At 67.8% G+C, this 112,144-nt stretch carries 106 protein-coding genes, 9 tRNA genes, 2 other RNA genes, 2 pseudogenes and 2 riboswitches (2 of these 121 only partly in view); of the genes and pseudogenes, 60 read left to right on the top strand and 59 right to left on the bottom strand.

Features of this window, described 5'->3' with window-relative positions; translation table 11 throughout:
• Positions 1-1,225 carry the 5' portion of a DNA polymerase III subunit gamma/tau gene (dnaX, locus tag MC380_RS10385; RefSeq protein WP_242164624.1) on the bottom strand. The gene continues 491 nt to the left of window position 1, outside the view, so only the first 1,225 of its 1,716 coding nucleotides appear in the window; it begins with the start codon at positions 1,223-1,225; its stop codon lies beyond the left edge, outside the window.
• Between the two features lie 196 nt (positions 1,226-1,421).
• Here dnaX and MC380_RS10390 point away from each other — a divergent pair.
• The 3 genes from MC380_RS10390 to ffs (MC380_RS10400) all read left to right on the top strand — a co-directional run bounded on the left by MC380_RS10390 (position 1,422) and on the right by ffs (MC380_RS10400) (position 2,008).
• Positions 1,422-1,514, top strand: a tRNA-Ser gene (locus MC380_RS10390).
• A 202-nt stretch (positions 1,515-1,716) separates the two neighbouring features.
• Positions 1,717-1,813, top strand: an RNA gene (ffs, locus tag MC380_RS10395) — signal recognition particle sRNA small type.
• A gap of 98 nt (positions 1,814-1,911) precedes the next feature.
• Positions 1,912-2,008, top strand: an RNA gene (gene ffs, locus MC380_RS10400) — signal recognition particle sRNA small type.
• A gap of 201 nt (positions 2,009-2,209) precedes the next feature.
• On the opposite strand, the gene MC380_RS10405 is transcribed toward ffs (MC380_RS10400), so the two are convergent.
• The 6 genes from MC380_RS10405 to MC380_RS10430 are packed head-to-tail and all read right to left on the bottom strand — an operon-like array spanning position 2,210 to position 6,025.
• Complete coding sequence (locus MC380_RS10405) at positions 2,210-2,641, bottom strand: molybdenum cofactor biosynthesis protein MoaE (RefSeq protein WP_242103353.1); 432 nt, start codon at positions 2,639-2,641, stop codon at positions 2,210-2,212.
• 56 nt (positions 2,642-2,697) lie between these two features.
• Positions 2,698-2,940 (bottom strand): MoaD/ThiS family protein, encoded by a 243-nt coding sequence (locus tag MC380_RS10410; protein WP_242103352.1) that lies wholly within the window; start codon positions 2,938-2,940, stop codon positions 2,698-2,700.
• Entirely contained in the window at positions 2,937-3,425 is a 489-nt protein-coding gene (gene moaC, locus MC380_RS10415) for a cyclic pyranopterin monophosphate synthase MoaC (RefSeq protein WP_242103351.1), read from the bottom strand. The genes MC380_RS10410 and moaC overlap by 4 nt, the downstream gene beginning before the upstream one ends.
• A gap of 31 nt (positions 3,426-3,456) precedes the next feature.
• On the bottom strand, positions 3,457-4,479 hold the full coding sequence (gene moaA, locus MC380_RS10420; RefSeq protein WP_242103350.1) for a GTP 3',8-cyclase MoaA: 1,023 nt from the start codon (positions 4,477-4,479) through the stop codon (positions 3,457-3,459).
• The gene (locus MC380_RS10425; RefSeq protein ID WP_242103349.1) at positions 4,476-5,255 is read right to left on the bottom strand and encodes an MBL fold metallo-hydrolase; all 780 of its coding nucleotides are present in this window, start codon (positions 5,253-5,255) and stop codon (positions 4,476-4,478) included. The genes moaA and MC380_RS10425 overlap by 4 nt, the downstream gene beginning before the upstream one ends.
• Positions 5,252-6,025: a 3-deoxy-D-manno-octulosonic acid kinase gene (locus tag MC380_RS10430; RefSeq protein WP_242103348.1), complete on the bottom strand. Its 774-nt coding sequence runs from the start codon at positions 6,023-6,025 to the stop codon at positions 5,252-5,254. Before MC380_RS10430 ends, MC380_RS10425 begins: the two co-directional genes overlap by 4 nt.
• Before the next feature lie 14 nt (positions 6,026-6,039).
• On the opposite strand from MC380_RS10430, the gene MC380_RS10435 reads away from it, so the two are divergent.
• Positions 6,040-7,095, top strand: a complete 1,056-nt coding sequence (locus MC380_RS10435) for a glycosyltransferase family 9 protein (protein ID WP_242164626.1) — start codon at positions 6,040-6,042, stop codon at positions 7,093-7,095.
• Positions 7,096-7,124: 29 nt separating this feature from the next.
• Here the strand turns inward: MC380_RS10435 and MC380_RS10440 are convergent, their stop codons facing one another.
• Entirely contained in the window at positions 7,125-7,532 is a 408-nt protein-coding gene (locus tag MC380_RS10440; RefSeq protein ID WP_242103346.1) for a DUF6165 family protein, read from the bottom strand.
• Positions 7,533-7,660: 128 nt separating this feature from the next.
• Here MC380_RS10440 and MC380_RS10445 point away from each other — a divergent pair.
• Positions 7,661-7,751 (top strand) — tRNA-Ser (locus MC380_RS10445).
• Positions 7,752-7,891: 140 nt separating this feature from the next.
• Entirely contained in the window at positions 7,892-8,596 is a 705-nt protein-coding gene (locus tag MC380_RS10450; RefSeq protein WP_242103345.1) for a protein phosphatase 2C domain-containing protein, read from the top strand.
• A gap of 66 nt (positions 8,597-8,662) precedes the next feature.
• Here MC380_RS10450 and dnaQ read toward each other — a convergent pair whose 3' ends face one another.
• From dnaQ to MC380_RS10465, 3 genes are all read right to left on the bottom strand, one after another.
• Complete coding sequence (gene dnaQ, locus MC380_RS10455; protein ID WP_242164628.1) at positions 8,663-9,388, bottom strand: DNA polymerase III subunit epsilon; 726 nt, start codon at positions 9,386-9,388, stop codon at positions 8,663-8,665.
• Between the two features lie 95 nt (positions 9,389-9,483).
• A complete protein-coding gene (gene rnhA, locus MC380_RS10460; RefSeq protein WP_242103343.1) occupies positions 9,484-9,936 on the bottom strand; it encodes a ribonuclease HI in 453 nt (150 codons plus the stop codon).
• Positions 9,937-9,940: 4 nt separating this feature from the next.
• The gene (locus MC380_RS10465; protein WP_242164630.1) at positions 9,941-10,603 is read right to left on the bottom strand and encodes a methyltransferase domain-containing protein; all 663 of its coding nucleotides are present in this window, start codon (positions 10,601-10,603) and stop codon (positions 9,941-9,943) included.
• Positions 10,604-10,650: 47 nt separating this feature from the next.
• On the opposite strand from MC380_RS10465, the gene gloB reads away from it, so the two are divergent.
• Genes gloB through MC380_RS10480 form a run of 3 tightly spaced genes read left to right on the top strand, consistent with a single transcriptional unit; the run spans position 10,651 to position 13,360 of the window.
• Positions 10,651-11,427, top strand: coding sequence for a hydroxyacylglutathione hydrolase (gene gloB, locus MC380_RS10470; protein ID WP_242103341.1), 777 nt, complete (start codon positions 10,651-10,653; stop codon positions 11,425-11,427).
• The gene (locus tag MC380_RS10475) at positions 11,424-12,506 is read left to right on the top strand and encodes a lytic transglycosylase domain-containing protein (RefSeq protein WP_242103340.1); all 1,083 of its coding nucleotides are present in this window, start codon (positions 11,424-11,426) and stop codon (positions 12,504-12,506) included. Before gloB ends, MC380_RS10475 begins: the two co-directional genes overlap by 4 nt.
• 59 nt (positions 12,507-12,565) lie before the next feature.
• Positions 12,566-13,360 (top strand): enoyl-ACP reductase, encoded by a 795-nt coding sequence (locus tag MC380_RS10480; protein ID WP_242164632.1) that lies wholly within the window; start codon positions 12,566-12,568, stop codon positions 13,358-13,360.
• Between the two features lie 115 nt (positions 13,361-13,475).
• Here MC380_RS10480 and MC380_RS10485 read toward each other — a convergent pair whose 3' ends face one another.
• The 17 genes from MC380_RS10485 to grxC all read right to left on the bottom strand — a co-directional run bounded on the left by MC380_RS10485 (position 13,476) and on the right by grxC (position 28,011).
• Positions 13,476-13,946 (bottom strand): hypothetical protein, encoded by a 471-nt coding sequence (locus tag MC380_RS10485; RefSeq protein ID WP_242164634.1) that lies wholly within the window; start codon positions 13,944-13,946, stop codon positions 13,476-13,478.
• A gap of 184 nt (positions 13,947-14,130) precedes the next feature.
• Entirely contained in the window at positions 14,131-16,116 is a 1,986-nt protein-coding gene (locus MC380_RS10490) for a peptidyl-prolyl cis-trans isomerase (RefSeq protein ID WP_242103337.1), read from the bottom strand.
• A gap of 164 nt (positions 16,117-16,280) precedes the next feature.
• Positions 16,281-16,357, bottom strand: a tRNA-Asp gene (locus tag MC380_RS10495).
• 243 nt (positions 16,358-16,600) lie between these two features.
• A tRNA-Val gene (locus MC380_RS10500) sits at positions 16,601-16,675 on the bottom strand.
• A 127-nt stretch (positions 16,676-16,802) separates the two neighbouring features.
• Complete coding sequence (gene lon, locus MC380_RS10505; protein ID WP_242103336.1) at positions 16,803-19,268, bottom strand: endopeptidase La; 2,466 nt, start codon at positions 19,266-19,268, stop codon at positions 16,803-16,805.
• A gap of 233 nt (positions 19,269-19,501) precedes the next feature.
• A complete protein-coding gene (clpX, locus tag MC380_RS10510) occupies positions 19,502-20,788 on the bottom strand; it encodes an ATP-dependent Clp protease ATP-binding subunit ClpX (RefSeq protein ID WP_242103335.1) in 1,287 nt (428 codons plus the stop codon).
• Between the two features lie 187 nt (positions 20,789-20,975).
• Positions 20,976-21,602, bottom strand: coding sequence for an ATP-dependent Clp endopeptidase proteolytic subunit ClpP (gene clpP, locus MC380_RS10515; RefSeq protein ID WP_242103334.1), 627 nt, complete (start codon positions 21,600-21,602; stop codon positions 20,976-20,978).
• A gap of 31 nt (positions 21,603-21,633) precedes the next feature.
• The gene (gene tig / locus MC380_RS10520; RefSeq protein WP_242103333.1) at positions 21,634-22,971 is read right to left on the bottom strand and encodes a trigger factor; all 1,338 of its coding nucleotides are present in this window, start codon (positions 22,969-22,971) and stop codon (positions 21,634-21,636) included.
• Between the two features lie 472 nt (positions 22,972-23,443).
• A tRNA-Leu gene (locus MC380_RS10525) sits at positions 23,444-23,528 on the bottom strand.
• Positions 23,529-23,796: 268 nt separating this feature from the next.
• Positions 23,797-23,872 (bottom strand) — tRNA-Lys (locus tag MC380_RS10530).
• 66 nt (positions 23,873-23,938) lie between these two features.
• Positions 23,939-24,015 (bottom strand) — tRNA-His (locus tag MC380_RS10535).
• Between the two features lie 24 nt (positions 24,016-24,039).
• Positions 24,040-24,116 (bottom strand) — tRNA-Arg (locus tag MC380_RS10540).
• Between the two features lie 53 nt (positions 24,117-24,169).
• A tRNA-Pro gene (locus MC380_RS10545) sits at positions 24,170-24,246 on the bottom strand.
• A gap of 129 nt (positions 24,247-24,375) precedes the next feature.
• A complete protein-coding gene (locus MC380_RS10550; RefSeq protein WP_242164636.1) occupies positions 24,376-26,016 on the bottom strand; it encodes a hypothetical protein in 1,641 nt (546 codons plus the stop codon).
• A gap of 184 nt (positions 26,017-26,200) precedes the next feature.
• Entirely contained in the window at positions 26,201-27,208 is a 1,008-nt protein-coding gene (locus MC380_RS10555) for an isocitrate dehydrogenase (protein WP_242103331.1), read from the bottom strand.
• Between the two features lie 141 nt (positions 27,209-27,349).
• The gene (locus MC380_RS10560) at positions 27,350-27,745 is read right to left on the bottom strand and encodes a carboxymuconolactone decarboxylase family protein (RefSeq protein WP_242164638.1); all 396 of its coding nucleotides are present in this window, start codon (positions 27,743-27,745) and stop codon (positions 27,350-27,352) included.
• Entirely contained in the window at positions 27,742-28,011 is a 270-nt protein-coding gene (gene grxC / locus MC380_RS10565; protein ID WP_242103329.1) for a glutaredoxin 3, read from the bottom strand. Before grxC ends, MC380_RS10560 begins: the two co-directional genes overlap by 4 nt.
• A gap of 159 nt (positions 28,012-28,170) precedes the next feature.
• Between grxC and MC380_RS10570 the strand changes: the two genes are divergently transcribed.
• The 13 genes from MC380_RS10570 (at position 28,171) to MC380_RS10630 (ending at position 43,906) form a co-directional block, all read left to right on the top strand.
• The gene (locus tag MC380_RS10570) at positions 28,171-29,817 is read left to right on the top strand and encodes a M48 family metalloprotease (RefSeq protein WP_242103328.1); all 1,647 of its coding nucleotides are present in this window, start codon (positions 28,171-28,173) and stop codon (positions 29,815-29,817) included.
• A gap of 196 nt (positions 29,818-30,013) precedes the next feature.
• Positions 30,014-30,703, top strand: coding sequence for a phosphate regulon transcriptional regulator PhoB (phoB, locus tag MC380_RS10575; protein ID WP_242103327.1), 690 nt, complete (start codon positions 30,014-30,016; stop codon positions 30,701-30,703).
• 106 nt (positions 30,704-30,809) lie between these two features.
• Positions 30,810-32,144 (top strand): phosphate regulon sensor histidine kinase PhoR, encoded by a 1,335-nt coding sequence (gene phoR, locus MC380_RS10580; protein WP_242164890.1) that lies wholly within the window; start codon positions 30,810-30,812, stop codon positions 32,142-32,144.
• A complete protein-coding gene (ppk1, locus tag MC380_RS10585) occupies positions 32,141-34,231 on the top strand; it encodes a polyphosphate kinase 1 (RefSeq protein ID WP_242103326.1) in 2,091 nt (696 codons plus the stop codon). The genes phoR and ppk1 overlap by 4 nt, the downstream gene beginning before the upstream one ends.
• Entirely contained in the window at positions 34,228-35,769 is a 1,542-nt protein-coding gene (ppx, locus tag MC380_RS10590) for an exopolyphosphatase (protein WP_242164642.1), read from the top strand. The genes ppk1 and ppx overlap by 4 nt, the downstream gene beginning before the upstream one ends.
• A gap of 77 nt (positions 35,770-35,846) precedes the next feature.
• A complete protein-coding gene (locus MC380_RS10595; protein ID WP_242103324.1) occupies positions 35,847-36,047 on the top strand; it encodes a hypothetical protein in 201 nt (66 codons plus the stop codon).
• The gene (locus tag MC380_RS10600; RefSeq protein WP_242103323.1) at positions 36,044-36,361 is read left to right on the top strand and encodes a hypothetical protein; all 318 of its coding nucleotides are present in this window, start codon (positions 36,044-36,046) and stop codon (positions 36,359-36,361) included. The genes MC380_RS10595 and MC380_RS10600 overlap by 4 nt, the downstream gene beginning before the upstream one ends.
• Before the next feature lie 197 nt (positions 36,362-36,558).
• Positions 36,559-37,224, top strand: a complete 666-nt coding sequence (locus MC380_RS10605; RefSeq protein WP_242103375.1) for a murein L,D-transpeptidase catalytic domain family protein — start codon at positions 36,559-36,561, stop codon at positions 37,222-37,224.
• A gap of 46 nt (positions 37,225-37,270) precedes the next feature.
• On the top strand, positions 37,271-38,503 hold the full coding sequence (locus MC380_RS10610; RefSeq protein WP_242164644.1) for a L,D-transpeptidase: 1,233 nt from the start codon (positions 37,271-37,273) through the stop codon (positions 38,501-38,503).
• 25 nt (positions 38,504-38,528) lie between these two features.
• Complete coding sequence (locus MC380_RS10615) at positions 38,529-39,233, top strand: M23 family metallopeptidase (RefSeq protein ID WP_242103320.1); 705 nt, start codon at positions 38,529-38,531, stop codon at positions 39,231-39,233.
• A gap of 83 nt (positions 39,234-39,316) precedes the next feature.
• The gene (locus MC380_RS10620) at positions 39,317-40,468 is read left to right on the top strand and encodes a glycosyltransferase family 1 protein (protein WP_242103318.1); all 1,152 of its coding nucleotides are present in this window, start codon (positions 39,317-39,319) and stop codon (positions 40,466-40,468) included.
• Positions 40,446-40,994, top strand: a complete 549-nt coding sequence (locus tag MC380_RS10625) for a phosphatase PAP2 family protein (protein WP_242103316.1) — start codon at positions 40,446-40,448, stop codon at positions 40,992-40,994. Before MC380_RS10620 ends, MC380_RS10625 begins: the two co-directional genes overlap by 23 nt.
• A gap of 116 nt (positions 40,995-41,110) precedes the next feature.
• Positions 41,111-43,906, top strand: a complete 2,796-nt coding sequence (locus MC380_RS10630; RefSeq protein WP_242164645.1) for a S8 family serine peptidase — start codon at positions 41,111-41,113, stop codon at positions 43,904-43,906.
• A 79-nt stretch (positions 43,907-43,985) separates the two neighbouring features.
• On the opposite strand, the gene MC380_RS10635 is transcribed toward MC380_RS10630, so the two are convergent.
• From MC380_RS10635 to creB, 5 genes are all read right to left on the bottom strand, one after another.
• Entirely contained in the window at positions 43,986-44,867 is an 882-nt protein-coding gene (locus tag MC380_RS10635) for a carbon-nitrogen hydrolase family protein (protein WP_242164647.1), read from the bottom strand.
• Entirely contained in the window at positions 44,864-45,478 is a 615-nt protein-coding gene (locus MC380_RS10640; RefSeq protein ID WP_242164649.1) for a GNAT family N-acetyltransferase, read from the bottom strand. Before MC380_RS10640 ends, MC380_RS10635 begins: the two co-directional genes overlap by 4 nt.
• A gap of 149 nt (positions 45,479-45,627) precedes the next feature.
• Positions 45,628-46,941 (bottom strand): cell envelope integrity protein CreD, encoded by a 1,314-nt coding sequence (creD, locus tag MC380_RS10645; RefSeq protein WP_242164650.1) that lies wholly within the window; start codon positions 46,939-46,941, stop codon positions 45,628-45,630.
• A 113-nt stretch (positions 46,942-47,054) separates the two neighbouring features.
• The gene (gene creC / locus MC380_RS10650; protein ID WP_242164651.1) at positions 47,055-48,482 is read right to left on the bottom strand and encodes a two-component system sensor histidine kinase CreC; all 1,428 of its coding nucleotides are present in this window, start codon (positions 48,480-48,482) and stop codon (positions 47,055-47,057) included.
• Positions 48,483-48,484: 2 nt separating this feature from the next.
• Positions 48,485-49,156 carry a two-component system response regulator CreB gene (creB, locus tag MC380_RS10655; RefSeq protein ID WP_277929910.1) on the bottom strand — a complete coding sequence of 224 codons (672 nt, stop codon included), beginning with the start codon at positions 49,154-49,156 and terminating at the stop codon, positions 48,485-48,487.
• 57 nt (positions 49,157-49,213) lie between these two features.
• On the opposite strand from creB, the gene rlmJ reads away from it, so the two are divergent.
• The 6 genes from rlmJ to nfi all read left to right on the top strand — a co-directional run bounded on the left by rlmJ (position 49,214) and on the right by nfi (position 56,612).
• Positions 49,214-50,071 carry a 23S rRNA (adenine(2030)-N(6))-methyltransferase RlmJ gene (rlmJ, locus tag MC380_RS10660; protein ID WP_242103307.1) on the top strand — a complete coding sequence of 286 codons (858 nt, stop codon included), beginning with the start codon at positions 49,214-49,216 and terminating at the stop codon, positions 50,069-50,071.
• 58 nt (positions 50,072-50,129) lie between these two features.
• Entirely contained in the window at positions 50,130-51,053 is a 924-nt protein-coding gene (locus tag MC380_RS10665; protein ID WP_242103306.1) for a DUF808 domain-containing protein, read from the top strand.
• A 69-nt stretch (positions 51,054-51,122) separates the two neighbouring features.
• A complete protein-coding gene (locus tag MC380_RS10670; RefSeq protein ID WP_242103305.1) occupies positions 51,123-51,704 on the top strand; it encodes a GNAT family N-acetyltransferase in 582 nt (193 codons plus the stop codon).
• A 115-nt stretch (positions 51,705-51,819) separates the two neighbouring features.
• Positions 51,820-55,311, top strand: coding sequence for a transcription-repair coupling factor (mfd, locus tag MC380_RS10675; protein ID WP_242103304.1), 3,492 nt, complete (start codon positions 51,820-51,822; stop codon positions 55,309-55,311).
• Between the two features lie 116 nt (positions 55,312-55,427).
• Positions 55,428-55,937 carry a phosphoglycerate mutase family protein gene (locus MC380_RS10680; RefSeq protein WP_242164652.1) on the top strand — a complete coding sequence of 170 codons (510 nt, stop codon included), beginning with the start codon at positions 55,428-55,430 and terminating at the stop codon, positions 55,935-55,937.
• A 6-nt stretch (positions 55,938-55,943) separates the two neighbouring features.
• Positions 55,944-56,612, top strand: a complete 669-nt coding sequence (gene nfi, locus MC380_RS10685) for a deoxyribonuclease V (protein WP_242164653.1) — start codon at positions 55,944-55,946, stop codon at positions 56,610-56,612.
• 2 nt (positions 56,613-56,614) lie between these two features.
• Here nfi and MC380_RS10690 read toward each other — a convergent pair whose 3' ends face one another.
• Positions 56,615-57,124, bottom strand: a complete 510-nt coding sequence (locus MC380_RS10690; RefSeq protein WP_242164654.1) for an XVIPCD domain-containing protein — start codon at positions 57,122-57,124, stop codon at positions 56,615-56,617.
• A 135-nt stretch (positions 57,125-57,259) separates the two neighbouring features.
• On the opposite strand from MC380_RS10690, the gene MC380_RS10695 reads away from it, so the two are divergent.
• The 4 genes from MC380_RS10695 (at position 57,260) to aqpZ (ending at position 60,016) form a co-directional block, all read left to right on the top strand.
• Positions 57,260-57,661: a hypothetical protein gene (locus MC380_RS10695; RefSeq protein WP_242103299.1), complete on the top strand. Its 402-nt coding sequence runs from the start codon at positions 57,260-57,262 to the stop codon at positions 57,659-57,661.
• A gap of 153 nt (positions 57,662-57,814) precedes the next feature.
• A complete protein-coding gene (locus MC380_RS10700) occupies positions 57,815-58,678 on the top strand; it encodes a pirin family protein (protein ID WP_242103298.1) in 864 nt (287 codons plus the stop codon).
• 75 nt (positions 58,679-58,753) lie between these two features.
• A complete protein-coding gene (locus MC380_RS10705; protein ID WP_242164655.1) occupies positions 58,754-59,197 on the top strand; it encodes a hypothetical protein in 444 nt (147 codons plus the stop codon).
• A 102-nt stretch (positions 59,198-59,299) separates the two neighbouring features.
• Entirely contained in the window at positions 59,300-60,016 is a 717-nt protein-coding gene (gene aqpZ / locus MC380_RS10710) for an aquaporin Z (protein WP_242103296.1), read from the top strand.
• A gap of 68 nt (positions 60,017-60,084) precedes the next feature.
• Here aqpZ and MC380_RS10715 read toward each other — a convergent pair whose 3' ends face one another.
• The 5 genes from MC380_RS10715 to MC380_RS10735 all read right to left on the bottom strand — a co-directional run bounded on the left by MC380_RS10715 (position 60,085) and on the right by MC380_RS10735 (position 65,028).
• Positions 60,085-60,948 carry a pirin family protein gene (locus tag MC380_RS10715; protein WP_242164656.1) on the bottom strand — a complete coding sequence of 288 codons (864 nt, stop codon included), beginning with the start codon at positions 60,946-60,948 and terminating at the stop codon, positions 60,085-60,087.
• A gap of 92 nt (positions 60,949-61,040) precedes the next feature.
• Complete coding sequence (locus MC380_RS10720; RefSeq protein ID WP_242103294.1) at positions 61,041-61,661, bottom strand: methyltransferase domain-containing protein; 621 nt, start codon at positions 61,659-61,661, stop codon at positions 61,041-61,043.
• A gap of 76 nt (positions 61,662-61,737) precedes the next feature.
• Positions 61,738-63,897 (bottom strand): bifunctional 23S rRNA (guanine(2069)-N(7))-methyltransferase RlmK/23S rRNA (guanine(2445)-N(2))-methyltransferase RlmL, encoded by a 2,160-nt coding sequence (gene rlmKL, locus MC380_RS10725; RefSeq protein WP_242164657.1) that lies wholly within the window; start codon positions 63,895-63,897, stop codon positions 61,738-61,740.
• An 88-nt stretch (positions 63,898-63,985) separates the two neighbouring features.
• Positions 63,986-64,516: a hypothetical protein gene (locus MC380_RS10730; protein WP_242103289.1), complete on the bottom strand. Its 531-nt coding sequence runs from the start codon at positions 64,514-64,516 to the stop codon at positions 63,986-63,988.
• Positions 64,513-65,028, bottom strand: a complete 516-nt coding sequence (locus tag MC380_RS10735; RefSeq protein WP_242164658.1) for an MOSC domain-containing protein — start codon at positions 65,026-65,028, stop codon at positions 64,513-64,515. Before MC380_RS10735 ends, MC380_RS10730 begins: the two co-directional genes overlap by 4 nt.
• A 22-nt stretch (positions 65,029-65,050) precedes the next feature.
• Between MC380_RS10735 and MC380_RS10740 the strand changes: the two genes are divergently transcribed.
• From MC380_RS10740 to MC380_RS10750, 3 genes are read left to right on the top strand one after another with little or no spacing between them, the layout of a single operon-like run.
• Entirely contained in the window at positions 65,051-65,617 is a 567-nt protein-coding gene (locus tag MC380_RS10740; protein ID WP_242164659.1) for an N-acetylmuramoyl-L-alanine amidase, read from the top strand.
• A 43-nt stretch (positions 65,618-65,660) separates the two neighbouring features.
• Positions 65,661-66,575, top strand: coding sequence for an acyl-CoA thioesterase II (locus MC380_RS10745; RefSeq protein ID WP_242164660.1), 915 nt, complete (start codon positions 65,661-65,663; stop codon positions 66,573-66,575).
• A complete protein-coding gene (locus MC380_RS10750; RefSeq protein ID WP_242164661.1) occupies positions 66,575-67,393 on the top strand; it encodes a hypothetical protein in 819 nt (272 codons plus the stop codon). Before MC380_RS10745 ends, MC380_RS10750 begins: the two co-directional genes overlap by 1 nt.
• A gap of 158 nt (positions 67,394-67,551) precedes the next feature.
• On the opposite strand, the gene MC380_RS10755 is transcribed toward MC380_RS10750, so the two are convergent.
• Positions 67,552-68,241, bottom strand: coding sequence for a calcium-binding protein (locus tag MC380_RS10755; protein WP_242164662.1), 690 nt, complete (start codon positions 68,239-68,241; stop codon positions 67,552-67,554).
• 140 nt (positions 68,242-68,381) lie between these two features.
• Here MC380_RS10755 and MC380_RS10760 point away from each other — a divergent pair, with 140 nt between their 5' ends.
• Together MC380_RS10760 and MC380_RS10765 are read left to right on the top strand one after the other, a co-directional pair.
• On the top strand, positions 68,382-68,954 hold the full coding sequence (locus MC380_RS10760) for a hypothetical protein (RefSeq protein WP_242103281.1): 573 nt from the start codon (positions 68,382-68,384) through the stop codon (positions 68,952-68,954).
• Position 68,955: 1 nt separating this feature from the next.
• Entirely contained in the window at positions 68,956-69,675 is a 720-nt protein-coding gene (locus tag MC380_RS10765) for an arginyltransferase (protein WP_242164663.1), read from the top strand.
• A 31-nt stretch (positions 69,676-69,706) separates the two neighbouring features.
• Here MC380_RS10765 and MC380_RS10770 read toward each other — a convergent pair whose 3' ends face one another.
• The 5 genes from MC380_RS10770 to MC380_RS10790 all read right to left on the bottom strand — a co-directional run bounded on the left by MC380_RS10770 (position 69,707) and on the right by MC380_RS10790 (position 72,241).
• A complete protein-coding gene (locus MC380_RS10770; RefSeq protein ID WP_343223571.1) occupies positions 69,707-70,156 on the bottom strand; it encodes an AAC(3)-I family aminoglycoside N-acetyltransferase in 450 nt (149 codons plus the stop codon).
• Positions 70,157-70,268: 112 nt separating this feature from the next.
• Positions 70,269-70,730, bottom strand: a complete 462-nt coding sequence (locus tag MC380_RS10775) for a hypothetical protein (protein ID WP_242164665.1) — start codon at positions 70,728-70,730, stop codon at positions 70,269-70,271.
• A gap of 149 nt (positions 70,731-70,879) precedes the next feature.
• Entirely contained in the window at positions 70,880-71,269 is a 390-nt protein-coding gene (locus MC380_RS10780) for a VOC family protein (protein ID WP_242164667.1), read from the bottom strand.
• A 68-nt stretch (positions 71,270-71,337) separates the two neighbouring features.
• Complete coding sequence (locus MC380_RS10785) at positions 71,338-71,727, bottom strand: hypothetical protein (protein WP_242164669.1); 390 nt, start codon at positions 71,725-71,727, stop codon at positions 71,338-71,340.
• Between the two features lie 112 nt (positions 71,728-71,839).
• Positions 71,840-72,241 carry a hypothetical protein gene (locus MC380_RS10790; protein WP_242103274.1) on the bottom strand — a complete coding sequence of 134 codons (402 nt, stop codon included), beginning with the start codon at positions 72,239-72,241 and terminating at the stop codon, positions 71,840-71,842.
• Positions 72,242-72,354: 113 nt separating this feature from the next.
• Between MC380_RS10790 and MC380_RS10795 the strand changes: the two genes are divergently transcribed.
• From MC380_RS10795 to MC380_RS10835, 9 genes are all read left to right on the top strand, one after another.
• Positions 72,355-73,254, top strand: coding sequence for a hypothetical protein (locus MC380_RS10795; RefSeq protein ID WP_242164671.1), 900 nt, complete (start codon positions 72,355-72,357; stop codon positions 73,252-73,254).
• 99 nt (positions 73,255-73,353) lie between these two features.
• Positions 73,354-74,235: an SPFH domain-containing protein gene (locus tag MC380_RS10800; RefSeq protein WP_242164673.1), complete on the top strand. Its 882-nt coding sequence runs from the start codon at positions 73,354-73,356 to the stop codon at positions 74,233-74,235.
• Between the two features lie 103 nt (positions 74,236-74,338).
• The gene (locus MC380_RS10805; RefSeq protein WP_242103270.1) at positions 74,339-74,524 is read left to right on the top strand and encodes an Arc family DNA binding domain-containing protein; all 186 of its coding nucleotides are present in this window, start codon (positions 74,339-74,341) and stop codon (positions 74,522-74,524) included.
• On the top strand, positions 74,521-74,703 hold the full coding sequence (locus MC380_RS10810; protein ID WP_242103268.1) for a DUF4177 domain-containing protein: 183 nt from the start codon (positions 74,521-74,523) through the stop codon (positions 74,701-74,703). Before MC380_RS10805 ends, MC380_RS10810 begins: the two co-directional genes overlap by 4 nt.
• A gap of 2 nt (positions 74,704-74,705) precedes the next feature.
• Positions 74,706-76,037: an alpha/beta fold hydrolase gene (locus tag MC380_RS10815; RefSeq protein WP_242164675.1), complete on the top strand. Its 1,332-nt coding sequence runs from the start codon at positions 74,706-74,708 to the stop codon at positions 76,035-76,037.
• Positions 76,038-76,040: 3 nt separating this feature from the next.
• A complete protein-coding gene (locus MC380_RS10820; protein WP_242103265.1) occupies positions 76,041-76,589 on the top strand; it encodes a hypothetical protein in 549 nt (182 codons plus the stop codon).
• Between the two features lie 47 nt (positions 76,590-76,636).
• The gene (locus MC380_RS10825) at positions 76,637-76,828 is read left to right on the top strand and encodes a hypothetical protein (RefSeq protein WP_242164677.1); all 192 of its coding nucleotides are present in this window, start codon (positions 76,637-76,639) and stop codon (positions 76,826-76,828) included.
• Between the two features lie 25 nt (positions 76,829-76,853).
• Positions 76,854-77,651: a M15 family metallopeptidase gene (locus tag MC380_RS10830; RefSeq protein ID WP_242164679.1), complete on the top strand. Its 798-nt coding sequence runs from the start codon at positions 76,854-76,856 to the stop codon at positions 77,649-77,651.
• A 63-nt stretch (positions 77,652-77,714) separates the two neighbouring features.
• On the top strand, positions 77,715-79,133 hold the full coding sequence (locus MC380_RS10835; protein WP_242164681.1) for an FAD-binding oxidoreductase: 1,419 nt from the start codon (positions 77,715-77,717) through the stop codon (positions 79,131-79,133).
• A 55-nt stretch (positions 79,134-79,188) separates the two neighbouring features.
• Here the strand turns inward: MC380_RS10835 and MC380_RS10840 are convergent, their stop codons facing one another.
• The 5 genes and pseudogenes from MC380_RS10840 to MC380_RS10860 form a co-directional block, all read right to left on the bottom strand.
• Positions 79,189-79,863, bottom strand: coding sequence for a DNA-3-methyladenine glycosylase (locus MC380_RS10840; RefSeq protein WP_242164894.1), 675 nt, complete (start codon positions 79,861-79,863; stop codon positions 79,189-79,191).
• 5 nt (positions 79,864-79,868) lie between these two features.
• Positions 79,869-80,234 (bottom strand): DUF423 domain-containing protein, encoded by a 366-nt coding sequence (locus tag MC380_RS10845; RefSeq protein ID WP_242103258.1) that lies wholly within the window; start codon positions 80,232-80,234, stop codon positions 79,869-79,871.
• 133 nt (positions 80,235-80,367) lie between these two features.
• Positions 80,368-81,543: pseudogene (locus tag MC380_RS10850) on the bottom strand (polyketide cyclase); the annotation flags it as partial.
• Between the two features lie 371 nt (positions 81,544-81,914).
• Positions 81,915-82,556, bottom strand: a complete 642-nt coding sequence (locus tag MC380_RS10855) for a response regulator transcription factor (RefSeq protein ID WP_242103256.1) — start codon at positions 82,554-82,556, stop codon at positions 81,915-81,917.
• Between the two features lie 104 nt (positions 82,557-82,660).
• Positions 82,661-83,806, bottom strand: a pseudogene (locus MC380_RS10860) (histidine kinase); the annotation flags it as partial.
• A gap of 137 nt (positions 83,807-83,943) precedes the next feature.
• Between MC380_RS10860 and MC380_RS10865 the strand changes: the two are divergent.
• The 6 genes from MC380_RS10865 to MC380_RS10890 all read left to right on the top strand — a co-directional run bounded on the left by MC380_RS10865 (position 83,944) and on the right by MC380_RS10890 (position 89,275).
• Positions 83,944-84,543, top strand: a complete 600-nt coding sequence (locus MC380_RS10865; protein ID WP_242103255.1) for a GNAT family N-acetyltransferase — start codon at positions 83,944-83,946, stop codon at positions 84,541-84,543.
• A complete protein-coding gene (gene minC / locus MC380_RS10870; RefSeq protein ID WP_242164683.1) occupies positions 84,540-85,355 on the top strand; it encodes a septum site-determining protein MinC in 816 nt (271 codons plus the stop codon). The genes MC380_RS10865 and minC overlap by 4 nt, the downstream gene beginning before the upstream one ends.
• 61 nt (positions 85,356-85,416) lie before the next feature.
• Positions 85,417-86,226, top strand: coding sequence for a septum site-determining protein MinD (gene minD, locus MC380_RS10875; RefSeq protein ID WP_242103252.1), 810 nt, complete (start codon positions 85,417-85,419; stop codon positions 86,224-86,226).
• Between the two features lie 4 nt (positions 86,227-86,230).
• Positions 86,231-86,494 (top strand): cell division topological specificity factor MinE, encoded by a 264-nt coding sequence (minE, locus tag MC380_RS10880; RefSeq protein ID WP_242103250.1) that lies wholly within the window; start codon positions 86,231-86,233, stop codon positions 86,492-86,494.
• Between the two features lie 51 nt (positions 86,495-86,545).
• The gene (locus tag MC380_RS10885; protein WP_242103249.1) at positions 86,546-87,103 is read left to right on the top strand and encodes a hypothetical protein; all 558 of its coding nucleotides are present in this window, start codon (positions 86,546-86,548) and stop codon (positions 87,101-87,103) included.
• 81 nt (positions 87,104-87,184) lie between these two features.
• Entirely contained in the window at positions 87,185-89,275 is a 2,091-nt protein-coding gene (locus MC380_RS10890; RefSeq protein ID WP_242164685.1) for a M2 family metallopeptidase, read from the top strand.
• Between the two features lie 49 nt (positions 89,276-89,324).
• Here MC380_RS10890 and MC380_RS10895 read toward each other — a convergent pair whose 3' ends face one another.
• The 3 genes from MC380_RS10895 to MC380_RS10905 are packed head-to-tail and all read right to left on the bottom strand — an operon-like array spanning position 89,325 to position 92,418.
• A complete protein-coding gene (locus tag MC380_RS10895) occupies positions 89,325-90,683 on the bottom strand; it encodes a phospholipase D-like domain-containing protein (RefSeq protein ID WP_242103245.1) in 1,359 nt (452 codons plus the stop codon).
• Between the two features lie 17 nt (positions 90,684-90,700).
• Positions 90,701-91,945 (bottom strand): multidrug effflux MFS transporter, encoded by a 1,245-nt coding sequence (locus MC380_RS10900; protein ID WP_242103244.1) that lies wholly within the window; start codon positions 91,943-91,945, stop codon positions 90,701-90,703.
• Positions 91,942-92,418, bottom strand: coding sequence for a VOC family protein (locus MC380_RS10905; protein WP_242164687.1), 477 nt, complete (start codon positions 92,416-92,418; stop codon positions 91,942-91,944). Before MC380_RS10905 ends, MC380_RS10900 begins: the two co-directional genes overlap by 4 nt.
• 169 nt (positions 92,419-92,587) lie before the next feature.
• Positions 92,588-92,677: riboswitch (glycine riboswitch) on the top strand.
• Between the two features lie 29 nt (positions 92,678-92,706).
• Positions 92,707-92,835, top strand: a riboswitch (glycine riboswitch).
• A 45-nt stretch (positions 92,836-92,880) separates the two neighbouring features.
• On the opposite strand from MC380_RS10905, the gene gcvP reads away from it, so the two are divergent.
• From gcvP to MC380_RS10925, 4 genes are all read left to right on the top strand, one after another.
• Positions 92,881-95,799, top strand: a complete 2,919-nt coding sequence (gcvP, locus tag MC380_RS10910) for an aminomethyl-transferring glycine dehydrogenase (protein WP_242164689.1) — start codon at positions 92,881-92,883, stop codon at positions 95,797-95,799.
• Between the two features lie 640 nt (positions 95,800-96,439).
• Positions 96,440-97,291 (top strand): phytanoyl-CoA dioxygenase family protein, encoded by an 852-nt coding sequence (locus MC380_RS10915; protein WP_242103241.1) that lies wholly within the window; start codon positions 96,440-96,442, stop codon positions 97,289-97,291.
• A 158-nt stretch (positions 97,292-97,449) separates the two neighbouring features.
• Positions 97,450-98,943 carry an alpha-amylase family glycosyl hydrolase gene (locus MC380_RS10920; protein WP_242164704.1) on the top strand — a complete coding sequence of 498 codons (1,494 nt, stop codon included), beginning with the start codon at positions 97,450-97,452 and terminating at the stop codon, positions 98,941-98,943.
• A gap of 151 nt (positions 98,944-99,094) precedes the next feature.
• The gene (locus MC380_RS10925) at positions 99,095-99,940 is read left to right on the top strand and encodes an AraC family transcriptional regulator (protein ID WP_242164706.1); all 846 of its coding nucleotides are present in this window, start codon (positions 99,095-99,097) and stop codon (positions 99,938-99,940) included.
• A 103-nt stretch (positions 99,941-100,043) separates the two neighbouring features.
• Here the strand turns inward: MC380_RS10925 and MC380_RS10930 are convergent, their stop codons facing one another.
• The 5 genes from MC380_RS10930 to lexA are packed head-to-tail and all read right to left on the bottom strand — an operon-like array spanning position 100,044 to position 106,804.
• Entirely contained in the window at positions 100,044-100,697 is a 654-nt protein-coding gene (locus MC380_RS10930; RefSeq protein ID WP_242103236.1) for an alpha-ketoglutarate-dependent dioxygenase AlkB, read from the bottom strand.
• A gap of 32 nt (positions 100,698-100,729) precedes the next feature.
• Positions 100,730-104,062, bottom strand: coding sequence for an error-prone DNA polymerase (locus tag MC380_RS10935; RefSeq protein ID WP_242164708.1), 3,333 nt, complete (start codon positions 104,060-104,062; stop codon positions 100,730-100,732).
• 10 nt (positions 104,063-104,072) lie between these two features.
• A complete protein-coding gene (locus tag MC380_RS10940; RefSeq protein WP_242164710.1) occupies positions 104,073-105,491 on the bottom strand; it encodes a DNA polymerase Y family protein in 1,419 nt (472 codons plus the stop codon).
• A gap of 9 nt (positions 105,492-105,500) precedes the next feature.
• Entirely contained in the window at positions 105,501-106,160 is a 660-nt protein-coding gene (gene imuA / locus MC380_RS10945; RefSeq protein WP_242164712.1) for a translesion DNA synthesis-associated protein ImuA, read from the bottom strand.
• Positions 106,160-106,804 carry a transcriptional repressor LexA gene (gene lexA / locus MC380_RS10950; RefSeq protein WP_242103232.1) on the bottom strand — a complete coding sequence of 215 codons (645 nt, stop codon included), beginning with the start codon at positions 106,802-106,804 and terminating at the stop codon, positions 106,160-106,162. The genes imuA and lexA overlap by 1 nt, the downstream gene beginning before the upstream one ends.
• A gap of 344 nt (positions 106,805-107,148) precedes the next feature.
• Between lexA and MC380_RS10955 the strand changes: the two genes are divergently transcribed.
• From MC380_RS10955 to MC380_RS10970, 4 genes are all read left to right on the top strand, one after another.
• Positions 107,149-108,408 carry a histidine kinase gene (locus MC380_RS10955; RefSeq protein WP_242103231.1) on the top strand — a complete coding sequence of 420 codons (1,260 nt, stop codon included), beginning with the start codon at positions 107,149-107,151 and terminating at the stop codon, positions 108,406-108,408.
• Positions 108,401-109,171 (top strand): LytTR family DNA-binding domain-containing protein, encoded by a 771-nt coding sequence (locus tag MC380_RS10960; RefSeq protein WP_242103230.1) that lies wholly within the window; start codon positions 108,401-108,403, stop codon positions 109,169-109,171. The genes MC380_RS10955 and MC380_RS10960 overlap by 8 nt, the downstream gene beginning before the upstream one ends.
• Positions 109,172-109,197: 26 nt before the next feature.
• Positions 109,198-109,563, top strand: a complete 366-nt coding sequence (locus MC380_RS10965) for a hypothetical protein (protein ID WP_242164714.1) — start codon at positions 109,198-109,200, stop codon at positions 109,561-109,563.
• A 131-nt stretch (positions 109,564-109,694) separates the two neighbouring features.
• On the top strand, positions 109,695-111,809 hold the full coding sequence (locus tag MC380_RS10970) for a catalase (RefSeq protein ID WP_242164715.1): 2,115 nt from the start codon (positions 109,695-109,697) through the stop codon (positions 111,807-111,809).
• Positions 111,810-111,826: 17 nt separating this feature from the next.
• Here the strand turns inward: MC380_RS10970 and MC380_RS10975 are convergent, their stop codons facing one another.
• Positions 111,827-112,144, bottom strand: the end of a protein-coding gene (locus MC380_RS10975) for a hypothetical protein (protein WP_242164717.1). 1,383 nt of this gene lie beyond the right edge of the window; only the last 318 of its 1,701 coding nucleotides appear in the window; the start codon falls outside the window, past its right edge; the stop codon is at positions 111,827-111,829.

The following is a 112,144-nucleotide window of genomic DNA, read 5'->3' on the forward strand; positions in this document are numbered from 1 at the left end:
GGGCCGGCGCCGGAGCTTGCGCTGCTGCCTGTGCGACCGGCGCAGGGTTCTTTGACAGCGCCGCCCGAGCAGCCTCGGCCGCCGAAGCGTTGCGGGGCATCGTCGCTGTTGCGGGCGTGGTCTGCGGCTGCGCCTGCACCCCGATCGCCTCGGGACGGAAAGCCAGCATCCGCAGCATATTCATTTCGAAGCCGGCGCGCGGGCTGGGCGCCAGCGGCAGGTCGCGGCGTCCGTTCAGCGCGATCTGGTACCACAGCTGCACCAGCTCGGGCCGCAGCTTCGCCGCCAGCGCATCGACATCGATGCCATCGCCTTCGAGTTCAACGCCAGGCACCAGCTGCTTGACCTGGATCCGGTGCAGGGCCTCGGCCAGGGCATCCAGCACGCTGCCCCAGTCGGGCGAGAATTCGGCGAGCTGCTCCACTTCTTTCAGCAGCCGCTGGCCGTCGCCCTCGCCCAGCGCATCGAGCAGCGCCCCCACGCGTGTGCGGTCGACGGTGCCCAGCATGGTTGTGACCGCCGCGTCGGAAAGCGTGCCGCCGGTGTAGGCGATCGCCTGGTCGAGCAGCGACAGGCCGTCGCGGAGGCTGCCGTCCGCCGCCTTGGCCAGCTGCCGGATCGCGGCATCGTCCGCGGCAATGTCTTCGGCCTGCAGGATCATCCGGATCTGACCGGCGATCTGCTGCTCGTCGAGCCGCTTGAGGTTGAACTGCAGGCAACGCGAAAGCACCGTCACCGGCAGCTTCTGCGGGTCGGTGGTGGCGAGCAGGAATTTGACGTGTCCCGGCGGCTCCTCGAGCGTCTTGAGCAGCGCGTTGAACGCGCTCTTCGACAGCATGTGCACTTCGTCGATCAGGTACACCTTCACCCGCCCGCGCGAAGGCATGTACTGCGCATTCTCGATCAGCTCGCGCACGTCGTCCACGCCGGTGTTCGACGCGGCGTCGATCTCCAGCAGGTCGATGAATCGCCCGGCGTCGATGGCCTGGCAGGTGGCGCACTCGCCGCAGGGCTCGGCCGAGGTGCCCTGTTCGCAGTTCAGGCTCTTGGCGAAGATCCGTGCGATCGTGGTCTTGCCCACGCCGCGCGTGCCGGTGAACAGGAAAGCGTGATGCACGCGGCCGGATTCGAGCGCATTGGTGAGCGCCCGCACCACATGCTCCTGCCCGACCAGCTCGGCAAAACGTTTGGGCCGCCACTTGCGGGCGAGGACGAGGTAGGACATGGCGTCATTCTGCCGCGCCGCGGGCGAAAAAGGGACGCGACCAGCATCCGGCGTGCCCACTACGCCCATAAACGGCGGCTGCACCCACCACGCCGGCGCCCACTCCTGCCGTCGCCATCGTTTACCTTGTTCGGGCGATGCCTGGGGGCTAGAATTGCCGCCCCAAAAGCGGCCCGAACGCCGGCGAGGGTCCAGCGGAGAGGTGTCCGAGTGGTTGAAGGAGCACGCCTGGAAAGTGTGTAAGCGTCTAAACCGCGCTTCGGGGGTTCGAATCCCCCTCTCTCCGCCAGTTTGTAGGTGTAGCGAAGGTCCAAGCCGCGTGAGTTTCGCCGGCGGCGTTGGAGAGGGGGTGAGAACCCCCACGGGTTCGACAGACGGCGCAGCCGTCTGCACGGCGAAGCCGCCCGCAGGGCGAGGCGCGTAGCGCCGAGTGAATCCCCCTCTCTCCGCCAGTTTGAGCGTCGCGAGCTGACGCAACGTCTATGGTGGCCCCGTCGGCCCCTCGCGACGCTAGATCGAAAACCCCGCCAGGGCCGGAAGGCAGCAACGGTATCGATTGATGCGGGTGCCGAGGCAAGCCGGCGGGGTCGCCTCCTTTCTGGATCTGGGAACGTTGGCGCGGTGTTATCCCGCGTTGCGACGCGTTGCAGCTTGATCGCGTGCGCGGTGCGGCCGTGGCGCGGCACCCGTCGGCCCCTCGCGACGCTAGATCGAAAACCCCGCCAGGGCCGGAAGGCAGCAACGGTATCGATTGATGCGGGTGCCGAGGCAAGCCGGCGGGGTCGCCTCCTTTCTGGATCTGGGAACGTTGGCGCGGTGTTATCCCGCGTTGCGACGCGTTGCAGCTTGATCGCGTGCGCGGTGCGGCCGTGGCGCGGCACCCGTCGGCCCCTCGCGACGCCAGATCGAAAACCCCGCCAGGGCCGGAAGGCACACTCGCGGCGCGGCAGCCGGAAATCGCGATCTCGGCCTACGCACCGAAAATCAACCGATGTCGCCAGCGTCCGGATGCAACCATTCCGCGTCTCCTTCCATGTACCGCTCATGCTTCCAGATCGGCACCCGCGCCTTCACGGTGTCGATGATCCACCGGCACGCGCCGAACGCGGCGTCGCGATGCGCGGCCGAGACGCCCACCCAAACCGCGAGGTCGCCGATGCCGAGATCCCCGAGGCGATGCACGCAGCGCGCATCTACGATGGCGAACGTCCGCAACGCTTCCTCGAGGATCTTTGCGCCTTCGGCCTGGGCCAGTCGTGCATGCGCCTCATAGCGCAGTCCGGCTACCGGCCGACCTTCATTGTGATCGCGAACCCAGCCTTCGAAGCTGGCGAAGGCCCCGGCGTGGGCCGATCCGAGCGTTGCGCGCAGGGCGTCCACTTCGATGGGGTGGTGCGAAAGGAAAAACCGGTCCATGCGGCTATGGTCTCAGACGTCCACCGAGCGCGATAGCCGCAGCCCGGGACGCGCGTTCATCCGCCACTGACGGGCGGGATGAATGCCACCTCGCTGCCCTCGCGCGGCACATCGTTCCAGTCCGCGAACGCATCATCCACCGCGACCCGCAGTTGCCGGGACGGGAACGGCAGCTGATGCCGTACCTGGGCTTCCTCGTAAAGCGCGCGCAGCGTCGGCGCCTCGCTGTCCACGCTTTCCATCGCGACCCCCGCGGCATCGCGCAGGGCGGCAAAGTAGAGCAGGTTCAGGCGTGTCATCGCGCCGTCCCCACATCGCGCTTGCCGCCGCGCTTGGAGACCAGTTTCGCCGGACCGATCACGATCGCGTGCGACAGCGCCTTGGCCATGTCGTACACCGTCAGCGCGGCGACCGTGGCGCCGGTCAGCGCTTCCATCTCCACGCCCGTCCGATGGGTCGTGCGCACCGTGCATTCGATGCGCAATGCGTTGGCATCGTGCCAGTCGATCGCGATGGCGCATCCATCAATCGGCAGCGGGTGGCAGAACGGAATCAGTTCGTGCGTGCGCTTCACGGCCAGCGTACCGGCGATGATGGCGGTCTCAACGATCCCGCCCTTCTTCGACTTCAGTCCCGCCGCGCGTAGCTCTTTGGCGACGGCGCCGGGAAACCGCACCCGGCATTCGGCGGTCGCTTCGCGCGCAGTGGTCGCTTTCGCGGAGACATCGACCATCGCCGGAAAACCCCGCGGATCGAGATGGGTGAGTTTCGATGCGCGCTTCATGGGTCTTCGCTTCAGCCGGGGCGCGGGCATGTTAGCCGCCGATCAGGAACATCTCGACATGCCGCCCCGACGGACCGCGATGCATGCGCTGTTCGCTGTACCTGTCGGCCCTGCCTGACCACAGGCCGGCCACCCGCTCGGCCAATGCATCCTGTCCCTGGCGCAATGCCGCGCGCAAGTCGTGGCCATCGCCGGCAAACAGGCAGGTATACAGCCTGCCGTCGGCAGACACGCGGGCCCGATGACAGTCGCCGCAGAACGGCGCGCTCACGGAGCTGACGAACCCGACTTCGCCGGCGCCATCGGCGAAGCCGTATCGCGAGGCGACTTCGCCGCGGTAGCTCGGATCCAGCGGCCGCAGCGGCCAGCGCGCCGCGATCCGGTCGCGCAGCTCGGCCGAGGCCACGACCCGGGCGGGATCCCAGCCGTTGCAGGTTCCCACGTCCATGTACTCGATGAAGCGCGCCACATAGCCGTTGTCGCGTGCGAATTCGACCAACGGCAATACCTGGGTCTCGTTGACGCCACGCTGCACCACGCAATTGAGCTTGATCGGACCGAACCCGGCGGCGCGTGCGGATTCGATCCCATCCAGCACCGACTGCAGGTTTCCGCGGCCTCCAGACAGCGCGCCGAACAGGGCCGGATCCAGCGCATCCAGGCTGACGGTGAGCCGATGCAATCCCGCCTCGCGCAGCGCCCGCGCCTGCGGTCCGAGCAGCGATCCGTTGGTGGTCAGCGCTAGGTCGTCGATGCCGGGAATCCGCGCCAGCCGAGCGACCAGCTCGGGGAGCCGCTTGCGCAGCAACGGTTCGCCTCCGGTGAGGCGCAGCTTGCTCACGCCCAGCCGCGCGAAGCCGCGAACGAGGGTTTCGATCTCGTCGAACGACAGCCGCGAAGCGCTGTCGAAGCCATGATCGTCGGGTACCCGATCGGCAGGCATGCAGTACGGGCAGCGGAAATTGCACGCTTCGATCACCGACAGACGCAGGTCGCGCAGGGGTCGCCCCAGGCGATCGGCAGGCAGCGAGAGCGGTTGCAGGATGGCGTTCATGCCTGCGTAGCCTGCGACGCCGTCGGCGAAGCCAGTGCGAAGGCATCTCCCTGCCGGGCGATGCGATAGCCGCGCCGCGCCAGCGCCTCACCATCGTCCTCGGAGGCGTAGTGGTACAGCAGGCAGCGATCGAGCAGTTCGGGCGGATACTCGCGTTCCAGGTCGTCGATGCCACTGTGCGAGGGATTGCCGTGCAGCGCGCAATCGTGCGCAATGAGTTCGCCTGCGTCGGCGACGAACTTCAGCTTTTCCGGGATTGGCCGGGTATCACCGGTCCAGACCACGCTGCCGGGCAGGCGCAGTCCGAACGCGGTCCCGGGCCAGTGATGCCGCACCTCGAACGTCTCCAGGCGCATGCCGTCATGCCAGAAATTTGCTCCGATCGCGATCAGCTGGAAGGCGTCCCAGAAGTTCGCGCCGCCTTCGGCCGCCACGTTGGGATAGTCGCCGATGCGCTGGTGCAGCAACGGCAGCACGCTCGCCGGCACGTAGACGCGCGTGCGGCCGCGCAGCTCTGCGTCGAAGTAGGCAATGGAAAACAGGCGCTCGAACCCGCCGATATGGTCGAAATGCGTATGCGTGACGAACAGCGCACGCGGTGCGTGTCCGTAGTGGGCGATGAAGGCCTCCAGGCCTTCGGCTCCGCAGTCGATGGTCAGCCAGGGCTCGCCGTCGCGCTCGATGGTGGCCATCGCCGAGCCGAGCGTGGCCGCCGCAGCGGCGTTGCCGACACCGTGGAAACGCAGGGTCCAGCGGCCGGCGACGGGATTGTTCACGCATCCGCCTCCATCGCCGCGTCGTAAGCGCGGCGCAATCGCGCGAAATCGGCGTCCACCTCGGAGTGGCTGCGCATGCCGCGCAGCTTGTGCAGCGAACGCAGCAGCCGTGCCAGGTTGTTCCGCCGCCAGCTCCCGCCCGTTCCGCGCAGGCGTCCACGGTCGAAATCGATCATCCAGCCGCGATCCGGCGCGGCGAACAGCAGGTTGTCCGCATTGAGGTCCGCATGATCCAGCCCGGCATGATGGAATCGCGCGATCAGGCGTCCGGTTTCTTCCCAGGGCGCCTCGCTGCCTGCTGCGTCGACCCATTGGGCGAAGGTACGCACGTCCGGCAGTCGTTCGATCAGGATCGCCGCGCGATAGAAGGCGCCTTCGCGCTCGTAGTGCGCGGCGATCGGTTGCGCCACGGGCAGGCCGAGCCCACGCAGCTTCTGGGTCAGCCGGAACTCGGCGAAGCTGCGCACCCGCGCCTCGCCGTGCCACAGGTAGCAGTCGCGGCTGAGCCGCGCCGCCAAGCCGCCGCGCAGGTAAAGGCGCAGCACGGCGGGTCCGAACGGCGCGTCGACGAACCAGGCCCCGCCTCGGCCGCCTGCATGCACCGGCTGCGCGCGTGGTCCCCAGTAGCCGGGCGCGAACCATTCCGGCCGCGCTTGCGGCAGGCGCGTGCCGTCGAACAGAATGGCCCCGTTCACAGCATCGCCGTGGCCGCGGCCTTCGCGGCCATGACGCAAGGTCGTCAGGCTCTCGATGGCGTCCAGTTCGGCCATTGGATGAGTCTACCGTGCCCACCCACCTCACGCCGCCGGAGTCGATCTGCCTGCTGCGCCTTTCGGCGCTGGGCGACGTGACCCACGTCGTGCCGCTGGTACGCACGCTGCGCGCGGCCTGGCCGCAATTGCCGATCACCTGGCTCATCGGCGGGGCCGAGCGCCGGTTGCTGGCAGGGCTGGATGGGGTCGAGTTTGTCGAATACGACAAACGCAGCGGCGTGCGGGGTATGCGCGAACTGCGCCGCGGCCTGCAGGGACGCCGGTTCGAAGTACTGATGCAGATGCAGGTCGCCGCGCGCGCCAACCTGCTGTCGGCCTTCATTCCCGCCGACCGGCGCATCGGCTACGACCGTGCGCGTTCGAAGGATCTGCACGGGCTGTTCGTGAACGAACGGATTCCCGATCGCACCGGCGTGCACGTGCTCGAAGCCATCGGCAGCTTCTGCGAACCGCTGGGGCTGAAGCAGAACGAAGTGGTGTGGGACCTGCCGGTGCCGCAGGCCGCACGCGACTGGGCGCAGGCGCAGTGGTCGCAGGACGGCACGCCGACCTTGCTCATCTCGCCGTGCTCCAGCCACGCGTTGCGCAACTGGCGCCCCGAACGTTACGCCGCGGTCGCCGGGCACGCCGCAAGCCGCGGCTGGCGCGTCGTGCTGTGCGGCGGACGCAGCGAGTTCGAACGCAATATGGGCAATGCCATCCTGGCCTCGGCGAAGGCGCCGATCCTCGACCTGATCGGCAAGGACACGCTGGAACAACTCCCGGCGCTGCTCGAACGCGGCGACCTGGTGCTGACGCCAGATTCGGGGCCCATGCACATCGCCAATGCCGTGGGCGCCAAGGTGCTGGGCCTGCACGCGGCCAGCAACCCCAAGCGCAGCGGGCCGTACTCGGACCTGCGCTACTGCGTGAACCGCTATGACGACGCCGCGCGCAGGTTCATGGGCAAGTCCGCGAGCGAACTAAAATGGGGGGCAAAGATCGAGTACCCGGGCGTGATGGACCTGGTGACCGTGCAGGACGCGATCGAGGCATTCGAACGGCGCGCCTCCGACTTCGGCCCCTGACTGCCCTGCCCGGCCGGTCGGCCGCGCGGCTATCCCGGGGTGCCGGCCGAATAGTCCTGGTAGGATTTTTCCTCGACGTAAGCCGATCCCAAGGCCAGGTTGATGTCCTTCTTGATCCGTGCGCGGGTGTCGTTCTCGAAGTAGACGCTGCGCGCCAGCTGGATGAACTCGTCGTCGAAGGCCTGGGCCTTCTCCTTGAGCCGGATGTCGTCCTCGATCACCCACAGGCGCTCGTTGACCTCCTTCAGCTCGCGCCGCAGCCGAGCAATGTCCTTGACTGCGGCCGGATGCGCCATCCAGGTCTTTTCCAGAGCCGACAGCTCTTTGCGGACGTTGGCCAGCTTGGCCTCGTCGCCGATGCGCTCGGACTTGATCTGCAGGATCGCGATCTTGTCCAGCAGCTCGCCGAACGAGACGGGAACCAGGATTTCGGACATGGGCGATCTCAGGCTTGCGGGACGCGCAGTGTAGCGCCGGCCGGGCCCTGACCTTGTCCGTGCCTGCCCCCGGCACGTATCATTGCGGCCCCCGCAAAACTTGCATGCGAAACCAGCGGGAACCCACCGGAGAGGTGGCAGAGTGGTTGAATGTACCTGACTCGAAATCAGGCGTGCGTTTATAGCGCACCGGGGGTTCGAATCCCCCCCTCTCCGCCAGACAAGAAGAACGCCCCGCCGGGGCGTTTTTTTGTGACATAGGCCCGTTGGAATTTACGTTCTGCCGTCCGGATATCCTCACGTAATCCGTTTCACTCGCAGACAGGTTCCTTGTGGCGCCCATGGCCATCATGCAATCCATGATCGAATTCGGACACCTGACCCACGTGGGGCTGCGGCGCGAGCTCAACGAAGATACCTATTACGGGGACAGCGAACTGGGGTTGTGGCTGGTGGCCGACGGCATGGGCGGCCACGAATACGGCGAGATCGCCAGCGCGCTGGCGCGCGAAACCATCGTGCGTGAGATCCGTCAGGGCACGCCCCTGCCCCAGGCGATCCGGATCGCCGACGAGGAAATCATCCGCGCCTCGCGCCAGCGCAAGGACGTGTTGCCGATGGGGACGACGATCGTGGCGGCGCGCATCCTGGGCAACCGTTTCGAGGTGGCCTGGGTCGGCGACAGCCGCGTCTACCTGTGGCACGACGGCAAGCTCGCCCAGCTTTCGCAGGATCACAGCTACGTGCAGGAGCTGATCAGCCAGGGGACCATCAGCGTGGACCAGGCGCGCAGCCACCCGCATCGCAACGTGGTGACCCAGGCGCTGGGGGTGACCGAGCCGGACAATCTCAATGTGGAAACCATGTCGGGCGAGCTGGTCCCGGGGATGCAACTGCTGTTGTGCAGCGACGGGCTGACCGAGGAAGTCGATGATCGGGCGATCTCGCAACTTCTCTCGCACACCGAATGCAGCGCTCAGGAATGCGTCGACGAACTGGTCGCGGCGGCACTGGACGGCGGCGGCTCGGACAACGTCACCGTCGTGCTGGTTCGCCGGCATTGAGCGGGCCGGGACTGCGCCTGAGTTGCCGCGCGCCGGCTCGAGCGACGTCGGCCAGATAGGACTGGCTTAGGCCGCGATTTCTTCGGCCTGCCCGGCTTCGTCCCAGAGCGAAACCCCGGACTTCGCCCGGATCGCCTCGATCCGGATCGCATGCGCTGCCAATTCCTCCTCGCTGGGACGAACCCGCGGGCGGATTCCGCACACGAGCGGTACGCCGATGTCCACGGACTGTGCGGTGGTGGCGATCGCCTCGGCGGCGAATCCGATCTCGCTCTGTCCCGCGGTCAGCGCCAGGTAGGCCTCCGCAAGCAGCTGCGCGTCGAGCAGGGCGCCGTGCAGCTGCCGGTGCGAGTTGTCGACCCCCAGCCGGCGGCATAGCGCGTCGAGCGAATTGCGCTGGCCGGGATAGCGCTGGCGCGCGAGCTCCAGCGAATCGAGCACGCTGACCCGGTCGCGCATGCAGCCGTAATGGCTGCCGCACTGTCCCAGTTCCGCATCGAGGAAGCCGATGTCGAAGGCGGCGTTGTGGATCACCAGTTCGGCCCCGGTGACGAACTCGAGGAATTCGTCCACCACGTCGGCGAACAGCGGCTTGTCGGCCAGGAATTCGAGCGTCAACCCGGTCACTTCCTGGGCGCCGGGCTCGAACTCGCGTCCGGGGTTGAAATAGCGGTGGAAGGTGCGGCCGGTCGGGCGTCGTTCGATCAGTTCCACGCAGCCGACCTCGACGATCCGGTTGCCCTTCTTCCATTCCAGGCCGGTGGTTTCGGTGTCTAGGACGATCTGGCGCATGCGGTCATTCGGGCTCGATGGGGCCGGGTAAGGCTAACGGAGGGATGTCTCATCAGGTTCGACACGCGGGGCGCGGCCGCCAACGGCGCGCGGGCTCATCCGGCGATCCCCGCCAGCTTGAACCGGGTCGCTTCCGCACGCGCCAGCAGATCGACGCGTTCGTTGTCCGGGTCGCCCGAATGGCCCTTCACCCAACGCCAGTCGATGCGATGGCGCTGGATGGCGGCATGCAGGCGTTCCCACAGGTCGCGGTTCTTGACCGGGTCGCCGGCAGCCGTCTTCCAGCCGCGGCGCACCCAGTTGGGCATCCACTCGAGGATCCCTTGGCGTACGTACTGGGAATCGGTGAACAGGGTGACCTCGCAGCCCTCGGTGAGCACTTCCAGCCCGCTGATCGCGGCCATGAGCTCCATGCGGTTGTTGGTGGTCAGGGCTTCGCCGCCGACGAGCTCGCGCTCGCGCTCGCCATAGCGCAGCAGGGCGGCCCAGCCGCCGGGGCCGGGATTGCCGAGGCAGGCCCCGTCGGTATGCAGTTCGATCCGTTTCATGGACTCACGTAGCAGGCACGCCGTTGGCCACCGCCACACGGCGACGCTGGCGGACGGGGGTCAGGGGCAGGGTCCGCTTTTCGGCGCGGAGCAGGTATGCCGCGCGCAGGCCGATGCCCTGCTGCGGGTCTGCGGAGACGGTTTCGCGCCAGGTCGGCCCCAGCCCCTGCGAGAGCGGCTCAGGCACGAGGCCGGCCTCACGCAGGCGCCGACGCCAGAGCAGGGGCTCGGCCGCGTGCAGGCCGGTGCCTCGCCAGCGCCACCGGTACGGCGCCAAGGGGTTTAGCGCGAACAGGCCGACCCGCCCCCCGGGCACCAGGATCCGGCAGCATTCCTCGAGCAGCGCCTGTCCTTCGGCCCCGCGACCCAGAACGTGCTGCAGCACGACCGTGCCGATCGACTCGCTCACCAGCGGCAGCGACGCGCCGCAGCGGACATCGCCGCTCCAGCCATTGGCGGCCGCCTGCAGGCACAGCCCGCGACCACGGCCGCTGGCGTCGACAGCCGCCTCAGCCTGCGGTGCCAGCCATAGCCATGGCAGGCCGCGGCCGCCCGCAAGGAGCGTGGCGACGGTCCCGGATTCGCTGTCCAGCAGCGTCCGGCCGGCCGGGGATCCGAACCAGCCGAGGACGGCGTCGGGTTGACCGGTAGGGGACGGGGCGGGCATGGTCGCCATTCTAATCGGGCCCGCTGGCGGGTCCGGACGAGGATGCGATGCGTCTGCGGCCCCTACCCGCCTTCAGCGACAACTACATCTGGACGCTGGCTCATGAGAATGGGCGGGCACTGGTGGTGGACCCGGGCGAAGCCGGCCCGGTCCTGCAGGCCGCCGCCGAGGGCCTGCGTCCGGAGGTGGTGCTGCTGACCCACCACCATTCCGACCATGTGGGCGGAGTCGGCGAATTGCTCCACTCCTGGCCGGACCTGCGGGTCGTGGCGCCGGACGACGAACGGATCACGACCGCGACCGAGCGCGTGGGGGACGGAGCCATCGTCGAGGCGATCGGCCGGCGCTTCGGGGTGCTTTCGATCCCGGGGCACACCCGCAGCCACATCGCCTTCGTCTCAGCGCCGGAGGACGAGGACCTGGTGTTCTGCGGCGATACCCTGTTCAGTCTGGGCTGCGGCCGCATGTTCGAAGGCACGCCAACGCAGATGCTGGCATCGCTGGACCGCCTGGCATCCCTACCCGACTCGACCAGGATCTGCTGCGGCCACGAGTACACGCTCGCCAACGCCGCTTTCGCCCGCATCTGCGAACCCGGCAACCCGGCCCTGGAATGGCGGACGCAGCAGGCAGAGGCGCAGCGCGGCGCAGGACTTCCCACCCTGCCCAGCACGCTGGCCGACGAGCGCGCCGCCAACCCCTTCCTGCGCGTGGACGCGCCCGACGTCCGCGCCAGCATCGCCCGTCGCCTGGGTCACGCGCCGACGGACCGGGTCGAGGTGTTCGCCGAGCTGCGGCGCTGGAAGGACGGCTTCCGCGCATGAGTCGCGGCTTGACCAGGGCGACATGGTTGGCTTGGCTGCTGCTGGCGCTCGGTACAGCGCGTGCTGCAGACGACTCGCGCAGCGGTAGCGAGATCTACGCAAGGTTTCGCGACCATCTGGCCCAGCCCGAGTGCGCACCCGACGCAAGCACGCGCTGGCGCAAGCATTTCGTCAACGCGCCGCGCGACATGGCAAATGGCGACCGCGATGTCATGCCGCTGTTCGGTTACGTAGTCGACGCATTGATCGAATCCGACCTGCCGACCGAATTCGCACTCATCCCGTTCGTGGAAAGCGGCTACAAGCCCGGCGCGAAAAGCCCGGGCGGCCCGGCGGGCCTGTGGCAGATGATCGGGGTGACCGCGCGCAAGCACGCGGTGCCGATCCGGGACGGCTACGACGGCCGCCTCTCGCCGGTGGATTCCACCCGGGCCGCGGTGCGCTACCTCAAGACCCTCTACGGGATGTTTGCAGGCGACTGGCGGCTGGCGGTGATGGCCTATAACGCCGGCGAGAACCGCATCCTTGGCGCCCTGCGTCGCAGCGGCCAGGAGGCGCGCAGCGTGGACCTGGAGCGCCTGACCGGCATTCCTGACATCACCCGTGCCTACGTACGCAAGCTGCATGCGCTTTCGTGCGTGCTGGACGAGGCCGACGATCGCGCGCAATGGCGCGCGGCGATCGATCGCCAGGTGCCCCTGCTCACCGATATCAGCGTACCAGAGGGTGTGACCCTGGAATCGTGGGCGGCGCGCAACGGATTCGACCTGGCCGCGCTGCGACGCATGAACCCGGCGTTCGCCAACGGTCGCGTCGGCAATGGACGCAAGGTGCTGGCGCCGGGGCCGGGCCGGCCTGCCAGCCGGGCCGAACGCGCATTCTGGCCGGAGGGCGAGATCGTGTTCGACGTGTCGTCCACCAGCACGTCCGACAGTGCCCGGACCCATACGGTGCGCCGCGGCGAATCGGCCTCCCGCATCGCCAAGCGCTACCGGATCGGCATCGCGCAGCTGTTGCAACGCAACGGGCTGACCGAACGCAGCGTGCTGCAGCCGGGGATGAGGCTCAGGATCGATTGACTGCGCCGAGTGCATCCCTTCAGGCACACTAACCACCTGACCATCCAGAGGAAGAGGCCATGGGTTTCCTGCAGGGCAAGCGCGCGCTCGTGACCGGTATCGCCAGCGAGCGTTCCATCGCGTCGGGCATCGCCGAAGCCATGCATCGCGAAGGCGCCGAGCTTGCCTTCACCTACCAGAACGACAAGCTCAAATCGCGCGTGGAAAAAGCCGCGGCCGAGTACGGAAGCGACATCGTCCTGCCGCTGGACGTGGCGGACGACGCCCAGATCGAAAACTGCTTCGCCGAACTCGGCAAGCGCTGGGACGGCTTCGACATCCTGGTGCACGCCATCGCTTTCGCGCCGCGCGAGGCCATCGCCGGCCAGTTCCTCGACGGCCTGACGCGCAGCAATTTCGCCCTGGCGCACGACATCTCCGCCTATTCGCTGGCGGCGCTCTCGAAGGCAGCGCGACCCATGATGCAGGGACGTAATGGTTCGATCCTGACCCTGACCTACCTGGGCGCCGAACGCGCGCTGGCCGGCTACAACGTGATGGGCGTGGCCAAGGCCAGCCTGGAGGCGACGGTGCGGTATCTCGCCTACAACCTCGGCCCGGAAGGCATTCGCGTCAACGCGATTTCCGCCGGTCCGATCAAAACGCTCGCCGCGGCCGGCATCGCCGGCTTCCGCAAGATCCTCGGCCACGTCGAAGAAAACGCACCGCTGCGGCGCACCGTCACGATCGAGGACGTCGGCAACGTCGCCGCGTTCCTGTGTTCGGACCTGGCCGCCGGTGTCACCGGCGAGGTGACCTACGTCGACGCCGGATACAACATCCTGGGCATGACCGGAATCGAAGCCGAATCCTGAGACGCGGCAAGCAGAGCTTCGCCCGACGTGCGCTCAACATTTTGGGACTCTGGGCCGGACCGCCAGGCCGGCCCAGAATCGAAGAAACGGGTGCGACGGTCCGGCGCGACAAGGATTACGGAGGAAGCGCCGTGCCTTGGTCGGAGACGGCGAGCCAGTGATCGCCCTTGTGGGTATAACCGACGCCCGTGAGCGCACGTGCACGATAGCCGATGCGCGGGATCGCATAGACCGTTTCGTACAGAATGTAGGCGGACTTGCAGCCGTCGACCACGCGATATTTTTCGACCCAGCTCCACTGCGCTTCGCGGGTGGCGAAGTGCGAAGCCAGCGCCTTCATGATGGCCTCGATGCCGTAGAACGCCGCTCCGCTGGCGAAGATCGATACGGCGCGATCGTCGTGTCCGGCCCGGAACGTCTCGGCGTCGTAGTCGCGGAACGACTCCATGTCCACGCGCTGCGCCACTTCGAACTGGCGCGCGCAGCCTTCGGCATCGGCTGTTTCGCCCGCGACGGTGGTGCTTGCGAACATCGCGGTAACGAGTGCGGCTGACAGCGACAGGAAACGGGGCATTGTGCGTTTCATCGTGGTACTCCTTCGGGGTTCAGGTCACGTTAGCCGCGCCTGGTGCCCGCACCGAGAGCCACAAATCGTCAAAACGTCCGGGCCACTTTTCGCCCGCGCGTACCGTCTCTGTTTATGACACGTGCAACAGGAAAGGCCCGGCGATGCCGGGCCTTTCGCGTCAAACCAGCGTCGGAGCGTACGATCAGAGCCGGTCTTCGGCCACGGTAATCGTCATCTTCCGGCGAAGTTCGCGAACCAGCGCCTGCGCATCTTCGGCGCCTGCGATTTGCCCCAGTTGCGCCTGCAGTTGCGAGCGCTGCACCGGCGTCGCCTTGGACGGATCACCGGGGGTCACCTTGTCCACGGCGAAGACCGCCATGCGTCCGTCGAGCAGGCGGACCTTGCCGACCGACAGCTTGCCCGCGGACGGCGGCGGCACCGCGAAGAACGCCTCGTTCGCAGCCGGATCGGGCACCGGCTGACCGCGCGCCAGTTCCGGCAAGTCGGTGACGGCCAGCTGCCGGCTGGCGGCCGCGGCGGCCAGCGGCTGACCGCCGCGCACTTCCGCCAGCAACGCATCGGCGGCGGCGCTCGCGGCCTTGGCAGCGCGATCGGCACGGATGGCGGCAATCACGCGCTCGCGCACCTGCGCGAGTGGAAGCGTGCGTTCGGGGGTATGGCTCTTGACCCGCAGCAATACGCTGCGACCGGGCGCGATTTCGATCGGATCGCTGGCGGTCCCGTCCTGGATCAGGCTTTCGGAAAAAGCCGCGCGTAGCACGGCGGGGTTGGCCAGGACCGGATTGACCGCGTTCGCCGCCGACGGCACGCGCGTCACCGGGCCGACCGTCTGCACCTGCAGGTTGCCCAGCCGCGCAGCGCCAGCCAGCGTCGTTGGATTCTTGTAGACCTCGTCCACCAGCTTGCCGAGCAGTTCGTTGAAGGCGCGCTCACGCTCGGACTCGGCCTGCTCGGCCAGCAGCTGTTCGCGCACTTCCTCGAAGGGCTTCTGCTGGCTGGGCTTGATCTCGCGCACCTGGATGACGTGGTAGCCGAAATCCGTCTTCACCGGACCGCGCACTTCGCCCGCCTGCATGGCGAACACCGCGTCCTCGAACGGCTTGGCCATGAGCCCGTTCTTCTCGATCCATCCCAGATCCCCGCCGCCGGTCTTGGAGCCGGCATCGTCGGAGTTCGCCCGGGCCAGCGCGGCGAAATCCGCACCGGGCGCCTTCGCCTGCCGGGACAGATCGTTGGCTTTCGCTTCTGCAGCCTGCTGCGCGGCAGGAGATTCGTCCGCCGGCTTTACCAGGATGTGCGAGACCATGCGTTGCTCGCCGGTGCCGAACTTGGCCTGCTCCTGGGCGTAGCGTTCGCGCAGCGTCGCCTCGCTCGGTGCGCCGGCAGGCGGCAGCTTGCTGCTGTCGATATCCAGCACCTCGAGGGTCACCGACTCGGGCGCGCGGTACTGCGCGGCATGCTGCTGGTACCAGCGCTGGATTTCCGCGTCGGGCACCGGCGCGTCGTCGGGCGCAGGACCTGACATCGCCACGTAGCTGACGCTGCGGGTTTCGCCAATGAGCTTGAGCAGACGGTCCATTTCGGATTTGGTCACGAACGCCGAATCGGCGATCCCGCGCGGGATCACCGTCTGCAGCAGGTCGTCGCGCACGATCTGCTCGAACTGGCGCGGGCTCTGGTTCTGCGAACTCAGCGCGAGCTGGTAGGTCTGCGGGTCGAACTTGCCGCCAACCTGGAACGCGGGCACCGACTGGATGGTCTCGCGCAGCAGCCCGTCGCCGATCACCACGCCGTCGCGTTCGGCCATCATGCGCATCACACGCCGGTCGATCAGGCCTTCCAGGATGCGGCGCTTGTTGTCGGCGCTCTCGAACGCGCGCGGATCGAATCCCTCGCCTTCCGCCTGCCGCTGCTGCTGGCGCTGCTGCTCGTACACGGTGCGGAATTCGTCGGCGTCGATTTCGGCGCGCTGCCAGAGCATCGTCACCGGCCACACCGCCGGGGCCGAAGGCCACCACGTTGGCGGCGCTTCGATCTTGGCCGCGAAGTTGGCATTGCGCTGGAACAGGTACTGCTCCATGCCAAAGAAGGCGAACGGCACGCACAACAGGCCAAGAATGACCGTGGCGATCCAGCCGGAGGACTTTTCGCGGAGTTTCTGCAGCATGGTGAGGTCTGGTAAGGGCTGGAGGGGCGTAGCGAAGCGGCGCAGTGTAGCGCGTGGGCGGCCGACGCCCGCGGGGAGAACGTTGGGCGACACGGCACTTTCTGGGGTCGGCGCACCCCCTGAAACGCAAAACCCCTGCCGGAGCAGGGGTTCGACGAAACGACTGGCGGAGCGGACGGGACTCGAACCCGCGACCTCCGGCGTGACAGGCCAGCATTCTAACCGACTGAACTACCGCTCCGCGAAAGCGCGAAATCATACAAGACGCGTCGGCGCGGCCGCAAGCATCTTCTGTATTCCAACCCTTCAACGGCCCTGGCGCTACGTGGCGGGGCGCCGCGTGGGTTATCGCGCACGCTGAATGAGCAGCTTGCGCGATGGTGGGTGCTGAGGGCGCCGCGTGGATGCCGCCGTCGCGACGAAAATCCGGCCCGCCGCAGCGGGCCTCGGTACCGCGCACGCTAGGAATCCATGACTTGCACGATGGTGGGTGCTGAGGGGATCGAACCCCCGACCCTCTCCTTGTAAGGGAGACGCTCTACCGCTGAGCTAAGCACCCGCTGCGCAATGATATCGCGACCGGGCCTGCCCGCTTCTGCACGGCCAGCATGTCGAGGTTGACCCGGGCCTCGTGCGCACGCAGCGCGCTATGGACGGCGCGCGTTGCCGCAGGCCATCCAAGTAGCCTAGTGGCGCGCGCCCGGCCGCTTCTCCGGCGGCTTGACCACGGACTGATCCACCGGTGGCTGCTCCACCTCGCGCACGGCATCCTCCAGCCCCTCGCTGACGACCTTCGGGGTCAGCGGCCGCTCCAGTGCCAGATCGAGCACTTCGTCGATCCACTTCACCGGCACGATCCGCATCTGCGAGGTCACGTTCTTGGGAATGTCGGCCAGGTCCTTGCGGTTTTCGTCCGGGATGATCACGGTCTTGATCCCGCCACGCAGCGCGGCCAGCAGCTTTTCCTTGAGCCCGCCGATCGCAGTGATCCGGCCACGCAGGGTGATTTCTCCGGTCATGGCCACATCGCTGCGCACCGGAATCTTGGTCAAGGTGGAGACCAGCGCGGTGGTCATGGCGGCGCCGGCGCTCGGACCGTCCTTGGGCGTGGCCCCGTCCGGCACGTGTACGTGCACATCGAGCTTCTGCAGGAAGTCCAGGTCGATGCCCAGCCGCTCGGTTCGCGCACGCACCACCGACAGCGCGGCCGATGCGGATTCCTTCATCACATCGCCCAGCTGGCCAGTCAGGATCAGCTGGCCCTTGCCCGGGACGAGAGTGGATTCGATCTGCAGCAGGTCGCCGCCCACTTCGGTCCAGGCCAGGCCGGTGACCAGGCCGACCTCGTTCTCGGCTTCTGCACGGCCAAAATCGAAGCGCTGCACGCCCAGATACTTGTCGAGGTTCTTGGAGGTGACGTTGACCGTCCTGACCACCTTGTCCTTCGGCTGCGGCCCCTTGAGCGCGATCTCCTTCACCACCTTGCGGGCGATGCGCGCGATTTCGCGTTCGAGATTGCGTACACCGGACTCGCGTGTGTAGTAGCGCACGATGTCGCGGACCGCGCTTTCGGCGATTTTCAGCTCACCCTCGCGCAGTCCATTGGCCTTGAGCTGCTTGGGCACCAGGTAACGTGTCGCGATATTGAGCTTCTCTTCCTCCGTATAGCCCGGGATCCGGATCACTTCCATGCGGTCCAGCAGCGGACTGGGGATGTTGAGGGAGTTCGACGTGGCCACGAACATCACTTCGGACAGGTCCAGGTCGACTTCCAGGTAATGGTCGTTGAACGCATTGTTCTGCTCCGGGTCGAGCACTTCCAGCAGCGCCGCCGAGGGATCGCCGCGGAAGTCCATCGACATCTTGTCGATCTCATCCAGCACGAACAGCGGGTTGCGGCTGCCGACCTTGTTGAGGTTCTGCACGATCCGGCCGGGCATCGAACCGACATAGGTGCGGCGATGGCCGCGGATCTCGGCCTCGTCGCGCACGCCGCCCAGGCTCATGCGCACGAATTTGCGGTTGGTGGCCTTGGCGATCGACTGGCCGAGCGAGGTCTTGCCCACCCCTGGCGGGCCGACCAGGCACAGGATCGCGCCCTTCATCTTGCTCACCCGCGACTGCACGGCGAGATATTCGAGGATGCGTTCCTTGACCTTGTCGAGGCCATAGTGATCGGCGTCGAGCACTTCCTGCGCGGCCTTGAGGTCCTTGCGCACCTTGGTGCGCTTCTTCCACGGCACGCCCAGCAGCCAGTCGAGGTAATTGCGCACTACGCCCGCCTCGGCCGACATCGGCGACATCTGCTTGAGCTTGTTGAGCTCGTTCTTCGCCTTGGTTTCCACAGGCTTGGGCATGCCGGCCTCGGCGATCTTGCGCGCGAGTTCGTCCAGGTCGTTGGGCGCCTCGTCGATCTCGCCCAGTTCCTTCTGGATCGCCTTCATCTGCTCGTTGAGGTAGTACTCGCGCTGCGACTTCTCCATCTGCGACTTGACCCGGCCGCGGATGCGCTTCTCCATCTGCTGGACGTCGATCTCGCCGTCGACGAAACCGACCAGCAGTTCCAGCCGGTCGCCCACGTCCAGGGTTTCCAGCAGCTTCTGTTTCTCCGCCAGGCGCACGCCCAAGTGCGCGGCGACCGTATCGGCCAGGCGCCCAGGATCGTCGATTCCGGACAGGGTCTGCAGCAGTTCCGGGGGCAGCTTGCGGTTGGTCTTGACGTACTGTTCGAACAGCGACATCAGCGAACGCGCCACCGCCTCCACTTCGCGGTCGTCGCGGGCCTGGGCGGAATCGATCACGACCGCATCGCCGTTGAGCGTGCCGGCATGTTCCACGACGTTCGACACGCGCACGCGTTCCACGCCCTCGACCAGCACCTTGATCGTGCCATCGGGCAGCTTGAGCAGTTGCAGCACCGTCGCCAGGGTGCCGATCTGGTACAGCTCTTCTGCGCCCGGATCGTCGGTTTCTGCCGATTTCTGCGCGACCAGGAGGATCCGCTTGTCGGCCTCCATCGCCAGGTCCAGCGCCTTGATCGACTTGTCGCGGCCCACGAACAGCGGAATGACCATGTGCGGGAACACCACCACGTCCCGCAGCGGCAGCACCGGCAGGGTCATCGGGGTAGTTTCTACGGAAACGGAAGTCATGACGGCTCCGGTCTGACGGTGGGGGGACGGCGGTCCCTTCTGAGGCAGGTTATGGGGTCACGGTCTAGGGCACGCAAGAGACGTGCCGCAGCCCGTTCCGCGGTCCGCGCATGGGGCGGCAGAGGGATTATCGGACTTCGAGCCGAAAGCCGGGGTTACGTAAAAATAATCCCGCGCAGGAACATGGCCCGCCGCAAAGCCGTGTCAGGGCGCGCAGCACGCGCTCGCGGGCCTTATTCGGCCGAGGCGACCTTGGGCGCGGGCGCCGGCGTTTCGTAGATCAGGTACGGCTCGGTCTTGTGCTCGATCACCGATTCGTCCACCACGACCTTGCTGACGTTTTCCAGCGACGGCAGGTCGTACATGGTGTCGAGCAGCACCGATTCGACGATCGTGCGCAGGCCGCGCGCGCCGGTCTTGCGCTTGAGTGCACGCTTGGCGATCGCGACCAGCGCGTCGGGCCGGATCTCCAGTTCGACGCCTTCCATCTCGAACAGCTTGCGGAACTGCTTGCTGATCGCGTTCTTCGGCTCGGTGAGGATCTTGACCAGCGCCGCCTCGTCGAGCTCCTCCAGCGTGGCGACCACCGGCAGGCGGCCGACGAACTCAGGGATCAGCCCGAACTTGATCAGATCCTCGGGCTCGACTTCCGCCAGCACCTTGCCGATCTCGGTCTTGCGCTCGCTGCTCTTGAGCTTGGCGCCGAAACCGATGCCGCTGGCATCGGTGCTGCGCTGCTGGATGATCTTGTCGAGCCCTGCGAACGCGCCGCCGACGATGAACAGGATATTGCGGGTGTCGACCTGCAGGAATTCCTGCTGGGGATGCTTGCGCCCGCCCTGCGGCGGCACGCTGGCGATGGTGCCTTCGATCAGCTTCAGCAGCGCCTGCTGCACGCCTTCGCCGGACACGTCGCGGGTGATCGACGGGTTTTCGCTCTTGCGCGAGATCTTGTCGATCTCGTCGATGTAGACGATGCCCTGCTGCGCCTTCTCGACATCGTAGTCGCACTTCTGCAGAAGTTTCTGGATGATGTTCTCCACGTCCTCGCCGACGTAGCCGGCTTCGGTGAGCGTGGTGGCATCGGCCATGGTGAACGGCACGTTGAGCAGGCGCGCCAGCGTCTCGGCGAGCAGGGTCTTGCCCGAACCAGTCGGTCCGACCAGCAGGATGTTCGACTTGGCCAGCTCGACATCGTCGCTCTTCTGTCGGCTCTCGATCCGCTTGTAGTGGTTGTACACCGCGACCGCGAGCGTCTTCTTGGCGCGCTGCTGGCCGATGACGTACTGGTCCAGGACCTCGAGGATTTCCTTGGGCTTGGGCAGGCTGCTGCGGGCCGACTGCGACTTCTCCTCGAGTTCCTCGCGGATGATGTCGTTGCACAGCTCCACGCACTCGTCGCAGATGAACACGCTCGGGCCCGCGATCAGCTTGCGGACCTCGTGCTGGCTCTTCCCGCAGAAGGAGCAGTACAGGATCTTGTTGCTGTCGCCGGAACGGCCCTGTCTGTCTTCGGTCATGCCACTGGTACCAATTGCTGTCGGATGTTGCGCGGAGGTGAAAGCGGTTGCGGCCCGAGGATAGCAGGCTTTTCCGGGGAGGGCCCGGGCTGGGGGAAGGCAGGCGCGATCGCAGCTTCCGGGCCCATGGGGCGCCCCGGGAACGGGCGCGATCCCGGCGATTGGCCCGAAATCGAAGCGTCCTCGCTCAGGCCGGCTGGATCGATTCTTCGGGGCGCCGTTCCAGGACCTGGTCGACCAGACCGTAGTCGCGCGCGGCTTCAGCGCTCTTGAAGTTGTCGCGGTCGGTGTCGCGGGCGATGGTCTCGATCGGCTGGCCGGTGTGATTGGCCAGGATTTCGTTCAGGCGCTGGCGCATGGCCAGGATTTCGCGCGCCTGGATGTCGATGTCGGTGGCCTGGCCCTGGGCTCCGCCCAGCGGCTGATGAATCATGACCCTGGAATTGGGCAGCGCGTAGCGCTTGCCCGGCGCGCCTGCCGCCAGCAGCACCGCGCCCATGCTGGCGGCCTGTCCGACGCAGATGGTGCTCACGTCGGGCTTGATGAACTGCATGGTGTCGTAGATCGCCATGCCGGCGGTGACGATGCCGCCTGGGGAATTGATGTACAGGCTGATGTCCTTCTCGGGGTTTTCCGCCTCCAGGAACAGCATCTGCGCCACGATGACATTGGCGACATGGTCGTCCACCCCGCCCACCAGGAAGATCACCCGTTCCTTGAGCAGGCGCGAATAGATGTCGTACGCACGCTCGCCGCGGCTGGTCTGCTCGACCACCATCGGAACGAGATTGAGGGCGCGGGGCTGGATGCTCATGCGGTATGGAGTTCCCGTTGCGGAGGACGGCTCACCCTTGCGGGGTGATGGCTTCCTGGAAGGTCAAGGTCTGGTCCGTGTGTTGGGCGCGCTCGGCGATCCAGTCGATCACCTGCTCCTCCATCACCCGGTTCTGCAGTCCCGACATCAGTTGGGGATCGTTACGGTACAACTCAATGACCTGTTCCGGCTCCTCATAGGTGGAAGCGATCAGGCGCATGGTCTCATCCACCCGGCGCGGATCCAGGCGCAGCTGGTTGCGGCGCGCAATCTCCCCGACCAGCAGCCCCAGCAGCACACGCTTGCGCGCCGGCTCCATGAACTGCAGGTGCGCATCGGGCGGCAGCTGCAGGCCCTGCGCGCCCTGACGGCGGGCCTGCTCGAGCGCCTGCCCGGCCATCAGGCGCGCCTCGCCTTCCACCATCCGCGGCGGTAGTTCGGTGGCGCCGTAGGTGGTCACGAGCTGCTCGCCGACCTCGCGACGGAGGCGGTTCATCAGCGCGCCCTTGAGCTCGCGTTCCAGATTGGTGCGGATGTCGCTGCGGAACTGGTCCAGTTCGCCGCTCTTCACGCCGAAGCTCTTGATGAACGCGTCATCGACTTCCGGCAGGACCGGCTCGGACACCTGCTCGGCCTTCAGGTGCACCTGCGCCTTGCGCCCGGCCAGCTGCGGCACCCGGTAGTCGGCGGGAAAGTCGACATCGACGGTCTTCTCCTCGCCCGCCTTCATGCCCACCAGGGCCGCTTCCAGCACCGGGAACATCGCCCCGCTGCCGATCACGGCGACGCCCTTCTCCGCGCCTTCGGCCGGCAGGCGCTCCTCGCTGGTATCGCCCGGAACCAGCGACCAGGTCTCCACGTCCACCGCATCGCCTTCCTGCGCCGGACGCGTGACCGCGGACCAGCTGCGGCGCTGCAGGCGCAGGTTTTCGATCATGCGGTCGATGTCGTCCTCGGCCACCTCTGCGTTATGGCGCACGACCTGCAGCTGCCCGACATCGAGCTCGCCGAACTCGGGCACGACCTCGAAGGTGGCGGTGTAGGCGAGTTCTCCCTCGGACGTGTCGGCGCTGGGCGCGATTTGCGGATTGCCGGCCACGCGCAGCTCGTTGTCGCGAATGGCCTGGTCGAAGCCGCGGCGCAGCATCCCGTCGAGGATCTCGGCGCGCACCTGCGAGCCGTAACGCTGCTGAATGACTTTCGCCGGCACCTTGCCCGGGCGGAATCCCTTGATCCGGGCGGTCCGCGCCATCTCCTTCAGACGGCCGCCGACCTGGGTTTCCAGCTCCTCGGCAGGCAGGCGGAACGTGACCTTGCGCTCGAGGTTGCCGGTGGACTCGACCGATACCCGTGAATCTGAAGCTGACATACCCACTCCTGCAGCCGCGGGCGCTATCCGCGGGGAAAGACGAATTCAATGGCTGGCTGCCGAACCACCCGAGGACGGCCGGCAGAACGGAATAGTTTGGCGGATTTTGCGAGGCGCGGCGAGGGGCGCCGCGAGGCAAGGGGCTACAACGGGACTTGGACGCGCCGCAGCGCGCCGGGAGCCTTGCCTGGGAAGGGCCAAGCTTTCGCAGGTGCAATTCCTCCCTCGCTAGGGCTCGCTGTTGCTTCAAGCAGGCCGCAGGTTGATCGCGGCCTGGTGCGAAAGGGGGGACTCGAACCCCCACGCCTTGCGGCACTGGAACCGCGCCGCGAGCGGGGTCGGATGCGAAATCGCACAACGCGCCGCAGCGCGCTGGGAGCCTGGCGTGGGAAGGGCCAAGCTTTCGCAGGCGCAATTCCTCCCTCGCTAGGGCTCGCTGTTGCTTCAAGCAGGCCGCAGGTTGATCGCGGCCTGGTGCGAAAGGGGGGACTCGAACCCCCACGCCTTGCGGCACTGGAACCTAAATCCAGGGCGTCTACCAATTCCGCCACTTTCGCTCGATGCGAGATTCTACGGCGAGCCAGCCGCCCAGTCCCTGCGACCGAGCTGAACGCGCCGCAGCGCGCCCACTGCCCTTTCGCCTGCTCTTGACCAAAGAAAACGCCCGGCATGCCGGGCGTATCGGGATCTGGTGGGCCGTCAAGGATTCGAACCGCGCCGCGTCCGCATCCGTCAGCGACTGGCCTGAACGCGCCGCAGCGCGCCCGCTGCCTCCCCCTGTCTTTGACCAAAGAAAACGCCCGGCATGCCGGGCGTATCGGGATCTGGTGGGCCGTCAAGGATTCGAACCTTGGACCTATTGATTAAGAGTCAACTGCTCTACCAACTGAGCTAACGGCCCGAAACGGGAAGTCTAACAAATGCGCTTGGTGCTGCGCCAGCCGCGGCCCCGGGCGGGCGGCGAAAATGGGGTGGCTGAGGGGACTCGAACCCCCGACATCTGGAATCACAATCCAGGACTCTAACCAACTGAGCTACAGCCACCATTGAAGCTGTTTCACGAAGCCTTGGCGCGCCCGGCAGGACTCGAACCTGCAACCACCGGCTTAGAAGGCCGGTGCTCTATCCGGTTGAGCTACGGGCGCCCGGCCGGAATTGTCGCATCGAAGTCCTAAGGAGACGCAGAGACCGTACCGGGTGGTCGGGGTAGAGGGATTCGAACCCCCGACATCCTGCTCCCAAAGCAGGCGCGCTACCAGACTGCGCTATACCCCGATGTCCGGGCTCCCGAGGCGCGCCAGCGCTGCGAAAGGACGCCCATTGTCGTAAAGCGGCCCGAATGCTGTCAAACCGGCCATCCTCAGGCGCGACGCACCGGCCCTGAAGTCTCCGCTCCGATAAGTGTCACGCCAGGAGCGCGGCACCCCTCAGCCACAGCGTCAGGGCGCTGCCAAACGGGAAAGGTTGCAACCATGCATGGGGCGTCCACCAGTTGGGGTCCCGCCACCATTGGACCAGGACCTGCACACCGACCGTCGTCCAGGTTGCCGCGCCGCCGCGAGGTGCGGTTTGATCCGGCAACACCGCTGCTGCAGACGGCATCGATTCGCCGGTCAAAACGGTCTGCGCGGGTCGCGGCGGCAGCAATGGTCGCGATCCGTTGCGCGGGATCGGAGCGGACGATCCGGCTTGTTCAAGCGCGCCGATGTCGATGCGCGCGCCCACGGTCGTTCGCGTCTTCCGCCCTCCAAGAGCCAGTTTCGCGTGCGCGGGAGGGTCATAACCCGGCAGCAACAGTGGCCTCGGGAACGGGAAGGCGGAGGGCGTGACCGGTTGGGCGTTGCCCGCGTCGATCAACCCACTCCCGGCGACCGGTCGCAGCGACCGCGAGGCGACGCTGGCGAGCAGCGGATCCGCCCCCGAACGCGTGCCGCTCCATTCGCTGGGCACGAATGTGGACCCGGCTTTCACCCAGTTGTTGCTGCCGGCCACCTTGCGTCCGTTCGCCCAGGGCGAGGTGCCGAACGGGGCGCAGAACGGCGTCGCCGGCTGGTTTTCCTCTTCCAGGATGATCGGCGCGCCGCTGGTGGTCTGATGGAACACGTTGTTGTGCGCCTCGACGCTGCCCACCCCCAGCAGCACCCGGACCCCGACCGCGGTGCCCGCGCGCGGGAACAGCACCGTGTTGTTCACCAGCCTCACCCGCCCCTGGCTGCGGCCGTCGAGATCTCCGCCGGCGCGGATCGCATCGCGCCAGGTGGAGGTATGCACCACCACATTGCCGACAAAGTCGGTGTCCTCGCGCCGCAGCTCCGGTGTCCAACCCGGCTTCTGGGCGTGACAGTCCGGCCCGACGAATTCGACTTCCTCGTTGGTCGATGCCTCGAACCAGTTGTAGTAGATCTCGCTGCGCTCGTGGCGGGTGCGCATCAGGATGCCACCGTTGCCGTGGTGCACGTAGTTGAACTGCATGCGGAAGACCGCGCCGGGGAAGGCCACTTCGTCGGACTGGATGTACATCGAGTGCCGCGACGTGCCTGAGCCCGCGCGGTAGACCTCGTTGTATTCGAAGGTAAGCGAACCCGAATTCTGATCGGCGGCGAGCACACCGTGCGATGGACAGTCGTGGATCACGCTGTCGCGCACGACCAGGCCGTGCGATTCGCTGAAGATGCAGGTGAAACTGCCGCCGGTGACTTCGAAGCCCTCGAAGACCACGAAGTTGGACTGTTCGAACTTGATCGTATTGGTGCCGCCGCGCAACACCGGGCGGGTTTGGCCGGTGGTGCGGCGCCAGCGGACCGTCACCGGATTGCCGCTGAGCCCGCTGTCGTCGTCGCCGACGATGATATTGCCGCTATAGGAAGCGCTGCCGTCGACCAGCACGATGTCGCCGGGGGCCAGGTTGACGCTGTTGAACAGGGTGGCGAGCTGCGTGTATTGCCGCCCCGAAGGCCCGACCGTATAGGTCGCGGCAATGGACGTGGCGGGAAGCATTGCGGCAAGCGCAAGCAAGGCAGAGAAACGGAACCAGTTGCGTCGCACGGTGCGAGCTCCGAGGGGGGACGGAGAACGCCGGCCTCCTTCCGGTGTCGGCTTACACCCTAGCACGCCGTTTCAGCGCAGGTGAGGCCACGGCTTCACCTCACCAGCTACGCGTTGGCCTGAAACTCGCCTGCCGCACCCGCCATAGCGCCACCCGGGCCCGCCGCCGCAGCCTGCCCGGACGTCACACGCGCGAGGCAATCGCCTTCGCGAAAGACATGGTGGTGCCGCTGCCGCCCAGATCGGGGGTCAGCGAATCCTTTGCTTCGAGCGTGGCGACGATCGCCTCGCGCAGCCTGCTGGCCTTCCCGGGCTGGCCGATATGGTCGAGCATCTGTCCGGCCGCGAGCAGCAGCGCGCAGGGATTGGCGATGCCCTTGCCGGCGATATCCGGTGCCGAGCCATGCACGGCTTCGAAGATCGCCGTATCGGCACCGATGTTGGCCCCCGGCGCCAGGCCCAGCCCACCGACCAGGCCCGCACACAGGTCGGAGATGATGTCGCCGAACAGGTTGGTGGTCACGATGATGTCGAACTGCTCGGGCTTCATCACCAGCTGCATGCAGGTGTTGTCGACGATCATCTCGTTGCATTCGATCTCTGGGTACTGCGCGGCCACCTCGCGCGCGACCTTAAGGAACAGGCCGGAGGTCGATTTGAGGATGTTGGCCTTGTGGACCACGGTGACCTTTTTCCTGCCGGTGCGGCGGGCCAGGTCGAAGGCGTAGCGGACGATGCGCTCGGAGCCCTTGCGGGTGATCTTCTGCACCAGTGTCGCGGTGGCGCCGTCCTCGGTGACCTGCTGGCCTTCGCCGATGTAGGCGCCCTCGGTGTTCTCGCGCACCGTGATCAGATCGACGCCGGTCGGGAAGCGCGATTTCGTATTCGGGAACGACTTGGCCGGGCGCACGTTGGCGTACAGGTCGAAGCGTTTGCGCAATTCGACGTTGATCGAGCTGAAGCCTTCGCCGACCGGCGTGGTCAGCGGGCTCTTGAGCGCGATCTTGTTGCGGGAGATCGATTCCAGCGTGGCGGCGGGCAGCAGTTCACCATGCTTTTCCAGGGCGACGAGGCCCGCGTCCGCGTCTTCGTATTGCAGGCCCAGATGCATGGCATCGAGCACATACAGGGCGGCATCCATGATTTCCGGGCCGATGCCGTCGCCGCGGATCACGGTGATGGTCTGGGTCATTGGGGGTCTCAGGCTGGGGCGCTGGGCGGTCGCGAGGCAACCGCGCGCATGACGAAGGGCGCCATTATGCCGGAGGCGGCCAGACCCAGCCGCGGAGCCGCAGTGTTCGCGGGCTCCGGATGATCCGAGTGGTCTTTCTTTCTAGTGTTCGTGCGGCGGCGCGCCAGCGACGTCGCCCTGCTCCAGCTGGTCGAGGAAATCCACCGCACGGCGCAGGTGCGGGATGACGATGCTGCCACCCACCACCAGACCCACCGAGAACACCTCGAACATCTCCTCGCGGTTCACCCCCGCCTCCCGGCACTGGGCCACGTGGTAGCTGATGCAATCGTCGCAGCGCAGCACCAGCGAGGCGACCAGCCCCAGCAGCTCCTTGGTCTTCACGTCCAGCGCGCCGGCCTGGTAGGTCTGGGTGTCAAGCGCGAAGAAGCGCCTCACGACCTGGTTGGGTTCGGCCAGGATGCGCTCGTTCATGCGCTTGCGGAATTCGGTGAACTGGCGGACGCGCTCCGCCTCGCCTTCCCCGTCGCCGCTCAAGCCGATTCTCCCGCCAGCAACGGCTCCAGCTTGCCGGCGCGATGCAGGGCGATCATGTCGTCGTACCCGCCCACGTGGGTGTCGCCGATGAAGATCTGCGGCACGCTGGTGCGCCTGGCACGTTCGTACATGCGCTGACGCTCGGCCGGGTCGGTGTCGATGCGGACCTCGGTCCAGTCCAGGCCCTTGCTTTTGAGGAAATTCTTGGCCGCTACGCAATAGGGGCAGATCGCGGTGCTGTATATGGTGACTTCGGGGGCGCTCAATGCCGGCTCCTGGAAACTTTGTTTACGGCTCCGCGGTCAATATGCGGCGCCGAGGCGGGGTTTTCCACCCTGTGCCGGCACCGGAGCGTTTCACCCACGATTCACGCCAGTACCCGCGGCAGGCGCCATGCTGCCGCGCCCACGTCGCGGAGGACTCCCTTGCGCACCGCCCTGCTTGCCGCCGTCCTGAGCTTCGGTCTGGGCTCGACCCTGGCCAGTGCGCAGGAAGGCGCGCGCCTGCCCGACATCGGTTCGTCGGCCCGCGCCCTGCTCGGCCCCGCGCAGCAGCGCGACTACGGGCAGATGATGCTGGCGCAGCTGCGCCATTACGATTTCATCCTGGACGATCCCCTGCTCAACGTCTGGCTGCAGGGGGTCGGCAACCGCCTGGCCAACAGCAGCGACCGGACCGATCAGCCATTCACTTTCTTCTGGCTCAAGGACCGGCAGATCAACGCCTTCGCCACGCTGGGCGGCTATATCGGCATGAATGCCGGCCTGGTCCTGGCCGCGGAGGACGAGGGCGAAATGGCCTCGGTGCTATCGCACGAGATCGCGCACGTGACCCAGGCGCACGTGCTGCGTTCCGTGGAGCGTGCGCAGAAGGACAGTGTCCCGATCCTGCTGGCGATGCTGGGGGCGATTGCCCTGGCGCAATCGGCGGGCGGAAATTCCTCCGACGATGCGGCGATGGCGGCGCTGGCCTCCGCTCAGGGCCTGATGGCACAGCGCCAGATCGACTACACCCGCTCCAATGAATCGGAGGCGGACCGCATCGGCATCCGCACCCTGGATCGCGCCGGTTACGACCCCAACGCAGCGGCATCGATGTTCCTGCACATGCAGAACGCGTTCCGCAGCAACCGCGGCGGCGACCGCGAACGCACGCCCGATTATCTGCAGACCCACCCGATCACCACCACCCGCATCGCCGAGGCCAAGGAGCGCGCCGCGCAGCTGGGCAAGGACAGCATGGTCGCCACGACGTCCACCCCGGGGGGCACCAGCAGCGAGCGGGTTCCACGCCCCGGCAGCGCGGTGGCCATCGCGAATGCCGCGCCCGGCAGCGGCAATCCGCTGTTGCCGTCGGGCCTGCGCATCGACACGGTCACCGGACGCGGCGACAGCGGTCAGTTCCCGTTCGCCAAGGAGCGCCTGCGCGTGCTCAGTGCCAACACGCCGGAAGCCGCCATCCGCGAGTACGAACAGCTGCGGCGCGGGGGTGCGCTGGGCGAACCGCAGCGTTACGGCCTGGCGCTGGCACGGCTGCGCGACGGGCATGGCGCCGCGGCCATGGCCGACCTCGAACCGCTGCTCCAGGCGCGTCCGGACGACCTGTGGCTGAGCCTGGCGATGGCCGAAGCCGAAGCGCGGGCGGGCAAGCCGGCTGCAGCCGACGCGCGCCTGGGCGCCCTGCTCGATCGCATGCCCCACAACCGCGCGGTGGCACTGACCTGGGCCAGCATCCTGGCAGAGCGCAATACGTCCGAGGCGGGCCGCAAGGCGCAAGCCATCCTGCGGCCGCTGCTGGCGACATCCGCGGACGATCCCGTGTTCCAGGCCACCTTCGCCCGGGTCAACGAGATCGCGGGCGACCCGGTGCGTGCGGGCGAGGCCTACGCCGAAGTCGCTGTGCTCAACGGCCGGCCGGAACAGGCCCTGGTCCAGCTCAATACCCTCAAGAAGCGGCCCGAACTGGACTATTACGCGCGCACCCGCATCGATGCGCGGATCGCCGCGATCACCCCCACGGTGCTGGAACTGCGGCGGCAAGGGATCCGCGACGAGGATCTCGAAGACGATTGAGGCCCTGCTGGCCTCGGATCTTGGATCTGCCGTGGCGGCCGCTGGCTTACCCACCTACGCATCGACCAGCGTCCCTGACCCGCACGACGCTATGGGCGGCCCAAGCCTCGCGCAGCGACCCCGGCCCGTACGCGTCACGAAAGCGTCATGAAACTGTCGTCTAATCGCCCCAACGCGGCTGGAATGGCCCGGAGCGATGCAGAAGCGAATCCTGATCGTCGACGATGAACCCGCGATCCGCGACATGGTCGCCTTCGCCCTGCGCAAGGGTGATTACGAGCCGGCCCATGCCGGCGACGCGCGCGAGGCCCAGGCAGCCATTGCCGACGCGGTCCCCGACCTGATCCTGCTGGACTGGATGCTGCCCGGCACCAGCGGCCTGGAACTGGCGCGGCGCTGGCGGCGCGAAGAGCTGACCCGTGAGATCCCGATCATCATGCTGACCGCGCGCGGCGAGGAGAACGACCGCGTCGGCGGGCTGGAAGCCGGCGTGGACGATTACGTGGTCAAGCCGTTCTCGGCGCGCGAATTGCTTGCCCGGATCCGCGCGGTGATGCGTCGCGCGAGGGACGACGACGAGGACGGAAGCGTCAGCGTCGGGGTCCTGCGGATCGACGGTGCCGCGCACCGCGTCTACGCCAATGGAGAACCGGTCGCGATCGGGCCGACCGAATACCGGCTGCTCCACTTCTTCATGACCCATCCCGAGCGCGTCTACAGCCGGGCGCAGTTGCTCGACCACGTCTGGGGCGGCAGCGTGTACGTGGAGGAGCGCACCATCGACGTGCACATCCGGCGCCTGCGCAAGACGCTGGAGCCCAGCGGGCTCGATGCGATGGTGCAGACGGTACGCGGCGCCGGCTACCGGTTCTCCGCCGCCACCTGACTGCCCTGCGGCCGGCCGGGGGCCTTCGACCTCCTGTCACGTTGGGCAGTCACGCTGGCGGTCGCCTACATCACGGACGACAAGCCAGTTGAATACACTGCTCCCCATGCCCGCACGCGCGCGCTCCGCCTGGACCAAGACACTCGGCCAACTGGTGCTGATCCTGGCCGCCGCACTGGCGGCCGGTCTGCTCGTCGGGCAGCCGTGGCCGGTGCTTACGCTGGCCGCGCTCGGCGTGGTCGCCTGGCATTACTGGAAGTTGCGCAACGTGCTCCTGCGCCTGACCGCGCGCCAACGCCTGGCACCGCCGCAGGGCACCGGCATCTGGAACGAACTCGATCGCCTGCTGCATCGCGGTCAGAGCGAAATGCGCAGCCGCAAGCGCCGCCTCGTGGCGATGCTGCGCGCCTACCGCGCAGCCGCCGCGGCGCTGCCGGATGCCGTGGTGGTCGTGGAGCGCAACAGCCAGCGGGTGCAGTGGCTGAACGAAGCCGCCGGTCCGCTGCTGGGCCTGCGCTACCCGCAGGACATCGGCGCCGCGCTCGGCGCGCGCCTGCAACCGCTGCCCATGGCCCATTGGCTCAGTGGCGGCCGCAGCGCCGAACCACTGCAGGATGTCGCCTCGCCGGTCAACCCGGACCTGCGGCTCAATCTGCGGCTGATTCCCTATTCGGACGAGCTGTGGCTGCTGGTGGCGCGCGATGTGACCAAGATGATGCGGCTGGAGCAGATGCGTCGCGATTTCGTCGCCAATGTGTCACACGAACTGCGTACGCCGCTGACCGTGGTGCATGGCTATCTCGACATGCTCGACCCGGATGACCAGCCCGAATGGGCGCCGATGCTGGCGGAGATGCGCCGCCAGTCCCAGCGCATGACCCAGCTGGTGGAAGACCTGCTCACCCTGTCGCGGCTCGAGGCGCAGGACGCACTACCCGACGAGAACGTGGCGATGGCGCCCATGCTGGCCACGCTGCGGCGCGAGGCCGAGGCGCTGAGCCAGGGACGCCACCAGGTCAAGGTCGAGGACAGCGCCATGGTCGATCTGTGGGGCTCCACGAAGGAGCTGCACAGCGCGTTTTCGAACCTGGTCAGCAACGCGATCCGGTACACACCGGCGGGCGGCAGCATCGTCATCCGCTTCGCGCGCGGCGACGATGGCGGCGCGGTGCTTGCGGTCGAGGACAGCGGCTATGGCATTCCCGCCGCGCACCTGCCCCGGATCACCGAGCGCTTCTACCGGGTCTCCACCAGCCGCTCGCGCGAAAGCGGCGGAACGGGGCTGGGCCTGTCGATCGTCAAGCACGTGCTGCAGCTGCACCAGGCGCGGCTGCAGATCCGCAGCGAGGTCGGGCGCGGCAGCACGTTCTCCTGCCACTTCGGCGGCGAGCGGGTACACGCCCGCGACGCCATGTCGACCACCATCGTCCGCTCCGCATGAACGCACTGCCCGAATTCCCGGCCGATGGCGACCCGCTCGCCGACCCCTCCCTGTACTTCAACCGGGAACTGTCGCAGCTCGACTTCAACTTCCGGGTCCTGGCGCAGGCGCAGGATCCATCGATGCCGCTGCTCGAGCGCCTGCGCTATCTGTGCATCAGCTGCACCAACCTGGACGAGTTCTTCGAGATCCGCGCCGCCACCGTCCGCCATGCGCAGGACTTCGGCACCCCGCTGCCTGCCGACGGGCTGTCGCCCGTCACCGTGCTCAAGCGGATCCACGACCGCGCGGCCGAACTGGTGGATGCGCAGTACACCTGCTGGAACGAGGTCCTGCGGCCGGCCATGTCCGAGCAGGGCATCCGCCTGCTGCAGCGCGATCAATGGACCCGGGAACAGGTCGCGTGGCTGCGCACCTATTTCCGCGACGAGATCCTGCCGGTGCTTTCGCCGCTGGGGCTGGACCCGGCCCATCCGTTCCCGAAGATCCTCAACAAGTCGCTCAACATCGTCGTGGTTGTGGAAGGCCGCGACGCGTTCGGCCGCGAGGGGCACCTGGCGATCGTGCGCGCGCCGCGCTCGCTGCCGCGGATCATCCGCCTGCCCGATGCCGACGGCGATGGCGACCAGTTCCACGACTTCGTGTTCCTGTCCACGGTGCTATCGGCGTTCGTCGACGAACTGTTTCCTGGCATGAAGGTCAAGGGCGCCTACCAGTTCCGTGTGACCCGCAATTCCGAACTGATCCTGGACGAGGACGAAGTCGAAAACCTGGCGCTGGCCCTGCGCGACGAACTGGTCGGGCGCGGCTACCTGCGCGCGATGCGGCTGGAAATCGCGCAGGACTGCCCGGATGCGATCGTGGGCACGCTGCTGCGCAACTTCGAACTGCCGGAAAATGCTGTCTACCGCATCAATGGTCCGGTCAACCTCAGTCGCGTGGTGCAGGTCTACGACCTGGTCGCGCGGCCGGACCTGAAGTTTCCGCCGTTCCAGCCGCGGCAGCTGCGCGACTCGGAAAGCATCTTCGAACGGGTGGCCGGCGGCGACGTGCTGCTGCACCATCCATTCGACTCGTTCGCGCCGGTACTGGAACTGATCAAGCAGGCCGCCGCGGATCCCAACGTCCTGGCCATCAAGCAGACCCTGTACCGCACGGGCAAGGATTCGGCCATCGTCGAACACCTGATCCAGGCGGCGCGCAACGGCAAGGACGTGACCGTGGTGGTGGAGCTGCGCGCGCGCTTCGACGAGGAAGCCAATCTGGGCTTGGCCGACCGGCTGCAGGATGCCGGCGTCCAGGTCGTGTATGGCGTGGTCGGCTACAAGACCCACGCCAAGATGCTGCTGGTGGTACGGCGCGAAGGCCGCAAGCTGCGCCGCTACGTGCACCTGGGCACCGGCAACTACCATTCCGGCACGGCACGCGTCTATACCGATATCGGCCTGATCACCGCGGATCCGGAGATCGGCAGCGACGTCCACCAGATCTTCCAGCAGCTCTCGGGCCTGGCGCCGGCGATCCGGCTCAAGCGCCTGCTGCAATCGCCTTTCACCCTGCTGCCCGGCGTGCTCGAACGGATCGGGCGCGAGGCCGACCATGCGCGCGCCGGCAGGCCGTCGGGGATCGTGGCGAAGATGAACGCGCTCAACGAACCGCATGTGGTCCGCGCCCTGTACGCAGCCTCGCAGGCCGGCGTGCCGATCGAGCTCATCGTGCGCGGCGCGTGCACCCTGCGTCCGGGCGTCGCGGGCGTGTCCGACAACATCCGCGTGCGCTCCATCGTCGGGCGGTTTCTCGAGCACAGCCGCGTGTACTGGTTCGCCAATGGCGGCGAGCCCGAACTGTTCTGCGCCAGCGCCGACTGGCTGGAGCGCAATCTGCTGCGCAGGGTCGAAACCTGCTTCCCCATCCTCGACCCGGAACTCGCGCGGCGCGTGCGCGAGCAGGCGCTGGACAACTATCTGGCCGATACCTTCAACGCCTGGGAGCTTGGATCCGACGGCGTGTACCGCAAGCTCGCAGCCGAGCTGGGCACCACGCCGCATTCGGCGCAACACTCGTTGCTGGCCGGCATCTGCGGATGAACGACGCCGCGCGCCAGGACCCGGAACCGGTCGGCTCCGCGCTGAGCGACGGCGACCTGCTCGCCGCACTCGACCTGGGTTCGAACAGCTTCCACATGGTGGTTGCGCGACATACGCTGGGGCAGCTGCGGATCGTCGACAGGCTACGCGAAACCGTGCGCATGGCCGAGGGACTGGACGGCAAAGGTGGACTGGATCCGGTGGTCCGCCAGCGTGCGCTGGAATGCCTGTCGCGCTTCGGCCAGCGCATCGGCGACATCCCGCCGCAGCGGGTACGCGCAGTCGCCACCAACACCGTGCGCGCGCTGGCCTCGCCACAGGCGTTTCTGATGCCGGCGGAAACCGCCCTGGGCCACGCGATCGAAGTAGTGTCCGGTCGCGAGGAAGCGCGTCTGGTGTACCTGGGCGTTGCCCATGCGCAGCCGCCCAAGCCCGGACAGACGCGGCTGCTGATCGACATCGGCGGCGGTTCCACCGAGTGCATCATCGGCAGCGGCTTCGATGCGCGCGAACGCGAAAGCCTGCAGGTCGGCTGCGTGGCGAGCACGCGCCGGTTCTTCGGCAACGGCAAACTGACCAGGAAGAAGTGGAGGGAGGCGTCGATCGAGGTGGAAGCCGAATTCCAGCAGTTCGCGCGCCGCTATCGCAGCGTCGGCTGGAACGAGGCGCTGGGCTCTTCAGGCACGATCAAGGCCATCGGCGGGATCTGCGCCGCGATGAAGCTGACCAAGGGCGCGATCACCGCCGAGGCGCTGCTGCAGGTACGCGACCGGATGCTGATGGCCGGCGAGATCGACCGCATCGACCTGCCGGACCTGTCCGACGACCGGCGGCCGGTGATCGCCGGTGGCGTCCTGGTGCTGGAAGCCGCGTTCGAAGTGCTCGGCATCGAGCGCATGGCGGTGAGCAAAGCCGCGCTGCGCGAGGGCGTGCTCTACGACATGCTCGGGCGCGGCGGTGCCGACGATCCGCGCGAGGCGTCGGTCCACGCCCTCACCCAGCGCTACGGGGTGGATGCCGCACAGGCCAATCGGGTGCTGGCGACCGCGATGCGGCTGTTCGATCGCGTCGTAGACGCCTGGTCGCTGGATGCGGACGCGCGTCAGATGCTGGCCTGGGCCGCGCGACTGCACGAGGTGGGCCTGGCGATCGCCCACAGCCAGTACCACGTGCACGGCACCTATGTGCTGGCCAACTCCGATATCGCCGGCTTCTCGCAGCAGGACCAGCGGTTCCTGGCGGCGCTGGTGCGCACGCATCGCCGCGGGATCCCCAAATCCGCCTTCGACGCCCTGCCCGACCGCCTGGTTCCGGCCGCCCGTCGTTGCGCGGCCCTGCTGCGGCTGGCAGTGCTGCTCAACCGCTCGCAGGAAAATGCGCCATTGCCGGAGCTGCAGCTCACCGCGGACGGCAACGCGCTGGAACTCCGGCTGCCCCGGGGCTGGCTCGATGGCCGGCCCCTGCTCAGGGCCGACCTGCTCGGCGAGCCCGAAGACATGGCCGGACTCGGGATCAGGTTGCAGACGGTGGGGACCTGAACCCTAGGGTCCGCCCCAGCTTGCCCGGCCCCTGCAAGCGGCGAAACTGCAGGCGTCCCAATGGCAGGAGGCTTCCCATGTTCGGCATCGGCGATATCGTCGACATCGCGGCCCGTCTCGCGGCCGCTTACGTCACCGGCGGCACCAGCGAACTCATGCGCATGGCAGTGGACGTCGGCACCCAGATGATCGGCCAGACCATGCAGCAGCAAGGTGTGGATTTGCCCGAGGTCGCGCAGACCGCCCTCAACAGCTACGTCAGGGGTTTCACTTCGTGATCCTGCCGTCCCCGCAAGGGGACCTGCCCGAAGCGCAGGTGCCGGTGCTGGGCGACATCGAAGCCCAGCTCGCGCGGATGCGCGAGGCGGGTGAGCTGGACGATGTCGGCGAAGGGGTGATGCGGCGGCATTTCCAGGCCAGGGCCGACCAGCTGGCGAACGACCTGCGCGCGCTGCTGCCCGAGTACCAGCGGCGGGTCGAAGACGCAGGCCCGGATGCGGCACTGCAATGGCTGGCCGAGGCCGCCGAAGCGCTCGGGCGCCGGGACGGAGAGGAAACCCGGCGGGTGCTGGGGACAGTGATCGCCCCTTGAACGCAGCCCGGTAACGGGCGTGCGCCGTGAGTCAGGTATGTGAGGGCGGCGCCCGGTATCCTGCTGCGATGACCCTGCGCCCTTTCAGGTTTGCCGCCCTGGCTTCGGCACTGCTGCTCAGCCAGGGCTGCGTTCCGCGCCAGGCGCAGCAGACGGCTACCGCACCTCCTCCGATCCCCAGACCGACCATCGCGCCTATGGTCGCGCCTCCGGTTGCGCCCCCCGACCTCGCCACCAAGCTCGCCACGCTGGCGGGCGTCGCCGATCCCAAGGTGATTCGCCTGGCCCTGGAGGCGCAACAGTGCGCGGCCGCCCACGGCGATGCGCCCATGGCCCGGCGGCTGGCCGTGATCGACTATTCGCGTCCGTCGACCGAACAACGCCTGTGGGTCTTCGATCTGGCGCAGGAACGCCTGCTGTACAGCGAATTCGTCGCCCATGGCCGCAATACCGGCGACAACCTCGCGCGGCGTTTCTCCAACGTCGAAGGCAGCCTGCAATCGAGCATCGGCCTGTTCCGCACCGCCGAAACCTACGATGGCGAGAACGGCTATTCGCTGCGCATGGACGGCCTCGAACCCGGCGTCAACGACCTGGCCAGGCAGCGCGCGATCGTGATGCATGGCGCCTGGTACGTCGATCCGCTCAAGGCACTCGCACAGGGAAGGCTCGGTCGCAGCCTCGGCTGCCCCGCGCTGCGGCCTCAGGTGGCGCGCGAGGTGATCGATTCGCTCAAGCAGGGGCAGATGCTGTTCGCCTATTACCCCGACGAACGCTGGCTGACTGGTTCGCGCTACCTGGGCTGTCGCCAGGATGAACGCATTACTGCCGGCGGAGGTGCCCTTCACGCTGCGGCACGTTGAGCCGCAGCAGGATCGCGCCCGATTTGACATCCCATCGGGAACCCCAATGCGATCTTCCAAGGCAATGCTGCTGCCGGTACGTTCCACCTCGTTCGCGACCCTGCTCGCGCTGACCGCCGGCCTGAGCGCCTGCATCCAGTCCACGCCGTCGGCTTCCCAATCCGCAGCCGGGACCGAGCCGGCACCGCCATCCGCTCCCGTTTCGCCACAGCCGGCAGCTGCCCCGCAGCCGGCCGCCGTGGGCGAAGGCATCGCCGACACCGGCATTGATCTGTCGAAGGTCATGATCGAAGCCACCGATGACACGCCGCCCGTCGCTCCATCGGATCCGGCCGCGATAGACCCCACGGTCGGCGCCGTCACGCAGCCGTCGCAGGACGACGTCGTGATCGATCCGGCAGCGTTGGCGACGGCCGCGGAAGACGATGCGACCCTGGCCAAGGACAGCCCACTGCGCGCACAGGTGCTGCTGGAACGCGCATTCTTTTCTCCGGGCGAGATCGACGGCGCGGTCGGCAGCAATCAGGCGCGCGCAGTCGCCGCCTACCAGAAGGCGCACGACCTGCCCGCGACCGGCGAACTCGACGCCGCGACCTGGGAGCGGCTCAACGCCGACACCGCGCCGATCCTGGTCGAGTACACCCTGACCCAGGACGATGTCGATGGGCCGTTCCGGGAGATCCCGGCAGACACCATGGCGAAATCGCAACTCGATGCCTTGCCGTATTCCTCGGTCGAGGAAGCGCTGGGCGAGAAGTTCCATGCCAGCCCGGCGCTGCTGAACAAGCTCAATCCGGACGTCGACTTCAGCGTGGCCGGAACCACCATCACCGTGCCGCATGTCGCGGCCGCCGCGCATCTGCCCAAACCGGCCAAGGTGGTCGTGAGCAAATCGCTCTCGGCGCTGCAATTGCTGGATGATTCGGGCAAGGTGCTGGGACAGTTTCCGGTGACCACCGGCAGCGCGCAGTTCCCGCTGCCGATCGGCGAGTGGAAGATCAACGGCGTGGCCCGCGACCCGGTCTGGCATTTCGACCCCAAGCTGATCGCCGGGACCAAGAAGACCGACCGCAAGGCGGAAATTCCGGCAGGCCCCAACAATCCGGTGGGCACGACCTGGATCGACCTGTCCAAGGATCATTACGGCATCCACGGCACGGCCGAGCCGGCCAAGATCGGCAAGAGCGAGTCCAACGGCTGCATCCGGATGACCAATTGGAGCGTGGAAGCGCTGGCCAGGGTCGTCTCTCCCGGCATGCCGGCGACCCTGCAGGACTGACGGCGAACGGAGACGGGAGCGAGCCATGCTCAAGGGACTGCTGCTGTTCATTGCCGGCGTTCTGGTCGGCGCGAACGTCGTCTACTTCCTGATGACGCGGCATGATCGCGGCGGCGTGGGTGCGCCGGCGGTTGCGACGACCAGTACGGTCCGGGCCTCGGCAGACGGCAATGTCGCAGCCCCGCTCGAACCTGATCGGAGCGGCGAACCGCACGGTCCGACGACCCCGTCTCCTGCTCCGCCCGCGGCGCCCGTGAGCTCCGCACCACCCGTAGCAGCGCCGTCCGCGACGCCTCCAGGCACCGCGCTGCTGATGCCGGTCCGCGGCGTCCGTCCCGAACAGCTCGGGGACACCTACAACCAGACGCGCGGCGGCACCCGCATCCACGAAGCGCTCGACATCATGGCCCCGCGCGGAACTCCCGTGGTGGCCGCGGTGGATGGAAAGGTCGAAAAACTGTTCACCAGCGACGCAGGCGGCCTGACCGTCTACCAGTTCGACCCCTCCGCCACTTACGCCTACTACTACGCGCATCTGGACAGCTACGCGCCGGGCCTGCACGAAGGCATGCAGCTGCGGCGCGGCGACGTGATCGGCACCGTCGGCAGCACCGGCAACGCCAGCCCGGACGGTCCACACCTGCATTTCGCCATCTTCCTGCTCGGGCCCGAGAAGCAGTGGTGGAAAGGGACGCCGGTCAACCCCTATCCACTGCTGCGGGGCGGCTAGCGGCCCCTGTCACCGTGGCGACACGGTTCTGACATCGGCGCTTCATGCGCGCGGCGCACGCTCCCCGAAACGAGGAGCCGCGCATGCGCTATGCGATCGTCACCGAGACCTACCCGCCGGAAGTCAACGGCGTTGCGCTCACCGTGCTGGCCAAGGAACAGGGTCTGCGCAACCGCGGCCACGAAGTCGATGTCGTGCGTCCGCGGCAGACGTCGGACCAGGTCGCTGCACCGCATGAGCTGCTGACGCCCAGCGCGCAGATCCCGCGCTATCCGGGCATGCGCTTTGGTTTTCCAGCGCACCGTGCCCTGCGCAAGCTGTGGACGCGGCGCCGTCCGGACGCGATCTACATCGCCACCGAGGGTCCGCTGGGCTGGTCGGCGATGCGCACCGCGCAGCGCCTGGGCATTCCCGTCGCATCGGGTTTCCACACCCGGTTCGACGAATACACGCATGATTACGGCGTCGGGTTCCTGCAGCCGGTCGCATTGGCCTGGATGCGCCGCTTCCACAACACATCCGACGCCACCCTGGTGCCGACCTGCGAGTTGGCCGATTTCCTCAACGGCGAGCGGTTCAGCGATGTGGTGCACCTGCCGCGCGCAGTCGATACGACGCGCTTCGACCCGGCGCGCCGCAGCCAGGCATTGCGCGATGCATGGGGCGTGGCGCCCGACGGTGTGGCTGCGATCTATCTCGGTCGTGTGGCAGCGGAGAAGAACCTGCCATTGGCGGTGCGCGCCTTCCGCGCGCTGCAGCAGCAACGCCCCGATGCGCGCTTCGTCTGGGTCGGTGAAGGCCCTGAACTGGCGGGCATCCAGCGGGCGAATCCGGATTTCGTCTACTGCGGGCTGCGCCGCGACGAGGATCTGGCTGCGCATTTCGCCAGCGCCGACCTGTTCGTGTTCCCGAGCCATTCGGAAACCTTCGGCAACGTGACCATCGAGGCCATGGCCAGCGGCGTGGCGACGGTGGCCTTCCGCTATGGCGCGGCGAGGGAGCATCTGATCGACGGCGTCAACGGCGTCGCGATCGAGGGCAGCGATGACGAGGCATTCGTCGCCGCGGTTTGCCGGCTGGGTTGCGACGACGCGACCCGCCGGAGCATGGGCGTCGAGGCGCGCGAAGGCGTGCGCAAGCTGCGCCCGGCGCAGGTCTCGGCCGATTTCGACGACTTGCTGCAACGGATCGTCCGCCTGCGGAGCGAGCACGATGCGCAACCCGCCCTTGCCTGAGCGCATCGCCCTGCACGACGCGGGCTGGTGCCTGCGGACCAACCGCTGGTGCGCGCGTGCCGGCGTGCTGCGCTATTTCGCCGCGGTCAGCCGGCTCGGCGACGGTGTCGCCTGGTATGCGCTGATGCTCGGCATGATCGCGCTTGGCGGCTCGAACGGGCCGCAGGCGGCCGGGCACATGGCGGCGACGGGTCTGGCCTCGCTGCTGCTGTACAAACTGCTCAAGCGCTGGACGAAACGGCCGCGTCCGTTCGCCAGCGACGTGCGGATCCGGGCCTGGGTCGCACCGCTGGACGAATTCAGCTTCCCTTCCGGGCACACGCTGCACGCGGTGGCTTTCACCCTGGTGGCACTCGCCTACTACCCGATGCTCGCGTGGCTGCTGATTCCCTTCAGTGCCAGCGTGGCTGCCTCGCGCGTGGTGCTGGGCCTGCACTATCCCAGCGATGTGCTGGCCGCCACCGTCATCGGCAGCACGCTGGCCGGCACATCGCTCTGGCTGGTGCCGGACGCCGCCCTATTCTGACCCCGGGTCCGGGGGTTTCCCCCCGCGCCGGTTGAGGGATCACCCCGATGCGCGCCGTGGCAGAGCTGCGGATGCTGCGCAGTGCGCACTCCGCGCCGATTCCAGGGGCTCACCACATGCCTTCCGCTTCGAACGTCCTGCGCGCCAGCCTGCTCGCGGCCGCGATCTTCGCCACACCCATGTTTGCCGAAGCAAGGAAGCTCGATCTGCAGCTCGAACGTCTGCTGCCGGCAGTCGCCGCCGGCGAAACCCTGGAAGTGATCGTCAGCTTCCACGGCGATGGTCCGGCCAGCGCCTCGCAGATGCAGGCGCTGACGGGGCTGGGGCTGCGGGGTGTCAGCATGCGTGCGCTGCCGATCGTCGGCGTGCGCGCCACTCCCGCCCAGGTGCGGGCGCTGCTGCAGATGCCCGAGGTGCGTTCGGTCTGGCACAACGCGCCGCTGTCCTTCGAGAACCGCGAAGCCACCGCGCTGACCGGCGTGGACAAGCTGCGCACCGACGAGAACATCCGCATCGCCGGCCTTCCGGTCAGTGGCCGCGGCATCGGGGTGCTGGTCAACGACTCTGGCGTGGACGGACTGCATCCCGATCTCAAATACCCGCAGCACGTGAAGCAGAACGTGGCCGCGCAGACCAACCTGCATGCGGTCGATACCCTGCTGCCGGTGACCTACATCGAGGGTGTGGCGAACACCGATATCGGCGGCGGTCACGGTACCCACTGCGCCGGCATCATCGGCGGCAACGGCGCCGCTTCGGGTCTGGATTTCGAAGGCGTGGCACCCGGCGCCGGCATCATCGGATATGGCTCGGGCGCTGCGCTGTTCGTCCTGGATACGGTCGGCGGCTTCGACTACGCCCTCACCCACCAGGCGCAATACAACATCCGTGTGGTGTCCAACTCATTCGGCAATACCGGCGACGTCGGCACCGAATTCGATCCCGACGATCCCACCAACATCGCGACCAAGGCGCTGTCCGACCGCGGAGTGGTGGTGGTGTTCTCGGCCGGCAATGCCGGCTCCGGCGAAGGCACCATCACCGGCAACTTCAAGAAGGCGCCGTGGGTGGTGACCGTGGCGGCCGGCGACAAGCAGGGACGGCTGGCTGATTTTTCCTCGCGCGGGGAAGCCGGCAAGGGCGGCACCGTGGTCATCGATGGCCAGAGCTACACCTGGGCCGACCGGCCTACGGTGACCGCGCCCGGCGTGGACATCGTCTCGACGCGCGCTTCGCTCGGCACGATCGACAAGACCGCTGCACAGACCGACGTGGAAGTGCTCGGGCCTGCGCTGGCCGCCCAGTACACGCATATGTCCGGCACGTCGATGGCGGCGCCTCATATCGCCGGCGTCGTCGCGCTGATGCTGGAAGCGAACCCGTCGATGTCCTGGCGCGAGGTCAAGCGGATCCTGCAGGAGACCGCCAGCAACATTCCCGGCAACGAGTCCTGGGAGAGCGGAGCCGGCTACGTCAACGCTTACGCCGCAGTGCAGAAGGCGCTGGGCAACGGCGGCTTCGGCAAGACGGTCAATGCCAACCGTACGTTTAACGCCAACGCCAACGTATCCATCGGCAGCAGCCAGGACTACGCCATCGACTTCAGCCCGGTCGGGCCCACCGGATCGCAGCAGTTCACCGTCGGCAACGACATCGCCGTGGTCGCCGCGCGTGCCAACGTCGGCGACAATACGGTGGCGATCTCGCTGACCGATCCCAATGGCAACCGCTACGGTTCCTCGATCGCGCTGCCGGTACTGGGCGAGAACATCGCGGTGACCGCGCCCGGGGTACCCGGCACCTGGACGCTGACCGTGCGCGGCGTCGGTTCGGTCTCGGGCGCGGCGCTGGACCCGGCCAAGGTCACCAATGGCTATGGCGTTCCCGGCACCATCGACGTCAACGTCAAGCAGCTGCGCATCGACGGGTTCAGCGGTCTGCGCGACATCGCGACCCATCCGGGACGGCAGTTCATCGAGTTTGGCGTGGCCAACCGGCTTGTGGACAGTTACAGCGATGGCTACTTTCGTCCCGACCAGGCGCTGACCCGCGGCGAAATGGCCAACTATCTGACCATGGGATCGGGCGTGCGCCAGCAATTGCCGCTATCGGGCCTGTCGAGCTTCTCCGATGTTTCCGCTTCGGACCCGTTGCTTCCGTTCGCGGAAGCCGTCGCCACGCGCGGCGCCGCGCAACGCGACCTGAGCCATCGCCAGGATGCCGTGATGGGCAGACTCAACGGCGCATTCCGCCCGACCGACGTGGTCACCCGCGTCAGCCTGGCCTATTCGCTGGTGCAGAGCCTGGGACTGCAAGCACAGGCGCAGGCCCTGGCCACCGGAATCCAGACCACGCGTTACTCCGGCGCGTTCGGGGTATCGGTGGACGGCATGCAGACCCATCAGGTCCCGATCCAGGTTGGCAGCGACGTCAGCCGCATCCAGGCGCTGCTGACCTGGGACAGCGGCGTGCCCGCGCAGGATATCGATCTGGTGCTGCTGGACCCGGACGGCAATCCAGTGGCGTCCGCTGCGACCACCGGCAACCCGGAGACGCTGAGCTACGCCGTGACCCGGGCAGGCACCTATACCTACCAGATCAAGGCTTACGCCACCGCCGCCGCCAGCTATACCCTGGACAGCAGCCTCACCAAGGCGAGCAACGCCGGAGTGAGCGTGCTGCATGACGGTGTGCGCATCCCGATCGACGACGCCGCATCGATCCCGGCCCCGCTGCGCGGCTACGTGCAGCTCGCCCTGGACCTGGGCCTGATCGATGCGCGCTTCGCCCTGACCCAGGGGCCGTTCGACCTACAGCCGGTATTGCATGCGTACTTCGACCCGGGCCGCACGGTGTCGCGCGCTGCATTCGCCGCCGCCGCGAGCCGGCACGTGGGTGTGTACGGACAGTAGGCAGCGGCCGAAGTGCCGCAAAGGCCCGGGCAATGCCCGGGCCTCTTCTTTCCGGCGGCGGCACCTTGCCGCGTGGCGACTACAAGCGCACTACGTGCGCGTGCGCGATGTGCGGTGCGCCCTGCCCCGGCCAGTCGCGGTCGTTCGCCACCTGCGCCACGGCCCTGCTGGCTTCGAGCGCCTCGAAATCCAGCTCCGCCATGGCCCACGCCTGTTTGCCCTTCGTGACTGCAAGGACGCCATCGTCCGGCAGACCCACGTCCATCGGCGCGTACAGCGCGGCCTCGCCGGTGTTGACGTCCAGCGCCGGGCTCCACGCGGCCTCGCCCGCGGTCACCGCCTGCGCCACGAAGCAGCGGTTTTCCAGCGCGCGCGCCAGGCAACCCACTCTCACGCGGGTCGCGCCGGCGGCGGTATCGGTGCAGCTGGGCACCAGGATCAGCCGCGCGCCGGCCTCGCACTGCGCGCGCACCGGCAACGGGAATTCCGCGTCGTAGCAGATCGAGATGCCGAAGCGCAGCCCGCCGGCTTCGAACACTTTCAGAGCGTCGCCACCCTCGATCACGCCCGCCTTGTGTTCGAAGCCGGTGAGCTGCAGCTTGTCCTGCCAGTCGTGGCGCCCATCGGGCGCGAACACGTAGGCGCGATTGCGATAGCGACCGCCACCGGTGTCCAGCAGGAAACTGCCGGCGACGACCGTCATTCCGGTGTCGCGCGCGAGCCCCCCGAACAGCGACAGCCAATCGGCGTGATGACGCTGCAGGGCGGCGAGCGAGGCGTGCAGGTCGGCGCGCACATCCGGTTCGAAGCCTGCGCCAAGTTCCAGGGCCAGGTACTCAGGCAGGACCGCGATCGACGCACCCTCCGCAGCCGCGACCCGAAGCAGGTCGGACTGCCGCTGTGCAAAGGCATCGAAGCGATCCGGGGCGCCGACAGCGTACTTGGCAACGGCGACCTTCACGAACCGGCAGCCTCCCGCAATGGCCGCGTCCAGACCGTGAGCGCATGGCCCGTTGCCCCGACGCCGACTTCGTCCCAGTCGAGTTCGATCGTCATCCCCGGCTGCTGCTGGTAGCCGCGTCCGCGCCAGAACGCTTCGTTGCCGCGATGCTGGACCGGCCGCCTCGGATCATCGGCGTCGCGTTCGACCGCGCAGAATGCAGTCCAGTCGAAGCGCCCGAGTGCGTGCGCATGCGCCTCGCGCCGATCGAAGAAGGCATGGCCGATCCCGCGGCCGCGCCACTCGGGCAGCAGCACCGATTCGCCGCAATAGAAGACCCGGTCCGGGTCGATGCCCCGATCCCGGAACGGCGCCTGGAATTCCGCGGTCTCGTGTGCCAGCGGAATGCCGGTCGAAGCGCCTACGACCGCGCCGCCGGCCATGGCGAGTACGAACACACTGTCCGGCGAGCGTCCATAGGTCGCCAGGTAGCGCCGCTCGTAATCCATGTCGCCGTCGTACAGGTACGGCCATGCGCGGAACACGCTCATGCGCAGGCATGCGACATCATCCAGGTAGGGTGCGACTTCTGCGCCCGAGAGCACACGCAAGCCGATGTCGTTGTCGTCCATGTCGGCGATTCTAGGCGCAGGCACCGCCAGTGCCGAACCGGACGCGGTGCGGACGCAGGCTGCGCCCGCGATCCGCCGGGGCAACGTCGCCATCGCGGGCCGCAGGCGCAGGCCGCAACGTTCCGTCTCGCGCCGGGAATCGCCCCGGCTCATGCCGGCCGCGTCGCCTGTTCGCCGACGCGATACCAGTCCACCTTGCGGGTCGCGAACATGATCGCCGCCAGGATCAGGAACAGCAGGCCCGCTCCGAGCACCAGCGCGTTGTCTTCCGACACCAGCAGGCCGTACAGCGCCGCGTAAAGCAGGCCCAGCATCGCGGCAAATCCGAAACCGCGGCCCCGGCTGTGCAGCACATGCGAGACATAGAAGCCCAGCAGGCCGACACATGCGATGCTGGCGGCAAGATAGGCCCAGCCGAACACGATGTGTTCCGACAGGCCGAGCAGCAGCAGGAAGAAGATCGCCAGCGCCAGCCCCACCAGGCCGTACTGGATCGGATGGATGCGCAGTTGCTTGACCAGCTCGAGCATGAAGAAACCGACGAAGGTCAGCGCCACGAACAGCAGCCCGTATTTGCTGGCGCGATCGGTCTGCGAATACACATTGACCGGGTCCACCAGCGACACGCCGATCGCATCGAGTTCGGTATTGCCCAGGTACTGCGCCTGGGCATTGCTCGCCAGCGACGACACTTCCCATTCGGCGTGGAATCCGTTTCCGCCGATCCTGCGTGAGCGCGGCAGGAAATCGCCGTTGAACTGAGGATGTTTCCAGGACGAATCCAGCACGATCCGGTTGCGCTTGGCGAGCGGCGAAATCGACAGGGACTCGGTGCCGCCCAGGTTGAATTCCAGTTTGCTGTCGAAGCGCAACTCGCTGCCGGCGGCCGGCGGCTCCAGGCTCGCATGCACGCCGGAACGCTCGCGGCTGCCCATTCCCTGCTGCAGCGCGGCTTCACTTCCGTCGATGCGCAGGACCGGCGAGCCCGCCAACCCACGCACGTCCGCGATGCCATAGCTCAACCACGGGCGCCCGATCTTGCGCGGCAGTGCCGGGTCGGCATCGGCGGGAATCCGCACGTGGAACCGCGCCGCCAGCGCGCCACGCAGCTCGTAGACCCGCACTTCGTGCAGCCCCAGGCGCCGGGTGGAGGGCACCAGGCGGCCGCGCAGGTCCTGGGTTTCGGGAAAGTAGGTCCAGATGCCCTGCTCTCCATCGCGTTTGAGTTTGCGGATCACCTCGCCCTTGTCGTTGCGCTCTTCGACCTCGATGGTCTCGGTGTAGGGCACGACCAGCACCGGGCCGGCGATGCGCTGAACGCCGGCAAAGCTGCGCGAAATGCTCTCGACCGCTTCCTGCCGGTACTGCTGCCGCTCGTGGATGGTGCCGCGGATCATGGTCAGCGGCACCAGGATGATGACGGTCAGCACAGCCACCATCAGGATCTTCAAGCCCAGGCGCATGGCACTCTCCTTCGTTGCGATGGCGGCAGGATCCGCCGGCTGCGAGGAGGGACGAAGGCGCTTGTGTGAGGCGAAGGTGAAGCGGAACCGCGGACGACTGCTGTTCGCGCGAGTCAGGTGGGCAGCACAACCTCGACCACGGTGCCGCCTCCTTCGCGATTGCGCAACAGCGCCCGGCCGCCGTGCAGGGCCGCCACTTCGCGCACGAAGCTCAAGCCCAGGCCACTGCTGCGCGCCTGGGTGCCGGGACGCGGCAGGGAATAGAAGCGTTCGAACACGCGCTCCACTGCATAGTCAGGCACGCCCGATCCGCGATCGGCGACGATGAAGACCATTCCGGCGTCCTGACGGCGCACGCTGGCTTCCACGCTGGTACCGCGGGCCGAGAAGTCGATGGCATTGTCGAGCAGGTTCACCAGCATCTGCCGCAGCAGGAATCTATCGCCCGACAGCGCAGGCATCCCTTCCTCCGCCTCGACAACCAGCTGCACGCCGGCCGCCTGCGCCTGCGACCGGACATCTTCCGCCGCCGCCTGTACCAGCGCGGCAGGATCGACCGGCTCGGGTTGCTCGATCCTTTGCCGGTGCTCCACGGCTGCCAGCGCCAGGAGCTTGTCGACCATCATGGTCAGGCGCTCGCTCTGCGCGCCGATGGCCTCGGCGAAGCGTCTGCGGTCTTGGTCGGGCAGCGGGGATTCCAGCAGCTCGGCCGAGGCGCGGATCGCGGCCAGCGGGCTCTTCAGTTCATGGGTCAGGGCATGCACGTACCGCTCGACGTACTGCTTGCCTTCCAGCCGGTCGCGCATGGTCTCCAGCGCGCGGCCGAGCGCGGCGAACTCGCCCGCGGATTGCGGCAGGGTCGTGCGTTCCCCGGCGGTCACTGCGTCTGCATAGCGGCGCAGTCCGCCAAGCTGGCGCGACAGCCACCACGCGGCGAGCAGGCCGATCAACAGGGCCACGCCCAGCAGCACGAAGCCCCAGCGCAGGATCACGCCCTGGCTACGGGCGATGAACGGCGCCATCGCACGGTTGGGCTTGGACACGGTCAGCACTCCGGCGATCCGGCCCTGCGCGTCGCGCACCGGTGCGGCCACGTACATCACCGACGTGCTGTCGTCGCCCGGTACCTCGCGCGTGGAGCGGGCGCCGTACTGGCCGCGCATGGTGCGATAGACATCATTCCAGCGCGAGTTGTCGCGCCCCAGTTCGCGTCCTGCGGAATCGAACACCACGATGCCGCGGGCATCGGTCACGGTGATGCGATAGCTCGCCTCGCGCTTGGGAAACCCCCAGATCTCCGCACCGATATCGCGGCCCTGCAGCGCGCGCACGCGCTGCGCGAAACGCCCGTTGTTCATGCGCCCCGCCAGCAGATCGTCGGCAGCCAGCTCGGCCAGGACGTTGGCGGTATCGGCCAGTGTGTCCTCCATCGCCTGGCGGACGCCCGGCTTGACCTGCTGCACGAACACGCGTCCCAGCAGCAGCGCCGCCAGCGCCACGATGACGAAATACCCGAGCAGGACCCGCAGACCGATCTTCATCGTCAGTCGACGTCGAGCGAATAGCCCACGCCGCGATGGGTGCGGATCGGGTCGCTGCCCGGGACGATCGCGCGCAGCTTGGCGCGCAGCGTCTTCACGTGGGTATCCACGGTTCGTTCCCCGCTCTCCAGCGCAGCCTCCCAGGCACGGTCCAGCAGCTGCGCGCGGCTCAGGATCGCACCTGGTCGCCGCAGCAACTCTGCCAGCAGGGCGTACTCGTACCGGGTCAGGTCCAGCGCCTGGCCGTCATAACGGATCCGATGCCCGTCCGGGTCCAGCTCGAAGCGGCCACGCGCCTGCGCCTGACCTTCGTTCGCATGCCGGCGCAGGCGCGCGCGCACCCGCGCCACCAGTTCGCGCGGCGAGAACGGCTTGCCGATATAGTCGTCGGCGCCCAGTTCCAGGCCCAGCACCCGGTCGACTTCGTCGTTGCGCGCGGTCAGGAAGATCAACGGCACCGCGGAGAAGGCGCGCAGGTCGCGGCACACATCGAAGCCGCTGCGGTCTGGCAGCCCCACGTCCAGCAGCACCAGGTCCACCCCGCCCTGCCGCAGGCGCGGCACCACCTCGCCGCCCAGCAGCACATGCTCGGCCGCATAGCCTTCGCCCCGCAGCGCATACAGCACCGTCGCGGCGATCGCGGACTCGTCTTCGGCGAGCAGGATGGTGGGCATGCGCAGGGCCGAACGGGCTTGCGGCTATTGTAGGAGCGCTTTGGCCAGGCCGAACCCATGAACTACCGCCATGCCTTCCACGCCGGCAACCACGCCGATGTGCTCAAGCACGTCGTGCTGCTGGCGTTGTGCGAGGCGCTGGTGGCCAAGCCCACGCCCTGCTTCGCGCTCGATACCCACGCCGGTCGCGGTCTATACGCGCTCGATGGCGAAACCGCCCGCCGCACCGCGGAGGCTGATGACGGCGTGTTTCGGCTGCTGGCGCGGCCGCAGCGCGACCCCTTGATCGCCCGCTACCTGCAAGCCGTGCGCGCTTGCCACGCCCTGCACGGGCCGCAGTCCTACCCAGGTTCGCCCTGGCTGCTGGCGCATGCGCTGCGCCCGCAAGATCGCATCGCGGTCTGCGAACTGCAGCCGGTGGAAGCAGCGCGGCTGAGGGCCAACTTCGCCGCCGATCCGCGCGTCACCGTGCACGAGCGCGACGGCTACGCCGCGCTGCGCGCGCTGCTGCCGCCGCGCGACGGCGCCACGCGGATCGGTCGCGGGCTCGTGCTCATCGATCCGCCCTACGAAGCGCAGCTGGCCGAACTCGACGCGGCGCGCCTGGCGCTGCGCGAAGGGCTGTCACGCTGGCCGCAGGGCATGTTCGCGCTCTGGTATCCGATCAAGCAGCGCCGGCTCCTGCGGCCGTTCCTGCGCAAGGCGGCCGGATTCGAATCGAAATCCACGTTGCTGGTGGAACTGCTGGTCCGCGCCGACGATTCGCCTCTACGGATGAACGGCAGCGGCCTGCTGTTGCTCAACCCGCCGTGGCGCTTCGCCCAGGCCATTGCACCGGCGCTCGAACAGCTGCGGGCGGCGCTTGGAGAAGCGGGCGCGTCGACGCGCGTGGAGTGGCTGCGCGAACCGGGGTGAAGCCGGGCGTGCGCGGACGTTGTGACAGAATCCGGCTTCACGCCACCTGCTGACTACCATGGCCTCGAGCTTCTTCGCCCTATTCGACGACATCGCCACGCTGCTCGACGACGTGTCGGTGATGACCAAGGTCGCCACCAAGAAGACGGCCGGCGTGCTGGGCGACGACCTGGCGCTGAATGCGCAGCAGGTCGCAGGGGTCGATCCGGACCGCGAGTTGCCGGTGGTCTGGGCCGTGGCCAAGGGCTCGCTGGTGAACAAGGCCATCCTGGTGCCGGCCGCGCTGGTCATCAGCGCGATCGCTCCCTGGGCGGTGGTGCCATTGATGATGATCGGTGGCGCCTACCTGTGCTACGAGGGCGTGGAGAAGCTTGCGCACAAATTCCTGCACAGCCGGGATGAAGATGTGCAACACCACGTCCAGCTGCTGGAGGCGGTGAAGGACGAGAAGATCGACCTGGTCAAGTTCGAAAAGGACAAAATCAAGGGTGCGATCCGCACCGATTTCATCCTCTCGGCCGAAATCATCGTGATCTCGCTCGGCACGGTTGCCGGGGTGCCGTTCCTGCAGCGCATCGCCGTGCTGGTGGCGATCGCGCTGATCATGACCGTGGGCGTTTACGGTCTGGTCGGAGGCATCGTCAAGCTGGATGATCTCGGCTTGCTGCTCACGCGCAAGCCCGATGCCTCCGCGCTGGCCCGTGGCACCGGACGCGCGATCCTGCGCGCTGCGCCCCTGTTGATGAAATTCCTGTCGGTGGCCGGAACGGCGGCGATGTTCCTGGTCGGCGGCGGGATCCTGGTGCACGGCATTCCGGCGCTGCACCACCTGATCGAACCGCTGGCAAACGCCAGCCTGGGCTGGCTCACCTCGAACCTGTTCAACGCCGTGGTCGGAATCGTGGCCGGCGCCATCGTGCTGTTCGTGGTGTCGATGATCGGAAAACTGCGCAAATCCAGACCCGCGGCCTCGGCATCCTGACCGGATCGCGCACCGGTCACGGCGCATTTTCACGCCGGGCGAGACCGATTTCATGCGAGCATAGTGCGCATGGCTGCACGCAACCGATTACCGCCATGGCACCAGGAACTGCGCCTGACCAACGGGCGCGAGGTGCTGATCCGGCCGATCCGGCCGGATGACGCGCTGCCGCTGCGTGCGGGTTTCGACCTGCTGCAGCCCGAGGAGGTACGGCACCGCTTCCTCTATGCGTTGAAGGAGCTCACGCAGGAGATGGCCGATCGCCTGTGCCGGCCAGATCCGCACACCGAGTTCGTGCTCGTGGCCGCCGAACCGCTGCCGCCGGGCGAAGCCCTGGTCGGCGCAGTCGCGCGCGCCGCGGTGATCCCCAACACGCGCAGTGCGGAGTTCGCGATCCTGGTGAGCCACTACATCGCCGAGATGGGCCTGGGCCGCCAGCTGATGCAGCGGCTGGTCCGCTGGGCCCGCGGCAAACGGCTGGACCATCTGTATGGCGATGTGCTCGAGCACAACCAGCCGATGCTGACCCTGGCCAAATCGCTTGGCTTCCGCCGCGAGCACGGCGACGCACCGGGGATGGTGCGGGTGGTGCTGGATCTGAAGAAGCGGGCCACACGGCCCGGCGAGCCGCCCGCAGCCGTGGAGAATTAGCACCTGCGGGTGCGATCCACTCCGTCGTCGCAACACCCTGCACGCTAGAATCCCGCCCCTTCGCGCCGGCCGTTTTCACGTTCCGGCGCTGCCCCTGTTTTCCGTGATTTCGCCCATGCCCGTCTTTCCCGTTCCTCCCCTCCCCAGGCCCGGACAGCAGCGCGCCTGGTGGCGTGCGCCCGCCTCGGCTTCCGCGCTGGCGTGGTCGATCGCGCGTGCCGCCAGCGCGCATGCGGGCACCCTGCTGGTGGTCGCCAGGGACAACCACGGGGCGCACCAGCTCGAATCGGATCTGCGCACCCTGCTCGGTGCCGACGGCGACGTGCCGGTGATCCCGTTCCCCGACTGGGAAACCCTGCCCTACGACCAGTTCAGCCCGCATCCGGACATCGTGTCGCAGCGCCTGGCCGCGTTGCACGGCCTGCCCACGCTCAAGCGCGCAATCGTGATCGTGCCGGTGCAGACGCTGATGCAGCGCCTGCCGCCGCTGCGCTACGTGATCGGCAGCAGCTTCGATGTCCGGGTCGGGCAAACGCTCGATCTGGATGCGGAAAAGCGCCGCCTGGAATCGGCCGGCTACCGCAACGTGCCGCAGGTCTTCGACCCAGGGGATTTCGCGGTGCGCGGCGGCCTGCTCGACGTCTATCCGATGGGCGCGGACAGGCCTTACCGGGTCGAGTTGCTGGACGATGCGATCGACTCGATCCGCGCGTTCGACCCGGAAAGCCAGCGTTCGCTCGACCGGACCGAGGCGGTCAGGATGCTGCCCGGGCGCGAGGTGCCGCTCGACGATGAGGCGCTCAAGCGCGCGATGGATGCCCTGCGCGATCGCTTCGACATCGACACCCGGCGCAGCGCGCTGTTCCAGGACCTCAAGGCCGGGCTGGCGCCGGCGGGCATCGAGTACTACCTGCCCATGTTCTTCGCCCAGACCGCAACTCTGTTCGACTACCTCGGCAAGGACGCGCTGCCGGTGCTGGCCGAAGGCGTGCACGAAGCGGCCGACCATTTCTGGCAGACCGTGGGCGAACGCTACGAACAGCGTCGCCACGACATCGAGCGTCCGCTGCTGCCCCCGGGCGAGTTGTACCTGTCACCAGACGCATTGCGCGAACGACTCAACCAGGGCAGCCGGATCGAAGTCTGCGACGCAGGCCATCCGCGCCGCGCCGACGCGCAGCCCCTGGGCGACCAGCCCGCACCCGACCTGCCCCTCGCCGCAAAGGATGCCGAGCCTGCCGCCGCGCTGAAGACGTTTCTGGCGAATTATCCGGGGCGGGTGCTGATCGCGGCGGACACCGCGGGGCGGCGCGAAGCCCTGCTGGAGGTATTGCAGGCAGCCGCCTTGCAGCCGGAAGTCCTGCCGGACTTTACGAGTTTCCTCGAAGCGTACACGCCCGCCAAAGGCCGGACCGCCGCCGACCCGCGCGGCTTCGCCATCGCGGTCGCCCCGCTCGACAATGGCTTCGCGCTCGACGATCCGCAGATCGCCGTCCTCACCGAACGCCAGCTGTTCCCGGAGCGCGCCGCGCAGCCGCGCCGGCGCAAGCGCGCGGGGCGCGAACCCGAAGCGATCATCCGCGACCTGGGCGAACTGAGCGAAGGCGCGCCGATCGTGCACGAGGATCATGGCGTCGGCCGCTATCGCGGGCTGATCACCCTGGACGCCGGCGGCCAGCCCGGCGAGTACCTCGACATCGAATACGCCAAGGGCGACCGGCTGTACGTGCCGGTCGGCCAGCTGCATCTGGTCAGCCGCTATTCCGGCGCATCGCCGGACACGGCGCCGCTGCACAGCCTCGGCGGAGAGCAGTGGACCAAGGCCAAGCGCAAGGCACAGGAAAAGGTGCGCGATGTGGCCGCCGAACTGCTCGAGATCCAGGCCAAGCGCCAGGCGCGCGCGGGCCTGGCGCTGGAAGTGGACCGTGCGCTGTACGAACCGTTTGCGGCCAGCTTCCCGTTCGAGGAAACGCCGGACCAGCACGCCGCGATCGAGGCGGTGATCCGCGACCTGGGCAGTGCGCAGCCCATGGACCGTGTGGTCTGCGGCGACGTCGGCTTCGGCAAGACCGAGGTCGCGGTGCGTGCGGCCTTCATCGCGGCGACCGCCGGCAAGCAGGTCGCGGTGCTGGTGCCGACCACGCTGCTCGCCGAGCAGCACTACCGCAACTTCCGCGACCGCTTCGCCGACTGGCCGCTGAAGGTCGAGGCGCTGTCGCGCTTCAAATCGGCCAAGGAGAACAAAGCCGAGCTCGAGCGCCTCGCCGAAGGCAAGATCGATGTCATCGTCGGCACCCATCGGCTGTTGCAGCAGGACGTGCGCTTCAAGGACCTGGGCCTGGTGATCGTGGACGAGGAACAGCGCTTCGGCGTGCGCCAGAAGGAGGCGCTCAAGGCGCTGCGCGCGAACGTGCACCTGCTCACGCTGACCGCCACCCCCATTCCGCGCACCCTCAACATGGCCATGGCCGGCCTGCGCGACCTGGCGATCATCGCCACGCCTCCCGCGCACCGGCTCGCGGTGCAGACCTTCGTGATGCCCTGGAACAGCGGTGTGCTCGGCGAGGCGTTCCAGCGCGAACTCGCGCGCGGCGGACAGGTGTATTTCCTGCACAACGACGTCGAAAGCATCGGCCGGATGCAGCGCGAACTGGCCGAGCTTGTGCCCGAGGCCAGGATCGGAATCGCCCACGGCCAGATGCCGGAGCGCGAACTCGAGCAGGTGATGCTGGATTTCCACAAGCAGCGCTTCAACGTGCTGCTGTGCTCGACCATCATCGAATCGGGCATCGACATCCCCAACGCCAACACCATCATCATCAACCGCGCCGACAAGTTCGGGCTGGCACAGTTGCACCAGCTGCGCGGACGTGTCGGCCGATCGCACCATCGCGCCTATGCCTACCTGGTGGTGCCGGATGCGCGCAGCATCACCGCCGATGCGCGCAAGCGGCTCGAGGCCATCGTGTCGATGGACGAACTCGGGGCAGGATTCACCCTGGCCACCCACGACCTGGAAATCCGCGGCGCGGGCGAACTGCTCGGCGAGGACCAGAGCGGGCAGATGACCGAGGTCGGCTTCAGCCTGTACACCGAACTGCTGGAACGCGCGGTGCGCTCGATCCGGCAGGGCAAGCTGCCCGATGTCGACGAGCCGCTGCATCGCGGCGCCGAAGTCGAGCTGGGCCTGCCTGCGCTGATCCCGGAGGACTACCTGCCCGACGTGCACGCGCGCCTGACCCTGTACAAGCGCATCAGCAGCGCACGCGACGCGGAAGAGCTGCGCGAGCTACAGGTCGAAATGATCGACCGCTTCGGCCTGCTGCCCGACCCGGTTAAGCACCTGTTCGCCATCGCCGAACTCAAACTGCAGGCCACCCGCCTTGGCATCCGCAAGCTGGCGCTGGGCCCGGCGGGCGGGCGCGTGCAGTTCGTCGAGAAGCCCGACGTCGACCCGATGTCGATCATCCGCATGATCCAGGGGCAGCCCAGGCACTACCAGATGGACGGCCCGGACAAGTTGCGGGTCAAACTGGACCTGCCCGACGCGGCGACCCGGTTCAATGCAGCACGAGGGTTGCTTACCACCTTGCGGCCTGCCGCCTGATGGCGCGATCGTCCGAAGCGACGGGCAACGTTCTCGATATCCTCTATTGTGCAGGATCGACTGCTCGACGACATCGCGGCAGTTCGAGCGTCTGCGCCTCTGAATGGAGCCAACCCATGCGCCTGTCCGCCCTGCTCGCCTGCCTCTGCCTGCTGCTGTCAACAGCGTGCGCTGCGCCGCAGGCAAGAGATGCGTCGGTCGCCTTCGTCGTGGTCCGGCATGCGGAGAAGGCCAAGGATGATCCGCGCGACCCGTCGCTGAGCGAAGCCGGACAGGAACGCGCACGGGCACTGGCGCGAAATCTCCAGGACCAGCCAATCGTGGCCGCCTATGCGACCCAATACCGTCGCACCCGCCAGACCGCGCAGCCTGCAGCGGACGCGCACGGCGTCACCGTGATCGCCTACGACGCCGACTTTCCGGCGAGCGCTTTGGCGGCGCAGCTGCGCCGCGATCATGCTTCGGGCACCGTGCTGGTGGTCGGCCACAGCAATACCGTTCCCGACATCGTCGCGGCACTGTGCGGCTGCGCGGTGTCGCCGCTCGCCGAGAGCGACTATGGCGACCTGTATCGGGTCACGAACGCCGCCGGCGCAACCCCTCAATTGACCCATGAGCATTTCTGAGTCGACATGACCGGGCAATCCAGTTCCTGGAACGGCGACGTAGCCGCCGCGCGTGCGCTCCAGGCCGAACTGGCGTCGCGCGTCCTGGTCCGCGACAGTTTTGTCAGACCGCTGCGCACCGTCGCAGGTTGCGATGTCCGCTTCGAGGACCAGGGCACCACCGGCCATGCAACGGTCGTGGTGCTGGACGCGGACACATTGGAACCGATCGAGCAGCGCGTGGCGCGCATGGCCGCGACGTGGCCCTACGTTCCAGGCCTACTGAGTTTTCGTGTGCTTCCGATGCTGCTGGCGGCGTTCTCGCAGCTGTCGCGCGCACCTGACCTGCTGCTCGTTCCGGGGAACGGCATCGCCCACCCGTGCAGGTTTGGCATCGCAGCGCACCTGGGCGTTGCCACCGGCCTGCCCAGCATCGGTGTTGCCCGACATGTCCTGACCGGCACCAACGCGACGCAGCTGCACGAAATGCGCGGCGCCTTCGTGCCGCTGCGCCAGGGGCGCGAACAGATCGGCTGGCTGCTACGCAGCAAGGTCGGGGCCGATCCGCTGGTCGTGTCGCCGGGACATCGCGTGGCGATGGCCTCGACTGCGGAACTGGTGATGCGCTTCGTGACCGGCTTCCGCCTGCCCGAACCGATACGGCTCGCAGTCCAGCCCGACGCGCGCGACGACTGAGCTCACAACTGGCGCGTCGGGATCGCGCCGCGCCTCGCGTCCTGCGCATCGCGCTGCGACTGCTCGACCTGGCGTTGTTGTTCCTGCGTCCGCTGCGCCTGCAGTTGCTGGGCTTCGATGACCCGGTCGCCGTGGGGCTGCACCGCCTCGGCATGCGCGACGTAGCCGCGCATCGCCGGATCCACCGCGTGCCGGTCGACGAAGAAGTAGCCGGCACCATCGTCGCTCGCGACGACACGGTCGATGCGCGCCAGTCCGACCGCCGCCGCCTGCAGCGCGATCGCCAGCGCGACCCGCTCGAGTTCGCGGCGATCCTTGAATCGCTGCGGACCCAGCAATTCCAGCCCCTGCAGGGCCTGCTGGTAGAACGCATGGTGCGGATTTGCCGGATCCGAGATCAGCAGCGTGTCCTGGTCCTTCTGCAACGGGTCTATGGTGGCGACCTCCGCGGGCTTCGCGGCTTCGGCGGCCGCGCGCGCGGCGGCGATCGCTGGGTCGATACCGGTAGTCATCGCATGCTCCTTGCCGATGGTCGCCGCGAGCATAGGCGATGCGGCGTTGGGAATCCGTTGCGTCCCATGCCTGCGCATGCACCCGGCGTTCATGCGAATGCGTTTAGATATCGGCACCCGGCAAGGAGCGCACCGATGCGGAATATCGTTTCGAGCAGCATCACGCTATCGGCCCTGCTGCCGCTGTCGCTGGCCGCCTGCGCCAGCGTCGCCGGCAGCAATGAGACCGCGATCAGCGACGGAGTGGATTTCCGCATGCAGGTCGGCCAGGCCGTCACCCTGGCCGACCGCAGCCGCCTGCGCTACCTGCGTGTGGTCAACGATTCACGCTGCCCGCCGGGCGTGCATTGCGTCTGGGCCGGCGACGCGATCGTGGCCTTCGAGTGGTCGCCCTCCGGCGAAGCGGCACAGGGATTCGAACTGCACACCGGGCTCGAGCCGCGGTCGCATGCGATCGGTGCACGCCGACTCGTGCTGAAGTCGCTCGAACGCGGCCCCGACCCGGCCGCGAACCTGCGGGTGGAAACCGGTCCATAGCGGGACGGTTCCCGGCATCGCAGCAGGCTGGCAGCGGCTCGCACCCGCATGGGGCGGTCCGCTGCAGGAGCGGAAAAGCGCGTTGCGCCGGTGCGGCCCCGGGCGCCGGCAATGCGTGACATCCTGCGGTCTATCGCACCTGACGGACCGGACATGCCACTGATCATCGCTCCACGCGTCCACGACCTGGGCGGCTTCCAGGTTCGTCGTGCCGTACCCAGCATCCAGGCGCGCAGCGTCGGACCCTTCGTCTTCGTCGACCATATGGGTCCGGCGATCTTCGAACCCGGACGCGGCATCGACGTGCGCCCGCATCCGCATATCGGCCTGGCCACGGTGACCTTTCTCTGGGCCGGGACCATCCACCATCGGGACACGCTGGGCAGCGCCCAGGACATTTCCCCGGGCGACGTGAACTGGATGACCGCCGGTCGCGGCATCGCCCATTCCGAACGCACACCGCAAGCGCTACGCGCCAATGAGCAGCCCTTGCACGGCATGCAGACCTGGGTGGCGCTGCCGAAGGCGCACGAGGAGGCCGAACCGGCGTTCCACCACCACCCAGCCGCGACCCTGCCCGAGCGCGAGCATCGCGGCGCGCGCGTACGCGTGATCGCCGGTCGAGGCTTCGGCATGGCCTCGCCGGTGCGGGTCTTCGCCGATACCTACAACGTCGCCCTCGACCTGCAGGCCGGGGCGGAACTGGAGATCCCGGACGACGCCGTCGAGCGCGCGCTCTATGTGCTGGAGGGCGAGGCCCAGCTCGACGGCGCGGATCTGCCGGCGAAGCATCTGATCGTGCTCGATCGCGGCAGCACCGCGAGGTTGCGGGCGAAGACGCCGCTCAAGGCCATGCTGCTGGGCGGCGAGCCGCTGGATGCACCGCGACACCTGTGGTGGAACTTCGTCTCGAGTTCGCGCGAGCGCATCGAACAGGCCAAGGCCGATTGGGAAACAGGGCGTTTCGGGTTGATCCCCGGCGACAGCGAGGAACGCATTCCATTGCCTGAAAGGTGAACCCGGTCACGGAAGTTTCGGACCTGGCGTCGCAAGATCTGTTGCACGGCAGCATGCCGTTCAGGGGGACAACTCATGAGCAACCTTTACCGGGTGGCATTGGCCATCCTTGTCTTGGCGCCGGGGGCGGCCTTCGCACAATCGCCGGCGAGCTGCCCGAGCCTGCCGGCCGACACCGGCCTGACCTGGGAGCAACTCGATGGACCGGGCTTCGTGTTCTGCCGGGCGCTCCGGGGCGATGGCAGCGAGGCGTTTGCGGTCACGATCTCCGACAGCAGCCCGTTCGAGCCCAATCGCCGCAATCGCGCCGAGCCCACGAGCATCGCCGGGCACCAGGGCCACTGGTACCGTAGCGAAATCGCCGGGCAGGACGTGATCGCGCGCGAAACGCTGGTCGAGGTGGATGGCGGGAAGGTCGCCCACATCAGCCTGCGCGCCGCGGACGAAACCCAGAAGGCGCAGGCCATGCAGCAAGCCCATGCGCTGCGCTTCGAAGACGCGCGGCTGAGCAGCAACTGAGTCCCGGCACGGCGGTCTTTAACGGGATGCAAACACTTCCCCGGGCGCTCTGACCGAGCATTCGCGGCGGCCCGACGACGGGCCGCAACCTGGGGAAGGGACATGAGCAAGCGACTCGTCGCCGAGTTTCTCGGCACGTTCTGGCTGGTGCTGGGCGGCTGCGGCAGCGCCGTCCTGGCGGCGAATTTCGGTGGCGAGGGCAACCCGCTGGGCATCGGCCTGCTCGGCGTCTCGCTGGCGTTCGGCCTGACGGTACTCACCGGAGCCTACGCGTTCGGTCATATTTCCGGGGGCCATTTCAATCCCGCGGTCAGCTTCGGCCTGTGGGCCGGCGGCCGCTTCCCGCTCAAGGATCTGCTGCCCTACGTGGTCGCGCAGGTGCTCGGAGCGGCGCTGGCCGGGTTCGTCCTGTTCCAGATCGCCAGCGGCGCAGCGGGCTTCGTGATCGATCCGGCCGCGGCCGGGGTCTTCGCCACCAACGGGTTCGATGCGCGATCTCCGGGCGGCTACTCGATGCACGCCGCATTGATCAGCGAGGTGGTGCTGACCGCGATGTTCCTGGTGGTGATCATGGGTGCCACCCACCGTCGCGCACCGGCAGGCTTCGCGCCGATCGCGATCGGTCTGGCGCTTACCCTGATCCACCTGATCAGCATTCCGGTAACCAACACCTCGGTGAATCCGGCGCGCTCCACCGGTGTGGCGCTGTTCGCGGGCGGCGGCGCGCTGGCACAGCTGTGGCTGTTCTGGGTGGCGCCGATCGTGGGCGGCCTGGTTGGCGGCGCGCTGTACCGCTGGCTCGCGCCGGAACGCGACTGAAGCCGCGTCGCAGCGACACAGGCGCCGGTTGACGGCGCCTGTGTTCCAGCTGCCACGCGCAAGCGCGCCTAGAAGCGGCCTTCCTGGTAATCCACGAAGGCCTGCATGACCTCCTCGCGGGTGTTCATCACGAACGGGCCGTAGCGCGCGACCGGCTCGCGTGTCGGCCGGCCGGCGATCAGGATCAGGCGCGCTCCGGCCCTGCCGGCGCGCAACGTGAGTGCGTCGCCGCCGCCCAGCACTGCGAGTTCCTGCGCCTCCAGCGGACGCGCATCCTCGCCCTCGCCGACCGTCAACCCGCCCTCGTAGGCATAGGCGAAGGCGTTGTGGCCTTCGGCCAGGCCCGTTTCCCAGGCCGCCTGCGGCTGCAGGACGATGTCGAGATAGGTCGGCTCGGTCGCGGGCTGCGCGATCGGTCCCTTCACCTCGCCGACCGCTCCGGCGATGACCTTTACTTCCACGCCTTGCGCAGGTGTCGCGACCGGAATCTGCTCCGGCGCGAATTCCTGGTAGCGCGGCTCGACCATCTTGTCCTTCGCGGGCAGGTTCACCCACAGCTGGAAGCCGCGCATGCGCCCTTCCTGCTGCTCGGGCATTTCCGAGTGCACCAGGCCGCGACCGGCGGTCATCCATTGCACGCTGCCCGATGTCAGCAAACCTTCGTTGCCATGGTTGTCGCGGTGCCGCATGCGCCCGTCGAGCATGTAGGTGACCGTCTCGAAGCCGCGGTGCGGATGGTCCGGAAATCCGGCCAGGTAATCCTCGGCGCGGTCGGTCCCGAACTCGTCCAGCAGCAGGAACGGGTCGAGCATCTCGAGCTGCGGGCCCCCGATCACGCGGGTGAGCTTGACCCCGGCGCCGTCGGAGGCCGGCGTGCCGCGCAGCTTGCGGGTGATGCGTGCAGGTTGGCGAATCGATGTGGCGGTGCTCACGGCAGGCTCCTGTGTTGGACTGGCCAGCATGTCGAGGCAGGTTTGCCCACGCCACAGCCCCGGTACTGGAACGCTGCTTTGCGCGCGGCGTGCTAACGGTGGACGGTGCGTGGCCGGATCGCCTTGGCCCGGTTGCGGCGAATGGTCCAGACCGTGGCCGGCGGGACGTTGCGCAGCACCAGTTCCCCGCGCCGGGCCGCGAACCCGAGTTCCAGCAGCAGACTCTGGTTGACCGGCGACAGGGGGCCGTAGGTGAACTGCACCATCACCCCGTCCGGGCCCAGGCAGGCGAAAGCCGATTGCAGGATCGCCGATTGGGTCTCGCGGCTCATGGTCAGTAGACCGAGCCCGGAGACGATCGCGTCGGCCGGGCCATGTTCGAGGTAGCCACTGGCCAGCGCCAGTTCCGCGGTATGCAGGGCATCGCCCTGGACCACGCGCGCGCCGGGCACCCTCGCCTGCAGCTGCGCGTGCAACGAAGCGTTGAGCTCGATGATCAGCAGGTCGTCCGGGGCGATGCCAGCATCCAGCAGCGCGTGGGTGATGACGCCGGTGCCCCCGCCCAGCTCGATGATCCGGCGCGCACCCTGCGGCAGTTCGGCCAGCACTGCCGCGGCCAGTTCCGGGCTGGAGGGAGCGATCGCAGCGGTCTGCCTGGGGTTGCGCAGCCATTGTCCGAAGAAGCGCAGGCTGTGGGCAGATCGACGCGACATGGGCCCCATCATGCGCCCGTCGTGCGGAGGAAAGGTGAAGCGCTTCGAACCGGGCGACCGCGGCCGTCCTTGACGCCTATCGCCCGCGCAGCCGCCAGCAGCGATGGATCCGCGCATGGCGCGCGAAATCCGGGCCAATGGTCGCAGGCGTGATGTCTTCCACGATCGCGAACGCGGACACCTGCGCCTCGTCCAGGCGGAAGCGGCGGAAGTTGTTGGAAAAATACAGCACGCCATCGCGCGCGAGCCTGGAAACTCCCGCCTGCAGCAGGCGCACATGATCGCGCTGGACGTCGAAATCGCCGGCGCGCTTGGAATTGGAGAAGGTCGGCGGATCGCAGAACACCAGGTCGTATTCCCCGCCATCGGCTTCGAGCCAGGCCATGGCATCGGCCTGCGCGATGCGGTGCCGGGTGCCGCCGATAGCGTTCTCGCGCAGATTGTCCGCCAGCCATTCCAGATAGGTGGCCGACAGGTCGACGCTGGTGGTGGTGGCCGCACCGCCCACCGCGGCATGCACCGTGGCCGCGCCGGTGTAGCAGAACAGGTTGAGAAAGCGCATGCCGCGCGCCCGTTCGGCGATCTGCAGCCGCAGCGGGCGATGATCGAGGAACAGCCCGGTATCGAGATAGTCGAACAGATTGACCTTCAGCCGGACCGCGCCTTCGCGGACCGTGAGGAACTGGCCGCGGTGATCGAAGCGGCCGTATTTCGATCCGCCCTTGCCCGGCTCGCGGGTCTTGAGCGCTACGCGCTCCTTGGGCACGTCGAACACCTCGCGCGCCGCCAGCAGGAGCTCGTTGAGCCGGCGCCGCGCGACCTCCACCGGAATCTCCGAGGGCGCCGCGTATTCCTGCACGTGCAGCCAGGTGGCGGCATCCGGCTCGGCCGTGTAGACATCGATCGCGGCAGCGTATTCGGGAATGTCGGCATCGTAGGCGCGCCAGCAGGTCACGCCTTCACGTTCGCGCCAGGACTTCAGCTTCGCCACGTTCTTGCGCAGCCGGTTGGCCACCATCTGCGCACCCTCGGGCAGCGTGCGCGGCTCCGGACGCGGACGCACCGCCGGGGCGATGGGATCGACCACGATCAAGGTGCATTCGATCGCGCCGTTGAACAGCTGGTATGTCTTCTTCGCCCGCAGACCGGTGGCGAAGGCGAGTTCCGCGTCCCCGCACAGCAGGCTGGCCCGCCACGCCGGAACTTCGCGCCGCAGCGCATCGCCGAGGCTGCGATAGATCGCGGGATCGGCCGCCAGGCGCGCATCGTAGGGCGGATTGCAAACGACCAGGCCCGGAAGCGGTGCCTCGCTTGCGGCTGACACCACCGGCAACGACAGCGTGGCAACGGCGCCGACCCCGAGGTCTAGCGAAGCCGCAACGCCGGCCGCCTGCGCGTTCTCGCGCGCGGCATGGATGGCATGCGGATCGAGATCGCGCCCGGCAAAACATGCGCGCAAGGCGGCGCGTCCTGCTGCCTCGCGCGCGCGCGCGTCGCCTATGAGATCTTGCCAACCGTCCAGGTCGAATCCCTTCCAGCGCGTCGGCACGGTGCTGGAGTAGCGCATCAACCCGGGTGCCACGTCCGCTGCCATCAGCGCGCCTTCGATCAGCAGGGTGCCGCTGCCGCACATCGGGTCGAGCAGCACGCCGCGGCTGCGGTACACCTGCGGCCAGCCGCCCCGCAGCAGCACCGCGCAGGCCAGCGTTTCCTTGAGCGGCGCTTCGCCCTGCACCCTGCGCCAGCCACGGCGATGCATCGCGCCGCCCGACAGGTCGATCGACACCACCGCCCTGCCCTTGCGCAGCACCAGATCGATCAGCACGTCGGGCGACTCGACATCGACATCAGGGCGCCGGCCATCCCGCTCGCGCAGGCGGTCGACCACCGCATCCTTCACCCGCTGCGCGGCGTAGCGTGCGTGAGTGACGGCGGTGCCGGAGACGTGTGCGTCGACCGCCAGACTCAGGTCCGCATCAAGGTGTTTTTCCCAGGCGATCGTCGATGCCCCGGCATACAAGGCGTGTTCGTCGGGGCAATCGAATTCGGCCAGCGGCCACAGCACCCTGCTGGCCAGCCGCGACCACAGCACCGCGCGTTGCGCGTCAGCCAGTCCACCTTCGGCGTTGACCCCCGCGATCGTCGCGGTCGCCCTGGCGCAGCCGAGCGCGAGCAGTTCATCCGCAAGCAGATATTCCAGGCCCTTGCCGCAGCTGACGAAAAAGCGCGCGGTCACTTCTGTACGGCCTGCTGTTGCGCGCGATCGGCGCGACGGAAGACTCTTCGGGCTGACACTCGTGGCGCAGTCGCACCCATGGGGGCCCCTACAGCGACCGCAGCAGTTCGGCAAAAGCCGCTGCCGAGGTGTCGACGTTCGCCGACAGCCGATGGCTGTCGGCAACCAGCAGCAGTCGCGCGCGCCGCGCCCTGGCCCAATCGAATACGTCCTGCGCGGGAATCAGTTCGTCGTCCCAGCCATGCAACAGGCTGATCGGCACGTCGGCGGCGGCCTCCAGCGCCGGCAGCGGCCCCATCGTCAGCGGCGGCGCCAGCAGGAACAGGCCGCGCACCGGTACCTGCAGGGAGACCCGTGCGGAAATGTACGAACCCAGGCTGGAACCGGCCAGCACCAGCGGTCCGCGTTCGGCGGCCTCGCGCGCAAGTCCGAGCAGGCGCTGAAGTCGTGCAGGAACATCGCCGAGTTCGCCCACTTCGCGCCTGGCATCCAGGTCGGTGTAGTCGGGCCGTTCGTGGGTCCAGCCGAGCTGCCCGGCCACTTCGGCCAGCGCGGTGACCTTGGTGGCATCGGGTCCGCTCTCGAAGCCGTGCGACAGGATGCAGTGGCCCTTGCTCAAGCGCCTTCTTCCACCGCGATGACTGCGTCGCCCAGGCGGATGTCACCGCCGCGCAGGATCCGCGCGCAGATGCCGCCATGCCCGCGCATCGCGTTGTAACCACCTTGGCCCAGCGCGTCCTCCATGCGTGAACACGGATCGCAGGGGCCGGTGCCTTCGAGCAGCACTTCGCCGATCCGGAAGCGGCGGTCCTTGAGCGCCACCAGCGGAATCCCGGAGACCACCAGATTGCGCCGCAGGGTCGCAGGCAGGATTGCCGCATGACCCGACAGCGCTGCGATCGCCGGCAGATGTTCGGCCTGCAACAGGGTGATGCCGCGCTTGCCGCTGCCGCTTCTGGACAGCGTGTAGCGATCGCCAGCCAGGCCGGCGCCGTCGTGGGCTTCGACGCGTTCGAGCTCGCGCATCGGAACATCGCGCGCCGGTCGCACGCCGATCCAGTCCACGCGCCCCGCGCGCGGCAGCTGCGCGAACAGGTGTGCGAGTTCCGAATCCGGGGAAAGACGTGCCATCGGTGAATGCTAGCATCGGGCCATGCCGCTTCATTCCCTGGACGTCCACGTCGATGCCCTGCCCTACCAGACGCGGCTGGCTGCGCGCGATCCCGGCGACATCGACCTCGTCGTGATCCATTGCACCGAATTGCCCGACCTCGCCACTGCACGCGCGTACGGCGAGCGGGTGCTTTATCCCGAGTCCGGCACCGGCAACAGCGGCCATTTCTACATCAACCGCGACGGTGCCACGCATCGCTGGGTCGATATCGACCGCGTGGCGCACCATACCCGCGGCTACAATCCACGCTCGCTGGGGATCGAGCTGGTGAATACCGGCCGCTATCCGCACTGGCTCGATTCCCGCCACCAGGCGATGGCCGAGCCTTATGAACCCGGTCAGGTCGACGCGCTCATCGCATTGCTGGAGCAGTTGCAAGCCGCGTTGCCGAATCTGGCCTACATCGCCGGCCATGAGGACCTGGACACCACCGAGGTGGCGGCCGACGACGATCCCTCGCTGAGGGTACGACGCAAGCGCGACCCAGGGCCGCTGTTTCCCTGGCCGCGAATCCTGGCCGCGAGTTCCCTGAAGCGGCTGCCCTAGCAGGGGGCCGTACAATTAGCGGCCGTTTCCCGCATCTGAGCGCATGACCTCCCCCGTTTCCGAACTGATCGAACTGCTGTCGCTGGAACGACTCGAGGACAATCTGTTCCGTGGCCAGAGCCGCGACATCGGCACCAAGTACGTCTTCGGCGGCCAGGTGCTGGGGCAGGCGCTGTCAGCGGCCCAGGCGACGCTGGAAGGCGGTCGCGACAACGGCGTCCCGCTGCGCACCGCGCATTCCCTGCACGCCTATTTCCTGCGCGCGGGCGACATCGAACACCCGATCGTCTACGACGTGGATCGCACCCGCGATGGCGGCAGCTTCTCGGTGCGCCGGGTCAGCGCGATCCAGCACGGCAAGGTGATCTTCTTCTGCGCGGCATCGTTCCAGGAGCTCGAGCCGGGCGCCGAACACCAGTTGTCGATGCCCGCGCTGCCGCAGCCGGAGGACATCGAACCCGCGCACGCCGTTCCCGAGGAAGTGCTGGCCAAGCTGCCGACCAAGGTCCAGCGCTGGCTCAGCCGCACCGGGCCGTTCGAATTCCGCCATGTCTATCCGCGCGATGAACTCAAGCCGCCCAAGCGGCCGCCGTTCCAGCAGGTGTGGTTCCGGCTCGCGGAAAAGGTCGGCGATCCGCCGGAACTGCACCGGGCCCTGCTCGCCTATGCGTCCGACTTCCAGCTGCTGGGTACCGCGACCTATCCGCATGGCATCAGCTATTACCAGCCGGATGTGCAGATGGCCTCGCTCGACCATGCGCTCTGGTTCCACCGTCCGTTCCGGGCCGACGACTGGCTGCTGTATTCCATTGACAGCCCCAGCGCGCAGAACTCGCGCGGACTGGCGCGCGGCATGATCTACGACCGGACCGGGCGTCTGGTCGCCAGCACCGCACAGGAAGGATTGATCCGGGTGGTGCAGGATGCCACCTGTGCGCCGCCGGCGGTGAACAGCTGATGCGTCAGGTCTTCACCAGCCCGCGGATCGAGAACGTCGAGGGTGTCGCCAAGATGCTCGAGGACGCGGGCATCGAGGTGCGCATCACCCACGGACGTTCCTATCGCGGCGCCATCCGCGGCAACTTCAGCTACCGCGCCGATGAACGCGAGCGCCAAGGCCCGCAACCCGCGGTCTGGATCGTGCGGTCGGAAGACCAGCCGCGCGCCCGGACGATGCTCCGCGAAGCCGGCCTGCTCGAATCCACCCGCACCCCGTCCGACAGTTTCCTCGCTGCGACCGTGCACGGCGGCGAGGCCGGCGCCGGCGGCGATCCGCGCCGCAAGCGCGCGTTTCGGCTGAAGATCGCCCTGCTGGTGGTGATCGCGGTGGCCGTGGCGCTGGGGTTCCTGGCTTTGCGCAAGGCGCCACCGGCCGTCCCCGCGACAGCCGCGCCGGCGACGGCGTCCTCCTCATCGGCGGGCGAACCCGGCTATGTCATCGCCACGCCTCCGGCGCTGGCCGAGACCCTGCTGCGGATCGAACTGGAGGCGCAGGCGCCGGCGTTGGCCTGCATCGCCATCGACGGTAAGGATCCGCCGCCCGAACTGCTCGCGCGGCTGGGGAACGGGGATCGTTCGCTGCAACCGTCGTCGACCTGCGACCGGGCGCACGCCGACCTGCGCTTCGACGTCAACCAATACCGCACCGATGGCTCCGGCGTCGGGACCGTGCGGCTGGACATGGTCCACCACACAGGTGACGAAGAACAGCCCGAAACGCGTACGCTGGAAGTGGAACGCACCGGCGACACCTGGCGCATCCTGCGGATGTTGTAGCGCTCCCGCCCTCGTAGGAGCGACGTGAGTCGCGAGCTTTCCCCGAGGCCCCGCTGTTCTGGAAAGGGCTCGCGACCCACGTCGCCCCTACAAACTCGCCCATGAAAAAGCCCGCGCATCGATGCGCGGGCTCGGCCTTTCGTTGACGCCTGCAGAAATCAGGGGTGCCGCCGCGGCTGCAGTTCCTGCTGGCTGAGGAAACCGTCCCGGTTCTCGTCCATCCAGGCGAACGACTTCTCCAGTCGCGGCATCTTCTCGCCCACTTCCAGCTTGCTCAGCTTGCCGTCCTTGTTGATGTCGGCCGCGGCGAAGCGTTCGGCCGAACGCCTGGCGAATTCCGCGTCGCGCTGCGGGCGCATGCGCTCGTGGTAGTCGCTCACTTCGCTGCGCACCAGGTAACCATCGCGGTTGGCATCCAGTGCGGCGAAATCGGGTGCCTGGTGCAGCGGCTTGTGCGCCCCAGCGTCCTTGCTCATGGCGGCCATCCGCCCGGCGCGTTCGGCCCTGCCCGCGTCGAACTCGGCGCGGCTGATGCGTCCGTCGGCATCCTTGTCCAAGCGCGCAATGCCTTCATGGCCGCCGCCCCGGCCGCCGCGATGGCCACGCTTCCAATGCGGACGTTCAGCTGCGCTGAGCTTGCCATCCTTGTTCGTGTCCAGCTGATCGAACTTTGCGGCGAAGCGGGGATGGTTTGCCGCTTCGGCACGGTCGATCGCGCCGTCATTGTTGGCATCCAGCTTTGCGTGCCCGCGATGCTGGGCGTGCTCGGCTGCCTGCGGGGCGGCAATGGCCGCGGTCGTGGCGACGGCGGCGAGCAGTGCCGCCGCGATCAGGGTCTTGCGATGCATGGTCCGGTCTCCTGGGGAGGCGGCACCGTGCCGCCATGCCGCGATCAACGCCCGGGCCGGTTCTGGGTTGACTCCGGGCGTGGCCCGTTCAGTGAAGCGACAGTCGCAACCGGCGCGATCCGCGGCGCTATGCTGGTGCCATGGACGGGTTGGCACGCACGCTTTCGATACTCGGGCATCCGGTGCTGGTGTTGCCGGTGGCAGTCTGGTTCGCGGCCGCGCCCGGCTACGCCAGGGGCGGCCGGATGCTGGCCGGGTTTGCCGTCTTCGGTCTGCTGGTGATGGGCTGGTCGTGGTGGCAGGTGCGTCGCGGCCGCTGGCTCCACGTCGATGCGAGCGCCCATGCCGAGCGCCGTGCGTTGAACCGCTTCCTGCTGTTCGCCCTCGCGTTCGGCACGCTGCTGGCATGGCGCTTCGCAGCTGCACCCGTGGCGCTGGCAATCGCCTTGTCGGGGTTGCTGGTGTTCGCGGCGGTGCTGTCGGCACGCTGGTGCAAGCTGTCGCTGCATGTTGCATTCGCGACCTATGCCGCGGTGCTGTTATGGCGCCTCGGCCTCTGGGCCGTGGGGCTGGGGTTGGCCTTTGCTACTGCGCTGGCATGGTCGCGACTGGTGCTGGAGCGGCATGCGCAACGCGACCTGTTTGCCGGCGCGGTTGCAGGTGGCGCGGCAGGCCTGCTGTTCTGGCGCCTGCTCGGCTGGCAGGGACACTGACATGCGCGAGGCCGAGGAACTGCGCGTCTTCCACACCGGCGAGCACGTCTGCGGGTATTTCCCCGACCGCATCGCGCGCGACCTGGTGATCGATCCGCGTGACCCACGCCTGGCCCAGCATTATCCGGTCGCGCTGGGATGGGGCTTCCGCCGCTCCGGAGATCTGGTCTACCGCCCGCACTGCCGTGGGTGCCGCGCATGCCTGGCGGTGCGCATCCCACTCACCGACTTTGCACCCAACCGGAGCCAACGCCGGTGCCTGGCGCGCAATGCGGACATCGACGCGCGCGTGGTGCCGGCGCAACGCTCCGACGAACACGTGGCGCTGTATCGCCGCTACCTGCAATCGCGCCACGCGGGCGGCGGCATGGACGATCACGGCGCGATGGAGTTCGACCAGTTCCTGATCGGCAGCTGGTCCGATGGCCGCTTCCTGGAGCTTCGTCAACACACAAGCCATCAATTGCTGGGCGTTGCGGTCACCGATCTGGTGGAGGACGCGCTGTCTGCGGTCTATACCTTCTACGATCCCGACGCCTCCGCCCGCAGCCTGGGCACGTTCGCGATCCTGCAGCAGATCGCGTGGGCAAGGCGCGAGGGGCGGCGCCATCTTTACCTGGGCTACTGGATCGCCGGCCACGACAAGATGGACTACAAGCGCCATTTCCGCCCGATCGAAGGCTTCGACGGACGTCAATGGCGGCGACTGCGCTTCGAGTAGGTCGCCGGCCCGCCGGTCGACCAGAAGCTTTCTATCCGGGGATCGCGATGTCGAAGTGCATGACGTCCTCGCGGATGCCCAGCTTCGTATACAAGGCCACTGCCGGGTGGTCGCCGTAGTCGGCCTGCACGAAGATCACCCAGGCCCGGCGCGCGGCGGCGATCTGCTGCAGCTCGCGAATCAGCCCCGTCGCGATGCCCTGGCGCCGGTGCTCCTGGTCCACCGCCAGATCGTAAAGGTAGATCTCGCTGCGGGCCTGCTCGAACTTCGGTAACTCATAGGCGACCAGCGCGCCCACCACCTCATCGTCCTCGAGCGCGACCAGCGCGATGACATATTCGTTGCCCAGCAGGCGTCGGAAGTACTCCGCGTCCGGCCGAGATCCGGCGTAGGTTGGCATGTCGCCGAACGCCTCGCCGAACAAGGTGAGCATGCCCTCGGTCGGCCCGAGCGTGTCCGCGTCGAGGCGGCGGATCACCACGGCCGCTTTATTCGGCGTATCCACGTGCTGCCCCTCCGACTGCGACCGGATGGCGCCGGCGGCACGTCCGCGCTGTGATCCGAAGCCCTGCGCACGGCGTCTGGTGAGGCCTCTACCTGTGGCGGGCCGGCCGCGGTCCACCTGGCGGCATTGGGGTACTCCGGCCCACGGCCGCACCCGGACCGTCGAACCGGTCGACGTTGAGCTGCAGGTTGAAGACCTTGCTGTCGCCATCTTCGTCCACGTGCTCCTTGCAGTAGTTCACCGTGGCGGCGTTGTAGCGACTGGTGCCTTGCGAGGACCAACCAAACCCGGTGGTCATGCTGCCGGTCACCGGCCGCGCACTGCCGTCCACCGCCGTGGGGCAGGCCGAGTGCTGTGCGATGGTGCCCTCTTCCGTCGGCAATGACTTGTCGCCGTACCAGGTGCCGGGCGGATCGTTGCGGTAGGGGCTGGCGAACAGCGGCTTCTCAGGCAGCTTCGTGTCCAGCACGGTGCCGCTGTCTGCGGCATGGGCGGCCGGCATGGCGCTCCCCAGCGCCAGCGACAGAAGGAGAACTTTGCTTGCGCGCATGGGGATTCCGGGAACCCTGCAGTCGGAGCAGAACCGGCGCCACGGCCGCGCGGCGCGATCTCACGCTAGCAACACATCATTGAACGGCATCTGTCCGTGGCCGCGCATGCAGATCGCACGCCGATTGCCGCCCTACGCCGATCCCGTGGTTAGCCCGGCTGGCGCGCGTAGCTGACGGTCAGCAATTCCCAGATGTGGCCGTCGGGCTCCTCCCAATAGACGATGCTGCCGCCATGCGCGGTATTGATCTGATGATCCATCGGCCCGTGCGGCATGCTCCGGTAGGCGATGCCCGCAGTCCGGATGCGATCGAGGATGGCTTCGAACTCCTCCGGGCCGACCCGGAAGCAGTAATGCTGCCTGGGCACGTTCTCGCCCCACTCGTCGAAGTCGAGGGTCAGGCCGTCGTTGAGATATACCGGCGAGAACGGCCCGACCCCGCTGGTCGCCCATGGCACGCCGAACAACTCGGCGATTCGCCTGGCCGACGCATTGCGGTCGCGGGCGGGAATGATGAGATGGTCCAGATGTGCGGTCATGGTGTCCTCTGCACAGCGACAGATCCGTGCGGCGAGCGATCCGGCTCGTTGCGCGCCCCGGGCGCCGCCTAGATGCCCCGCATGTCAGCATAGATGATCCAGGCGGCGCACACCGCCGCAAAGTAGATCAACCCGAGCAGGGAAATCACCTGCGATCTACGCAGTTCAGGATGACGCTTTCCAACACTCACCGCATACGACAGCAGACCAAACGTCCCCAGGCTCCGGCCTTCCGCCGCTGCCCGATGCGCGATGTGCACGAAGTGATAGATCGAATAGGCGAAAGGCAGCAGCACGAAGCATTGACCAATGGCCACCACGTGCGTGACCGGCAAGCCGAACGGATATTCACCAAATGCCCTGACCAGTACGGGGCGCACGTCCGCCGAATACGTTGTCGCGACGACAAGCGCGCACAGCAGTAACGGGATCAGGAAATTGGCCGGCTTCGGCTCCATCAACGGCATTTCACGGTAGGCGTCTGGGCTGGATTCGATTCGCGCCGGGAACCTGGCTTCATCGGATGCCGAATTCCGGCGGCGATGCCGTGATCATGCCTTGCCGGACGCGTCACGCAACGCCCGGTTTGGGAGCTTGGGCATCGTCTTGGGGGTTCTGTTGCGTCGGCTGATCCGATTCGACTTTTGCCGCGTCGCCTTCATCGGCGATGGGCACCAGCTGCTGCACAACGCTCTTCAGCGCGTGCGGGCCGAAGCCGAACAGTTCATCGCTGCGGGCTGAGACGATCATGCGCACCATGCCGCTGGGCACCATGAGTTCCATCTCCACCTGCCTGCCGTCGGTGGTCTTGCCGTTGAGGGTCAGCTCGATGAGCGCGCCGCCGGTGTCGATGCCGGTGCAGATCACGTGCTGTCCTGCGGGGCCATCCTGCAGGTAGGGTTTGATCGCATCGCCCAACGCCTCGAGCGCCTGCGGGAAGAAGAAGACCGCGTAGCCGTTGTTTCCGTCCATGCCTGCCGTCGATGTCTGAGCCGTTCTGGCTGACTGCATGATCGCAGACCTGGGAGCCACGGCGTGAGACGCGGCCGTTCACCGGACCGTCACGAATCTGCGATGCTTCGGGCATGCACCGCCGTCCGCAGCTCTTGATTGCCCTCGCGCTGTCCGCGTGCCTGCTGGCGTGCGCACCGCAGAAAGAGCCGTTCGCGCGGCTGGCCGGGCTGGTGCTCGACGAGCGCCTCCGCGAGATCAGCGGCATGGCCGCTTCGCGCGTGCATGAGGACGTGCTGTGGCTGGTCAACGACGGCGGCAATGACGCGGCGCTGTACGCCGTGTCGAGGCGCGGTGGCGAACAGGCGCGCTTCGTGATCGACGGTGTGGCCAATACCGACTGGGAAGACCTGGCCGCGTTCGAACTCGACGGCCGCCACTACCTGCTGATCGCCGACACCGGCGACAACGGCGGCCTGCGCCGCACGCTGCAGTTGCACGTGGTGGAGGAGCCAGCGACCCTGGAAGACGGTTCGCTGAAGCCAGTGTGGTCGATCGCGTTCCGCTGGCCCGATGGCGCCCGCGACTGCGAGGCCGTGGCGGTGGATGCGGCCGCGGGCCAGGTCCTGCTGGTTTCGAAGAAGCGCCGTCCGCCCGAACTGTTTGCCTTGCCGCTGCGACCGGCCACCCGGCCGCAAACGGCGCGGAGACTGGGCACCCTGGCAGGCATTCCGCAGGCCGGGCAGCACGAGCGCCGGGGCAACCGGGTGCATGCACGGCTGCACGGCCAGGTGACCTCGGCCGACCTGTCGCCGGACGCCCGCACGCTGGCGGTCATGACCTACGGCGACCTGGTGCTGTACCGGCGCCACGGCACGAGCGAATCCTGGACGAAGGCGACCAGGCGGCGGCCCGAGTTGCGCGCCCTACCGTGGATTCCCCAGGCCGAGGCCGTGGCCTGGTCCGCCGGAGGGCGGGGCTTGTTCGCCACCGGTGAATTCAGCCCCGCACCGCTGTTCTACCTGGTGCCCTAGGGAACGACCGTTCGTCGGATGCTTCTGGAATTTTGATATCAATTTGATATCAATATCTCACCCACCCGCTCCGAGGTGGGGACCTCCGAGATCGTCGCCATGAAAGAACTGCCCCTTCGCTCTCTGCCCGGCATCCCCTTCCTGCTGGCCGTGCTGGTCGTCGCGGTGTTCGCCGCCTGGCTGTTCGTGAGCGGCACCCATCTGGACCCCCAGACCGGCACCCCTTCGGCCACCAGGCTGGTGGGTGGCGTGTTACTGGGCGCGCTCGCGTTTCTCAGCCTGATCGGCCTGTACAAGGTCGAGCCCAACCAGGCCGCAGTCCTGAGCCTGTTCGGCAAGTACGTCGGCACGGTCAAGGACAACGGCCTGCGCTGGAACAACCCCTTCTATGCCAAGCGCAAGGTCTCCATGCGCGTGCGCAACTTCGAGAGCGGCAAACTCAAGGTCAATGAGCTGGATGGTTCGCCGATCGAGATCGCCGCGGTGATCGTCTGGCAGGTCGTCGACGCGTCGGAGGCGGTCTACAACGTCGACGACTACGAAAGCTTCGTCCACATCCAGACCGAATCGGCGGTGCGCACGATGGCCACCAGCTATCCCTACGACCAGCACGAGGACGGTCAGATCGCGCTGCGCAGCCACGCCGCCGAGGTGTCCCAGCACCTCAAGGACGAACTGGCCGAACGCCTGGCCGATGCCGGCGTGCAGGTCCTCGATGCGCGCATCAGCCATCTGGCTTACGCGCCCGAAATCGCCCAGGCCATGCTCCAGCGCCAGCAGGCCAACGCGATCATCGCCGCGCGGACCCGGATCGTCGCCGGCGCGGTGGGCATGGTCGAAATGGCCCTGGCCGAGCTTCAGAAGAACGGCGTGGTGCAACTGGACGAAGAGCGCAAGGCGCAGATGGTCAGCAACCTGCTGGTGGTGCTGTGCGGCGAGCGCGCCACCCAGCCGATCGTCAACGCGGGCACGCTTTACTGATGCCGGCCCTATGCAGGAGCGACGTGAGTCGCGGGCTTTTCCCCGAGGCCATGAAGATCAGGAACTCGCGGCTGATGCCGCTCCTACGCAGGCCGCCAGCCGCATGAGCGAGAAGAAGGCCTATCCGCTGCGGATCAATGCCGAGGTGCTGGCAGCGGCGCAGCGCTGGGCCGACGACGAGCTGCGTAGCCTCAACGCGCAGATCGAGTATGTGTTGCGCGATGCGCTGCGCAAGGCGGGCCGGCTGCCGAAATCCAGGCACGGCAACGAGGGAGAGGAAAGCAAATGAGCAAGCGTTGGACTTACCAGGTGGTCGAGATCAAGCCCAGCTTTTCCGGTCGCGTGAATGCCGAGGCGATCCAGGCGGAACTCACCAGGCAAGGCGCATCCGGCTGGGAGCTGGTGCAGGTGTTGCATAGCGGCCACAGCCTGCAGCCCGCCAAACTGATCTTCAAGAAGGAGTTGTGACGATGAACCCGGGCATCGGAATGCTCGCGGCGCTGCTGGCGACTGCAGCCTTCTTGACCGCACCGCCTGTACCGGCGCAGGACGCGCCCTCACCTACGGCAATTGCCACACGGCTGCTCGATCGCATGAACGCGGGCGAGTACGCGCAGGCCGAATCCATGTTCACTGCCGAAATGGCGAAAGCGGTGCCCGCCGCCAAGCTCAAGGCGGTGTGGGAATCACTGCCTGCGCAGGCCGGAACGGCCAAGGGTCGCGGAGACCCGACGGTGGACACGCAGGGCGGCACGACCCTGGTCACGGTGCCGCTGCCATACGAAAAGACGGGACTCGTCGCGAAAGTGGCTGTCGCCGCCGACGGCAGGATCTCCGGTTTCCTGATCCAGCCGGCACCGCCACCCGCACCGGCTCCACCTGCCGACGATGCCGGTTTCAGTGAGCGCGATTTCGGGATCGGCACAGGCGATCGCGCCCTGCCCGGCACGCTGGCCATACCCAAGGGCGAGCCGCCCTCGGCGGGCTGGCCCACGGTGGTGCTGGTACACGGTTCCGGCCCGCACGACCGCGACGAGACCATCGGACCCAACCGGCCATTTCTCGACATCGCGCGCGGCCTGGCCGCGCAGGGGATCGCGGTACTGCGCTACGAAAAGCGGACCCAGGCGCGTCCGCAGGATTTTGCGGAGCGGGCCTACACCATCGACGACGAAACCACGGACGATGCCGTCGCCGCGATCGCGGCGTTGCGCGCCACCGAGGGCGTCGACCCGAAGCGGGTCTTCGTGTTCGGCCACAGCCAGGGTGGCATGCTTGCGCCGCGCATCGCTCTCAAGGCCGGCGATGTCGCTGGGCTCGTGCTGTTCGCCGCGCCGGCGCGGCCGCTGCTCGACATCCTCATCGAACAGAACGTGCGTATGGCGGTGCTGGGCGACGGCAAGACCAGCGACGCCGAGAGAGCGGCAATCGAAAGGCTCAAACTGCAGGTGCAGACTGCGCGCAAGGACGGCGACGCCGCGGCCGACGCGCTGCCGATGGGCCTGCCGGCGAGCTACTGGCGCAGTACCGATGCGGTGGATCCTGTCGTCGAGGCGCGCGAGGCGAAGTTGCCGATGCTGGTGCTGCAGGGTGCACGCGACATCCAGGTGGTGGATGCCGACTGGCAGCGCTGGCGCGCCGGCTTCCACGACGATCCGAAGGTCGCATTCAAGCTGTACGAAAAGCTCAACCACCTTGGCATCGCCGGGGAAGGTGAAGGCTCGCTGGCCGAATACGGCACGCCCGGCCAGCTCGATGCGCAGCTGATCGCCGATGTCGCCGGCTGGATCGAGGCGCACTGAACGATGAAGCAGACCGCGCAAAGACGGGCATTCCAGCTCGCGCCGCTGCAACACTGGACCTGGCTGCTCCTGGTCGCGTTGTGGATGGGCCTGATGCTCGTGGCGTACCTGGGAGGGACGCACCAGCAATCGGCAGCCAATCCGGTGCCGTGGTGGCTGGTGGTGCCGTTCGCCACCGCGCTGCTGCCGGTCGGACTGGGCGTGGCGCTGACCCACCGCTCCATCGGCATCGAAGGCGACAGGCTGGTGATCGCTGCGGCGCTCGTCTTCGCTCGCAAGGTCCCGGTCGCCGAACTGGAGCTGGACAAGGCGCGGGTGCTGAGCCTGGACGAGCGCACCGAGTTGAAGCCGATGCTGCAACTGGGCGGCTTCACCTTGCCCGGTTTCAACGCCGGTCATTACCTGCTGCGCAACCGCAACCGTGCGATCTGCCTGCTGACCGACCGGCAACGGGTGCTGGTGTTGCCGCGCCGCGACGGCCGTCTGCTGCTGCTCAGCCCGGAACAGCCGCAAGTCCTGCTCGATGCACTGCGCGTCATCGCGCAACACTGACCGCCGTTCCTCCTGCCAGGCGTGGCCAAGACCGAATGGAGGTCGTCATGCAATCAACGCGAAACCATTACGCGTCCGTTTCCGCCCTCGTCTTCGCCCTGGTCGCACTCGCGCAGGGCTGGCGCGCGATCGACGGCCTGCCGGTGCGCATCGGCGACTTCGACCTGCCCGTCGGCGCCTCGGCGGCGGTGGCGATCCTGTGCGGGGCACTCGCGGTCTGGGGCTGGCGTTCGCGCTGAAGAAGCGCTGCGCTAACCTGTGCGCATGCGTCCCCTGCCCCGCGTTCTGCACAACACCGCCGAGATCGAGATCTGGCCCGCATGGCTGCTGCGCGCGCGCAGCAACTCCGACGCGCGCGCACTGTCGCAGTCGCGCCAGGTCCTGCGGCGCAAGCGCGACGGCCGCTACCTGGCCGCGGTGCAAGCCGGTGGTCTGCTGCCGCTGGTCACGCATCTGATGCGTGAACCGGGCATCGACACGGCGCTGGATCTGCTCGATGCGCCGCGCCATGCCCGCCCTGGGCTGGATCACGTCGCTGCACTGCCGCTGGATCGCCTGCACGACAGACTCGATGCGCTCGGGCTCGACGACGGTTATGGCGTGCGCAGCGGCCTGCCGCTGGTGCCCGAACCCGACTGGCTGGCGTTCGCCGGCTTCGACCGCTACCGCCGTCCGCTGTGGTTGCATGTGCGGGCAGCGCGCGCGTGGCAGCACATGCGCGATGCCGCGCTGCGCGACGGCGTGGTGCTGGAAGCGATCTCCGGCTATCGCAGCCACGACTACCAGTTGGGCATCTTCGAACGCAAACTGGCGCGCGGGCAGACGGTGCCGCAGATCCTCGCGGTCAACGCCGCACCCGGCTACAGCGAGCATCATTCCGGCCTGGCGCTGGACATCGGTACGCCGGACGAACCGCCGGCCGAGGAATCCTTCGAAGAGACTGCAGCGTTCGCCTGGCTACAGCAGCACGCCGGCGGCTTCGGCTTCGCCATGAGTTATCCGCGCGACAACCCGCACGGCATCGTCTACGAGCCGTGGCACTGGTGCTGGCATGCCGGTTGAGGTATGTCGTAGCACCCGCCGGGCATCGGCGGAACCTGGCGCAGCGGCCGCGTTGTTCCTGCCATGAAACCAGGTCGGCGCGAGTTCCTGTACAGCGGTGGCCTGGCGCTCGGGGGGATGGCAGTCGGGTGTGGAGTTCGTGAGCCGGCCAGCGCGCTAGTCGATGACGTGAGCGGCCTGAATCCCGTCGTCGTGGATAGTATTTTGCGGCCGACGCGCACCTCCGAGATCCAGGTAGCCCTGACGCGCACCCGAGGTACCGTCTCGATCGGCGGCGGCCGCTACAGCATGGGTGGGCAGATCGCCAGCGAGCACTCCCTGCACATCGACATGCGCTCGATGCGAAGGTTGCTGTGGCTCGATCACGAGGCCGGCGTGGTACGCGTGCAGTCCGGGATGTCATGGCGCGCCTTGCAGGATGCGATCGACCCGCACGGGTTGTCGGTAAAGGTAATGCAGAGCTATAGCAACTTCACGGTTGGCGGGTCGGTTTCGGTGAATTGCCACGGGCGCTATGTCGGCAAGGGACCCATCGCCGGAACGGTGCGCGCACTGCAGTTGGTAACCGCCAGCGGCGAGGTGCGCGAACTCTCCACCCTTCGCGAGGCCGATCTGTTCGGAGCGGTACTCGGCGGCTATGGCGGCTTGGGCGTGGTGACCGAGGTCGAACTCGATCTCGATCCGAATGACCGTATCGGGCGCAGAGCGGACCGCATCAGCCTGGACGAGTATCCGTCGTTCTTCCTCGAGCGCGTACTGGCGGACCCGGAAGTGGTGCTGCACAACGCCGACTTGATGCCGCCGCAATTCGATGCGCCGCTCTCAATCGACTGGAGGCGCACTGATGCGCCGCTGACGCAGACGCGTCGCTTGGTTCCGCGCGATCTGGACTACTCGCGCGAACAGACCCTGATCTGGTCTGCGACCGAATTGCCGGGACATGAACTCGTGCGCGACCGCTTCCTTACCGAAAAGCTCATGCGCGAACCGGCCGTGACCTGGCGCAACCACGAAGCGAGCCTGGATGTGAGGTCTTTGGAGCCGCGTACCAGGCTGGTATCTACCTATCTTCTGCAGGAGTATTTCGTTCCGGTCGAAGCGTTTGCCTCCTTTACCAGGCAGATGCGCAGGATTCTGATCGCAAGCCAGGCGAACATACTGAACGTCTCGATCCGGCATTCGCCTGCGGACACGCGTTCGCTGCTGCGTTGGGCGGAGACCGACGTGTTTTCGTTCGTCGTGTACCACAAACAGCGTAGTTGGGCCGGGGCCGACGCGGAAACAGAGCGCTGGACACAGCGTTTAGTGGCCGCGGCACTCGACCATGGCGGACGCTATTATCTTCCGTACCGGTTGCACGCAACGCCGATGCAGTTCCGGCGCGCATACCCAGAGCACATCGCGTTCGCACGGATCAGGGACGCGATCGATCCGCAGAACCGGTTTCGCAACCGCCTATGGGACAAGTACCTCTCCACCTAGCCGCGCGTGCCGGATGGCGTCGGGAGCAAGGCGCGAAGGGCCGAGCCTGCACGAGTCAATCCTGTGAGCGCTTGGTCGCAGCCTTCTTCTGCTCCGCGAAATCAGCAATCCGCCACAGGTACAGACTGGCGTAGGTGCGGTACGGGCCCCAGCGCTCGCCGCGTTCGATCAGTGCCTTGGGTGCCGGCATGGCCTCGTGTCGGTCGACGCGCTGCGCACCCTTGCGGATGCCCAGGTCGTCGACCGGCAGGATGTCGGCGCGGCCGAGGCGGAACATCAGCATCATCTCCACCGTCCAGCGGCCGATGCCGCGGATCGGCACCAGCGTGGAGACGATGGCGTCCGGTTCCATGGTCGACATCTGTCGCAGCGTGGGGATCTCGCCGCGCGCTTCGCGCAGCGCCAGGTCGCGCAAAGCCAATGTCTTGTTGCCGGAGACGCCGCAGGCGCGCAGCGCGGCGTCATCGATGCGGCCGAGGGTGTCGAAATGCAGACGATCGCTGCCGATGGCGGTTTCCACCCGGCCGACGATGGTCGCCGCTGCCTTGCCGCTGAGTTGCTGGTACAGGATGGCACGCGCCAGAGCGTCGACCGGGTCGAATGGCTTGCGCCAGCGCGGGTCCGCCTCGATCGGACCGATCCGCTTCATCCAGGTACCGAGCTTGCGGTCGCGCTTGGCCAGGTGGGCGAAGGCGGCGTCGGTGTCGAATCCGCGCGCGTAACGTGGCATGGGAATCAGCCGCGTACTGCGCCGACTGCATGCAACAGCCAGCCGGCGATCAGCAGGCCCCCGCCCAGCGGAGCGACGACGCTGCCGGTCCCGAACAGGGTGCCCGCCACCACGCCCCCGCAGAACAGCACGCTGCCGGCCAGCAGGAGGTACAAGGCGGTGCGATCGAGCAGGCGTTCGGCATGCCCGGCCAGCGCCGCCAGCGCCAGGCCATGTCCGAACGCGAATGCAGCGGCGGTTTGCAGCCGCGCTTGCGCAAGCCCTTCTGCCCCGTGCGCCGCGTAGGCCGCCAGCGCCACGGCGCCGGCAGCCAGCAACGCACCGATGGCAGCCAGCCCGCGATTGCGACGGGCCGACGCATTTGCACTCATGTTGGTGGCTTGATCCAAAACCGTTGGCCAAAACGCAGCGCGGCGCGGCGGGGGCGCGGCGCGCGCCCAAGTCGCCGAGACCGTAAATAAGGTGCCCCAACAACACGAACACACCCTGCGGCTGGTTGTTCGCGTCCGCAGTGAACGCCTTGTCGACGCCGTTCTTGTAGACCTCGTACGGGCGGCCGGTGGGCTCGTAACCCTGGGTCAGAGCCCAGGCGCGCACCGCATTGCGCACGTTCTCCAGCTCGGCCATGAAGCCGACATAGGTGGCGGTGGCCGCCCTGCGCGCCGGCTGGCGCACGTACTTCACCGGTCCCTGCAGCTTGAGGCCGGTGAGCTCGGGGCCGCCGGCAGCCTGGATCGGCGCCGACGGCAGGGCCGGGATCGGACCGACGGTGTCGCCGTCCTGGTCCGCCTCATCGCCCGCGTCGGCAGTCGCTGTGTCGTCCTTCTCGTCCTCGCCCTCGTCCGCAGCGCTTTCGCTGGCCGGACCTGCGCCGCGACGGACGGGCTGGACGACATCGAAGGTGTAGTTCTCGCGTCCTAGCTCGGTGGAAATGATGCGCATCGGCCCCGCCTTGGTCAGGCCGCTGGCGGCGATGGTGCGGTTGATCCATTCCATGTTCGACTTCATCGAATTCTGGATGGTCAGATTGTTGCGCTCCACCGAGCCGGCGGAGACCACCAGCAGATCCTCGGCCGGCAGGTCGACCTGGCGCAGGTTTTCCAGCCGCGTGCCCGCCATCTTGTAGTCCACGTTCGGGACCGAGGCGAGCATGTTGCTCAGCCTCTGCAGGCCCATCTGCATGTCGTCGCCGACGTGGCGGCTGACGTAAAGACCGGCATAACGGCCAAGGATGTCCCAGCCGTAATCGACATGGTAGGACTGGCTGATCTCGACGTTGCGCCCGCTGCGGCCGGTCGGCTTGAGGTTGAAGGTCATCGTCTTGTTGTGACCGCGCTGGACGTTCTCCACCGCGTACTTGACCGTCTGGTTCGGAACGGATTCGGTGATTTCCCAGCTACCGCTCCCGACCTGCGGGATCGTCGACGAGTAATCCATCCGTGCGCCCTTGCCCGAAGCCGGTCCCGACAGCTTCAGCTGCATCTTGGGATCGCGCAGCGCCAGCGGGTTCCACTGGCCGAAGCGACGCAGGCTGTTCAGGGTGTCGTAGACGATCGTCATCTTGCGGTTCGTCTCGACGGTCTCGCGCAGATTGCGCTGCGAAGGCAGCACCAGGCTCACCAGCAGGAACAGTGCGGCGACGATCGCCAGGGAAATCAGGATCTCGATCAAACGAGTCATTCAACGTTCTCCGGGAACTCTCATAACCGGCCGGGCCGGGGCGCAGACCGGCCATCCTAACAATTTGACGGGCGGGAGGGCGAGCATCGGGGCACCGGAATGGCCCCTGACGCTCGTTCAGGAGCTGCTGCAGTCAGCGCGCCAGGGACTCGACGCCATGACCACCGCGCAGCGTCGCAAACGTTAAGCGTCCGCAAACATGGCGCCGCAGGCGCGGGAGGAATCCCGGGTTGTGGGCGTTTTCTACCGGCTATTCGCCCTAGACCCCTGCAGCCGAACGCCGCGCCGCGACCCACTCCGCACGCAAGACACGCACAACGCGCCGCAGCGCGGGAGGAGCCCGGATCGCGGGTAGTTTCCGCGGATTTCGCCTACACCAGCTGCAATTCGAACGCCTTCAACACCGCCCGGGTCCGATCCCTCACACCCAGCTTCGACAGGATGTTCGAAACATGGTTCTTGATCGTGCCCTCGGCCACACCCAGCGAATTGGCGATCTCCTTGTTGGAGAAGCCGCCGGCCATGAGCCGCAGGATCTCGGTTTCGCGATCGGTGAGCGGATCGGGTCGGTCCAGGCTGACGAAGTCGTTGCGCATGTGCTCCAGGCCCGAGAGCAGGCGCTGGGTCACGGCCGGCTGCACCAGCGACCCGCCCGCGGCCACGGTCTGGATCGCACCGACCAGCTGGTCCAGGGACACATCCTTGAGCAGGTAACCCTTGGCACCGGCCTTGAGGCCGGCCAGGACCAGTTGGTCGTCGTCGAAAGTGGTCAGGATGATGGTCGGTGGCAGCTGGTTGATCCGGGCCAGCGCCTGCAGGGCCTCCAGCCCGGACATCGCCGGCATGCGCATGTCCATGAGCACCACATCCGGCTTGATCTGCGGGATCAGCTCGACTGCCTGGCGGCCATCGGAGGCCTCGCCGACCACTTCGATGTTTTCGGCCAGGGCCAGCAGCGAGCGTACGCCCTGCCGCACCAGGGTCTGGTCGTCGACCAGGGCTACGCGGATCATGTCGCCTCCGAGGGGTTGGATTCGGGAATGGGTGTCGCGGCCCGGGGATTCACGACCGGAACGGGAATGGGGAATGCGGGCGCGAGGTCCGTCGCCTCGCCCAGGGGCATGCGGATGTCCAGCGCGAAGCCGGCTCCAGGCGCGGTGCGGAAATCCACCGTGCCACCATAGCTGGCCAGCCGCTCGCGTAGCCCGCGCAGGCCGTTGCCGAGCGCGTACTGGTCGCTGCCCTGGCCATCGTCGCTGGCACGCAGCCGGATCGCGTCGCCTTCCAGCGAATAGGCCAGCCGCAGCTGCCCGGCCTGGGCGTGGCGCACGGTATTGGTGATGATTTCCTGGGTGCAGCGCAGCAGCACGTGCGCGCGCTCGGCATCGTCCAGCAGGAAGGGCTCGGGCATGGTGATCTCCATTTCCAGCCCGGGGACGTTCTCGGCCAGGGGCGACAGGGTAGCCGCCATGTCGATGGCACCGCCCGAGCGCAGCTGGCTGACCGCCTCGCGCACGTCGCTGAGCAGCAGCTTGGCCAGGGTGTGGGCCTGGCCCACGTGCTCCTGGACCTTGCCCTGGGCGAGATGCCCGGCCACCTCCAGGTTCAGGCTCAGCGCGGTCAGGTGATGGCCGAGCAGGTCGTGCAGCTCGCGCGAAATGCGGGTGCGCTCGTTGACCCGGGCGCTTTCGGCCAGCAGGGCGCGGGTCGCGCGCAACTCCGCGTTCAGGCGCCGCTGGTCATCGCGCGCCTGGGCCTGCTGCCGCGCCACCAGGCTGGTGACGAAGATGAAGGCGCAGAAGCCGGCGTACAGCATCGACTGCAGCAGGGCTTCGGGCCAGGCGAATTCCAGCCCGATCACGAACAGCGGCGCCACCGCGAACTGGCTCAGGATCAGCCACGCCACCCCCACCCAGATCGGCAGCAGCCAGGGCAGCACGCAGGCCACCAGCACCAGCAGGATGCTGCCCAGGCCGCTGAGGCTGAAGTAGCTGACCGCGATCGCCGCGCCGGTGAGCAGCAGCAGGAGCAGGTAGTCGGGCCAGCGGATACGCCGCGTGTCCATCGCCCGCGTCAGCCACAGGTACAAGGCTCCGAACAACGCGTACGCCAGCCATCCATGCCAGCTCATCTGCGGCGGCTGCGAGCCGTCGGGGGTTTCGCGCGGGAACAGTGCGGTGTAAAGCAGCGGGACGCCCACCAGGGCCCAGGTGAACAGGCCGGCGTAGCGCAGCAGGCGGGTATGGCTCAGTCGACCCAACATGCCGCATCTTATGCACATATGGGGCGCAGTGCCGTGCACCGGAAGTCATGCGCGCCTCCCTGTTCCGGGCGCCCGCATGCGATAATCCGGCAACGCCCTGCAGCGCGGGCGAACTCAAGCCTTACGGAGTTGCAGGAATGTCGATCGCCATCCGCGACGTGCGCGAGCACGAGCTGGATTCCGTCCTTGCCCTGAACAACGCCGCCGGCCCCGCCATCCTTCCGCTCGACGCGGCTCGCCTGCAACGCTTCTTCGCTTCAGCCGAATATTTCCGCATCGCCGAACGCGACGGCGCCATGGCCGGCTTTCTGCTCGGGTTCGGCTCGCGTTCCGCGCACGAGAGCCCCAACTTCGGCTGGTTCCGCGAGCGCTATCCAGATTTCTTCTATATCGACCGGATCGTGGTGGCCAGTCGCCGCCGCGGCGGCGGCGTGGGCCGGGCCCTGTACGCCGACGTCCAGAGCTACGCCGAACTGCGCTACCCGCAGCTGGCATGCGAGGTGTTCCTGGAACAGGAGGCCGACCCTGCCCTGTTGTTCCATGGCAGCTTCGGCTTCCGCGAGGTCGGCCAGCATGTGATGCCCGCGCCCGGCGGGGGCATCCGCGCGGCGATGCTGATGAAAGAACTGTGCAGCTATCCCTGGGTGCACGACACCTATGGCGACGATCTGCCCGACGAGCCCTGGCTGGCGACCCGCAACGCCGCCGCCCCGCGACACAGGCAGACCGGAACATGAGCGCCACCGCGTCTGCGATCCCCAACTACGAGCAGGCCGGCGAGCTGAAGATCGGACAGGTCGGCATCGCCAACCTGCGGGTGCGCACGCTGGACGTGGACAAACTGGCTGCCGAAATGCGCGAACGCGTGGCGCGCGCGCCCAAACTGTTCGCGCGTGCGGCCGTGGTGGTCGATTTCGGCGGGCTGGCGCAGACACCGGACCTCGCCACCGCCCGCGCCCTGATCGAAGCACTGCGCGACGCCGGGGTGCTCCCGGTGGCGCTGGCCTATGGCACCAGCGAGAACGAGGCGCTGGCGGTCGAACTCGGATTGCCCCTGCTCGCCAAGTTCCGCGCCCAGTACGAAGGCTCCGATCGAGCCACCGGAGCGCCCCAGAACACCGCCGCCAGGTCCGCCGAGCCCCCGCCGCCGACCTCCGACGGCCCGGCGAAAACCCGCGCGCCGCAGGCGCCTGCCACGGCCACCGCTCCCGGCCTGATGCAGGCCGCACCGGTCCGCTCGGGCCAGCAGGTCTACGCCGAGAACCGCGACCTCACCGTACTCACCGCGGTCGGCGCCGGCGCCGAGGTCATCGCTGACGGTTCGATCCACATCTACGGCCCCTTGCGTGGCCGCGCACTCGCCGGCGCGCAGGGCAACGAACAGGCGCGCATCTTCTGCCGCGAGTTCCATGCCGAACTGGTCGCGATCGCCGGCCACTACAAGGTGCTCGAGGACGTGCCGAAGGAACTGCGCGGCAAGCCGGTGCAGATCTGGCTGGAGACCTCCATGACCGGCGGCGAAGAACTGAAAATGGCGGTCCTGGACTGAGCCGGGCATTCACGACAAGAACAACCGCGCCGCGAAGACGGCGCATGACAGGAGAACCACATTGGCCGAAATCATCGTAGTCACCTCGGGCAAGGGCGGCGTGGGCAAAACCACGACCAGCGCCAGCATCGCCTGCGGCCTTGCCCGCCGCGGCAAGAAGGTCGCCGTGATCGACTTCGACGTTGGCCTGCGCAACCTCGACCTGATCATGGGCTGCGAGCGCCGGGTGGTTTACGACTTCGTCAACGTGATCCACGGTGAGGCCGCGCTCAAGCAGGCGCTGATCAAGGACAAGCGCTTCGAGACCCTGTTCGTGCTGGCCGCATCGCAGACCCGCGACAAGGATGCGCTGACCAAGGAAGGCGTGCAGAAGGTGCTCGACGACCTGGGCGAGGACGGCTTCGACTACATCGTGTGCGATTCGCCGGCTGGCATTGAGAAGGGCGCGTTCCTGGCCATGTACTTCGCCGACCAGGCGGTGGTGGTGGTGAACCCGGAAGTCTCCAGCGTGCGCGACTCCGACCGCATCCTCGGCCTGCTGGCCTCCAAGACGCGCCGCGCCGAGAACGGCGAGCGGGTCAAGGAACACCTGTTGCTGACCCGCTACAGCCCCAACCGGGTCGAGAGCGGCGAGATGCTCAGCGTCAAGGACGTGGAGGAGGTGCTAGGCCTGAAGACGGTCGGCGTGATCCCCGAATCGGGCGATGTCCTCAACGCCTCCAACAAGGGCGAGCCGGTGATCATGGACATGGAGTCCAACGCCGGCCAGGCCTACGACGACGCGGTCGCGCGGCTGATGGGCGAGGAACGGCCGATGCGCTTCACCCAGCCGGACAAGAAGGGCTTCTTCAGCAAGCTCTTCGGAGGCTGAGCGCATGGGCCTGTTCGATTTCCTCAAGGCGAAGAAGAACACCGCCTCGATCGCCAAGGACCGCCTGCGCATCATCATCGCCCAGGAGCGCAGCACGCTCGGCGCGCGCGACTATCTGCCGCTGCTGCGCCAGGAATTGCTCGAGGTGATCCGCAAATACGTCAGTGTCGACGTGGATGCGGTGAAGGTGGACGTGGTCAAGGAAGGCGAACACGACATCCTGGACATCTCGGTGGCGCTGCCGGACGAGCGCGCTTCGGCGGCCTGACCGGCGCTTTGTATTCGTAGGAGCGACGTCAGTCGCGAGCTTTCGGCTTTCATGCATCAGGATCAAGAGCTCGCGACTGGCGTCGCTCCTACAGTTGCTCCTGCGCAGGACATCGACGTCCTGCGGATTCGCGGCATCGATTTTTCCCACGCGGCTGTCCTGCTCGCCCGCTACGGGCTGGCGCTCGAACGGGTCGCGGAAGGGGCCGCCATTCCCGGCAGCTACTGGGGCGAGTGCGAGGCCGGCCTGATCGGATCGACCGTCTATGTCCGCGACGACACTCCGGTGCACTCGCTGCTGCACGAAGCCTGCCACCTGATCGTGCTTCCGCCAGAACGCCGGCGGTCCGTGCATACCGATGCTACGGATTCGGTCGAGGAAGAAGACGCGGTCTGCGTCCTGCAGTCGCTGCTGGCTTCGGAACTGCCGGGCGTGGGTCGCGATCGCCTGCTGGCGGACATGGATGCCTGGGGCTACAGCTTCCGTCTCGGCAGCGCGCGTGCGTACGTCGAGGACGACGCGGAAGATGCCTGGCGCTGGCTGCAGGCCCGCGGGCTGGTCGATGCGAGACGCCAGCTGCGCTGGCCGGAAGCCGGCGCGACGGGCTGACAGCCCGCACTTGCAGGTGCGCGCGGCCACGGTCTAGCCTGCAGACATCCGCGTCTCGCCACGCCGTTCAGGAACTGCCCCGTGACCCATCGCCACGCTTTGCTTGCGCTTGCCATCGGCGCGAGCCTGCTCGCCACCACCCTCTCGTTCACCGCCTGCAAGCGCACGCCCTCGCCCGGCAGCGAACCGGCGCCGGCCCCCGGCACCATCGCAACCACCGCGCCCGAAGACGAAACCGCCGACCAGTTCGTGGCCCGGGTCAACGCCGAGTACAAGGCGATGTATCCGGAACTGACCGCGGCGCAGTGGCTCTCGTCCACCTACATCAACGACGACAGCCAGCTGCTGTCGTCCAAGGCCAACGAACGCTTCCTGGCCCAGCTCAAGAGCTGGATCGAGCAGTCGAAGAAGTTCGAAGGCAAGCAGATGTCGCCCCAATCGGCGCGCGCGATCATGCTGCTCAAGCTCAGCACCTCGCTGCCGCCGCCGAAAGACCCGGCCAAGCTCGCCGAACTGACCAAAATCGCGGCCAAAATGGAAGGCGATTACGGCGCAGGTTCCTACTGCAAGACAGAGGGCGACGCCAAGAGCTGCCGCCAGCTCGGCGAGCTGGAGGATGTGCTGCGCAGCAACCGCGACTACGACGCGCAGCTCGACGCCTGGGCCGGCTGGCACAGCATCAGCAAGCCGATGCGCAAGGACTACCAGCGCTTCGTCGAGCTGGTGAACGAGGGCGCGCGCGACCTGGGCTATGCCGATACCGGCGAGCTGTGGCGTTCCGGCTACGACATGACGCCGGCCGAGATCGCCGCCGAAACCGACCGCCTGTGGGGCCAGGTGAAGCCGCTGTACGAGCAGCTGCATTGCTACACCCGCACCCGGCTGGGCGCGAAGTACGGCAAGGACAAGGGCGAGGCCGCCGGCGGCCTGCTGCCGGCGCACCTGATGGGCAATATGTGGCAGCAAGACTGGGGCAACCTTTGGGACGTGCTGGAGCCGTACCCCGATGCCGGCGACCTGAACATCACCCAGACGCTGGAGCGCCAGTACCGCGAGAGTTACGCCGCGCAGATCGTCAATCAGACCTCACTGCCAGAAACCGACCGCAGCGAGGAAGCCGAGCGCGCGGCGCAGCTCGACATCGCCAGGAAGATGACCGAGCGCGCGCAGGACTTCTATACCTCGCTGGGCATGGCCAAGCTGCCGGCGAGCTATTGGGAAAAAACCCAGTTCATCAAGCCGCGCGACCGCGACGTGGTCTGCCACGCCAGCGCCTGGGACATGAACCTGGGAGGTGCCGATTCTAAGAGCCCCGACGTGCGCACCAAGATGTGCATCAAGCCGAACGAGGAGGATTTCACCACCATCTACCACGAGCTGGGCCACGTCTATTACTACATGGCCTACAACAAGCTGCCGCCGATCTTCCAGGCCGGCGCGCACGACGGCTTCCACGAAGCGATCGGCGACACCATCGTGCTGGCGATGACGCCCAAATACCTGCAGTCGATCGGCCTGCTCAGCGGCCCGCTGGAGACCGCGGCCGAGAGCGGCGAGGACGATGCGCTGATCAACTCGCAGATGCGCATGGCACTGGCGAAGGTGGCGTTCCTGCCGTTCGGGTTGATGATCGACCGCTGGCGCTGGGGTGTGTTCGACGGCAGCATCAAGCCCGATCAGTACAACAAGGCCTGGTGGGACCTGAAGGCGAAGTACCAGGGCGTCGCCCCGGTCGCGCCGCGCGGCGAGGACTTCTTCGACCCGGGCGCCAAATACCATGTGCCGGGCAACACGCCGTATACGCGCTACTTCCTCTCGCACGTGTTGCAGTTCCAGTTCTACAAGGCGCTATGCGACGCGGCCGGCTACAAGGGCCCGCTGTACGAATGCAGCTTCTACGGCAACAAGGCCGCCGGCCAGAAGTTCCAGGCGATGCTGAGCAAGGGCGCCAGCCAGCCCTGGCAGCAGACCATGAAGGAGCTCACCGGCGGCGAGAAGATGGACGCGTCCGCGGTGCTCGAATACTTCGCGCCGTTGCAGAAGTGGCTCACCCAGCAGAACGCCGGTCAGCAGTGCGGTTGGAGCGCGCCGGCCACGAATCCCGCGCCTGCTGCGCCCGCCGCGCCGCAGGCCCCTCCTGCGCCGACGCCTCCTGCGCCAGCGCAGACCTGAGCATGGTCGCTGGCGTGCCAAGTCGCCAACGCGGCTTCGCACACCGCGCCTATAGCTGGAACGCCACCGCGCGCACCATGCCTTCGACCAGGTCGCGGCCGAATCCCGGGGAATCCGGCCGGTAGGGTTGCGCCTCGTCGATGCGACGGCGCAACCACCCGCTCAGCCAGGCGATGTCGTCCTTTCCGTAGAACAGCAGCGACAGTTCGTGGTTGAGAAACAGGCTGCGCGGATCCAGGTTGGTCGAGCCGCATGCGCCCAGCATGTGGTCCACGACGAAGGCCTTGGCATGCGCCATGCGCGGCAGCAGGTGGAAGCGCACGCCCGCCGCGGCCAGGTCGCGCATGGCGCGCGCGCGGGCGATGTCGGCGAGCCGGTGATTGGACACCGCGGGCACCAGGATCTCGACTTGCACGCCGCGCACCGCGGCCAGGTGCAGCGCCTGCGACAGCGCGTCATCAGGCACGAAGTACGGACTCACCGCAACGATGGTGCGCTCCGCGCGGAAGCATGCGTCCACCAGCACCGCATGCGCGCAATCCTCCGGCATGTCGGGCCCACTCGGCAGCAGTTGCACGCCGGCCTGACCAAGCCGATCCGCAGAGGGCGACGCCGGACCTTTGAGCGCGGCTGCGCCACGGTCCTGCCAGTCGCGCTCGAACAAGCGGCCGGCATCGGCGGCCACCTCGCCATCCACGCAGAACGACAGGTCCAGCCACGCAGGCGCTCCGGGCGCGTCCTCGAAGTACTCGCGGGCGAGGTTGCGGCCACCGCTCCACAGTCGTACGCCATCGGCCACCATCAGTTTGCGGTGGTTGCGCAGATTGCGCGGGGTGCCGTCGGAACGGCCGAGCGGCGGCCGGAACCATTTCACCTGGATCCCGCGCGCAGAGAGAGCGGAAATATCGACGCCCCGTGAAGCCAGCCCGTCCAGCAACAGCCTCACGCGTACGCCGCGCGCTGCCGCGGCGGCCATCGCCTGCACGAATCCCTGCGCCACCGCGTCGTTGCGGCCGCCCAGGATGAACGTGGCGACGTCCAGCCGCTGGTGCGCGGATTCGATCAGGGCGAGCACGCTCGCCCGCGCCTGCGCACCATCGGCGTCGAAGCGGGCGCGCCCCGCCCGTGGTGGCGCGATCCCGAACGCGCAGGCCAGCTGCGCCGCCCAGGGCGCGTCGACCGGCGCGCGTTCGGGCGCAGGCAACGCCTGCCGGCGCGTTTCCTTGCGCCGGCCGAACAGGAAATACAGCGGCAACGCCAGATAGGGCAGCAGCGCAAGGCCCATCACCCAGGCGATCGCGGCGCTGGGCGGGCGCCGCTCGGCATAGGCGCGCGTCATCACCACGTACACCAGGACCGCGGCCAGACCCAACACGACATGCGCCAAGGTGCCGGTGAGCCAATGCATGCGGGCGATGCCGGCGCCTACATTCCGTCGACCGGCTCGAATGCGGCCGGTTCCTGCGGGCAGCGCGGAACGTCTCTGCTCACGACCGCCTCCCAACGCCAGAACAGCCAGCCGGCCAGGCTGAAGCAGGCAGCGCCGATCGCCAGGTGCAGGGCGCGATGGCTGAGCAACGGCGACAGGGCGCCAGCGACGATCGCGTTCGAGACCAGGCCGGTGAAGGCCTGCAGCGAGGACGCACTGCCGCGCTGGCGCGGATACATGTCCAGGATCGCCAGCGTGACGATCGGGAACACCAGGGCGATGCCGAATGCATTGAGGCTGATCGGCAGCACCGCCCACGGCGCCGTGGGCGCGGCGACCAGCAGGCTGTAGGCGATGTTGCACACGGCTGCGACGCCGCAGCAGGCGAAGCCGAGATTGGCCAGGCGCATGCCGCTGATCCGCCCAGCCGCGCGGCCGGAGACGAACGCGCCCAGCATCATCCCGCCGATCATGGGGATGAAGAACCATCCGAACTGGCGCTCGTTGAGCTTCATCAGGTCGATCACGAACGCAGGTGCCGAGGCGATGTACAGGAACAGCGCGCCGAAATTGAACGCACCGGCCAGGGTGAGCCGCTGAAAGCGCCGGTTGACGAAGATCCCCCAATAACCGCGCAGCAGAGGCCTGGCCTGCAGCGGCAGGCGTGCCTGTGGCGGATGGGTTTCCGGCAGCGCCCACCAGGTGGCGGCGAGCAGCAGCAGCGAAAACGCCACCAGGAACCAGAAGATCGCCGGCCAGCGTTCCCAGCCCAGGATCCAGCCGCCGATCACCGGCGCGATCGCCGGCGCGATGCCGAAGACCATCGACACCTGGCTCATCAGGCGCTGGGCGTCGTCACCATGCAGCACATCGCGGATCACCGCACGACCCACGATCAGGCCGACGCCCGCGCTCAGGCCCTGCAGCACCCGGAACGCGAGCAGCATCGGCAGCGACGTCGACAGCGCGCAACCCACCGAAGCCAGCGTGAACACCGCCAGGCCGGCCAGGATTACCCGCCGGCGCCCGATCGCGTCCGACAGCGGCCCATGCACCACGCTCATCGCCGCGTACGCCAGCAGATAGGCGCTGATGGTCTGCTGCATCGCCACCTTGTCGGCCCCCAGCTGCGCGCCGATCTGCGGGAACGCAGGGAAAATGGTGTCGATCGAGAACGGCCCGAACATGGCCAGGCCGCCGAGCAGCAGGGCCAGGCGACGGGTGGACGGCGCGGATGTCATCCGGCGTCGCCCGGTCCGGCCGGCGGCACGTCGGGCGGTCCTTTCAGCTCGACCATGTTGCCTTCGGGATCGAACAGGTACTGCGAAGGCCCTTCGCCTTCGGCGCCATAGCGCGAGCCGAATTCGCCCAGGCGTACGCCGTGCGCGCGCAGGTGCGCGACGATCGCGTCGCGATCGAAGGGGTCGACCCGCAGGCACAGGTGATCCAGATTGCGGCCCTCCGTTCCGGGCGCCGCGCCACCCATGCGCCCGAGCTTGCCCTCGACGTCCACCAGGTCGATCAGCGAGGCGCCGGCCCGCAGCTGCAGCAGGCCGATCGTGTCCTGGCGGCGCTCCACGCTGCAGCCGAGCACGTCGCAGTAGAACGCCTGCATCGCATCGACGTCGCGGACGCGCAGGACGATATGGTCGATCTGCCGGAGCTCGAAGGGCCGCTGCGCCACTGCATCTTCCTGTTGGTTTGCCTGGTGCATGGTAACCAAGCATGCGGTGCGGCTTGTGGCACGGGACGCATCGACCCACCACGGGAACAAAACCGGCTTCCCTGCCGCACACCGGCCCGGCCTGCGGCAAGCGACCCGCCGCGAGTGGCGCCTGGTGGCATCGCGTCGGGCCGCCGCCGGCTACCGGCTATAATCCGCGCCGTAGCTGGTGGGAGAAGCGACCGCATGCGCGTCGCTGCCGAAGGCGCAACCGCCCGGAATCGCTCAGGCCCGATACCACCGCCGCAAGGGATGGTCGTTACCCACCGGTAGCAGCCGCCCGACAACTCTGGAGAGATCGGCTGCCGCCGTATCCGCGGCGAGGCCGGCGCCGAAGGGGCAAGAAGCGCGGGGCCACCTCCCCATCCGTGCTTCCAAACTCTCAGGCGAAAGGACAGAGGGGCCCGGCTTCACGAGCACGCTCCCGGCATACGCCGCGCAACGGGTGACCCCATGTCCAGCCACCAGACCAGCACGCTTTCCCTCCGCGACCTTGAGCACCATTCGGCCTTCGTCGAACGCCATATCGGCCCGAACGACGACGAGATCGCCTCCATGCTCCGGGTGGTCGGCCACGACTCGCTGGATGCGATGACCGATGCCATCGTCCCCGGCGGCATCCGTTCCAAAGACGCTCTGGCGCTGCCCGATGCGATGACCGAAGTCGAGGCGCTGGCGAAGATCCGCAGGATCGCCGACCAGAACCAGGTGTTCCGCAGCTTCATCGGCCAGGGCTATTACGGCACCCATACCCCGAACGTCATCCTGCGCAACGTGCTGGAGAATCCGGCCTGGTACACGGCGTACACGCCCTATCAGGCCGAGATTTCGCAGGGCCGGATGGAAGCGTTGATCAACTTCCAGACCATGTGCGCCGAGCTGACGGGCATGGAGATCGCCAATGCCTCGCTGCTGGACGAGGCCACCGCCGCCGCCGAAGCCATGACCCTGGCCAGGCGTTCGGCCAAGTCGAAGTCCAATACCTTCTTCGTGTCCAGCGGCGTGCATCCGCAGACGCTGGCGGTGCTGCGCACGCGCGCCGAACCGCTTGGGATCGCGCTGCATGTCGGCGACGACGCGGACGCGCGCGACCTCGACGCCTTCGGCGTGCTGCTGCAATACCCCGACACCTTCGGCCGCATCAACGATTACACCGCCCTGGCCGAAGCGGTGCACGCGCGCAGCGGCCTGGTGTGCGTGGCCACCGACCTGCTCGCACTGACCCTGATCGCCGCGCCGGGCGAATGGGGCGCGGACATCGTGGTCGGCAACACCCAGCGCTTCGGCGTGCCGTTCGGTTTCGGCGGTCCGCACGCGGCGTTCATGGCCTGCCGCGATGCCTACAAGCGCTCGATGCCGGGGCGTCTGATCGGCGTATCGGTCGATGCCGAAGGCAACAAGGCCTACCGCCTGACCCTGCAGACCCGCGAGCAGCACATCCGCCGCGAGAAGGCCACGTCGAACATCTGCACCGCACAGGTGCTGCTGGCGGTGATGGCGTCGATGTACGCGGTCTACCACGGCCCCGACGGGCTGGTGCGGATCGCGCAGCGTACCCATCGCCTCGCCTCGATCCTTGCCGGCGCGCTGCGCAGGGCCGGGGTCGCGGTCGGCGACGGATTCTTTGACACCCTGCACGTCACCGGCGTGGATGCCTCGGCCATGCATGCCAGGGCGCGCGAGGCGCGCATCAACCTGCGCGCGATCGACGCAGGCAGCGTGGGCATCAGCCTGGACGAAACCACCACGCGCGCCGACGTGGCTGCGCTAGCGCAGGTGTTCGGCGCCGACATCGGCGACATCGATGCGCTCGACCGCGAGGCCGGCGACGCCCTGCCCGCCAGCCTGCGACGCCGCTCGAAATACCTCACCCACCCGGTGTTCAATACCCACCACAGCGAACACGAACTGCTGCGCTACATGCGCGCGCTGGCCGACAAGGACCTGGCGATGGATCGCACCATGATCCCGCTGGGCAGCTGCACGATGAAGCTCAACGCCACCGCCGAGATGATCCCGGTGACGTGGCCGGAATTCGGCAACCTGCATCCGCTGGCGCCGGCGGAACAGACGCAGGGCTACAAGGCGCTGATCGAGGGGCTTGAGGCGATGCTGGTGGAATGCACCGGCTACGATGCCGTCAGCCTGCAGCCCAACTCCGGCGCGCAGGGCGAATACGCCGGGCTGCTCGCGATCCGCGCGTACCACGCCTCGCGTGGCGGCCACAAACGCGACATCTGCCTGATCCCCGAGTCCGCGCACGGCACCAACCCGGCTTCGGCGCAGCTGTGCGGGATGAGCGTGGTGGTGACCAAGTGCGACAGCCACGGCAACGTCGATGTCGAGGACATCCGCCGCGCAGCGGAAAAGTATTCCGACCGGCTCGCCGCGATCATGATGACCTACCCCTCCACCCACGGCGTGTTCGAGGAGGACGTGGTCGAGATCTGCGAGATCGTGCACCAGCACGGCGGCCAGGTGTACACCGACGGCGCCAACATGAACGCACTGGTCGGCGTGGCCAAGCCGGGCAAGTGGGGCTCGGATGTCTCGCACCTCAACCTGCACAAGACCTTCTGCATCCCGCATGGCGGCGGCGGTCCGGGCGTGGGTCCGTGCGCGGTCAAGGCGCATCTCGCGCCGTTCCTGCCCAGGGCCGCACAGGACGATGGCTTCGAAACCGATGGCATCGGCGGCGGCGGCATGGTCAGCGCGGCCAGCTACGGCAGCGCGAGCATCCTGCCGATCAGCTGGATGTACATCGCGATGATGGGCGCCGAGGGACTGCGCAAGGCAACCCAGGTGGCGCTGCTCAATGCCAACTACATCGCCATGCGGCTCGCGCCGCACTACGAGACGCTCTATACCGGCCGCAACGGCCTGGTGGCGCACGAATGCATCCTTGACCTGCGCCCGATAAAGGACGCCACCGGCGTGTCCGCAGAGGACGTCGCCAAGCGCCTGATCGATTTCGGATTCCACGCGCCCACGCTCAGCTTCCCCGTGGCGGGCACGCTGATGGTCGAGCCGACGGAGAGCGAGTCGTTGCACGAACTGGACCGTTTCTGCGACGCCATGATCCAGATCCGCGACGAAATCCGCGCGATCGAGGACGGGCGCCTGGATCGCGAAGACAACCCGCTCAAGCACGCCCCGCACACCGCCACCCAGGTCGCGGCCAGCGAATGGACCCACGCCTATCCGCGCGAGCTCGCCGCCTTCCCGCTGCCGGTGTTGAAGCAGCAGAAGTACTGGCCGCCGGTGGCGCGCGTGGACAACGTCTACGGTGACAAGAACGTGTTCTGCAGCTGCGTGCCGGTGGAAGCGTTCAAGGGCGAGATCGAGGCCTTCAGCGAGCCGAACGTGGTCTGATCGATTCTGTGCCGCGAGCTGGGTTCGCGCTGCTCGCGCGGGCGCCGCCAGCAGCCCGAACCCGCCGCCGCCTGACGGCCACCGGATGTTCGACGAAAGCCGCCTCCGGGCGGCTTTCTTATTGGCCGCGATGGCGTTGGCGACCCCTCGATGCCGTCGACGGGGTTGGCGGGCCATCCACGGCGGCGGGGCGGGAAACCAGCATGTTTGATGCGCAACCGCGGAAGGCGGACCTGGACCTGCACTACGGTGCCAGCGTGCCCGCGCCTTGTCGTGCGCCGGGTATCGAAGCCGCCCTTCGACTTCGCGCCTGCGGCGCTACGCTCAGGACTAACGGCTCGGGGACGGCGGGCGACTTGGGAAAGCCCCGGACCTTCCAGCTCAAGCTGGCTCCAGGAAAAGAAACCGTTCGCCCTGAGCGTAGGCGCATGGCGCCGGAGTCGAAGGGCGCCCTTGTCGCCGGGCGCTCCCGAGTCCCCCGGGCCCAGCAGCGGTGCAAGTAGTGCGCAGCCAGCGCGAGGTCTGTCCGGGGCGCGATCATGAATCCGACAGTTATCGCCCCTGATCGGACAAGCGCCGCGGATGCAGCGTGGCCACAAGGACCATACGATCAAGGATTACCGAACGGTCGCCGATCGTAATGCCCATCGACCTCGACACCCCCTACCCGCTCGACGACGCCCAGATCGAACGCTTCCGCCGCGACGGCTTCATCCGCCTCAGGGACGTGTTCGATGCACAAACCCTGCAGCATTACGGCCGGGAGATCACCCAACTCACGATCGCGCGCAATACCCAGACCAGGCCGCTGGAAGAACGCAGCACCTACGACCGCGCCTTCCTGCAGGTGATGAACCTCTGGCGCCAGGGCGGCCCGGCACGCGAGTTCGTGTTCGGAAAACGATTGGCCGGCATCGCAGCCGCGCTGCTGGAGGTGGACGGCGTGCGCCTGTACCACGACCAGTCGCTGTACAAGGAACCCGGCGGCGGTTTCACCCCCGCGCATGCCGACCAGTACTACTGGCCGCTGGCCAGCGATCGCTGCGTCACCGCCTGGGTGCCGCTGCAGGCGGTGCCGCAGGACATGGGCCCGCTGGCATTCTTCGCCGGCAGCCAGGCCGAGGAATTCGGCCGCGACCTGGGGATCTCCGACGAGAGCGAACGCGAGATCACCGCGGCGATGGAAACGCGCGGCTTCCCGGTGGTCGAAGCGCCGTTCGACCTGGGCGAGGTCAGCTTCCACCTGGGCTGGACCTTCCACCGCGCGGGACCCAATCGTTCCACCACGCCGCGCTCGGTGATGACGGTGATCTACATGGACCGCGACATGCGGCTCAAGGCGCCCGAGAACCATATGCAACAGGCGGACTGGGACACCTGGTGTCCCGGTGCCGTCATCGGCGAAATCATCGATACGCCGTTGAACCCGGTTCTATATGAGTCGCGCGGCGATTCGGTACCGCGCATGGAACTGGAAGCGACGCACGCATGAACGCCCGTCATTGCCTGGCCGCGTTGGCCGCCGTTCTCGCTCTCGTGGGAGCGGCTTCAGCCGCGAATGCTCTTGCGGGCCAGCCGCAAACGCCAACGAAGGCAATCGCGGCTGAAGCCGCTCCCACGGATGCCGCTCCTACGGGTGCCACGTTGCGCATGCGGGCGAAGGCCGGCGAGGAAGTCTTCTATCACGTGTTCTTCCGCAGCTTCCGCGATTCCGACGGCGATCGCATCGGCGACCTGAAAGGACTGACGGAGAAACTCGATTATCTGAAAGACCTCGGCATCACCTCGATCCTGCTCACGCCACTGCAGCCATCGCCCTACTACCACAATTATTTCGCCACCGATTTCGAAAGCATCGAGCCCGCCTACGGCACGATGCAGGATTACCGCGCCCTGCTCCGCGCGGCGCATGCATGCGGGCTCAAGGTTTACCTGGACATGGAGATCCAGTACGTCGGCGAAGGGCATCCATGGTGGGCTCAATCGCTGGACAAGCCAGGCGCGCCGTTCGCCGACTTCCTGATCTGGCGCGACCCGACGCATACCGAAGCCGAACCGTTCCTCAACCAGGCGCGGTGGGAGGGCTACGACGGCCGCCACATCGGCATCGCCATGGTCAACCTCAACGATGCCAAGGTACGCGATTACTTCCAGCGCGTGCTGCTGCAGTGGGCCGATCCGCACGGCGACGGCAGCGGCCGCGACGGTGCCGATGGCTTCCGCATCGACCACATGATGGACGACCTCGACAACAAGGGCGTGGCCACGCGGCTGTTTGACACGTTCTGGAAGCCGATCTTCGACGCCCTGCGTCAGCGCCGCCCCGACTTCCGGATCATGGCCGAGCAGTACGACTGGGGCTATGGCGCGGACTGGCTGACGCGCGGCCATGCCGACCTGGTGTTCGCCTTCCCGCTGCGCGGCGCCATCGGCAAGCTCGACAAGGCGGAGATCGTCAAGGCGCTGCGCGAGACCGAAAGAATCACGCCGGCCGGCAAGAGCCAGATCGTGTTCCTGGAGAACCACGACACCGACCGCCTCATGTCGCTGCTCGATGGCGATGCGGCGAAAGCGCGCGTCGCAGCGGCGATCATGCTGCTGGTACGCGGCGAACCGCTGCTCTACTACGGCCAGGAATTGGGCATGCGCGGCGTCACCGGCAAGGCCGGCATGACCGACGCCAACCACATCCCGCTGCGCGAGGCGATGCGCTGGCGAGCCGATCTGGAGGCGCCCGGATCGGCCACTTGGTACCGCGGCGACAAGCCCTGGTGGCAGCAGCGCTACAACCGCAGCGGCGACGGGGTTTCCGTGCAGGAACAGGATGCCGAGCCGGTGTCCCTGCTCAACTGGTATCGCCGTTTGCTCGCACTGCGGCAGGCACGTCCGGAACTGCGCCGCGGAGACCAGCGGATCCTGTGCGAAAACGACAGCCAGGTGCTGTGCGTGCTGCGCGAAGGCGGCGGGCAACGCAGCCTGCTGGTCGCCAACCTCGGCGCCAGGCCGGCAACGCCCGCGCTGGAGGACGCCTCTGCCGGCGTTGCGTGGGTGGATCTGCTGGACGATACCGGCAAGGGCAACCCCGTCGATCCTGCGGCGCTGTCGCTGCCGCCGATGGCCGTGCGCATTCTGGGCACGCCGTAGGTCGGCCTGCGTCCCCACGCCCCATCGCATTCGGTGGGGAGCGGCGTGAGCCGCGATTGCTGCTCGCGCGACACGTGAATCGGCGAGAGCCATCGCGGCCGAGGCCGCTCCCACGAGGCCGCTCCCACTTTGACGCTCCTACAATGACGCCATGCCCGTGCCTCATCTCGACCGCCCGATCTGCGAGCCGGTGCAACTGCGTCCTGGCGCACGACTGCGCGTCCGGCGCATTGTGGAAGGCGGCAGTGCTGCGCCTAGCGCGCCGTTCCCGCACTACCACGACGTATCCGAATTGGTGCTGTTCGGCCGCGTCCGCGGCCAGCTGGTCGCCGATGGCATGCGCTATGCGCTGACCGATGGCTGCGTAGTGTTCGTGCCCTCGCTGCGCCAGCACGATTTCGCGCTCGAGGGCGGGCCGCGCGACTGGACCCTGGTCCAGATCGACGCCGGCACGGTGGCGGCGCTCGCCGATGCGCCCGCAGGCGAGCCGCTGCGCGGCGTGTTCTGCGCACGGCCCGAAGCCGCCCTCGCCGGCCGAATCGCGATGCTGGGCGACTGGCTCGTGGAGGCGGCCGACAACGATGCGCTGGCCGCCTCGCTGGCGACGCTGCTGCTGCAGGCAGTCGCCAGCGCGCCCCGCATCGAGGGGCGGCGCGAAGACGCGCAATCCGATGCGCTGCAGCGACTGCGCCCGGCACTGGAACGCCTGCGCCACGACCCTGCGCACGCGCCGTCTGCCGACGAAGCCGCCGCCCTGTGCGCGCTGTCGCCGGCGTATTTCAGCCGCCGCTTCCACCAGCAGCTCGGCATGGCCTGGAGCGAATACGTGCGCACCCACCGCCTGCACCTGGCCAGCCAGATGCTGCTGGAAAGCGATCGCAGCGCGGCCTCGATCGCGATCGCGCTCGGTTTTTCCACGCCCTCGCATTTCGGCGAACTGTTCCAGCGCAGGTTCGGGATATCGCCGAACGCCTACCGGCGCGCCGGCACGCGCTGAGGCATCGCGGCGATCGGGAACCCCCGTCCATCGATGCGAGATGACCAGTCTTTTGAAACCACCTCGCCCAACGCGGAACGACGATCGAAGCGCATGACGCGCCCTAGCCCGGGCGCATCCCGCCGTAGGGCGACGCGGCGTCCGGTCGGACGCGGAACACCACGCTCATGCGTGGCCCGACGGCGCGCTTGGTCTTGGGGATACCGTGTTCGTGGGTGAACTGCGCGGCATGGCTCATGCGCAGCAGGCTGCCCGGCGCCAACTCGACCGCAACGGTTTCGCGCGCGCCGGCCTTCGCCCGGATCAGCATGCGTCGCGGCGCGCCCAGCGATACCAGGGCGATCGGATGACCGGCGCTGAGCGAATGCAGCTTGTCGTTGTGCATGGCCACGCTGTCGCGGCCGTCGCGGTACAGGTTCAGGCCCACGGCGTTGTAGGGCGCGGGCGCCAGCGCGCGCACGCGGTCGAGCATGGTCCGCAGCGGCAGCCGATCGGGAATTTCCGCAATCCGGAATGTCGCCAGCAACCGCGGCACGTCGACCACGCGGTCGTACATGGGACGCTGCAGCGATTCCCAGGCCACGCCATCGCGCAGGGCCTCGAACCAGGCCTGCGCGGTGTCCGGATCCACGAACCCGGGCCAGTAGCGGAAACCGCCCTGCGCATCGTCGATGAGCACCAGCGGCGATGCGGGCGCAGCGAACAGATCCGGCCCTGCCACGAAATCGCGCAGGCCCGGGCGCGTCGGCGCAGCCATTGCCATCCGGACTGCCGGCGACGATGCGGCCATCAGTGGAAATCCCGCGAGCCGGTGCGCAGCCCGCCCAGCATCGGCGAGAGGTCCTGCAGGTCACTGGCGATCAGGTGTTCGACGCCATCGACGCGCTCCCAGCGGCCGCGTACGCCGAGCAGCTGCGCACTCAGCAGCACCTTGCGCCGGCGCGCGGCGAGTTTCTGCCAGACGATCACGTTGACCATGCCGTGCTCGTCCTCGAGGGTAACGAAGATGGTGCCGCTGGCGGTCGCGGGCCGCTGGCGGCCGGTGACCAGGCCGGCGGCCTGCACCTGGCTTCCGTGGCGGCGTTCGTGCAGTTCCTGCGAACCGAGCATGCGCCGCGCCCGCAGCTGCTCGCGCAGCAGCGACAGCGGATGCGGCGCCAGGGTCAGGCCGAGCGAGTGGTAATCGGCCTTGATCTCCTCGGCCAGGCGCGGCGCACGCAGGTCGACAGCGAGCTCTTCAGGACTGCCCAGCCGCTGCAGCGGCGCGCGCCGCTCGATCCCCGCAACCTGCCAGCGCGCGACGTTGCGGTTGCCGGCGAGCGACTGCAGCGCGCCGGCTTCGGCCAGCGCAGTGCGCGCCTTCTCGTCCAGGTTCGCGCGCAGGCACAGGTCGGCGATGTCGCGGAACGGCCGCTGTGTGCGCGCGGCGACGATGGCGTTGGCCACTTCTTCCGCCAGGCCGCGCACTTCGCGCAGGCCCAGGCGAATGGCCGGCTGTGGGGTGTGTTGCAGGAGTGGAGACGACTTGTCGCCTCCGGTCAGTCGCGAACTATTGATCTCCAGGCTAAGCTCGCGACTGACGTCGCTCCTACAGGGCATCGCGTCGGCCAGCGCGTGGTTCCAGCCGCTGTGCATCACATCCACCGGCAGGAAATCGATGCCGACGCGCCCGCCCCTGCCGCGTCGCGCGTCCTGCACGATCTGGCTGGGCGAATAGAAGCCCATCGGCTGCGAGTTGAGCAGCGCGCAGGCGAATGCGGCCGGTTCGTGGCGCTTGAGCCAGCAGCTGATGTACACCAGCTTGGCGAACGAGGCCGCATGGCTCTGCGGGAAGCCGTAGGAACCGAACCCCTTGATCTGTTCGAAGATCTGGTTGATGAACTCAGAGGAATAGCCCTTGTCTTCCATCAACGCGCGGATCTTCTCGCGATGCGGCGTCATGTCCCCGCCGCGCCCCCAGGCCGCCATCGACCGGCGCAGGCCATCGGCTTCCTCCGGCGTGTAGCCGGCATGGATCACCAGTTCCATCACCTGCTCCTGGAACAGCGGGATGCCGAGGGTGTTCTTCAGGATCGCCTCGATGCCCTCCGACGGATACACCACCGGATCCTTGCCCTGCCGCCGGCGCAGATAGGGATGCACCATGCCGCCCTGGATCGGACCGGGGCGGACGATCGCCACTTCCACGACGAGGTCGTAGAAGTCCTTGGGCTTCAGGCGCGGCAACATGCTCATCTGCGCGCGCGATTCGATCTGGAACACGCCCACCGTGTCGGCGGCCTGGATCATGGCGTAGGTCGCCTCGTCGCCTGGCGGCAGCCGTGCAAGGTCGATCGGGTAGCCGCGATGCCGTTCCACCAGCGCGACCGCCTTGCGGATGCAGGTCAGCATGCCCAGCGCAAGGCAATCAACCTTGAGCAGTTGCATCGTTTCCAGGTCGTCCTTGTCCCACTGGATGATGGTGCGGTCCGGCATCGCCGCGTTCTCCACCGGAACCACGGTGGATAGCGGCGCATCGGAAATGACGAAGCCGCCGACGTGCTGCGACAGGTGGCGCGGGTGGTCGCGCAGCTGCCCGGTAATCGCGAGCACGCGGGCGATCAGTGGATTCGCAGGATCGAAGCCGGCCTCCGCCAGGCGTTGTTCCATCGATGTCGCGCCGTTGCCCCAGCCGTAGCAGCCGGCCAGCAGCGTCACTTGGTCGGGCGGCAAGCCGAAGGCCTTGGCCACGTCGCGCACCGCACTCTTGCCGCGGTAGCGGATCACGGTAGCGGCCAGTGCCGCGCGCTCGCGCCCGTACTTGTTGTAGACGTACTGCAGAACTTCTTCCCGACGCTCGTGCTCGAAGTCGACATCGATGTCCGGCGGCTCGTTGCGCTCCTTGGACAGGAATCGCGCCATGAGCAACCGGCTTTCGGCGGGATTGACCACGGTGATCCCGAGCGCGAAGCACACCGCGGAATTCGCGGATGAGCCGCGCCCCTGGCACAGGATTCGGTTTTCCTTCGCAAAACGGACGATGTCCTGCACGGTCAGAAAGAAGGCCTCGTACTTGAGATGGGCGATCAGCTCGAGCTCTTCATCGATCTGCCTGGACACGTCCGCCGGTACGCCTTCCGGCCAGCGCTCGCGCATGCCGCGTTCGGTCAGCGCCCGAAGCCAGCTGGTCGTCGTGTGATCGTCGGGGACAAGTTCCAGCGGATAGCGATAGTCCAGATCGCGCTTGAGGTCGAATGTGCAGCGCTGCGCCAGCAGCGCCGCGGCTTCCAGCAATCGGCGCGGGTAGATGTTGCCGAGCGCGCGCCGCGTGCGCAGATGGCGCTCGCCGTTTCGGAACAGGTGCTCGCCGCAGTCGGCCAACGGCGTGTTGTGCCGAATCGCGGTCATCGTGTCCTGTAGCGCGCGGCGGCGGCGTACGTCCATGTGCACGTCGCCGGCGGCGACCGGCTCCATCCGCAATCCGCGCGCCAGCGCCAGCAACTGCGCGAGGCGCGCGGCATCGTCCTGCTCGCGATGCAGTTCCGCCGCCAGGAAGGCGCGCTCGCCGAACAGCGCCTGCAGCCAGTGTCCCTGCGCCGGATCCGGCTCGCGCGCGGGAATCCACAATGCGAACAGCCCCAGGTCCTGCTCCGACACCCCGCCCAGCACGCGCTCGACATCCTCGCGCGCCAGGCGATATGTCCCCTTCTTCGGCAGGGCGCGGCGCGCAATGGTGATCAACTCGCACAGCCGAGTGTAGCCAGCCCCGGTTTCCACCAGCAGCACGCACTTCAACCCGCAGGCCATGACGAACTCGCTGCCGACGACTAGTTTCAGGTCAGTCGCTCGGGAGGCCTCGAGCGCCCGTACGATGCCGGCTAGCGAGCACTCGTCGGTGATCGCCAGCGCCTGGTAACCGCACCGCTGCGCGCGCGCGAACAGTTCTTCCGCGCTGGCCGCACCGCGCAGGAACGAGAAGTCCGACAGGCAGTGCAGTTCGGCATAGGTCGGCAGATGGTCTTCCCATGGACCGTCGTCGTTGGCGGCGCGCGCACCGAGGCGCTGCGCGACCTCCCATGCGCGGGGCGGACGACCGCCGGGCGTGTCGCGATCCACACCGTCGACTGCATCGTCCCAGCTCATGGCAGCGCACTCATGCGAACCACCCGTGCAGCATCCAACCACCCTGCTCGCCTGGTGGGGCGAACGCCCAGGCGCGCTGGCCCTGCGTCGTTTCCAGCACGTAATAGTCGCGACGCGCGTCCTCGCCATCCCACCAACCGCTTTCCAGGCGCTCCGGCCCGGACACGATGCGCAGGCGCGCACCGCGCAGCGGCAGCGGGCGCGGCAGCAGCCACAGGGGTCGCGGAGGACGCGGCGGTGCTGCGTCGATGCGCGCGCCGTCGCCCTCTATCCGCCGCCATGCGCGTTCGGGGCGCGGGTCGCCCGCTGGCGCGATGCGATAGACCGCATCGTCGCCGAGCCGTGCGCGCAGGCGCTCGCGCAGCTGCGGCCACGGCAGCTGCTGCTGCGCGCGCACCTCGAATAGATCGCGCGACGCCGGCACGAACGGCGGCAGCTCGCGCGCCAGCAGGCGCATGCCGACCACGGGTTTCGCCAGGGCCACCCGCTCGAGCCGGCTGCGGGCCAGTTCGAACAGCATCGCCGGTTCACGTTCGGGCGCCAGCAGGCCGACCTCCACGTCGGCATGGCCTTCCTCGTGCTCCAGCCGCAGCACGAAGCGCTGGATGCCGCCGTCGCGCACCGACAGATAGGTGCACAGGTCGCCGACCAGCCGCCGCAGCGGGAACAGCAGCGCGGTATGGCTTTCCACCTCGTAGCCCAGTTCCACCCGCGCGTCGAAATGGTCGGGCGGCGCATAGAACGCCAGCGGGTCGTCGGCCTCGCCGTAGAGCCGGTCCATGTGCTCCAGCAGCGGCAGGCCGAAGCGGCGGCGCACGGCATCGCGCGGCAGCGCGCGCAGCGTGCGCAGATCGCGGATGCCCATGCGCTGCAGGCGTTCGCCGCTGTCGCCGGGCAGCTGCGCGCGGCGCACCGGTACGCGGTCGAGCGTGTCGGCCATCGCGCCGGGGTGCGGCAAGGCCAGCCCGTCGCGCAACCCGGCGAACACTTGCGCGGCGCGCGGCGTCGGCGCCAGCGCGATGCGATGGCAGAAGCCGAGCGCATCGAGTTCCTCGCGCAGCCGCGCCTCGATCCGCGGCCATGGCCCCAGCAGCCGGAAGCTCGCGCGTACTTCCAGCACGATGCAGCCGGGCCACTGCGCGCTGACCAGCGAGCTGTGCCGGTACGCCCACGCCGCCAGGAAACGCTGCCAGCGCGTATCGGCTTGGCGGTCGTGTTCGACCAGCGCCACCTCGGGCAGCAGCGCATGCGCCGCGGTCAGGCGCATGCCGGCACGCAGGCCGGCGCCAGCAGCGGCGGTATTGACGGCATGTAGCGTGCGCAGCTGCGCCGGCCCGCCGACCAGCGCCAGTGGCGCGTCGGGATCAGGCCGGCGCCGGAGGACGGCATCCAGCGCCAGTTGCGGCAGCAGTACGCAGGCCCAGAGCATGCGCGCGCCTCAACCCGCACCCGCGGTGGACATACCCGTGGCCTGCGCGCCCATGGAGAATGCGCGCGCCGGCACCGCGGCGCCGCGGCATTTGCGCACGTACCAGGCCATGCCGCCATACCCGTCGCCGACCGCTTCGAGCCGCAACGCGGCCGGCGACGGATTGGCTGCATGCCTGCGATCGCGCAGCGCGAAGCCCAGGCAGTCGCCGCTGTCGGCCGCCACTTGCAGGCGGCGCAGCGCCTGCGCGTCGGCCTGCGCCGGCCATCCCAGCACCGCCGCGCAGGCGCCGCTGCGCAGGCATTGTTCGAATGCCCACAGCGCATCGCGCGGCGATGCCTCGACCATCTCCAGCCGCGCCAGATCCACGCCCGCCGCCTGCCAGGCCGGCGCATACGGCAGGTACGGCGGTGCCACCACCGCCACCGTGCCGCCTGCCCGGGTCAGCCGTGCCAGCGCCGGCAGCAGCAGCGACAGTTCGCCCACGCCGTCGGCGGGCAGCAGCAGTTCGGTCAGCGCGCCGCGCGGCCAGCCGCATTGCGGCAGCAGCGCATCGAGCGCGTCGTGTCCGGTCGGCTCGGCGTCCACAGCGACTGCGGCCATGCGCCCGGCATGCCAGAGCGTGCGCGCAGCCAGCATGGAATCCAGCGTGGTCGCGACGACGCCCATCACTCCGCCCTGACCAGCCCGCAGTACAGGCCCTCGATCGCGAAATCGCTACCTGGCGGCACCTCGATCGGCGCATAGTCGGGATTGCGCGGCAGCAGGCGGATGCGGGTCTTCGTTTGCTCGAACCGCTTGATGGTGATCTCGCCGTCGATCCGCGCCACCACCACCTGGCCGCTGCGCGCTTCATTGGTGCGCTTCACCGCCACCAGGTCCCCGTCGAAGATGCCGTCGTCGCGCATCGAATCGCCCTTCACCTTCAACAGGTAATCGGGCGTGACCGAAAACAGCGCACGGTCCAGCAGCACATGGCGGTCGCTGCCGATGTCCGCGCCGATCGGCGCGCCGGCGGCCACCTGGCCCAGGACCGGAAGCTGCATGCGGTCGTCGTACCGCGGCATCCGTCCGCGATGCCGCGGTGCGTCGTGCTGAAACCCGGTCAGCCGGATGCCATGCGCCTGGTTCGGCCGCACGCTCAGGTAGCCGGCCTGCTCGAGCCGCTTCACGTGCTTGTGCGCGGCGCAGGCCTGGGCGAAGCCGAAGGCATCAGCGATCTGCTGCAGGGTCGGCGGCAGGCCCTCGGCCGCGGCATGGGCCTGGATGAAGTCGAAAACCGCGCGCTGGCGGTCGGTGAGGTCGTCGCTCATGGGTAAAAATCTATTTACCTTTCCAGGCAAAGGCAAGACATTTCCGGGCCGATTCCGCGCCCGACCCGTCTCACCGATCAAGACCGGTTATGGATCAGCCGCTTACCGGAAAGTTTGCCCTCCGAAGGCATCCTGTCCGAAGCCGAATTCGCTGCGTGGCCGCGCGCGGATCCAGGGCCCGGTCCTGCCGGCGGTGCACGAAGCGGCGGCCGGCTACGCTGGCTGAAACGGCTGCTCCGCCTACGGGCGGTTCCGTCGCGCCGCCGCCGGCTTTCGTCGCAGGGCCGGCCCGGCGCCATCCTGGCGGCCCTATGCTTCGCCGCATCCAGCCTCAGGGAACCGCCGTGATCCGCAGCTTCTGGTTCGTGCTCCGCCTGGTCGCCGCCTGGGCCGGCGTCGTCCTGCTCGCGGCACTGCTGTGGTCGGGCCTGCCCTGGATCGGCAACTGGGAACTGCCGGCCGTACTGTTCGGCTTCGTCACGATGGGGTTGGTGATCACCGGCGCGCTCTCGCACATCGGCCGGGTGCGGCTGATCGCCGACCGCATCGACCGCACCACGCTGGCCAACCGCCAGCGGCGCCAGGTCGAGATCCCATTCGAGGCCGGCGAAGCCTTCGACCTGGTGGATGCAGCGATCCGCGAACTGCCCGGCGTGGAACAGATCGAAAGCGCGCGCGACAGCCTGCAGGTGAAGGCCAAGGTGCGCCGTCCGCAGACCTACGGCGAATATCCGCTGGGCCGGTGGAATCCGCTGGTGTGGTTCGGCATTCCGCGCAACCAGGTGCTGGCCACGGTCGCGCCGGCCGGCGACAGCGGCAGCGTCACCGTCATCTGCGAACCCGAAAGCCCGGCCTGGAGCGATCTGTTCCGGGTCGACGACGGCACCAACTACGAGAACGCCGAGGCGATCACCCGCGCCATCACCCGCCGCATCGCCGAGCGCCGTCGCGGCGAACAGGCCGCCGCTGCGCAGACCGCGACGGAGAAGGAGCTCACGGTGGCCAAGTTGAGCCTGCTGCATGCGCAGGTCGAGCCGCACTTCCTCTACAACACCCTGGCCAGCGCGAAGCTGCTCACCCGCAGCGATCCCGAGCGCGCGGAATCCATGCTCGGCCATCTCATCCAGTATCTGCGCCATTCGCTGCCGCGCACAGATGACGCGCAGTCCACGCTGGGCGAGGAACTCGAACGCGCGCTTGCGTACCTGGAGATCCTGAAGATCCGCATGGGCCCGCGTCTCACCCTGCAGGTCGACGTGCCCGACGCGCTGCGCCACACGCCGCTGCCGCCGATGATGCTGCAGACGCTGGTGGAGAATGCGATCAAGCATGGCCTGGAACCGAAGACCGCCGGCGGCACGGTCTGGATCCGCGCGCGTCGCAGCGACGACATCGTTTCGATCACCGTAGCCGACGACGGTGACGGCTTCAGCGCCAAGACCGGCGGCACCGGCATCGGCCTGAAGAACGTGCGCGAACGTCTGCAACTGCTGTATGACGGCGCGGCGTCCCTGGCGGTGGTGGCCAACTTCCCAGCCGGAGTGGCGGCGACGATTTCGGTGCCCGCGGCCAGCGAAACGGTGCGGGAGGCGCGGCATGGCTAGCGCCGTCATCGCCGAAGACGAAGCCCTGCTGCGTGCGGCGCTGCGCGACGCGCTGGCGCAGGCCTGGCCGGAGCTGCAGATCGTGGCCGAGTGCGAGGACGGCGCCAGTGCGCTGGAAGCGATCGCCGAACACACGCCGGACGTGGCCTTCCTCGACATCCGCATGCCCGGCCTGACCGGACTGGAAGTGGCCGCCGCCGCGACCGAAGCCAGTCCGGACACCCGCATCGTATTCACCACCGCCTACGACCAGTACGCCATCGATGCATTCGAGCGCGGTGCGGTCGACTATCTGCTCAAGCCGATCGCCGCCGAGCGCCTGGCCGCCACCGTGCAACGCCTGCAGTCGCGCGCCGGAGCGCCGATGCACGATGCCGGCGCGCTGGCCGAGCTGCTGCGCAAGCTCGGGGCCGCGCTACCGCGCGATGCCGCGCGCGAACCGCTGACCTGGATCACCGCCAGCGCCGGTCGCGAGACCCGGCTCATCGGCATCGACGACGTCATCTACTTTCGCGCCGCGGACAAGTACACCACCGTGGTCACCGCCGAAGGCGAAGCGCTGCTGCGCACGCCGATCAAGGACCTGCTGGCAGCGCTCGACGGCGCGCACTTCCGGCAGATCCACCGTTCCACCATCGTCAACCTCAAGGCCATCGCCTCGATCGTGCGCGACGACGGCGGTCGCGGCATCGTGCGGCTCAGGGGGCGACCGGAAACGCTCGCGGTCAGCCAGCCGTTCATGGCTCTGTTCCGGCATATGTGATTTTTCGTTCCCCTGCGGAGGTCGCCGTGCGTATCCTCATCCTTGCCTTGCCACTTGTCGCCGCCCTGGCCGGCTGCGATACCGGCGGTACCACCATCGTCGTGCGCAGCAAGTCCGATGGCGAATGGATCATCGACAGCCGGGTGCGGATCGACGGCGGCATCGCCCGGTTCGAATGCCTGCACAGCGCCACCCGGCGCTGCCACTACACACTGTTTCCGGCCGGCTGCACTTCCTCTTCCGGCAGCACGCGCTGCAGCGGCCATGCGCTGGACCAGTTCAGCATGGCGGTCGATTCGACCCGCGTGCTGAGCGGCCTGTCCGACTTCAAGCTGTGCGTGAGCCATCGGCCCGGACAGATGCGGCCCGACTGCACGCTGCAGAAGGGTTGAGCGAAGCGATCGTCTCTGCGGGGCATCATTCAGCACTTCGACCGGATCGACCGAAGCGATACCGCAAGCGACACGCGACGGTCACGGACGCGAGCGCAGCATGGGCGCAACCCTTGCACAGGAGCCGCGCCATGGCCACGAAGAAGTCCGCGAAAAAGCCCCCTCAGAGCAAGACCGCGGCGCGCAGGCGCGGCGGCGCAGCGGACGACGCGCGGGGTCATGGCGACGAGCTGCAACAGTTCGCCGGCGGCACCCATCCGGTGCTGACCACCAACCTGGGCATCCCGGTCAGCGACAACCAGAACTCGCTGCGCGCAGGCGAGCGCGGACCGACCTTGCTGGAAGACTTCGTCCTGCGCGAGAAGATCACCCACTTCGACCACGAGCGCATCCCCGAGCGCATCGTGCACGCCCGCGGCAGCGCGGCGCACGGCTATTTCGAACTGACCAGGTCGCTGGCCAAGTACACGCGCGCGAAGCTGCTTACCGAGGTCGGGGTGCGCACGCCGGTCTTCACCCGCTTCTCCACCGTCGCCGGCGGGGCCGGTTCGGTCGACACTCCGCGCGACGTGCGCGGCTTCGCGGTGAAGTTCTACACCCAGGAAGGCAACTGGGACCTGGTCGGCAACAACATCCCGGTGTTCTTCATCCAGGACGCGATGAAGTTCCCGGACGTGGTGCACTCGGTGAAGATGGAACCCGATCGCGCCTTTCCCCAGGCCGCGAGTGCGCACGACACGTTCTGGGATTTCATCTCGCTCACGCCCGAATCGATGCACATGATCATGTGGGCGATGAGCGACCGCACCATCCCGCGCTACCTGCGCACCATCGAGGGCTTCGGCGTGCACAGCTTCCGCCTGCTCGACGAGCGCGGCAACAGCACGTTCTGCAAATTCCACTGGCGGCCGAAACTCGGCATCCAGTCCACCGTCTGGGACGAGTCGCTGAAACTGCAGGCCGCCGACAACGACTTCCATCGCCGCGACCTGTTCGAATCGATCCAGTCGGGCAATTTCCCGGAATGGGAGTTCGGCGTACAGCTGTTCAGCGAAGCCGACGCAGCCAAGTTCCCGTTCGACCATCTCGATCCGACCAAGCTGATCCCCGAGGAAATGGTGCCGCTGACCATCATCGGGCGCATGGTGCTGGACCGCTGGCCGGACAACTTCTTCGCCGAGACCGAACAGGTCGCGTTCTGCCCCGCAAACATCGTGCCGGGCATCGACTTCAGCAACGATCCGCTGCTGCAGGGGCGGCTGTTCTCGTACCTGGACACGCAGCTCATCCGCCTGGGCGGGCCCAACTTCCACCAGATCCCGATCAACGCGCCCAAGTGCCCGTTCGCCAACCTGCAGCGCGACGGCCATATGCAGATGCTGGTGCCGAAGGGGCGGGTGAACTACGAGCCCAGCTCGCTGCAGGCCGACACCCCGCGCGCGACGCCCGACGGATTCCGCAGCCACGCCACCCCCGACGACGGCGTCAAGGGCCGCGTGCGCGCGGAAAGTTTTGCCGATCACTACAGCCAGGCGCGGCTGTTCTACCGCAGCCAGAGCGCGATCGAGCAGGCGCATATCGCCTCGGCGCTGGTGTTCGAGCTGTCGAAGGTGGAAACCGTCTACGTGCGCGAACGCATGGTCGGCCATCTGCGCCATATCGACGAGGACCTGGCGCAACGCGTGGCGGACGGCCTGGAGCTGGATGCGCTGCCGCCGGCGCCGCCGGCCAAGGTCGCGCCGCAGGACATGAAGCTCTCGCCCGCGCTGCGCATCATCGACCGGATGAAGGACACGCTGGAAGGCCGCTGCGTCGGCATCCTGGTGGACGATGGCTCCGACGCCGCCACCCTCAAGGCGCTGCGCGCCGCGGTGGAAAAGGCGGGAGCCAGGGTCAGGATCATCGCACCCAAGGTCGGCGGCGCGGTGCTGAGCGACCGCAGGAAGCAGCCGGCCGACGGTCAGCTGGCCGGAACCCCGTCGATGTTGTTCGACGCAGTCGCGCTGGTGCTGTCGGACGAAGCCGGGCGCGGGCTTGCGAAGGAAGCCGCTGCTGTCGACTTCGTGCGCGATGCCTTCGGCCACCTCAAGGCGATCGCCGCCGACGCCGGCGCGCAGGCGGTGCTCAAGGCCGGCGGCGTTGGGAAGGACGCAGGCGTGATCGACGCGGGCGACCCGAAAGCCTTCGTCGCCGCAGCCAAGACCCGGCAATGGGCGCGCGAGAAGAAGGTGCGCACCCTGGCCTGAATCCGCGGCCTGCGTCGCTACATCCTGGACGCGGTCAGGCGGATGTCGGCATTGCGCCACGCGGCGGCGAACTGGCCGCGTGTCGCGTCCGCATCTGCCACCTTGCCCTGCGCCTGCAGGCTCTGCGCCAGCCCGAACAGCGACCAGCCGTTGCCGGGATTGCGATGCAGCTCCTCGCGATAGACGCGTTCGGCTTCGCCCGCACGCCCCGCCTGCAGCAGCACCGCGCCCAGCGTCTGCCGGACCGGCGCATGCCAGCCCGGTGGTTCGTCGTAGGGAATCCCGTCCTCGATCTTGACCGCCTCGCCCAGCGCCGCAATCGCCGCGGCGTGGTC

Source organism: Lysobacter sp. M15 (assembly GCF_022662515.1).
Lineage (GTDB): Bacteria > Pseudomonadota > Gammaproteobacteria > Xanthomonadales > Xanthomonadaceae > JAKPBU01.

Coding starts and splice junctions, on each gene's coding strand:
- MC380_RS10405 (WP_242103353.1), bottom strand. CDS start 2,641: ATGGACCGGTTTTTCCTTTCGCACCACCCCATCGAAGTGGACGCCCTG.
- MC380_RS10410 (WP_242103352.1), bottom strand. CDS start 2,940: ATGACACGCCTGAACCTGCTCTACTTTGCCGCCCTGCGCGATGCCGCG.
- moaC (WP_242103351.1), bottom strand. CDS start 3,425: ATGAAGCGCGCATCGAAACTCACCCATCTCGATCCGCGGGGTTTTCCG.
- moaA (WP_242103350.1), bottom strand. CDS start 4,479: ATGAACGCCATCCTGCAACCGCTCTCGCTGCCTGCCGATCGCCTGGGG.
- MC380_RS10430 (WP_242103348.1), bottom strand. CDS start 6,025: ATGGCCGAACTGGACGCCATCGAGAGCCTGACGACCTTGCGTCATGGC.
- MC380_RS10440 (WP_242103346.1), bottom strand. CDS start 7,532: ATGTCCGAAATCCTGGTTCCCGTCTCGTTCGGCGAGCTGCTGGACAAG.
- MC380_RS10450 (WP_242103345.1), top strand. CDS start 7,892: ATGATCGAATTCGGACACCTGACCCACGTGGGGCTGCGGCGCGAGCTC.
- dnaQ (WP_242164628.1), bottom strand. CDS start 9,388: ATGCGCCAGATCGTCCTAGACACCGAAACCACCGGCCTGGAATGGAAG.
- rnhA (WP_242103343.1), bottom strand. CDS start 9,936: ATGAAACGGATCGAACTGCATACCGACGGGGCCTGCCTCGGCAATCCC.
- MC380_RS10465 (WP_242164630.1), bottom strand. CDS start 10,603: ATGCCCGCCCCGTCCCCTACCGGTCAACCCGACGCCGTCCTCGGCTGG.
- gloB (WP_242103341.1), top strand. CDS start 10,651: ATGCGTCTGCGGCCCCTACCCGCCTTCAGCGACAACTACATCTGGACG.
- MC380_RS10475 (WP_242103340.1), top strand. CDS start 11,424: ATGAGTCGCGGCTTGACCAGGGCGACATGGTTGGCTTGGCTGCTGCTG.
- MC380_RS10480 (WP_242164632.1), top strand. CDS start 12,566: ATGGGTTTCCTGCAGGGCAAGCGCGCGCTCGTGACCGGTATCGCCAGC.
- MC380_RS10485 (WP_242164634.1), bottom strand. CDS start 13,946: ATGAAACGCACAATGCCCCGTTTCCTGTCGCTGTCAGCCGCACTCGTT.
- MC380_RS10490 (WP_242103337.1), bottom strand. CDS start 16,116: ATGCTGCAGAAACTCCGCGAAAAGTCCTCCGGCTGGATCGCCACGGTC.
- lon (WP_242103336.1), bottom strand. CDS start 19,268: ATGACTTCCGTTTCCGTAGAAACTACCCCGATGACCCTGCCGGTGCTG.
- clpX (WP_242103335.1), bottom strand. CDS start 20,788: ATGACCGAAGACAGACAGGGCCGTTCCGGCGACAGCAACAAGATCCTG.
- clpP (WP_242103334.1), bottom strand. CDS start 21,602: ATGAGCATCCAGCCCCGCGCCCTCAATCTCGTTCCGATGGTGGTCGAG.
- tig (WP_242103333.1), bottom strand. CDS start 22,971: ATGTCAGCTTCAGATTCACGGGTATCGGTCGAGTCCACCGGCAACCTC.
- MC380_RS10555 (WP_242103331.1), bottom strand. CDS start 27,208: ATGACCCAGACCATCACCGTGATCCGCGGCGACGGCATCGGCCCGGAA.
- phoB (WP_242103327.1), top strand. CDS start 30,014: ATGCAGAAGCGAATCCTGATCGTCGACGATGAACCCGCGATCCGCGAC.
- phoR (WP_242164890.1), top strand. CDS start 30,810: ATGCCCGCACGCGCGCGCTCCGCCTGGACCAAGACACTCGGCCAACTG.
- ppk1 (WP_242103326.1), top strand. CDS start 32,141: ATGAACGCACTGCCCGAATTCCCGGCCGATGGCGACCCGCTCGCCGAC.
- ppx (WP_242164642.1), top strand. CDS start 34,228: ATGAACGACGCCGCGCGCCAGGACCCGGAACCGGTCGGCTCCGCGCTG.
- MC380_RS10595 (WP_242103324.1), top strand. CDS start 35,847: ATGTTCGGCATCGGCGATATCGTCGACATCGCGGCCCGTCTCGCGGCC.
- MC380_RS10605 (WP_242103375.1), top strand. CDS start 36,559: ATGGTCGCGCCTCCGGTTGCGCCCCCCGACCTCGCCACCAAGCTCGCC.
- MC380_RS10610 (WP_242164644.1), top strand. CDS start 37,271: ATGCGATCTTCCAAGGCAATGCTGCTGCCGGTACGTTCCACCTCGTTC.
- MC380_RS10615 (WP_242103320.1), top strand. CDS start 38,529: ATGCTCAAGGGACTGCTGCTGTTCATTGCCGGCGTTCTGGTCGGCGCG.
- MC380_RS10620 (WP_242103318.1), top strand. CDS start 39,317: ATGCGCTATGCGATCGTCACCGAGACCTACCCGCCGGAAGTCAACGGC.
- MC380_RS10625 (WP_242103316.1), top strand. CDS start 40,446: ATGCGCAACCCGCCCTTGCCTGAGCGCATCGCCCTGCACGACGCGGGC.
- MC380_RS10630 (WP_242164645.1), top strand. CDS start 41,111: ATGCCTTCCGCTTCGAACGTCCTGCGCGCCAGCCTGCTCGCGGCCGCG.
- MC380_RS10640 (WP_242164649.1), bottom strand. CDS start 45,478: ATGGACGACAACGACATCGGCTTGCGTGTGCTCTCGGGCGCAGAAGTC.
- creD (WP_242164650.1), bottom strand. CDS start 46,941: ATGCGCCTGGGCTTGAAGATCCTGATGGTGGCTGTGCTGACCGTCATC.
- creC (WP_242164651.1), bottom strand. CDS start 48,482: ATGAAGATCGGTCTGCGGGTCCTGCTCGGGTATTTCGTCATCGTGGCG.
- creB (WP_277929910.1), bottom strand. CDS start 49,156: ATGCCCACCATCCTGCTCGCCGAAGACGAGTCCGCGATCGCCGCGACG.
- rlmJ (WP_242103307.1), top strand. CDS start 49,214: ATGAACTACCGCCATGCCTTCCACGCCGGCAACCACGCCGATGTGCTC.
- MC380_RS10665 (WP_242103306.1), top strand. CDS start 50,130: ATGGCCTCGAGCTTCTTCGCCCTATTCGACGACATCGCCACGCTGCTC.
- MC380_RS10670 (WP_242103305.1), top strand. CDS start 51,123: ATGGCTGCACGCAACCGATTACCGCCATGGCACCAGGAACTGCGCCTG.
- mfd (WP_242103304.1), top strand. CDS start 51,820: ATGCCCGTCTTTCCCGTTCCTCCCCTCCCCAGGCCCGGACAGCAGCGC.
- MC380_RS10680 (WP_242164652.1), top strand. CDS start 55,428: ATGCGCCTGTCCGCCCTGCTCGCCTGCCTCTGCCTGCTGCTGTCAACA.
- nfi (WP_242164653.1), top strand. CDS start 55,944: ATGACCGGGCAATCCAGTTCCTGGAACGGCGACGTAGCCGCCGCGCGT.
- MC380_RS10690 (WP_242164654.1), bottom strand. CDS start 57,124: ATGACTACCGGTATCGACCCAGCGATCGCCGCCGCGCGCGCGGCCGCC.
- MC380_RS10695 (WP_242103299.1), top strand. CDS start 57,260: ATGCGGAATATCGTTTCGAGCAGCATCACGCTATCGGCCCTGCTGCCG.
- MC380_RS10700 (WP_242103298.1), top strand. CDS start 57,815: ATGCCACTGATCATCGCTCCACGCGTCCACGACCTGGGCGGCTTCCAG.
- MC380_RS10705 (WP_242164655.1), top strand. CDS start 58,754: ATGAGCAACCTTTACCGGGTGGCATTGGCCATCCTTGTCTTGGCGCCG.
- aqpZ (WP_242103296.1), top strand. CDS start 59,300: ATGAGCAAGCGACTCGTCGCCGAGTTTCTCGGCACGTTCTGGCTGGTG.
- MC380_RS10720 (WP_242103294.1), bottom strand. CDS start 61,661: ATGTCGCGTCGATCTGCCCACAGCCTGCGCTTCTTCGGACAATGGCTG.
- MC380_RS10735 (WP_242164658.1), bottom strand. CDS start 65,028: ATGGCACGTCTTTCCCCGGATTCGGAACTCGCACACCTGTTCGCGCAG.
- MC380_RS10740 (WP_242164659.1), top strand. CDS start 65,051: ATGCCGCTTCATTCCCTGGACGTCCACGTCGATGCCCTGCCCTACCAG.
- MC380_RS10745 (WP_242164660.1), top strand. CDS start 65,661: ATGACCTCCCCCGTTTCCGAACTGATCGAACTGCTGTCGCTGGAACGA.
- MC380_RS10750 (WP_242164661.1), top strand. CDS start 66,575: ATGCGTCAGGTCTTCACCAGCCCGCGGATCGAGAACGTCGAGGGTGTC.
- MC380_RS10755 (WP_242164662.1), bottom strand. CDS start 68,241: ATGCATCGCAAGACCCTGATCGCGGCGGCACTGCTCGCCGCCGTCGCC.
- MC380_RS10760 (WP_242103281.1), top strand. CDS start 68,382: ATGGACGGGTTGGCACGCACGCTTTCGATACTCGGGCATCCGGTGCTG.
- MC380_RS10765 (WP_242164663.1), top strand. CDS start 68,956: ATGCGCGAGGCCGAGGAACTGCGCGTCTTCCACACCGGCGAGCACGTC.
- MC380_RS10775 (WP_242164665.1), bottom strand. CDS start 70,730: ATGCGCGCAAGCAAAGTTCTCCTTCTGTCGCTGGCGCTGGGGAGCGCC.
- MC380_RS10780 (WP_242164667.1), bottom strand. CDS start 71,269: ATGACCGCACATCTGGACCATCTCATCATTCCCGCCCGCGACCGCAAT.
- MC380_RS10785 (WP_242164669.1), bottom strand. CDS start 71,727: ATGGAGCCGAAGCCGGCCAATTTCCTGATCCCGTTACTGCTGTGCGCG.
- MC380_RS10790 (WP_242103274.1), bottom strand. CDS start 72,241: ATGGACGGAAACAACGGCTACGCGGTCTTCTTCTTCCCGCAGGCGCTC.
- MC380_RS10795 (WP_242164671.1), top strand. CDS start 72,355: ATGCACCGCCGTCCGCAGCTCTTGATTGCCCTCGCGCTGTCCGCGTGC.
- MC380_RS10800 (WP_242164673.1), top strand. CDS start 73,354: ATGAAAGAACTGCCCCTTCGCTCTCTGCCCGGCATCCCCTTCCTGCTG.
- MC380_RS10805 (WP_242103270.1), top strand. CDS start 74,339: ATGAGCGAGAAGAAGGCCTATCCGCTGCGGATCAATGCCGAGGTGCTG.
- MC380_RS10810 (WP_242103268.1), top strand. CDS start 74,521: ATGAGCAAGCGTTGGACTTACCAGGTGGTCGAGATCAAGCCCAGCTTT.
- MC380_RS10815 (WP_242164675.1), top strand. CDS start 74,706: ATGAACCCGGGCATCGGAATGCTCGCGGCGCTGCTGGCGACTGCAGCC.
- MC380_RS10820 (WP_242103265.1), top strand. CDS start 76,041: ATGAAGCAGACCGCGCAAAGACGGGCATTCCAGCTCGCGCCGCTGCAA.
- MC380_RS10825 (WP_242164677.1), top strand. CDS start 76,637: ATGCAATCAACGCGAAACCATTACGCGTCCGTTTCCGCCCTCGTCTTC.
- MC380_RS10830 (WP_242164679.1), top strand. CDS start 76,854: ATGCGTCCCCTGCCCCGCGTTCTGCACAACACCGCCGAGATCGAGATC.
- MC380_RS10835 (WP_242164681.1), top strand. CDS start 77,715: ATGAAACCAGGTCGGCGCGAGTTCCTGTACAGCGGTGGCCTGGCGCTC.
- MC380_RS10840 (WP_242164894.1), bottom strand. CDS start 79,863: ATGCCACGTTACGCGCGCGGATTCGACACCGACGCCGCCTTCGCCCAC.
- MC380_RS10845 (WP_242103258.1), bottom strand. CDS start 80,234: ATGAGTGCAAATGCGTCGGCCCGTCGCAATCGCGGGCTGGCTGCCATC.
- MC380_RS10855 (WP_242103256.1), bottom strand. CDS start 82,556: ATGATCCGCGTAGCCCTGGTCGACGACCAGACCCTGGTGCGGCAGGGC.
- MC380_RS10865 (WP_242103255.1), top strand. CDS start 83,944: ATGTCGATCGCCATCCGCGACGTGCGCGAGCACGAGCTGGATTCCGTC.
- minC (WP_242164683.1), top strand. CDS start 84,540: ATGAGCGCCACCGCGTCTGCGATCCCCAACTACGAGCAGGCCGGCGAG.
- minE (WP_242103250.1), top strand. CDS start 86,231: ATGGGCCTGTTCGATTTCCTCAAGGCGAAGAAGAACACCGCCTCGATC.
- MC380_RS10885 (WP_242103249.1), top strand. CDS start 86,546: ATGCATCAGGATCAAGAGCTCGCGACTGGCGTCGCTCCTACAGTTGCT.
- MC380_RS10895 (WP_242103245.1), bottom strand. CDS start 90,683: ATGCATTGGCTCACCGGCACCTTGGCGCATGTCGTGTTGGGTCTGGCC.
- MC380_RS10900 (WP_242103244.1), bottom strand. CDS start 91,945: ATGACATCCGCGCCGTCCACCCGTCGCCTGGCCCTGCTGCTCGGCGGC.
- MC380_RS10905 (WP_242164687.1), bottom strand. CDS start 92,418: ATGCACCAGGCAAACCAACAGGAAGATGCAGTGGCGCAGCGGCCCTTC.
- gcvP (WP_242164689.1), top strand. CDS start 92,881: ATGTCCAGCCACCAGACCAGCACGCTTTCCCTCCGCGACCTTGAGCAC.
- MC380_RS10915 (WP_242103241.1), top strand. CDS start 96,440: ATGCCCATCGACCTCGACACCCCCTACCCGCTCGACGACGCCCAGATC.
- MC380_RS10920 (WP_242164704.1), top strand. CDS start 97,450: ATGCGGGCGAAGGCCGGCGAGGAAGTCTTCTATCACGTGTTCTTCCGC.
- MC380_RS10925 (WP_242164706.1), top strand. CDS start 99,095: ATGCCCGTGCCTCATCTCGACCGCCCGATCTGCGAGCCGGTGCAACTG.
- MC380_RS10930 (WP_242103236.1), bottom strand. CDS start 100,697: ATGGCTGCGCCGACGCGCCCGGGCCTGCGCGATTTCGTGGCAGGGCCG.
- MC380_RS10935 (WP_242164708.1), bottom strand. CDS start 104,062: ATGAGCTGGGACGATGCAGTCGACGGTGTGGATCGCGACACGCCCGGC.
- MC380_RS10940 (WP_242164710.1), bottom strand. CDS start 105,491: ATGCTCTGGGCCTGCGTACTGCTGCCGCAACTGGCGCTGGATGCCGTC.
- imuA (WP_242164712.1), bottom strand. CDS start 106,160: ATGGGCGTCGTCGCGACCACGCTGGATTCCATGCTGGCTGCGCGCACG.
- lexA (WP_242103232.1), bottom strand. CDS start 106,804: ATGAGCGACGACCTCACCGACCGCCAGCGCGCGGTTTTCGACTTCATC.
- MC380_RS10960 (WP_242103230.1), top strand. CDS start 108,401: ATGGCTAGCGCCGTCATCGCCGAAGACGAAGCCCTGCTGCGTGCGGCG.
- MC380_RS10970 (WP_242164715.1), top strand. CDS start 109,695: ATGGCCACGAAGAAGTCCGCGAAAAAGCCCCCTCAGAGCAAGACCGCG.